87 protein-coding genes and 1 pseudogene are annotated in these 101,938 nt (G+C 66.0%); 42 read left to right on the forward strand and 46 right to left on the reverse strand.

Translation table 11 applies throughout. The features are described from left to right. Nucleotides 1–187: pseudogene (locus ASE02_RS23065) on the reverse strand (acyl-CoA dehydrogenase); the annotation flags it as partial. A gap of 105 nt (nucleotides 188–292) precedes the next feature. On the opposite strand from ASE02_RS23065, the gene ASE02_RS17290 reads away from it, so the two are divergent. Further along, nucleotides 293–1,051 (forward strand): IclR family transcriptional regulator C-terminal domain-containing protein, encoded by a 759-nt coding sequence (locus ASE02_RS17290; protein ID WP_056735787.1) that lies wholly within the window; start codon nucleotides 293–295, stop codon nucleotides 1,049–1,051. 136 nt (nucleotides 1,052–1,187) lie between these two features. Further along, nucleotides 1,188–2,585, forward strand: coding sequence for an AraC family transcriptional regulator (locus tag ASE02_RS17300; RefSeq protein WP_082602180.1), 1,398 nt, complete (start codon nucleotides 1,188–1,190; stop codon nucleotides 2,583–2,585). Between the two features lie 175 nt (nucleotides 2,586–2,760). Here ASE02_RS17300 and ASE02_RS17305 read toward each other — a convergent pair whose 3' ends face one another. The 3 genes from ASE02_RS17305 to ASE02_RS17315 form a co-directional block, all read right to left on the reverse strand. After that, on the reverse strand, nucleotides 2,761–3,708 hold the full coding sequence (locus tag ASE02_RS17305) for a fatty acid desaturase (RefSeq protein WP_056735790.1): 948 nt from the start codon (nucleotides 3,706–3,708) through the stop codon (nucleotides 2,761–2,763). Nucleotides 3,709–3,852: 144 nt separating this feature from the next. Then, nucleotides 3,853–4,752, reverse strand: coding sequence for a fatty acid desaturase (locus ASE02_RS17310; RefSeq protein ID WP_082602181.1), 900 nt, complete (start codon nucleotides 4,750–4,752; stop codon nucleotides 3,853–3,855). Further along, nucleotides 4,749–5,006, reverse strand: coding sequence for a hypothetical protein (locus ASE02_RS17315; protein WP_056735791.1), 258 nt, complete (start codon nucleotides 5,004–5,006; stop codon nucleotides 4,749–4,751). Before ASE02_RS17315 ends, ASE02_RS17310 begins: the two co-directional genes overlap by 4 nt. A gap of 347 nt (nucleotides 5,007–5,353) precedes the next feature. Here ASE02_RS17315 and ASE02_RS17320 point away from each other — a divergent pair, with 347 nt between their 5' ends. Then, a complete protein-coding gene (locus ASE02_RS17320) occupies nucleotides 5,354–6,691 on the forward strand; it encodes an LLM class flavin-dependent oxidoreductase (RefSeq protein ID WP_056735792.1) in 1,338 nt (445 codons plus the stop codon). Nucleotides 6,692–6,847: 156 nt separating this feature from the next. Here ASE02_RS17320 and ASE02_RS17325 read toward each other — a convergent pair whose 3' ends face one another. Then, on the reverse strand, nucleotides 6,848–8,305 hold the full coding sequence (locus tag ASE02_RS17325) for an efflux transporter outer membrane subunit (RefSeq protein ID WP_082602182.1): 1,458 nt from the start codon (nucleotides 8,303–8,305) through the stop codon (nucleotides 6,848–6,850). A 50-nt stretch (nucleotides 8,306–8,355) separates the two neighbouring features. Here ASE02_RS17325 and ASE02_RS17330 point away from each other — a divergent pair, with 50 nt between their 5' ends. From ASE02_RS17330 to ASE02_RS17360, 7 genes are all read left to right on the forward strand, one after another. Continuing rightward, the gene (locus ASE02_RS17330; protein WP_056735794.1) at nucleotides 8,356–8,991 is read left to right on the forward strand and encodes a TetR/AcrR family transcriptional regulator; all 636 of its coding nucleotides are present in this window, start codon (nucleotides 8,356–8,358) and stop codon (nucleotides 8,989–8,991) included. A 77-nt stretch (nucleotides 8,992–9,068) separates the two neighbouring features. After that, the gene (locus tag ASE02_RS17335; RefSeq protein ID WP_056735795.1) at nucleotides 9,069–10,130 is read left to right on the forward strand and encodes an efflux RND transporter periplasmic adaptor subunit; all 1,062 of its coding nucleotides are present in this window, start codon (nucleotides 9,069–9,071) and stop codon (nucleotides 10,128–10,130) included. Beyond that, nucleotides 10,127–13,231: an efflux RND transporter permease subunit gene (locus ASE02_RS17340; protein ID WP_056735796.1), complete on the forward strand. Its 3,105-nt coding sequence runs from the start codon at nucleotides 10,127–10,129 to the stop codon at nucleotides 13,229–13,231. Before ASE02_RS17335 ends, ASE02_RS17340 begins: the two co-directional genes overlap by 4 nt. A gap of 437 nt (nucleotides 13,232–13,668) precedes the next feature. Then, nucleotides 13,669–15,111, forward strand: coding sequence for an aldehyde dehydrogenase family protein (locus tag ASE02_RS17345; RefSeq protein WP_056735797.1), 1,443 nt, complete (start codon nucleotides 13,669–13,671; stop codon nucleotides 15,109–15,111). Between the two features lie 278 nt (nucleotides 15,112–15,389). Next, nucleotides 15,390–16,448, forward strand: coding sequence for a zinc-binding dehydrogenase (locus ASE02_RS17350; protein WP_056735798.1), 1,059 nt, complete (start codon nucleotides 15,390–15,392; stop codon nucleotides 16,446–16,448). A 116-nt stretch (nucleotides 16,449–16,564) separates the two neighbouring features. After that, nucleotides 16,565–17,329, forward strand: a complete 765-nt coding sequence (locus ASE02_RS17355; protein ID WP_200957714.1) for an SDR family oxidoreductase — start codon at nucleotides 16,565–16,567, stop codon at nucleotides 17,327–17,329. Nucleotides 17,330–17,419: 90 nt separating this feature from the next. Beyond that, the gene (locus tag ASE02_RS17360) at nucleotides 17,420–17,740 is read left to right on the forward strand and encodes a 2Fe-2S iron-sulfur cluster-binding protein (protein ID WP_056735800.1); all 321 of its coding nucleotides are present in this window, start codon (nucleotides 17,420–17,422) and stop codon (nucleotides 17,738–17,740) included. Between the two features lie 17 nt (nucleotides 17,741–17,757). Here ASE02_RS17360 and ASE02_RS17365 read toward each other — a convergent pair whose 3' ends face one another. Beyond that, on the reverse strand, nucleotides 17,758–18,516 hold the full coding sequence (locus ASE02_RS17365; RefSeq protein ID WP_235536742.1) for a thioesterase family protein: 759 nt from the start codon (nucleotides 18,514–18,516) through the stop codon (nucleotides 17,758–17,760). Nucleotides 18,517–18,870: 354 nt separating this feature from the next. Here ASE02_RS17365 and ASE02_RS17370 point away from each other — a divergent pair, with 354 nt between their 5' ends. Together ASE02_RS17370 and ASE02_RS17375 are read left to right on the forward strand one after the other, a co-directional pair. Continuing rightward, a complete protein-coding gene (locus ASE02_RS17370; RefSeq protein ID WP_082602184.1) occupies nucleotides 18,871–21,264 on the forward strand; it encodes a TonB-dependent receptor in 2,394 nt (797 codons plus the stop codon). A 512-nt stretch (nucleotides 21,265–21,776) separates the two neighbouring features. Further along, entirely contained in the window at nucleotides 21,777–22,409 is a 633-nt protein-coding gene (locus ASE02_RS17375; protein ID WP_056735801.1) for a TetR/AcrR family transcriptional regulator, read from the forward strand. A gap of 61 nt (nucleotides 22,410–22,470) precedes the next feature. Here ASE02_RS17375 and ASE02_RS17380 read toward each other — a convergent pair whose 3' ends face one another. The 5 genes from ASE02_RS17380 to ASE02_RS17400 form a co-directional block, all read right to left on the reverse strand. Further along, the gene (locus ASE02_RS17380) at nucleotides 22,471–23,703 is read right to left on the reverse strand and encodes an NAD(P)/FAD-dependent oxidoreductase (protein ID WP_056735802.1); all 1,233 of its coding nucleotides are present in this window, start codon (nucleotides 23,701–23,703) and stop codon (nucleotides 22,471–22,473) included. A gap of 101 nt (nucleotides 23,704–23,804) precedes the next feature. Next, nucleotides 23,805–24,563, reverse strand: a complete 759-nt coding sequence (locus ASE02_RS17385; protein ID WP_056735803.1) for an SDR family NAD(P)-dependent oxidoreductase — start codon at nucleotides 24,561–24,563, stop codon at nucleotides 23,805–23,807. Nucleotides 24,564–24,858: 295 nt separating this feature from the next. Further along, nucleotides 24,859–25,542: a TetR/AcrR family transcriptional regulator gene (locus ASE02_RS17390; RefSeq protein WP_369818583.1), complete on the reverse strand. Its 684-nt coding sequence runs from the start codon at nucleotides 25,540–25,542 to the stop codon at nucleotides 24,859–24,861. Further along, nucleotides 25,539–26,672 carry an acyl-CoA dehydrogenase family protein gene (locus ASE02_RS17395; RefSeq protein ID WP_056735805.1) on the reverse strand — a complete coding sequence of 378 codons (1,134 nt, stop codon included), beginning with the start codon at nucleotides 26,670–26,672 and terminating at the stop codon, nucleotides 25,539–25,541. The genes ASE02_RS17390 and ASE02_RS17395 overlap by 4 nt, the downstream gene beginning before the upstream one ends. 14 nt (nucleotides 26,673–26,686) lie before the next feature. Then, on the reverse strand, nucleotides 26,687–27,883 hold the full coding sequence (locus tag ASE02_RS17400) for an acyl-CoA dehydrogenase family protein (protein WP_056735806.1): 1,197 nt from the start codon (nucleotides 27,881–27,883) through the stop codon (nucleotides 26,687–26,689). Nucleotides 27,884–28,103: 220 nt separating this feature from the next. Between ASE02_RS17400 and ASE02_RS17405 the strand changes: the two genes are divergently transcribed. The 4 genes from ASE02_RS17405 to ASE02_RS17420 all read left to right on the forward strand — a co-directional run bounded on the left by ASE02_RS17405 (nucleotide 28,104) and on the right by ASE02_RS17420 (nucleotide 31,349). After that, nucleotides 28,104–28,700 (forward strand): TetR/AcrR family transcriptional regulator, encoded by a 597-nt coding sequence (locus ASE02_RS17405; RefSeq protein WP_056735807.1) that lies wholly within the window; start codon nucleotides 28,104–28,106, stop codon nucleotides 28,698–28,700. Continuing rightward, entirely contained in the window at nucleotides 28,609–29,946 is a 1,338-nt protein-coding gene (locus tag ASE02_RS17410) for a hypothetical protein (RefSeq protein ID WP_156406105.1), read from the forward strand. The genes ASE02_RS17405 and ASE02_RS17410 overlap by 92 nt, the downstream gene beginning before the upstream one ends. 196 nt (nucleotides 29,947–30,142) lie before the next feature. Next, entirely contained in the window at nucleotides 30,143–30,760 is a 618-nt protein-coding gene (locus ASE02_RS17415; protein WP_056735809.1) for a 2-hydroxychromene-2-carboxylate isomerase, read from the forward strand. Between the two features lie 292 nt (nucleotides 30,761–31,052). Continuing rightward, complete coding sequence (locus ASE02_RS17420; RefSeq protein ID WP_056735810.1) at nucleotides 31,053–31,349, forward strand: YciI family protein; 297 nt, start codon at nucleotides 31,053–31,055, stop codon at nucleotides 31,347–31,349. Between the two features lie 319 nt (nucleotides 31,350–31,668). On the opposite strand, the gene ASE02_RS17425 is transcribed toward ASE02_RS17420, so the two are convergent. The 3 genes from ASE02_RS17425 to ASE02_RS17435 all read right to left on the reverse strand — a co-directional run bounded on the left by ASE02_RS17425 (nucleotide 31,669) and on the right by ASE02_RS17435 (nucleotide 35,001). Further along, nucleotides 31,669–32,073, reverse strand: coding sequence for a DUF4440 domain-containing protein (locus tag ASE02_RS17425; protein ID WP_056735811.1), 405 nt, complete (start codon nucleotides 32,071–32,073; stop codon nucleotides 31,669–31,671). 92 nt (nucleotides 32,074–32,165) lie between these two features. Next, nucleotides 32,166–33,989, reverse strand: coding sequence for an AMP-binding protein (locus ASE02_RS17430; RefSeq protein WP_056735812.1), 1,824 nt, complete (start codon nucleotides 33,987–33,989; stop codon nucleotides 32,166–32,168). Between the two features lie 433 nt (nucleotides 33,990–34,422). Continuing rightward, a complete protein-coding gene (locus tag ASE02_RS17435) occupies nucleotides 34,423–35,001 on the reverse strand; it encodes a helix-turn-helix domain-containing protein (protein ID WP_056735813.1) in 579 nt (192 codons plus the stop codon). A gap of 592 nt (nucleotides 35,002–35,593) precedes the next feature. Here ASE02_RS17435 and ASE02_RS17440 point away from each other — a divergent pair. From ASE02_RS17440 to ASE02_RS17450, 3 genes are all read left to right on the forward strand, one after another. After that, on the forward strand, nucleotides 35,594–36,793 hold the full coding sequence (locus ASE02_RS17440) for an iron-containing alcohol dehydrogenase (RefSeq protein WP_056735814.1): 1,200 nt from the start codon (nucleotides 35,594–35,596) through the stop codon (nucleotides 36,791–36,793). A gap of 140 nt (nucleotides 36,794–36,933) precedes the next feature. Continuing rightward, nucleotides 36,934–38,310: an MFS transporter gene (locus ASE02_RS17445; protein WP_056735815.1), complete on the forward strand. Its 1,377-nt coding sequence runs from the start codon at nucleotides 36,934–36,936 to the stop codon at nucleotides 38,308–38,310. A gap of 289 nt (nucleotides 38,311–38,599) precedes the next feature. Next, nucleotides 38,600–41,587: a TonB-dependent receptor domain-containing protein gene (locus ASE02_RS17450; protein ID WP_082602186.1), complete on the forward strand. Its 2,988-nt coding sequence runs from the start codon at nucleotides 38,600–38,602 to the stop codon at nucleotides 41,585–41,587. Nucleotides 41,588–41,801: 214 nt separating this feature from the next. Here ASE02_RS17450 and ASE02_RS17455 read toward each other — a convergent pair whose 3' ends face one another. Continuing rightward, the gene (locus ASE02_RS17455; RefSeq protein WP_056735817.1) at nucleotides 41,802–42,821 is read right to left on the reverse strand and encodes a nitronate monooxygenase family protein; all 1,020 of its coding nucleotides are present in this window, start codon (nucleotides 42,819–42,821) and stop codon (nucleotides 41,802–41,804) included. Between the two features lie 232 nt (nucleotides 42,822–43,053). Here ASE02_RS17455 and ASE02_RS17460 point away from each other — a divergent pair, with 232 nt between their 5' ends. The 3 genes from ASE02_RS17460 (at nucleotide 43,054) to ASE02_RS17470 (ending at nucleotide 45,916) form a co-directional block, all read left to right on the forward strand. Beyond that, complete coding sequence (locus tag ASE02_RS17460; protein WP_200957715.1) at nucleotides 43,054–44,370, forward strand: beta-ketoacyl-ACP synthase; 1,317 nt, start codon at nucleotides 43,054–43,056, stop codon at nucleotides 44,368–44,370. A gap of 220 nt (nucleotides 44,371–44,590) precedes the next feature. Further along, entirely contained in the window at nucleotides 44,591–45,019 is a 429-nt protein-coding gene (locus tag ASE02_RS17465) for a tautomerase family protein (RefSeq protein WP_056735819.1), read from the forward strand. Between the two features lie 36 nt (nucleotides 45,020–45,055). Continuing rightward, a complete protein-coding gene (locus tag ASE02_RS17470) occupies nucleotides 45,056–45,916 on the forward strand; it encodes an SDR family oxidoreductase (protein ID WP_082602187.1) in 861 nt (286 codons plus the stop codon). Nucleotides 45,917–45,991: 75 nt separating this feature from the next. On the opposite strand, the gene ASE02_RS23195 is transcribed toward ASE02_RS17470, so the two are convergent. Beyond that, complete coding sequence (locus tag ASE02_RS23195) at nucleotides 45,992–46,552, reverse strand: MarR family winged helix-turn-helix transcriptional regulator (protein ID WP_369818584.1); 561 nt, start codon at nucleotides 46,550–46,552, stop codon at nucleotides 45,992–45,994. A 107-nt stretch (nucleotides 46,553–46,659) separates the two neighbouring features. On the opposite strand from ASE02_RS23195, the gene ASE02_RS17480 reads away from it, so the two are divergent. The 5 genes from ASE02_RS17480 to ASE02_RS17495 all read left to right on the forward strand — a co-directional run bounded on the left by ASE02_RS17480 (nucleotide 46,660) and on the right by ASE02_RS17495 (nucleotide 51,318). Next, complete coding sequence (locus ASE02_RS17480) at nucleotides 46,660–47,691, forward strand: NmrA family NAD(P)-binding protein (RefSeq protein WP_082602188.1); 1,032 nt, start codon at nucleotides 46,660–46,662, stop codon at nucleotides 47,689–47,691. Nucleotides 47,692–47,852: 161 nt separating this feature from the next. Continuing rightward, nucleotides 47,853–47,987 carry a hypothetical protein gene (locus ASE02_RS23200; protein ID WP_255354060.1) on the forward strand — a complete coding sequence of 45 codons (135 nt, stop codon included), beginning with the start codon at nucleotides 47,853–47,855 and terminating at the stop codon, nucleotides 47,985–47,987. Beyond that, on the forward strand, nucleotides 47,984–49,072 hold the full coding sequence (locus ASE02_RS17485; RefSeq protein WP_162257196.1) for a DsbA family protein: 1,089 nt from the start codon (nucleotides 47,984–47,986) through the stop codon (nucleotides 49,070–49,072). The genes ASE02_RS23200 and ASE02_RS17485 overlap by 4 nt, the downstream gene beginning before the upstream one ends. Before the next feature lie 148 nt (nucleotides 49,073–49,220). Further along, a complete protein-coding gene (locus ASE02_RS17490) occupies nucleotides 49,221–50,159 on the forward strand; it encodes a ketopantoate reductase family protein (protein WP_056735866.1) in 939 nt (312 codons plus the stop codon). Between the two features lie 307 nt (nucleotides 50,160–50,466). Continuing rightward, a complete protein-coding gene (locus ASE02_RS17495; protein ID WP_200957717.1) occupies nucleotides 50,467–51,318 on the forward strand; it encodes an alpha/beta fold hydrolase in 852 nt (283 codons plus the stop codon). A 68-nt stretch (nucleotides 51,319–51,386) separates the two neighbouring features. Here ASE02_RS17495 and ASE02_RS23205 read toward each other — a convergent pair whose 3' ends face one another. Further along, nucleotides 51,387–52,175: a TetR/AcrR family transcriptional regulator gene (locus tag ASE02_RS23205; protein WP_156406106.1), complete on the reverse strand. Its 789-nt coding sequence runs from the start codon at nucleotides 52,173–52,175 to the stop codon at nucleotides 51,387–51,389. A 125-nt stretch (nucleotides 52,176–52,300) separates the two neighbouring features. Here ASE02_RS23205 and ASE02_RS17505 point away from each other — a divergent pair, with 125 nt between their 5' ends. Further along, nucleotides 52,301–53,038, forward strand: coding sequence for an enoyl-CoA hydratase-related protein (locus ASE02_RS17505; RefSeq protein WP_369818585.1), 738 nt, complete (start codon nucleotides 52,301–52,303; stop codon nucleotides 53,036–53,038). Between the two features lie 395 nt (nucleotides 53,039–53,433). Here the strand turns inward: ASE02_RS17505 and ASE02_RS17510 are convergent, their stop codons facing one another. The 4 genes from ASE02_RS17510 to ASE02_RS17525 all read right to left on the reverse strand — a co-directional run bounded on the left by ASE02_RS17510 (nucleotide 53,434) and on the right by ASE02_RS17525 (nucleotide 57,940). Next, entirely contained in the window at nucleotides 53,434–54,720 is a 1,287-nt protein-coding gene (locus tag ASE02_RS17510; protein ID WP_056735824.1) for a cytochrome P450, read from the reverse strand. Nucleotides 54,721–55,245: 525 nt separating this feature from the next. Further along, nucleotides 55,246–56,448, reverse strand: coding sequence for an acetyl-CoA C-acyltransferase (locus ASE02_RS17515; RefSeq protein ID WP_056735825.1), 1,203 nt, complete (start codon nucleotides 56,446–56,448; stop codon nucleotides 55,246–55,248). Between the two features lie 48 nt (nucleotides 56,449–56,496). Beyond that, complete coding sequence (locus ASE02_RS17520) at nucleotides 56,497–57,240, reverse strand: SDR family NAD(P)-dependent oxidoreductase (RefSeq protein WP_056735826.1); 744 nt, start codon at nucleotides 57,238–57,240, stop codon at nucleotides 56,497–56,499. A 73-nt stretch (nucleotides 57,241–57,313) separates the two neighbouring features. Further along, nucleotides 57,314–57,940 carry a 2-hydroxychromene-2-carboxylate isomerase gene (locus tag ASE02_RS17525; RefSeq protein ID WP_200957719.1) on the reverse strand — a complete coding sequence of 209 codons (627 nt, stop codon included), beginning with the start codon at nucleotides 57,938–57,940 and terminating at the stop codon, nucleotides 57,314–57,316. 345 nt (nucleotides 57,941–58,285) lie between these two features. Between ASE02_RS17525 and ASE02_RS17530 the strand changes: the two genes are divergently transcribed. Further along, complete coding sequence (locus ASE02_RS17530; RefSeq protein WP_056735828.1) at nucleotides 58,286–59,032, forward strand: NADPH-dependent F420 reductase; 747 nt, start codon at nucleotides 58,286–58,288, stop codon at nucleotides 59,030–59,032. Between the two features lie 289 nt (nucleotides 59,033–59,321). On the opposite strand, the gene ASE02_RS17535 is transcribed toward ASE02_RS17530, so the two are convergent. Continuing rightward, nucleotides 59,322–60,716, reverse strand: coding sequence for a site-specific integrase (locus ASE02_RS17535; RefSeq protein ID WP_056735829.1), 1,395 nt, complete (start codon nucleotides 60,714–60,716; stop codon nucleotides 59,322–59,324). 810 nt (nucleotides 60,717–61,526) lie between these two features. On the opposite strand from ASE02_RS17535, the gene ASE02_RS22450 reads away from it, so the two are divergent. The 6 genes from ASE02_RS22450 (at nucleotide 61,527) to ASE02_RS17555 (ending at nucleotide 65,237) form a co-directional block, all read left to right on the forward strand. After that, a complete protein-coding gene (locus ASE02_RS22450; RefSeq protein ID WP_156406107.1) occupies nucleotides 61,527–62,285 on the forward strand; it encodes a hypothetical protein in 759 nt (252 codons plus the stop codon). After that, nucleotides 62,257–62,688 (forward strand): hypothetical protein, encoded by a 432-nt coding sequence (locus tag ASE02_RS17540; RefSeq protein WP_056735830.1) that lies wholly within the window; start codon nucleotides 62,257–62,259, stop codon nucleotides 62,686–62,688. Before ASE02_RS22450 ends, ASE02_RS17540 begins: the two co-directional genes overlap by 29 nt. A 42-nt stretch (nucleotides 62,689–62,730) precedes the next feature. Then, a complete protein-coding gene (locus ASE02_RS23380) occupies nucleotides 62,731–63,465 on the forward strand; it encodes an HNH endonuclease (protein ID WP_369818587.1) in 735 nt (244 codons plus the stop codon). 529 nt (nucleotides 63,466–63,994) lie between these two features. Further along, nucleotides 63,995–64,249, forward strand: a complete 255-nt coding sequence (locus ASE02_RS17545) for a type II toxin-antitoxin system HicA family toxin (RefSeq protein WP_056735831.1) — start codon at nucleotides 63,995–63,997, stop codon at nucleotides 64,247–64,249. Beyond that, nucleotides 64,246–64,602 (forward strand): type II toxin-antitoxin system HicB family antitoxin, encoded by a 357-nt coding sequence (locus ASE02_RS17550; RefSeq protein WP_056735832.1) that lies wholly within the window; start codon nucleotides 64,246–64,248, stop codon nucleotides 64,600–64,602. The genes ASE02_RS17545 and ASE02_RS17550 overlap by 4 nt, the downstream gene beginning before the upstream one ends. Before the next feature lie 194 nt (nucleotides 64,603–64,796). Continuing rightward, nucleotides 64,797–65,237 (forward strand): hypothetical protein, encoded by a 441-nt coding sequence (locus ASE02_RS17555; RefSeq protein WP_056735833.1) that lies wholly within the window; start codon nucleotides 64,797–64,799, stop codon nucleotides 65,235–65,237. 63 nt (nucleotides 65,238–65,300) lie between these two features. Here the strand turns inward: ASE02_RS17555 and ASE02_RS17560 are convergent, their stop codons facing one another. Beyond that, entirely contained in the window at nucleotides 65,301–65,483 is a 183-nt protein-coding gene (locus tag ASE02_RS17560; RefSeq protein WP_056735834.1) for a hypothetical protein, read from the reverse strand. A gap of 198 nt (nucleotides 65,484–65,681) precedes the next feature. Here ASE02_RS17560 and ASE02_RS17565 point away from each other — a divergent pair, with 198 nt between their 5' ends. The 5 genes from ASE02_RS17565 (at nucleotide 65,682) to ASE02_RS17585 (ending at nucleotide 71,714) form a co-directional block, all read left to right on the forward strand. After that, the gene (locus ASE02_RS17565; protein WP_056735835.1) at nucleotides 65,682–67,364 is read left to right on the forward strand and encodes a hypothetical protein; all 1,683 of its coding nucleotides are present in this window, start codon (nucleotides 65,682–65,684) and stop codon (nucleotides 67,362–67,364) included. A 123-nt stretch (nucleotides 67,365–67,487) separates the two neighbouring features. After that, the gene (locus ASE02_RS17570) at nucleotides 67,488–67,844 is read left to right on the forward strand and encodes a UrcA family protein (RefSeq protein WP_056735836.1); all 357 of its coding nucleotides are present in this window, start codon (nucleotides 67,488–67,490) and stop codon (nucleotides 67,842–67,844) included. A 99-nt stretch (nucleotides 67,845–67,943) separates the two neighbouring features. Next, nucleotides 67,944–68,510 carry a hypothetical protein gene (locus ASE02_RS17575; protein WP_156406109.1) on the forward strand — a complete coding sequence of 189 codons (567 nt, stop codon included), beginning with the start codon at nucleotides 67,944–67,946 and terminating at the stop codon, nucleotides 68,508–68,510. A gap of 512 nt (nucleotides 68,511–69,022) precedes the next feature. Beyond that, nucleotides 69,023–70,621, forward strand: coding sequence for a long-chain-fatty-acid--CoA ligase (locus tag ASE02_RS17580; RefSeq protein ID WP_056735838.1), 1,599 nt, complete (start codon nucleotides 69,023–69,025; stop codon nucleotides 70,619–70,621). Between the two features lie 100 nt (nucleotides 70,622–70,721). Then, on the forward strand, nucleotides 70,722–71,714 hold the full coding sequence (locus ASE02_RS17585; RefSeq protein ID WP_056735839.1) for an ABC transporter substrate-binding protein: 993 nt from the start codon (nucleotides 70,722–70,724) through the stop codon (nucleotides 71,712–71,714). Nucleotides 71,715–71,760: 46 nt separating this feature from the next. Here the strand turns inward: ASE02_RS17585 and ASE02_RS17590 are convergent, their stop codons facing one another. From ASE02_RS17590 to ASE02_RS17605, 4 genes are all read right to left on the reverse strand, one after another. Next, nucleotides 71,761–73,179, reverse strand: a complete 1,419-nt coding sequence (locus tag ASE02_RS17590; protein WP_056735840.1) for a M20/M25/M40 family metallo-hydrolase — start codon at nucleotides 73,177–73,179, stop codon at nucleotides 71,761–71,763. A gap of 71 nt (nucleotides 73,180–73,250) precedes the next feature. Next, the gene (locus tag ASE02_RS17595) at nucleotides 73,251–75,470 is read right to left on the reverse strand and encodes a TonB-dependent receptor (protein WP_056735841.1); all 2,220 of its coding nucleotides are present in this window, start codon (nucleotides 75,468–75,470) and stop codon (nucleotides 73,251–73,253) included. A 441-nt stretch (nucleotides 75,471–75,911) separates the two neighbouring features. Beyond that, nucleotides 75,912–76,475 carry a MarR family winged helix-turn-helix transcriptional regulator gene (locus tag ASE02_RS17600; RefSeq protein WP_200957718.1) on the reverse strand — a complete coding sequence of 188 codons (564 nt, stop codon included), beginning with the start codon at nucleotides 76,473–76,475 and terminating at the stop codon, nucleotides 75,912–75,914. 88 nt (nucleotides 76,476–76,563) lie between these two features. After that, nucleotides 76,564–77,694, reverse strand: coding sequence for an alpha/beta hydrolase (locus tag ASE02_RS17605; RefSeq protein ID WP_056735842.1), 1,131 nt, complete (start codon nucleotides 77,692–77,694; stop codon nucleotides 76,564–76,566). Between the two features lie 196 nt (nucleotides 77,695–77,890). On the opposite strand from ASE02_RS17605, the gene ASE02_RS17610 reads away from it, so the two are divergent. Beyond that, complete coding sequence (locus ASE02_RS17610; protein WP_056735843.1) at nucleotides 77,891–79,051, forward strand: Gfo/Idh/MocA family protein; 1,161 nt, start codon at nucleotides 77,891–77,893, stop codon at nucleotides 79,049–79,051. On the opposite strand, the gene ASE02_RS17615 is transcribed toward ASE02_RS17610, so the two are convergent. From ASE02_RS17615 to ASE02_RS17675, 13 genes are all read right to left on the reverse strand, one after another. After that, entirely contained in the window at nucleotides 79,048–79,644 is a 597-nt protein-coding gene (locus tag ASE02_RS17615; RefSeq protein WP_056735844.1) for an NADPH-dependent FMN reductase, read from the reverse strand. The genes ASE02_RS17610 and ASE02_RS17615 overlap by 4 nt on opposite strands. Then, nucleotides 79,641–80,039 carry a nuclear transport factor 2 family protein gene (locus ASE02_RS17620; RefSeq protein WP_056735845.1) on the reverse strand — a complete coding sequence of 133 codons (399 nt, stop codon included), beginning with the start codon at nucleotides 80,037–80,039 and terminating at the stop codon, nucleotides 79,641–79,643. The genes ASE02_RS17615 and ASE02_RS17620 overlap by 4 nt, the downstream gene beginning before the upstream one ends. A 41-nt stretch (nucleotides 80,040–80,080) precedes the next feature. Continuing rightward, nucleotides 80,081–80,647, reverse strand: coding sequence for a VOC family protein (locus tag ASE02_RS17625; RefSeq protein ID WP_056735846.1), 567 nt, complete (start codon nucleotides 80,645–80,647; stop codon nucleotides 80,081–80,083). A gap of 182 nt (nucleotides 80,648–80,829) precedes the next feature. Continuing rightward, nucleotides 80,830–82,098, reverse strand: a complete 1,269-nt coding sequence (locus ASE02_RS17630) for a Rieske 2Fe-2S domain-containing protein (protein WP_056735847.1) — start codon at nucleotides 82,096–82,098, stop codon at nucleotides 80,830–80,832. A gap of 500 nt (nucleotides 82,099–82,598) precedes the next feature. Then, complete coding sequence (locus ASE02_RS17635) at nucleotides 82,599–83,141, reverse strand: nitrate reductase associated protein (protein WP_082602190.1); 543 nt, start codon at nucleotides 83,139–83,141, stop codon at nucleotides 82,599–82,601. Continuing rightward, nucleotides 83,138–83,914, reverse strand: a complete 777-nt coding sequence (cobA, locus tag ASE02_RS17640) for a uroporphyrinogen-III C-methyltransferase (protein WP_056735848.1) — start codon at nucleotides 83,912–83,914, stop codon at nucleotides 83,138–83,140. Before cobA ends, ASE02_RS17635 begins: the two co-directional genes overlap by 4 nt. Continuing rightward, nucleotides 83,904–86,570 (reverse strand): nitrate reductase, encoded by a 2,667-nt coding sequence (locus tag ASE02_RS17645; protein ID WP_056735849.1) that lies wholly within the window; start codon nucleotides 86,568–86,570, stop codon nucleotides 83,904–83,906. The genes cobA and ASE02_RS17645 overlap by 11 nt, the downstream gene beginning before the upstream one ends. Nucleotides 86,571–86,573: 3 nt before the next feature. Next, entirely contained in the window at nucleotides 86,574–86,912 is a 339-nt protein-coding gene (gene nirD, locus ASE02_RS17650; protein ID WP_056735850.1) for a nitrite reductase small subunit NirD, read from the reverse strand. Further along, on the reverse strand, nucleotides 86,909–89,365 hold the full coding sequence (nirB, locus tag ASE02_RS17655; RefSeq protein ID WP_056735851.1) for a nitrite reductase large subunit NirB: 2,457 nt from the start codon (nucleotides 89,363–89,365) through the stop codon (nucleotides 86,909–86,911). Before nirB ends, nirD begins: the two co-directional genes overlap by 4 nt. A gap of 14 nt (nucleotides 89,366–89,379) precedes the next feature. Then, nucleotides 89,380–90,603, reverse strand: a complete 1,224-nt coding sequence (locus ASE02_RS17660; RefSeq protein WP_056735852.1) for a NarK/NasA family nitrate transporter — start codon at nucleotides 90,601–90,603, stop codon at nucleotides 89,380–89,382. 222 nt (nucleotides 90,604–90,825) lie between these two features. Then, nucleotides 90,826–91,797 carry a CmpA/NrtA family ABC transporter substrate-binding protein gene (locus ASE02_RS17665; protein ID WP_056735853.1) on the reverse strand — a complete coding sequence of 324 codons (972 nt, stop codon included), beginning with the start codon at nucleotides 91,795–91,797 and terminating at the stop codon, nucleotides 90,826–90,828. Beyond that, nucleotides 91,794–92,327, reverse strand: coding sequence for an ANTAR domain-containing response regulator (locus ASE02_RS17670; protein ID WP_235536744.1), 534 nt, complete (start codon nucleotides 92,325–92,327; stop codon nucleotides 91,794–91,796). The genes ASE02_RS17665 and ASE02_RS17670 overlap by 4 nt, the downstream gene beginning before the upstream one ends. Nucleotides 92,328–92,477: 150 nt before the next feature. Then, a complete protein-coding gene (locus ASE02_RS17675) occupies nucleotides 92,478–93,035 on the reverse strand; it encodes an NTP transferase domain-containing protein (protein ID WP_056735855.1) in 558 nt (185 codons plus the stop codon). Nucleotides 93,036–93,170: 135 nt separating this feature from the next. Between ASE02_RS17675 and ASE02_RS17680 the strand changes: the two genes are divergently transcribed. Then, entirely contained in the window at nucleotides 93,171–94,496 is a 1,326-nt protein-coding gene (locus ASE02_RS17680) for a hypothetical protein (RefSeq protein ID WP_056735856.1), read from the forward strand. Between the two features lie 92 nt (nucleotides 94,497–94,588). Here the strand turns inward: ASE02_RS17680 and ASE02_RS17685 are convergent, their stop codons facing one another. From ASE02_RS17685 to ASE02_RS17710, 6 genes are all read right to left on the reverse strand, one after another. After that, a complete protein-coding gene (locus tag ASE02_RS17685; protein WP_056735857.1) occupies nucleotides 94,589–96,853 on the reverse strand; it encodes an arylsulfatase in 2,265 nt (754 codons plus the stop codon). Nucleotides 96,854–96,937: 84 nt separating this feature from the next. Next, the gene (locus ASE02_RS17690; RefSeq protein WP_056735858.1) at nucleotides 96,938–97,750 is read right to left on the reverse strand and encodes an SDR family NAD(P)-dependent oxidoreductase; all 813 of its coding nucleotides are present in this window, start codon (nucleotides 97,748–97,750) and stop codon (nucleotides 96,938–96,940) included. A 4-nt stretch (nucleotides 97,751–97,754) separates the two neighbouring features. Continuing rightward, a complete protein-coding gene (locus ASE02_RS17695) occupies nucleotides 97,755–98,501 on the reverse strand; it encodes a carboxymuconolactone decarboxylase family protein (protein WP_235536746.1) in 747 nt (248 codons plus the stop codon). Then, the coding region (locus ASE02_RS23385) for an alpha/beta hydrolase fold domain-containing protein (RefSeq protein ID WP_369818586.1) at nucleotides 98,501–99,062 on the reverse strand (562 nt) is incomplete at its 5' end. The genes ASE02_RS17695 and ASE02_RS23385, both read right to left, overlap by 1 nt. Nucleotides 99,063–99,566: 504 nt before the next feature. After that, on the reverse strand, nucleotides 99,567–100,814 hold the full coding sequence (locus tag ASE02_RS17705; protein ID WP_082602192.1) for a TetR/AcrR family transcriptional regulator: 1,248 nt from the start codon (nucleotides 100,812–100,814) through the stop codon (nucleotides 99,567–99,569). A gap of 78 nt (nucleotides 100,815–100,892) precedes the next feature. Further along, entirely contained in the window at nucleotides 100,893–101,771 is an 879-nt protein-coding gene (locus ASE02_RS17710; protein ID WP_056735861.1) for a crotonase/enoyl-CoA hydratase family protein, read from the reverse strand. Nucleotides 101,772–101,938 lie beyond the last annotated feature (167 nt).

A 101,938-nucleotide genomic window follows, 5' to 3' on the forward strand; every position in this document is an offset into this window, starting at 1 on the left:
TCATGATCTCGCGGTCGAACCGCTCGTCGGCATAGGCCGAGACCACCCGCGGCAGCAGTTTCTCGCGGGCATAGGACCGCGCTGACTGCCACACCATCCGCTCCTCCTCGGTCAGCCGCGAGGACAGGTCCAGCGGGTCTTCCCAGTTGAAGGTCTTGGCGGGCGAAGCGGTGTCGAGGGCCATGGCNAAAATGCCAAGCAGCTCAAAGGCTGCAGGGGCTGGCGGTACGGCGGGCTCGCAATCGGGTCAACATTTTCGTACAAGTGTGCGAAATGCGAACGAGAGAGACTCATGGAACGGCGAGACCAGGTTCAGTCCTTTGTCCGCGGCCTGCGTGTAATCCGTAGTTTCAGTGCGGACCGGCCGGTGATGGCTTTGTCGGAGGTCGCTGAGGAGGTCGGGCTCACCCGCGCTGCGGCGCGCCGTCTGCTCCTAACGCTGGTCGATGAGGGGTTCGCCAGAATGGAGGGAAAGCGCTTTCGACTGACGCCCAGAATTCTCGACCTCGGGTATGCCTATCTCTCGAGCGTCGAAGCGCTCGATGAGGCCCAAACCGTTCTCGCCGAACTGGCGACCGAGATCGGCGAGTCCTGCTCGATGAGCGTCTTGGAAGGGGACGAAGTTGTCTATGTGGCTCGGGTGACGGCGAGCCGCCTCATGACGCTGAGCCTTCGAGTCGGCAGCAGGCTTCCGGCTTTTCACACATCGACGGGCCGCGTGATGCTCGCCTACTCATCGCCCGATAGGGTTGAAAAATTGATGAGTGGTCGGGAGTTCGCCGCGTACACACCTAAGACAGTTACGAGCGCTAGTGAAATCTGGGGCATCCTGCGTCGCGCACGCCAGCAGGGCTGGTGCCTCTGCGACGAAGAACTGGAAGTCGGGCTCATTTCTCTAGCCGTTCCTGTTTATGATCGCGGGGGGTGCGTTACCGCCGCCCTGAATGTTTCCTCACACACAAGTCGAACGCCCGCATCGGATCTCCTTCAGCGCGCGCTTCCTCGGTTGCAATCCGCCGCGGAGCAATTGGTCAGCCGAAGCCGAGCCTAGCTATCCCCGAGACCTCGGAAGCATCAGCTCGACTAACCTCGGCTCGAAGGTGTCGGCCTCGTCCGCCGAGCGACCAGCTCTCCTTCGACTTAGCGCTAAATTGAGCGGCGGGCAGCCCATGCAGGCTGGCGACTAAATGGCGCGCTACATGTCGGAGTTCACCGACCACATGCCAGTCTGGGATGTGACGACGCCAGACCTGATCACCGACCTGCGAGTGGCGGGAGGTGGCCGACGTCCAGTCCGCGACCGCTACAAGCTCAGCTTGAAGGACCACTTCGCCAAGAGCAATCCGGCCGCCGTCGCAACCTGGTCGAGATCTTGCCGGACGCCGCCGATCGGGGCGCTGGCGCGCCGAGCCTTCCGGCCGGAATCTCGCGGAGTCTGGCGCGCGGGCGCCAACGAATCTCGCGGTCGATCCCGACGGGTTCGGCGGGCCACAAGGCTCCGCTTCATGCTGGATGCGAAGCTCGTAAACCACGCCAGCTCCGAGGGGATGGCGCACTGCGCCCTATTCATGGCATTTTGCGCCATGGTCCAGGATCTCGAACGGCTGCCGATGCCTCTGGGTTATTTCCGCCTGATCCTGCGCTGCTTCGGCGACACTGCGGAGCGCCGGGCCGCCATCCTGGCCGGCACGGACGTCACCGAGGAAATGCTGCGGGATCCCTCCGCCGACATCAGTCTTTTCCAGCAGCTTCGGCAGGTGGAGAACGTCAGCGCCCTGTTCGGCGACGATTGGGTGCTGCGTGCGCCCGAACTCTGGAACCCCTCTTCCCATGGCCCGCTAGGGGTCGCGGGGGTTGCGGCGCCGGATCTCGCTGCGACGATCGAGGTGATCACCCGGTACGGCTTTGTCCGGGCGCCATACTACAGGACCTCGCTGCGGCGTGGTCCGCAGTGGAGCCAAATGGACTACGAGCTGACGGTCGATCTCGACGAGCGCATTTCGCGCCCGATGATGGAGATGTGTTTCATCGGGTTTCGAGCGGGGATCGCGTCGGTCATGGCCGCGTCGCCTGCCGAAGCCCGCTTCTTCTTCGCTTGCGCCGAACCCCAACACGCGCCTCAGGTTCGGAGCGTACTGGGCGAGAACGTCGCCTACGGCGCCGTGCGCAACGCCATCCGTTTTCCCACCGCCTGGCTTGCGTTGCAGTCCCCCTTGGCCGACGCCACCCTGTACGGCGTCGCGCTGCAGGAGTTGCAGGCCGCCAAGGCGCGGCTCTTCGCGCCCGACGGTTTACGGGGCCGCGTCGAGCGACTGCTGAAATCTTTGCCCGCCGGCCGCCTGACCGCCGATGAAGTCGCGCGCCTGACCGGCGTCTCGCGACGAACCCTGGTCCGGCAACTCTCGGAGGCCGGGACCGGCTACCGCGACCTCGTGGACGCCGAACTGCGGGCGCGCGCCGGGCGGCTCCTGCAAGACGGCGGCCTGTCCCACGCGCAGATCGCCGAGGCGCTGGGCTACACTGATCCGTCCAGTTTCAGCCGGGCCCGCCGTCGGTGGTTTCGCGACTCGCCGGCTCCGAGTTGACGCAGAATTCGGCCTGACCGTGTTCTAAGTGAGCCACCGAGAGCCTAGGTCGACTCCCCGAGGGCATATGTGATCGCCTCGTCCGCAACACTGTTCGCCAAGTCGCTCATGGCCCCCGCCCCTGGTTGCCCAGCCCGCCCCTCGGCGATGACGGACGGCCGGGGCGATACGCTTTTCAGAAATTGCTCGCGCGGGGATCGACGACGCTCTTCCGGTATGGACCGACGAGTAGGCCCTCGATGCGCGAGCCCTCGATCATGAGCACCGGGTGAAGCGCCTTGTATAGCTTCCTGTAGTTGTAGAATGGGACGCTCGGCCAGAGGTGGTGCATGAGGTGCAGGTTCTGCTGAAGCAGAAGGAACGTTCCACCCCGCCAGAGGCTGATGCGAGTGTTCTTGTAGCGCTCGGTGCTATCGAACGGGTGGTGGGGCAGCCACGAGAAAAACGTCATCAGGATGAAGCCGGCGATCGCGCGGGGAATTAGGAACAGGAAGACCCACTGTTCGAAATAGCCGGTCGCCACCGCGAGCGCGAGAATGAGCAGGTGGGCAACGCCGACGGCGGAGGTCAGGAACATCTCTTGCGCGGTGACCATCGTGCGAACACCGGCATAGCGCTTGGGGCTCAGCCAACGCAGCATGAACAGCGGAAGCAGATTCATCGGGATCCCGATCAGCCACTTGACGATCAGGCTGGCGAAGGACCCCTTGACCCCGATGTCCGGATCCAACTCCGTATTCGTGTGCGAGTGGTGAAGCACGTGGCTGCGCTGCAGTATCGGCCATCCCGAACCCAGCCCAAGCGCGCCGATCCACCCAACGGTGGTGTTGACCCAGCCAAGTTGCGCGGGCCTGCTCACGACGTTTCCATGAATGGACTCGTGCACGAGCGAGTAGTGCGCGTACATCACCAGCCCGAGAGCGGGCGTGCAGACCCAATAGGACACGCCGCCGCTGAGCCCGAGGTAGAGCAGTCCTATCAGGCTGACGGGCAAGACCAGGGCGAGCGCCAATGTCGGCCAGGCCACTCGAGGCGACAATGAAAGCGCAATGCGCTTTTCTTCAGCGTGCGAGAGGCCGATTGCGACTCGCGACGCCTTCGTATCGGGAACGTCATACGCCATGTGTCTTCTCCCTATGGCGAGAGCCGACGGGCTCGTGACCCGCCAGGTCTTGGCCGCGATCCTGCCGCGCGTCGAAGACGCGCTCACCAACTTCGGCCGCACCCTCGGCCCACGCCGCCCCGCCTTGCCCGCCCATCGGCGACATCAGATGCCGTCCAGACGGCACCCACGCGCCACGAGAATGGGCCGAAGCGCGCGGAAGGCCGCCGGATGCCGCATAAGCGGCATGCGGGGATAGAGGTGGTGGATGACGTGGTACTGCATCCCCATCGTCAGGATGTTGCCAAGGCGGCTTCTGAACCCGCGGGTGTCGCGGTAGCGGCCCACGGCCAAGGCCGGATGGTGCGGCGCCCAGCTTAAGAAGAACCGGATGTATAGGCCGCCCACGATCCGAGGCAGCCACACGATCGCCGCCACCTCGAGCGCGTAGCCCGCCCAGGCGAACCCGAAGAGCAGGGCGTTGGTGACGAGTGCATACGCCAGAAGCGTCGCCCCGGCGCGACGGGCGTCCTCCGTTCCGAGGCGCTCCAACGCGTTGGCGTAGGCGATGTTCGTCTTCGGAACCGTCCGCAGCTGCATGCCGATGTCCTTGACGACCATGTGCCAGGCGCTGTCGGACCTGGTGTTGATGTCGGGGTCGAGCTCCAGGTCGTTGGCGTGCTTGTGATGCTCGTAGTGCGTGAGGCGGGCGGCCTGATAGGGCAGTCCCAAGGGAACAGGCGAGAGGTGGCCGACGACCTCGTTGAGCCAGAACAGCCGTTCGCCTTCGCGAGCGATGATCCTGTGTTGGGCTTCGTGCGAGGGCAGGTAGCTCAGGATGACGTTCAGCGTCGCGATAGGCGCCGCCGCCCACAGCGGAAGGGCGCCCGACAGGGTCAAAGGCCAAAGCGACAGCCAAACCGCCAGGTTGGTGAACGCCCAGACGATGGAGCCCCACGGAAGGCCGCCCATGAACTGCTCGGCGATCGAACGCTCCAGGCGCAGCAACTGCTGGGATGAAAGTTCGCTGAGATCGTGCTCGTGGACCGTTGCGGAGACGCTCATAGCCAGCGCCCCGTCAGGTTGGCGACCGCACCCCATGATCCGCCGATCGCAAGGCCCGCGACCAGAGGCCATTCAGCCTGCGCCGCGCCTGGAAGCGCGCGCTCGAGCAGCTGCGTCATCAACGGCGCGATGAAGCCGATCCCGAAAATCAAGGGCATGCCTTGGAGCAGCAGCGTCAGCAGGCGGCCGATGAGGCTGACGGGGGCTGTCGGCGCACCGTCGCTCGACAAATGAGCGACGTCGTCGCGGGGCATGAGGATCTCTCCCTGTCGTCGCCTATCTCAAGGCAGGCTTGGTAGTCGTTAGCTTACGCAGCCGAGGCGCCGAGGGAGAGGGCGTGGCGCGCCATTCTGATGACCGTTTGCGCCAAGGCCGGGCGGCCCACGGAATCTATCGTCGCCCCCGGGGCGCACGACGGAGATCGGCCGTTGAGCGTCGATGTGGCCTCGCTCTGTCCGGACGCCCTCCGCAGTCGGGACCTCGGACATCAAGGTTTTGAATTCGAACTGTCAGGCTCATAAGATCTATTCTGAAAACTCCATTGTCGGCGGCGAAGGGATGGCGCCAATGACGCCGCGACCACGGCTCTCAGGATCCTCCCATGACCACACGCAAGCAGCTCAAGCTCGGCCATATGATCGAAGGGGCCGGGCGCACCTGGACCGACTGGCGCCATCCCGACGCCCAGCCGGGCGCCAGCACCAATTTCGCCTACTACAAGGACGCCGCCTTGCTGGCCGAGCGGGGTAAGTTCGATTTTCTATTCATCGCCGACAGCCTGTCGATCAACGAAAAGTCCAGCCCGCACTATCTGAACCGCTTCGAGCCGATCACCATCCTATCGGCCCTGGCGGCGGTGACCGAGCACGTGGGCCTCGTGGCCACTCTGAGCGTGACCTATTCGGAGCCGTTCAACGTCGCCCGGCAATTCGCTTCCCTCGACCACATCAGCGGCGGCCGCGCGGGCTGGAACGTGGTGACCTCATGGCTTGAAGGCTCCGCCGACAACTTCGGCAAGGAGGAGCATCCGGCCCACGACGTGCGCTATCGCCTCGCCGCCGAATATCTCGATGTGGTCCAGGGTCTATGGGACAGCTGGGAGGACGACGCGCTCGTCCACGACAAGGCCAACGGCGTCTTCTTCGATCCCGAAAAGCTCAACACCCTGGGACACAAGGGCGACTTCCTGTCGGTGAAAGGGCCGTTGAACATCGCCCGCTCAGCTCAGGGCCAGCCGGTGATCTTCCAGGCCGGCGCCTCCGAGGACGGTCGCAATTTCGCGGCCAAGCGCGCCGACGCCATCTTTGTCGGCCATGGCGGCATCCAAGAGGCCCGGGACTATTATGCCGACGTCAAGGCGCGCGCCGCCGGCTTCGGCCGCGATCCCGCTAGTCTGTTCATCCTGCCGGCCGTGGCCCCGATCATCGGCAGCACCGAGGCGGAGGCCAACGCCCGCTGGGAGGAACGCGCCGACCTGGTCTCGATCGAGTCCGCCCTGGCCATGCTCGGTCGCAGTTTCAACGACCATGACTTCACCGTCTACGAGCTGGACGCCCCGTTCCCGGACGTCTTCGCTCGCGGCTTCAACAGCTCTCAGTCGGCGACCCTGAAGATCGCCCAGGCGGTGCAGAAAGAAAACCTGACCCTTCGTCAGGTCGCTCAGCGGTTCGCGACGCCCAAGGGTGAATTGGTCGGAACCCCGGAGCAGATCGCCGACAAGTTCGAGGAATGGCTGGTGACCGAGGCGTCCGACGGCTTCGTGGTCGGGCAGCCCCTGCCCGGCCAGTTCAGGCTATTCGTCGAGGAGGTGACGCCGATCCTGCAGAAGCGGGGCATCCTCCGCGAAACCTACGAGGGCTCGACCTTCCGCGACAGCCTGGGCCTCGAAGTCCCCGCCAACCGATTCACCGTCGCAAAAGACCAGCGCGCGGTCGCCTAGGGGTTCCCCATCCGCCGCTTTGCGGCGGATGGACTAGGTCGCCCGGGCGGCGTGCCCGGGCGGCGTGAATGGGCGCCGCGGGCGGTGGTGATCAACCCGCGCGCGATGCGCCTGCCCGCCGCCTGTCTCGAAGCGGGCCGGGCGGCCCCGCGGCCGTCAGCCGCGCCGCTCATCGTGCGTCGCCACCTGCAACGAGTCAGCCGTCCAGCCTCCGCCCAGGGCGCGGAACACGGCCACGCTGGCGCGCGCGGTGTCGGCGCGAGCGACGATTGCGGCGTCCTGAACATCCAGCAGGCGGCGCTCGGCTTCCAACGCGTCTCGCAGGTCGAAGCCGCCGATGTCGTATCCCGCCCGCGCGACCCTGCTGGCCCGAGACAGAGCGGCTTCGCTCCGGCCGAGGTCCTCGGCCTGGCGCGCGCCGCGCGAGAGGCGCGAGAGGCCGTCCTCGACTTCGGCCACGGCCTGGAAAACGGTTCTGCGGTAGCCGGCGACCGCTTCGCGAGTGCGGCCGCGCGCCGCCTCGACCTGGCCGCGGGTCGCCCCAAAGTCGAACAACCGGCCAGACAATCCTGCGGTCCCAGCGGACTGGAGGGAGTCGTCGTCAAGGAGATCGGCAAGCACGGGCGACAACAGGCCGACCAAGCCGGCGATCGAGACCCGAGGATAATAGCCGGCGATGGCCTCCGCCACGCGCGCATCCCCCGCCGCGACCCGGCGTTCGGCGGCGACGATGTCTGGTCGGCGGGCGAGAAGTTCCGCCGGTCCATCGCGGACATCGATCGTGAGGGCGGCCGGGAGCGCGCCCACTCCGACCTCGGCGGCGGCCCTCCCAGGCGCGCGTCCCGACAGCAGGTCTATGCGATCCAGAGTCTGATCGAGCGCCGCCTCGAGGGCGGGCGCACGGGCCTGGGCCGCGGCCAGGTCGGCCTCGGCGTTATCGAGTTCGAGGCGGGCGGCGGCGCCCTCCTGGAAACGCAGCGCCACCAGCGCACGCAAACTTTCCACCGTGTCGATGCGCTCACGCGTGATCTGGAGCCGCGCCTGCAGCTCACGGGCGGCGATGTACGCGTTCGCGATCTCGGCCGCCACGCTCAGCCGCGCCCCCGCCAGGTCCGCCGCCGCCGCGACTTGATCGGCCCCAGCGGCGCGTTTCACGGCCGACAAGCGGCCGAACAGATCAAGCTCCCACGACATGGCCGCGCTGAGGCCGAAAAGTTCGCTTGTTCTGTCATAGGTCGGGGACGCGGACGCGATCCTGGCGACCGGATCCCCGAGGGATTGACGCTGGGTGGTCGCCGAGCCGCTGATTGTCCCCGACGGCAGCGCCAACGACGTCGCGACCCTGGAGGCGGCGGCGGCCTGCTGCAACCGCGCGCTGGCCGCTTCGATATCCAGACTCCCGAGCAGAGCCTCGTCGATTAGACGATCAAGGACTGGGTCGTTGAAGGACTTCCACCACTCCATACGCACGATGGCGCTCGATGTGGGACCGGTTGGGAGCGACAGATTGCGGTACGACGAAGACGCCGCAGGCGCGGTTGGCCCAAGCGGCGGATGGCTCGCGCATCCGAACAGGGATAGGGAGCCCAGCAACACCAATGGCATGCGCAACATCACAGCCGATCTCCTTGCCTTACATAAACTGATGAGTTAGATCATTTTTCATGAAAAGCAAGACGTCAGTTCCAGGCGCCGCCGCTAAGCGCCCCGGCCGGCCCACAGTCGATCGCCGCGAGGAGATCCTCGAGGCCGCGCAGCGGCTTTACGAGTCGATCGGATTCGAGAAGACCACGATCGGGGACGTCGCCCGCGACCTCGGCATGTCGCCCGCCAACCTGTATCGAAGCTTCCCCAACCGTCAGGCGCTCGACGAGGCGATCGCGGGGCGAGCTTTGTCGACGATCGAAGACAAGGCCTGGGCGGCCGCAAGGGCGGAGCCGAATGCCGGCCTGGCGCTTGAAGCTCTGAGCCGCGCCGTGCTCGAGGAGACGCAACGTCTGCTTTTCAGCGATCAAAAGCTGCATCATCTCTGCGCCGTCGCCGCACGGGAAATGTGGCCAGTCGTGGCCGCCTACCTGGGAGGACTCCGTGGAGCCGTCCGTCACGTGATCATGGAGGGGCAGCGGTCCGGCGCCTTCAGAGCCGTCGATCCCGAGGAGATGTCCGACACCATCTGCTCCGCGCTGAACAAGGTCTGGCATCCTCACATGATCGAGACCTACGCCGGGGAGGATCTGATGCACACCAGCGATCGCATCTGTCAGCTGCTCGTAACCGGGCTGAATAATAAAATGATATAGTCCATCATTTTTCATCTATTATTCGAAACGGATCCGGCCTAGGGTTTTGCGGCAACTAAAGTCTCGCAGGACACTCCATGCCGGTCCCCATCTCACGCCCCGCCGCCATCCTGGCCGCCTTTACGCTCGTCGCTTGCGCGCCAAAGGCCCCCGAGGCGCAGCCGCAACTGGTTCGCACTGCTCTGGTAGGAGAAGGAGCCGGGGGCGCCATTCGCTACACCGGCGTGGTCCGCTCACGCACCGAGAGCGATCTTGGTTTCCGGGTGGGCGGCAAGGTCGTCCAGCGTCTCGTGGATCCCGGTCAGCAGGTTCTGAGGGGGCAGCCGCTGTTGCGACTGGATCCCTCCGATCTCCAGCTCGCGGCCAACGCCTCTGGCGAACAGTTGCGGTCGGCGCAGGCTCAGGCGACGCAGGCTCGCGCGGAAGAGGCGCGCATGGCGCGTCTTCTGGAGGCCGGCGCCGCTTCCCGATCCGCCTATGATCTCGCATTGGCGACCGCCCTGTCCGCCGAAGCTGCGGTGTCAGCGGCTCGATCCAACGCCCGTCAAGCCGGTAACCAGGCCGACTACGGCACGCTTGTCGCCGATGCCGACGGGGTGGTGACCGAGGTGCTCGTTCAGCCCGGACAGGTCGTCGGCGCAGGGATGGTCGTCGCCCGCCTGGCGCGCGCCGGAAGCCGTGAGGCGGCCGTCGCCGTGCCCGAGACGCAGCTGGCGACGCTACCGCGGGCCGGTCGCGCCTTCCTCTACGCCTCCGACGCGCCGATCCAGGCGCAGCTTCGCGAAGTGGCCGGCGTCGCCGACCCCCTGACGCGCACTTTCGACGCCAGGTATGTCCTGAGCCGAACCGACCTGCCGCTCGGCGCTACGGTCACCGTTGAATTGCCCCGCTCCACGCCCCGTCAGCAGGAGGTGCCCCTTGGCGCCCTGCATGATCCGGGCGCCGGCCCGGGCGTCTGGGTGGTCCAGGCGAACCGCGTTCACTTCCGAAGGGTCGCCGTCGCCAGGTTAGGCGAAGAGACCGCTTCGATCGCCGCCGGCTCGCTGAACGCCGGCGACCGGATCGTGACCCTCGGCGCGCATCTGCTGCGCGAGGGCCAGGTGGTTCGTCCGGTCGACGCCGTGGCGGTGCGCCCATGAAATTTCCCAACCTTTCTGCCCTGGCCGTCCGCAACCCGTCGGTCACTCTCTTCCTGATCATCGCCATCCTCGCGGCCGGCGCCTTCGCCTTCTTGAAGCTCGGACGGGCGGAGGATCCGACCTTCACCATCAAGGTGATGACCGTCACGGCGGTTTGGCCCGGCGCGACGGCGCAGGAGATGCAGGATCAGGTCGCCGACCGTCTGGAAAAGCGACTCCAGGAGCTTCGCTACTACGATCGCACCGAGACCCAGGCGCGGCCTGGCGTTGTCTCCATGACCGTCTCCCTGAAGGATTCGACACCGCCCGGCGCGGTCCCCGAGGAGTTCTATCAGGCGCGTAAGAAGCTGGGCGACGAGGCGATCAATCTGCCCCAAGGCGTCATTGGGCCGATCATCAATGACGAGTTCTCGGACGTCTATTTCGGCCTGTTCGCTCTACAGGCGCGGGGCATGTCGCATCGCGACCTCGTTCAGGAGGCCGAAACGCTGCGCGAACGGCTGCTGAGCGTCGAGGGGGTCAAGAAGGTCAAGATCATCGGCGAACAGCCGCAACGCATCTTCGTCGAGCTGTCCTACAAGCGCCTGGCGACGCTTGGCCTGACGTCCGACCAGCTGATCGCCGCCCTGTCCCAGCAGAACCTGCTGTCGGGCGATGCGGAGGTCCAGACCGGGGCCCAGTCGGTGAACATCCGCGTCGACGGCGCCTTCGACGGGGTCGAGACGGTGCGCGCAACGCCGATCTCTGCGGGCGGCCGAAGCTTCCGGCTCGGCGACATCGCCGAGGTCCGTCGAGGATACGAGGATCCCGCCACCTATCTGGTCCGTCACAACGGCGCGCCGGCCTTGGTGCTGGGCGTCGTCATGCGCGAACGCTGGAACGGCACCGTGCTTGGCGAAAGCCTGAAGGACGAGGTCGCCGAAATCCGCGAAAGCCTGCCGGTCGGTCTCACCCTGACGCAGGTCGCCGACCAGTCGAAAAACATCGAAGAGGCCTATGGCGAATTCATGCTGAAATTCGTCGTGGCGCTGGCTGTCGTCATGGTGGTCAGTCTGATCGCGCTCGGCTTCCGCGTCGGCCTGGTGGTCGCCGCCGCCGTGCCGCTGACCCTCTCGGCGGTGTTCGTCATCATGCTGATGACCGGGCGGGACTTCGATCGCATCACCTTGGGAGCGTTGATCCTGTCGCTCGGGCTCCTGGTCGACGACGCCATCATCGCCATCGAGATGATGGTGGTGAAGATGCAGGAGGGCATTGATCGCACCGCCGCCGCGACCTTCGCCTGGGGCGCCACGGCCGGCCCGATGCTGACCGGCACCCTGGTCACCGTCATCGGCTTCATCCCTGTCGGCTTCGCCCAATCCGTAGCCGGGGAATACGCCGGCAACATCTTCTGGATCGTAGCCTTCGCGCTGCTGGTGTCCTGGATCGTGGCCGTATTCTTCACACCGTACCTGGGGGTGAAACTCCTGCCCGCCATCAAGCCGGTGCCGGGCGGCCATGACGCCATCTATGCCACGGCAAGATACGCACGCCTGAGGTCTTGGATCGCTGGATCCGTGGCCCTGCGCGGCCCTGTCTCCATCGCGGTGCTCACGGCGCTGATGATCGCCGGCGCCCTGTTGGCCGTCGTGGTGCCCAAGCAGTTCTTCCCCATGTCGGATCGCCCCGAGGTGCTGGTCGAGGTCTCACTGCCCAAGGGCACGAGCATCACCGCCACCCAAGCCGTGGTCGAGCGGATCGAGGCCGACCTTCGCAAACTGCCTGAAGCACGGTCTATCGATTCCTACATCGGCGCCGGCGCGCCACGCTTCTTCATGTCCCTCAATCCGGAGCTGCCCGACCCCGCGTTCGCAAAGCTGATCGTGCTTACGGACGACCACAAGGCTCGCGACGCCTTGAGTCACGCCTTGGCGAAGCGGATCAACGCCGGCGCCTATCCCGAGGCCCGCGTGCGCGTGAACACCCTTCTGTTCGGTCCCCCCGTCCCCTATCCCGTCGCCTTCCGCGTATCGGGCCCCGATCCGGAGCGGCTGCGCATTCTAGCGGCGCAGGCGGCGGACATTGTCCGTGCTGACCCGCGAACGCGCGATGTGAACCTCGACTGGGGTGAGCGCGCGCCGGTCGTCCGGCTCGTATTCGACGAGGATCGCCTGCGCCAGATCGGCCTTAGCCCGGCCAGCGTCTCCCGCCAGGTCAGCGCCCTGATCTCCGGGGCCACCGTGTCGCAGATGCGGTCCGGCGATCGGACGGTGAACGTTGTGGTGCGGGCCGCCGCGGACGAGCGCGCCGGGCTGGCGGGTCTCGAGAACATGACGATCACCACGGCCGACGGGCGCTCAGTGCCGCTCTCCGGCGTGGCGCGTCTGACCCCGCAGTTCGAAGACCCGATCCTCCTGCGGCGGGATCGTCAGCCGACCATCACCGTTCGCGCCGACATCGTTCCCGGGGTCCAGCCCCCCGTCGTCACGGCGGCGATCCTGAAACAAATGGGCGAGTTCACCGCCGCCTTGCCGCCAGGGTATAAAATGGCGACTGGCGGTTCGGTCGAGGAGTCCGCCAAGGCCAATGCGGCCCTGGCGCCGATCTTCCCCTTGATGATCGTGCTCATGCTGACCGTCATCATGGTTCAAACTCGGTCGTTCAAGATGACAGGGCTCGTGTTCGCCACGGCTCCACTCGGGCTCATCGGAGCCGTGCCGGCCCTGCTCATCACCGGCACGTCCTTCGGGTTCAACGCCATCTTGGGCCTGATTGGACTGGCGGGCATCCTGATGCGCAACACGTTGATCCTGGTCGATCAGATCGAGGCCGAGCGCGCTCACGGGCTCAGCCAAACCGACGCCGTGATCGAAGCCACGGTCCGGCGCGCCCGCCCCGTCCTGTTGACGGCCGTGGCCGCGGTCCTGGCCTTCCTGCCGCTGACCCTTTCGAGCTTCTGGGGGGCGCTGGCCGTCGTTCTGATCGGCGGGACCCTGGTCGGTACGGCGCTCACCCTGCTCTTCCTGCCAGCCCTCTACGCCCTCTGGTTCAGCGAGCGTCCTCGCAAGGCTCAGTCAAGACCCGAAACCCATGGCCCAGTTGATCTGAGACCTCTGTGAGCGCCGGCGCGCCGGCTTCGACGTTTATGCGCTCTCCGAACGGCGCCTCCCCCATGGGGAGGCGCCCCCATCTCTCGTGGGTTTCGTTTCACCACCCGTCAGGAATATCAGCGCCGCGCGCGCAAGCATGCGCCGGGGAATCGGCTACAGATCCGGCCACACCGCCGTCCAGGGCCGGGAGGGACTTTCGGAGCACGCACACCCCGTACGGCGGCCTACGGCGCCGATTTTCCACGGAGAGCCTATGACGGCTTGGTCGTCGGGGGGGCCGCGCGCAATCCCACGCCAAGCTCCGCCGCGCCGCAATCATTTTGGCTCTTGGTAAGGTCGAAAAAAGAACCTAGTGTTCCGAAGCCTCACGAGACAAAGGTTGCATGCTGCGGTCGCAATGCGATGGCCATCACCTTCCGTATCGCCCCGACGAACCTGGAGCTTCCATGCGCGACTACCTGACATTCTACATTGACGGTGCGTGGGTCGACCCCGCCGAGGGCCTGACGACGCTTGATGTCGAGAACCCCGCGACCGAACAGGTGGTCGGTAGGGTCGCCCTGGGCTCGGCCGCTGATGTCGATGCGGCCTGCAAGGCGGCCCGCAAGGCCTTTCCGGCCTGGTCGCAGACCAGCCGCGAGGAGCGCCTGGAGGTCTTGGGCCGCATCCTCGCCGAGTACCAGAAGCGCTTCGGCGACCTGGCCACCGCGGTCACCGAGGAAATGGGCGCTCCGGCGAGCCTGGCGCAACGCGCCCAGGTGCCCGCCGGCATGGGCCACCTGGCCACCGCGATCGAAGTGCTGAAGACCTTCAAGTTCGAGGACGACCGCGGCCCGACGATGATCGTCAAGGAACCGATCGGCGTCTGCGGGCTCATCACCCCCTGGAACTGGCCGCTGAACCAGATCGTCTGCAAGGTGGCCCCGGCTATCGCCACGGGCTGCACCATGGTGCTGAAGCCCTCTGAGGTCGCGCCGTTCACCGGTCAGATCTTCGCCGAGATCATGCATGCGGCCGGCGTGCCGGCGGGTGTGTTCAACCTGGTGCATGGCGACGGCCTCGGCGTCGGCGTGCCGCTGTCCAGCCACCCGGAGGTGGACCTGATCTCGTTCACCGGCTCGACCCGCGCCGGCATCGAGGTGGCCAAGAACGCCGCCCCGACCGTCAAGCGCGTGGCCCAGGAGCTGGGCGGCAAGAGCCCGAACATCGTCTTCGACGACATCGCCTTCGCCGAGGGGATCGCTCGCGGTGTTCCGGCGATGATGATCAACTCGGGCCAGACCTGCCATGCCCCCACGAGGATGCTGGTCCCCACCCGCCGGATGGACGAGGCGATCACCGTCGCCCGGGAAGCCGCCAACCAGGTCACCGTCGGCGACCCCAATGGCAACGCTCAGATGGGCCCGGTGGTCTCCAAAGTCCAATTCGACAAGATCCAAAAGCTGATCCAGGCCGGCATCGACGAGGGCGCGACCCTGGTCATCGGCGGGGTCGGCCGCCCGGAAGGCCTGGACCAGGGCTACTATGTGAAGCCCACCGTCTTCGCCAACGTCACCAACGACATGACCATCGCCAAAGAAGAGATCTTTGGTCCCGTGCTCGTGGTCCTCGGCTACGACACGGTCGACCAGGCGGTCGAGATCGCCAACGACACCGAGTACGGCCTGGGCGCCTACATCCAGGCCGCCGACCTCGAAAAGGCCCGGCAGGTCGCGGCGAGACTTCGCTCGGGACAGGTCTTCATCAACGGCGCATCGAACGATTTCATGGCCCCCTTTGGCGGCTACAAGATGAGCGGCAACGGGCGCGAATGGGGCGACCTCGCCTTCCACGAGTTCCTCGAGACCAAGGCCATCCTCGGCTACGCGCCCGCCCCAGCCGCTGAGTAGGGCCTCCAGCGCGCGAACTTCCGCGGCGGCCGCGCCATCGGTTCGCCTCCCCCGCCGATCCTTTCCCCGGCGGGCGCCTCGGCCCGGCCGCACGCCTTGCGGTCGGGCCGCTTTCCCACGGGCCGTTGTCGAGCAAAGGGCAGGGATGCTCGGCGCTGGGCTCGACGGCGGCTCTGCATTCATGGCGCGACCGCACATCGGCCCCGCCACCCCATCGCCGTTGAGGGATGTCCCTCTGCGCGCAAGACGTCAGGAGTCAAACGGTGAAGGCATATCAAGTGGTCGAATTCGGCGCCCCGATCCTCGCGAACGAGGTCGCGGATCCGTCGCCGAGCGCCAGCCAAGTCGTGGTCAAGGTCGCATCCTGCGGCCTCTGCCATTCCGACCTGCATTTCCATGAAGGCCACCTCAGCCTTGGCGGCGGGCAGAAGCTTCCCCTCCCGGCCATCGGGGCCCCGACACCGTTGACAATGGGCCACGAAATCTTCGGCCATATCGCCGCCTATGGGCCGGACGCCGGTCTCTCGCAGGCCGACATCGGCCGCTCGGTGATCGTGTACCCTTGGATCGGTTGCGGCGGTTGCCAGGCCTGTCTCGACGGCCGAGACAACGAATGCGCGAAACCCCAGAACCTGGGTCTGCACCGATCCGGCGGTCACGCCGAAAAAGTGGTCGTGCGGGATCCGAAATTCCTTATCGACGCCAGCGGGATCGACCCTGACATGGCCGGCGTCTACGCGTGCTCCGGGCTCACCGCCTATTCGGCGCTGGCGAAGTTGCCGCGGAAATCCGGTTGGGTCGCGATCGTGGGCGTCGGCGGGGTTGGGCTGATGGCGCTCGCCCTGGCGAAGGCGATGGGCTTCGAAAAGGTGGTCGCGGTGGATGTGGATGATGCGAAACTTCGCCTCGCCACGGAAAGTTACGGCGCCGACCTGGCGATCAACAGCCGCTCGGAAGACGCGATCGAAGCCCTCAAGGCCAAGACCGGCGGCGTGAGCGGCGTGATTGATTTCGTGGGCGCGGACGCCACCGTCCAACTGGCGCTGGGATCGCTCATCAATGCTGGCGTCTATGTCGCCGTGGGCCTGTTCGGCGGCACGCTTCAAGTCCCGGTGGCGGCCTTGGCGTCGCGCCAGCTCACCCTGAGGGGTTCGTTCGTCGGCACGCCGGCGGAGTTGCGCGATCTGATCGACCTGGTGCGAAAGGGGGGCGTCAAGCCGATCCCGTTCCGCCGCGCTCCGATCAGCGAGATCAACGCCGACATGGCTGCGCTCAGCGCCGGCGAGATTCAGGGGCGGGTCGTCCACTTCCACGCAAACGGGACGCCGGCCGCCTAGCCCCGGGCGCTCGAACTACTCTTAGGCAATCGGGCGGACCGGCGCGCAGCGCGCGGCGGTCTGAGCCCTTCAATAGGAGTCCATTCAACATGGATGTTGCGGGCAAAATCGTGGTGGTGACGGGCGCCGCCGAAGGCATTGGCGCCGCGCTCTGCCGCCGCTTCGCTCAAGCAGGCGCCGCCAAGGTGGTGGCCGTCGATCGCAACGGCGAGGGTGCGAGGGCCGTGGCCGCCGAGCTTGGAGGCGATGCGGTCAGGCTTGACGTCACCAACGGCCCGGAACTCGAGGCCGCGGTCGCGGACATCGAGGCGCGCTACGGCCGTATCGACCTGTTCTGTTCCAATGCGGGCGTCGGCGGCGGCGACCCTGACAAGCAAAGCGCCGCCTCGTCTGCTGACGACGTCTGGGAGCGCGCGTGGAGGGTCAATGTCATGGCCCATGTGCATGCCGCCCGAGCGGTGACGCCAGGCATGGCCGCCCGAGGGAGCGGCTATATCCTCAATACGGTTTCGGCCGCGGGCCTGCTTTCCCAGATCGGCGGCGCCGTCTATTCGACGACGAAGCACGCTGCGGTCGGGTTTGCGGAATCGCTCGCGATCACCCACGGCGATCAGGGGATAAGGGTCTCGATCCTTTGTCCTCAGGGCGTCGATACGGCGATGCTGCGCGAGGGCGACGCCTCATCCCAACCTCAAAACCTCGACGGCGTGCTCACCCCGGAGGACGTTGCGGAAAGCGTCATCGAGGGCTTGGCGGCCGAAACCTTCTTGATCCTGCCGCACGCCGTCGTGGAGACCTATATGCGGCGAAAGGCGGGCGACTACGACCGTTGGCTGGGCGGCATGCGCAGGCTGCGCGGCAAGATGTTGAGGCCTCAATAGGTTCGGCGACAATCGCTCCAGACAACAAGCAGCGTTGCAATACGAAACCCCAAATGAGGTCGCCTGTTCGCGGCCATCGACAAGGACGCCATGACCAAGATCACCTACCTCGAGCACGACGGCGCCGCACATGTCGTGGATGTCGCGCCTGGCCTCTCCGTGATGGAAGGCGCGACGAAGAACAACATACCCGGCATCGACGCCGACTGCGGCGGGGCCTGCGCATGCGCGACGTGCCACGTCTTTGTCGACCCCGCCGACCTCCATCGGACGGGCGGGCGCAGCGAGATGGAGCAATCGATGTTGGATTTCGCCGAAGGCGTTCAGGAGAACAGCCGACTGTCCTGTCAGATCAAGGTCAGCGACGCCCTGGAAGGTCTCACAGTGACCATGCCGGAGAACCAGCACTGACCTGCGCCATCGTCGGGTCAGATGAAAATGGCCACCGACTGGCGCATCGCGATCACGGGTGCGCCCAGATCGTTCCACAAGGTCATGCTTTGCGTCGAGTATCCCTGCCGGACTGATTGAGCTGAGCATTCGGCCAACCACCAGCCCGAGGCGCTCGCGGGCGCGTCCGTCAGCATGTCCAAGGCCCAGGTCATGGTGCTGAACGGCGCCATGTGCGGGAACAGCACCGTAGCCGCCGCCGGCGGCGCGTCCGCCAACGCGACCAGGCCCGGCAGGCACGCATTGGCGGCGGCCTCCTTGTGCCGCAGCCACGTCTGCATCATCGGGTCCGAGTCCGGGGTGCGCGGGCGCGCGCCGCCGGCAAGCCTCATGTCGAAGTGATGCGAGGCGGCGGGTCGTCCAGGAGACGTGAAAAGCTCGGGACAGGCGTCCCAGGCCGCCACGTTGGGCGCCGCGACATCGAGATGGTCCAGGACGGAATTCCGACCTTCACCGAAGGCAAGCGCGCCCCGCGCGGCCAAACCCGCCGCTCCCGTCAGGTCAACGCCGACGAACACCGTGGATCGTCCGCGGCGCAGCACGCTCGGCTGGATCCTCAGCGCCCCGGTGGCCGGTCCGACCAGCGCGAACTGGGCCGAGCGGAGGGGCGGGAGATTCGCCGTGCTCCGCTGAGCGGCCTCCAAACAAATAGCCGCGGTCAGGCCCCCATAGGCCGTCCGTCCCTGAAGCCAATTGTCGGGCAACTCGACCGAGAAGATATCGTTGGTCGCCGTCATTGCTGACAGAAGGGATGTGAAAGGAGTCATAGGTTGGACGCTCATCACCGTCGACGGAAGGGGTGAAGTCCCCTTTCCTTGTGCGCCACCGTCGCGCCATCGAACGCGACGCGCTTGCGCCTTGGATTCGTTACCAGCAGCACCCCTAGATATCTACCAAAATTCCAAAATCCTATTGACTATCCACCTTCTTCGGAAGGGCATATTCGTCAATTTTGCCAATGATATAAGGCATACTTTGAAAGTAGAGGAGCTCATGCCTCGAAGGACACGTAATACTAAGTTCTTTTTTTTAACTAGACTCACGCTGATTTTTCCCTCTCCCTCAGGGCAACAAAAAATGGGAGGGAAACCATGTCGGATTCGAAGTGCTACGCATGCGCAGCCGCGCCTGCCGATTTGAGCTGGCGCCGCCTGCGCTGGGCCGCCCTAGCCGGCGTGTCCATGGCCGCCTTGATCGCGCCTTGCGCCAATGCGGCGGACGCCACGGCCAGGCCCAGCAATGTGGTCGAGGAGCTCATCGTCACGGCGCAGAAACGTGAGGAGAGTATCAACAGCGTCCCGATGTCGATCACCGCCGCATCCGGCGAGCAACTCGCCCGCCAAGGCATCAGCGAACCGCGCGACCTGGTGAAGCTCGTACCCGGCTTCACCTTCGCCCAGTCAAACACCTCTTCGCCGATCTACACGCTCAGAGGCATCGGCTTCGTCGATATCAGCGTCGGCGGACGACCGACGGTCAGCATCTATACCGATGAAGCCCCGATCCCGTTCGCCATCGAGACGCGGGGAACCAGCCTCGACGTGGAGCGCGTCGAGGTGCTGAAGGGGCCGCAGGGCACCTTGTTTGGGCAGAACGCCACGGGTGGTGCGATCAACTTCGTCGCGGCCAAGCCCACCGATTTCTTCAAGGCGGGCGCCGACGTCAGCTACGGCAGGTTCAACACCATTGAGGCCAGCGGCTTCGTCAGCGGCCCCATCACCGACACCCTGCTCGCCAGGGTCGCCGTTCAGCGCAAGTACAGCGACGATTGGCAAAAGAGCTACACGCGTAACGACGCCAACGGCCGTGAGGACTTCAGCAACGGCCGCGTGCTCCTGGACTGGACGCCTACGGACAATTTCCGGGCGCAACTGAACGTCAATGGCTGGATTGACCGGTCCGACACGCAGGCCACGCAGCTCATCGCCATCGAGCCGACGAACCCCGCCGTGGCGGCGGCGCTCCTTCCGCAACTCCTCGCCTACCCGCTGTCGCCCGAGACCCCGCGCGCGGCGGACTGGACTCCGAACCGGAGTCTCGCCCGCAAGAACAAGTTCTTCCAGACCAATCTGCGGCTCGACTACACGCTGCCGAACGAGATGACGCTCACATCGCTCACCTCCTACAACCGTTTCACCATCCGCCAGCCCATGGATGTGGACGGAACGTCGCTGAGGAGCCTCGACCTGTTGACGATCGGCCATATCAACGCGATCTCGGAAGAGCTGCGCCTGGCCGGCGACCTGTTCGGTCGAGGCCACTTCGTGGTCGGCGCCAGCTATGCGAACGACAAGGTGCTGCAGAGCGACTTCGTCAACATGCATGAGACCTCGCTCGGAACCCAATTCGTCTTCTTCGGATTGCCCAGGTTCGAAACCTTGCGCTCACAGGATGACCAGCGCGCCGTAACACGCGCCGTCTTCGCCAGCGTCGACTACGATCTGACCTCGACAGTGACGCTCAACGCCGGCGCCCGCTACACCAAGATGAAGGATGAGTTCAACGGCTGTTCCGGCGACACGGGCGACGGCGTTCTCGCATCCGTCTTCGGGCCCTTCTGGAACATCCTGCGCGCCGGCAAGGGGCTGCCGCCCAACAACCCCACGGTCCAGGTCGGCGGCTGCGCCACGGCGGACGAGAACTACGCGCCGGTGACGCCGCGGATCTTCAACACGCTGAAGGAGGACAATGTCTCCTGGCGCGCCGGCGCCGAATGGAAACCCATCGAACGCACGCTGATCTATGCAAACGTCAGCAAGGGCTACAAGGCGGGGGGCTTCCCGATTACCGGCGCCACCCAGGCCCTGCAATTTCTGCCTGCGACACAGGAATCGGTCGTGGCCTACGAGGTGGGTTTCAAGGCGACGCTCCTGGAGCAAACGCTCCAGCTCAACGGCGCGACGTTCTACTATGACTACCGGGACAAGCAGATTCTCGGGCGCTACGTGGACCCGGTCCTTGGCCCGCTGTTCCGCCTGGTCAACGTCCCGAAATCCGACGTCCGCGGGGCCGAGTTGCAGGCCATCTGGGCGCCGGTGCGCGGCCTGACGGTCCACACGGGGGTCTCTTACATCAACTCGCGCGTCCTGGGCGGGTACTCGAATTTCGATGAACATGGACAACTCACGAGCTTCGACGATGAAGCCTTCCCCAATACGCCGAAGTGGCAGTTCGTCTCGGACGTGAACTACACCTGGAGCCTCACCGACAAATTGGATGGCTTCGTCGGCGGCGGCGCCACCTACCAGAGCGCCTCAAACAGCCAGCTTGGCGAACTGCCCCTGCTTCGCACCAAGGCCTACACCCTGGTCGACCTGCGGGCGGGCGTTGAGACGACTGACGGCAGGTGGCGGGTCTCCGCCTGGGGCCGCAACATCTTCGACACCTACTATTGGTCGGCGGCCACCCACACCAATGACACCACGGTGCGGTTCGCCGGCAAGCCGGCCACCTATGGCGTCGCCCTCACCTACCGGTTCGACTAGGGTCCATCCTCAATTGGACGGGCGTGATTGATGGGTTGCGAATTCAAGGCTCCTGGAAGGGAGCCTTGAGAGCCCCGCCGCCAGCCGGAACCGCTGAACGGGACGAAGATCGACGCCGACCTGGTCGGCCCTCTCACCTCGATCGCGCAGGTGTGCGACGGTCTCGACGCTGAAGCCCTCGCCCGGATCCTTGAGCGGACGCCGCAACCGCCTCCGGCCGCCTTGGCCCAGGCAGGTGCGCTCAACGCGCGTCGCCCCCAGGACCTCGATGGCGACATCAGGTGCCAAAACACCACTATAATTTGCCCAAGGCGCCGATTGGCGCTGAAAATGGCGAATAAATTCGGCTACAAGTAAGTGCTAAACTGGCATCAATATAAGAGATTGGAGGGGCGAAACGTGGGATCAATTGGTCACCCAACCACGTTTTGGGCTCGCCGCCTCGCCGCCTCGGCGCCGCGCGTCGACGATCCCCTCGCGCGGCTTCCAAGGCACGTCTCCGGCGCCGCAGGATGACCGTGTCTCGGGTATTGCGCTCAGCCCGTAAGCCGAAGGGACGCGGCGTCGAACGCCGCGAGGAAATTCTCGTCGCCACCTTCCGTCTGCTAGGCGAGTTCGGGACAGGCGCCGTATCGACGCGGATGATCGCGCAGGCGTCGGGGATCTCGCAACCCACGCTCTACGCCTACTTCTCGAGCAAGGAGGATATAGTTGCGGCTCTGCACGCGCGGGCGCTCCGAGCCTTGAGCGACCAAATGCGCTTCACGTCGGAGCTCGCGCACCCCTCCCTTGCGGACCTTCAGCGGAGCCTTCGCGCCTTCGTCGATGTCGGACTTCAGAATCCCGACTTCTATCGACTGGCCTTCATGCCGGAGCTTCCGCATGGCCGCGAAGCCGCGGAGGATGGAACTTCGACGGACCTCGGCGACTGCTATTTACGATTGCTTGGCCTCGTGGAGACCCTGCACGGTCAAGGTCTACTCGTGCAGGCTGGCCCCACCTATGTTGCGCAAAGCTTGTTCGCCGGCGTTCACGGGCTCGTATCGCTGATGATAGCTCGGCCGGCCTTCGGCGCCGGCGATCGGGAACGTCTCATCGCCGCTCACCTCCGCATGCTCACGGCAGGCGTAGCCTACGCGCCTTGATGAGCTGCTCCGCACGACTTGGGCTGTTGGTGAAGGTCCCAATAGGCCTCGGGGGCCACACCTAGACGCCGACCTCCTTCATTGAACACGCTGAATCAGCAAGCCTCGCCTTATCCACCCGCCGCCGTGAGAGGATGAGCTGTTTTCCCATCATGAACTCCGGGGGCGCATTGATCGCTTCAACCGACTGGATCTGGTCGCCCTTCAGGTGGAATACGGCGAAGCTCGCCGCGGATGGGTCGCCGCGCACGATGATCTCGTCAGCGTCGAAGGCGTAGCCGGCGATCTGGAGTTTCAAGTCGAACTGGTCGCTCCACTGCCACGGGCATTCGCCGTTCGGACGCGGGCGGCCGGTAATGGCGCAGGCGGCCTGCCTGGCCTGCTCCAGGGCGTTCGGCACGCTCTCCATGCGGAACATGCGCTCATAGATCGGCATGGGACGACGGGCGACATCGCCGATCGCGAAGATGCTGCGGTCCGTAACTGAGCGGGCGTCGAGATCGACCACCACCCCATCGGCGCACTCCAGCCCCGCAGCGTTGGCAAGCTTGTCATTAGGTGTGGCTCCCACGCCGATAACGACGACGTCGCAGGCGATCAATCGCCCATCGGCGAGCTTCACGCCGGTCACCTGGCCGCCGCGGCCCTCAAGAGCCACGACTGAGCACCCGAGTTCGAAAGCGACCTGGTGCTTCTGATGATGCTCGGTGAAAAAGTCCGACAGGGTCTCACAGGCGACCCGGGCGAGGATGCGCGCCTCGCGTTCCACCACCACCACCTCGGCGCCCAGCGCCCGGCCGGATGCGGCGACCTCCAGCCCGATATAGCCGCCGCCGATGACGGCCACTTTCTTCCCCGGCCCTATCTGGGCCTTGAGCGCTTCGGCGTCGGCCGCCGTGCGCAGGGACAGGACACCCGAAAGGTCCCCGCCCTCGACTGGCAGGGTCAGCGCGCGGGCGCCTGTCGCCAGGATCAACAGATCGTACGCGACGGTTTCCCCGTCGGACAGCCTCACGGCCTTGTCGTTGCGATCGAGGCTCACGGCTTCAACGCCTGGACGGAAATCGATCCCATTGTCGGCGTAGAAGGCGAGCGGCTTCAGCGCCAGGGAGTCGGCGTCGGCCTCGCCCTTCAGCCAGGCCTTGCTGAGCGGCGGGCGCTGGTAGGGCGGGATCGCCTCGTCGCCAATCAGGGTGATCGACCCCTTGTGGCCGTATTGCCGAAGCAAGGCCGCCACTGCGCCACCGGCGTGGCCCGCCCCGATGATCGAGACACGCTGCAGGGCGTTGTTCACTGGGCGCCTCCTGATCCTGGGCCAGTCTTCATTTCGCTCGGCGCGCCGCTATTGAGCGGCCGGCGCCACCCGCGGTGCGAGCGGAGGCTGGCGGCGCCCGCTCACCAACGCTCGCCAGCGGGCCGGATCTCGTGCTCGAAGGTCCAGGCGTCCGTCGGCTGCTGGTGAAGCGCCCAATAGGCCTCGGCCACCGCCGCCGGACGCATCAGGACACGATCGGGCACGGGACCGTCGCCGGCGGCCTGACGCATGCGCTCGCGGACCCAGGCGGTGTCCACCCCTGAATCGATCACCAGGTGGGCGACGTGGATACCCTGCGGGCCAAGCTCTCGCGCGGCCGACTGAGCCACGGCCCGGAGCCCGAACTTGGCGCTCGCGAAAGCCGCGTACCCGACGCCGCCCCGCAAGCCGGCTGTCGCCCCGGTGAAGAAGATCGAACCCGCGCCCCGCGGGAGCATGTGCTTGGCCGCTTCCCGGCCGCTCAGGAAGCCGGCGAAGCAAGCCATCTCCCACACCTTCCGGAAGACGCGCGAGGTGGTCTCCACGAGCGGAAAGTTGACGTTCGCCCCGATATTGAAGATCGACGCCTCGATGGGCGCCGTGCGTTCGGCCTCCTCGTAGAAGGCGATCATCTGGTCCTCGTCACGCGCATCGAGCCCCCTGGCCACGACGCGGCCGCCGGCGGCCTCGATCTCGGCCTTCAGCGGATCGAGTTTCTCCGCCTGGCGGCGACCGACAAAGACCGTGTAGCCCTCCGCCGCGAATCTCTTGGCGATCTCTCCGCCGATGAAGTCTCCCGCCCCGACAACCACCGCCGTGGCGTTGCGGGAAGGCCTCTCTGAACTGGATGAGCCGGACATTTTTCGATCCTGTTGCTGGCGCGCTGGGCGGACGATCGCCCAGCTGGCGCGACGCCCCCTGGGAGCGACGACGAGACATCTATGTGAGTTCTTTTTTAAAACTCGTCAAGCGTTCTTGCCGCTTCCCGGGTATGCCGAATTGCGTCGAAAGACCGGCCGCGGCGAGGCGCGAAGGGGCCAGGCTGATCCGCCGGTCGCTAGCGACGGCCTTCACTGGGACGCTGCCGGGGCCTGCACGCCCATTGCGGCTTGAACTGTACGCTGGCGCGGAGGCGCGCTGCGGAGCGCGGCCCGGTCAATGCACGGAGGAGGCGCGATGGGGCGTCGCGGCGCCGACGGTATCGACCTCGGCGGTCACTATTTCCCTCAGAACCGGCGCCACCGCAGCTGACAGCAAAGGTCCGATCGCTCCCGGACAGTCTAGGCGACGGCACAGACAGATCACGCCATTGGCTACGGCCCAAAGCGCCCTCGCGCCGGTTTCGATGCGCGCGCAATCATCGGGAGACCGCCCGATGAAACCGACGAGCGCAATTTCAAGTTCGCGGAGGCAGGCCGCGTCGAGTTCGCGGCCCAGCGTCCAGATCTTCCCCGAGCCCTGCGCGCCCGTTCCGGCAAGAAGGAGCTCATAGACGTCAAGGTTCTGGAGCGCCCACGCCGTGGTGGTCTCGAGGATCGCGAATGCGTGGCCCATCGGGCCCGACGCCTCATGCTCAAGCGCGCCCAACCTCGCCTTCAGGGCGGTCACCTTCAGCTCACAGGCGGCCAGGACGAGGCCTTCCTTTCCGTCAAAGTATATGTAGAGGGCGGCCGCCGACACCCCCGCTTCCGCACCGATGCTTCGCACCGTCGCAGCTTCGAAGCCGACCTGCTCGAACACCTGCAGAGCGGCGCGGAGGACCCCCGCCCTTCCGACGGGCGGTTCGCTTGATCGGGGGCGTCCACGAGGAGGGCCTGGGCGTCGCAAGGCAGGGTTCAAGCGGCTCGACCGAGCGCGATATAGCGCTCCAGATGGTGGTCCACGTCGCCCAGCAGGTGATCCAGCATGATCAGCCGTTTCACGTAGTGCGAAAGAGGCAGCTCCCAGGTCATCCCGATGCCGCCGTGCAGCTGGACGGCTTCCTCAGCCACGAGAGCGGCCACGCGCCCAAGGGTGTATTTCGCCGCCGAGAGGGCCCGCTCGCGGGAGACGCGCGGCCCGCCGAAGGCGGCCACGGCGTTGGTCAGGGCCGATCGCGCCTGCTCGATCTCGATCAACACGGTGGCCATCCGGTGCTGCAGCGCTTGGAAGCTGCCGATCGGCTGCCCGAACTGCTTGCGGGTGCGCAGGTATTCGGCGGTCATGTCCTTGACGACATCCAGGGCGCCGACGCCGTCGGCGCACAGGGCGACAACGCCCGCCCCCGTGGCCTTCTCGATCACCTCGAAGGCCCCGCCCGCCACACCCAGCAGCCGATCTGCGCCGACCTCCACCTGGTCCAGCAAGACCTCGGCGCTGCGCGCGCCGTCGACGCCCACATAGCCCCGGATCGAGAGCCCGGGCGCCCCGGCCGGCACGAGAAAGAGGGACACGCCCTGTTCGTCGTCGGGCGCGCCGGACGTGCGAGCGGAAACGATGAACTGGTCGGCGGCGTCGCCATAGGACACCACCGCCTTCGCGCCGGAGAGACGCCAGCCTCCGGCGCCCGCCGCGGCCGTCGTCTCGACCCGGCCAAGCTCATAGCGGCTTCCGGGTTCCTGGTGCGCGAAGGCGATGACGGCGTCACCGGCGATGATCGCCTGCAGCAGCGCCTCCGCCTGCTCACCCCCGACGCTCGCCAGGCAGCTCCCCGACAACAGGCTCGCCAAAAACGGCCCCGCGACCGCGCCGCTTCCCAGCGCCTCGAAGACTGCGGCGATGTCGTCGGGTCCGCCGCCATAGCCGCCGAGTTCCGGATCGAACAGCGCGCCCAGCGCGCCGAGCTCGGCCAACTGCCGCCAGGCCTGGGTGCTGTAGCCGGGCGCGGCGCCGGAAAGTCTCGTGCGCGCCTCGAGCGGATAGCGCTCGGCGACGAAACGACGGAGCGTGTCGGCCAGCATTCGCTGGTCGTCTGTAGGGTTGAAGTCCATGGCTGGTGTTCCGCTCAGAGCTTGAGGATGGCCTTGGTGATGATGTTGCGCTGCACCTCGTTCGAACCGCCGTAGATCGTGAGCTTGCGGCTGTTGAGGTAGGCCGGCGTCACCCCAGGGGCGTAATCAGGTCCCACGGGCTCGGCGTTGGAGCCGGGCGCAAGACTCTCGGGCTGGTACGGAAGCGCATAGGGTCCGAGCGCGCGTCGCGTGAGGCTCCGGATTTCTTGGTGAACCTCCGTGCCCTTCACCTTGAGCATCGAACTTTCAGCGCCGGGCGCGCCACCTGCCGCGGCGGCGGCGACCACGCGCAAGGTGGTGGTCTTGAGGTTCTCCAGCTCGATCTCGGCCCGCGCGATGCGCGCGGCGAAGAAGGGATCTTCGGCCAAGGGTCGCCCCCCCTTGGTCTCGGTTCTCGCGACGTCCTTGAGCAGACCGAGCGCGGCCACCGAGGCGCCCACCATGGCCATGCTGGTGCGCTCATAGGTCAGCAGATACTTGGCGTAGGTCCAGCCCTGGTTCTCCTCGCCGATCAGATTGGCCACAGGGGCGCGGGCGTCGGTGAAGAAGACCTCATTGACCTCGTGGTCGCCGTCCAGGGTGATGATCGGCCGAACCTCGACACCCGGTTGATCCATGTCGACCAGAACGAAGGAAATTCCCTCCTGCCGCTTGCCGGTGTTGGCCGTGCGCACCAGGCAGAAGATCATGTTCGCGTGTTGGCCGAGGCTGGTCCACGTCTTCTGTCCATTGATCACGTACTCGTCGCCGTCGCGAACAGCCGTGGTCTTGACGGCCGCAAGGTCAGATCCGGCGCCGGGCTCGGAGTACCCCTGGCACCACCAGTCGTCGCCGTTCAGCATTCGCGGCAGCCAATAGGCCTTCTGCGCCTCCGTCCCGAACTTGATGAGCACCGGCGCCAGCATATTCAGCCCGAACGCAACGGTCGGCGGCGCGTGGGCCAGCGACTTCTCGTAGTCCCAGATGTACCGCTGGGTGACTGACCAGCCTTGGCCGCCATGTTCCTTCGGCCAGTGGGGCGCGAGCCAGCCGCGGGCGCTGAGGGCGGCTTGCCAGGCCTCGGTCTCGCCTTTGCTGAGATGCTTGCCCAGCCTCACCCTTTGGGCGAGGTCCGGAGGCAGCGTTTCCGCGAGGAATTTTCGCACCTCCTGACGGAGGGCCTCGTCTTCGGCGCTAAAGGTGAGATCCATTTCCTCATCCCGATCGGCGCAGACCCGGCAAAATTCGGGACCGCTGCGTTATAAGTGCTATTTTCTTACCTTACTTACATGGATTTGCCGAACCTTCAACAGACCCGTGAGCCGTATTTTTTCGACACATTCGACGCATCCCGCAGCGCCGACCACCTTGAAAGATTGCAAGTCAGTTCCTTTTTATGATTATGCGCTATCGATCGGGCCGGATGGAACCATGCGATGCAGCCCTGGACAGAAGGAGACCACGCGGACGCGGCTCCTGCGCGAGACGGCGGAGTCCATTAGCGCCCGTGGCGTGGCCGCCGCCCTCGGCGGCGTGAGCGCCGCGGCTGGCGTCACGCATGGCGGCTTCTATGCGCATTTCCGGTCTCGAGACGATTTGGTCGCCGCCGGTGCTCGCGAGATGTTCTCGCCGAGGGACGCGGCCATGCTCCCGGCGACCTCGGATGGGCGGCGGAACTTGGCCGTCTACGTGGACTTCGACCTCAGCAGAGACCGCCGGACCGCAACTTGCCCGGTCCCGTTGCTCGCCGGCGAGGCCGAGCGGTTCGCCGACGCAGCGCGCTCAAACTTCGCCCAGGGCGTCGCCCGGCTCACGACGGCGATCCGCCCACAGCTCGCTCATGCTAGGCGCAGCGCTCCTGATGAGGAGGCCCATTCGGTCCTGGCTGAACTGGTGGGCGCGCTGGCGCGGGCCGAGCCCGATCCGGGACTGTCCGGTGCAAGCCTGGAACATTCCCGACTGGCCACTCGGCGCGGGCTGGACCTGGACCAAGCCGCCGCCGCCGACGACGAAGGGCCTTCGGGTTAGGGCCTTGAGGGAGGCGCAGGCGCAAGAAGAGCTCACCGCCATCGTCGCGCAACTGGCCGGCGACCTAGCTGCGGTGATCGCGCTCGAAAGCGACCCGGCGCTGCAGACCTGGCTAAGGTCCCAATTGGGCGCGCGCGATCTCGAGCCCGTCCACGTCCGGGTCGGGGCATCTGAGATCTGGGCCCTTCTGGACGCCCGCGGGGCAATTCTGGTCCGCCAAGCGCCGCCGTTCGGGGCTCGGTTCGACCTGTTCACGGAAGTCCGGCGAGACCCCGCGCTCCTGTCTCGGCTTCACGCCAGCATCCGCCAGACCGGCGCGAAGGTGCGGGCCGAAGCGCTGCTGGCCTTCGTGTTCGACAGCGCGAAGGATCCCTCCCGCCGGTCGATGAGCGAACTCCTGCGCCGGGCGCCGCTGCTGGAACAAACCGCATACCGCTTCGTGGCGGGCAGCATCACTAGCCTCCAAACAATGCGCAGAGACATCTACGCCTCAACCGAATCCTCGGGGCCGAGGTGGCGTCGAAGGTTACAGGCCTACTGGCGGCTGGCGCTGGCAAGCAGCCATCTCAATCTTGTGGCGACCTCCAAGGCGTCTCGCGGCTGGCTCGTCGACATGTCGAATAGCTTCGAATGGATCGAATGGACCCCGAGCCTGTGCCTCGTGCAGGAGCGATCCCTCTGGTTCGGCGCCGTGGCGGCGCGCAGCGTGACCGCGTTCGGTGACGCAGTGGTCGAAAAGTACCTCCGCGCCCTGGCCCTCGCGGACCAGCCGATGCGCGCGTTCGACGCTACGTTCGCCCTTTTGGCCATCGCTTTGGACGCCCCACGGGTTGCGCCCGCATTGCGCCAAGCGCTCGCCGGACAGGCGCAAGTCTTCCGACGCCAAGGCGGGCCGTACGGGCCGCTGCAGGCGAACATGCTGGAAAACGCCCTCACCTGCTTGGCGGACCCGGAAGCGGCGGATCGAGCCTTCCTCAAGGCCGTGGGCACGCTGGGGCAAGCGCTTGAGCAAGGCCGAGGCCTGCTCGGCCGCGCGGCCATCCGCCTGGACCTGACGACGCCGATCGATGCGGACGGCTATCTTGGATTCCTGAGCTTGCCGCGCCTCCTGCGAACGCCCCTCCTCGACCTCTATCCCGGGGAACCTGTTCACCTCTCCGCGTCAGGCCTGCCCCCGTCAGAGATCGCCGCGCACCTGGCCCAGGCTTTCAGCGGCGCGTCTCGCAACCCGCTCAAGGTCCACTGACGGGCGAGCGACGGCCCCGAACGTTCCAATCCTACAACCGCGTCCTGGGCCGACCTCCGCCGATCACGACAGTGATACGGAAAGCCAGCGCACATCCAAAACGCCCTTGAACATCTGACGAACCTCTGTCAGTGCTATTTTCCTACTATATGATCTGCCGCCTTCCGCAGCTGCACATTTCGACAATGGGAATGAGATGAAGGTCAAATTCTTCTTCGATTTCGGTAGCCCGAACGCCTACATGTGCCACCGCGTGATCCCCCAGATCGAGGACGCGACCGGCGTCCCTTTCGAGTACGTGCCGATCCTGCTGGGAGGCGTCTTCAAGCTCACCGGCAACCAGTCGCCCGCGACCGCCTTCGCCCATATCAAGAACAAGCCCGAATACGAACGGCTCGAGACCGACAGGTTCCTGCGGAGACACAAGCTCTCCGACTTCCGGTTCAATCCGCATTTCCCGGTGAACACGCTCCAGCTGATGCGGGGCGCGGTGGCGGCTCAGGAGGCCGGCGTGTTCGAGGCCTTCGTAAAGCAGGTCTATGACGACATGTGGCTTCGCGGGCGAAGGATGGACGATCCGGAGGTCTATGCGGCCTCGCTCGTGGAGGCCGGCCTGCCGAAAGACGATATCCTGCGCCTGGCGCAAACTGACCCCGTGAAGTCGAGGCTCCTAGCCAACACTGAAGGCGCGGTGGACGCGGGAGTGTTTGGGAGCCCTTCGTTCCTCGTGGGCAAGGAGCTGTTCTTCGGCAAGGACCGGCTCCGGGACGTCGAGGAAGAGATCACCGCCGCCGCAGCGACGCAGCCAGCCTAAGACCTGTAAGGCGTAGCCATGTTGGACAGCCCCGACCGATACCGACGAGACGCCGAGCTCGTAGAGCAAATAGCGAGGCAGATCTCCCTCCAGCCCGATAGGCTAGAGCTACTAGCGCAAGCGAAGTCTTTGCGTCGGCGCGCAGATGAAATCGAGGCCCGCCCGACCTTCTGGACCAACGCCCGGCAGACGCTTTGTCCGCGCCGGCTTAGCCGTCGAACGCTCCCGCGCCGCCCATGGCGGCTCTGGAACTAAGCGACGAGCTTCACTTCACAATGGGGAAAGATCCGCGATGAAATACTATCTTTGCAAATACATTCCACCCCGCGCTGATTTCTTGCCGACGATGAGCAGCGACGAACGCACTTGGATGCAGCAGCACGGCGCCTACATGGACGACCTGCTCGAGAAGGGGGTGATCGTCGCCCACGGGCCCGTGATGGATCCGGCGGGCGGCTACGGGGTGTCGCTCTATCAGATCGCCGATGACGGCGACATCGCGGCCTACACGTCGCAGGACCCGATTGTGAAGAACGGCGCAGGCCACTACGAGCACTATCCGATGCTGCAGCTGCATTCACGCGGGTGAGGCCGACGGCCGGCAGGCAAGGCCGCTGGCGTGCTACGCCAGCGGCCTGATCGCAAGCGCCTCCAGGCGATAGTCGATGACCGCGACAGCACGCGCAAGTTGTCTGGTGCGCCCGGATCGTTCGCCCGAAGACAGACGGTCCGCACACGGTCGCGATCGTGCGCGCCGCCTGGGTCGCAACGCCAGGGATGTTCAGCGCCCAGGACGTAGACGGCTTATCGCGTGAGGGGCGTCGATCTCCTAGTCCGCAAAGGGACGACGATCGTCGCCCCATTCTAGACCCTCGACAGAGTCCGCCGTCCGGAGATGACGAACGAGCCTAGCGGGGCGTCGTGATCGGATCCGCGTGCCGATGCACAAGAGTCCAGGCCTCGCCCTCCAACCGATAGACGCTGGTGACCCGCAGGGCCACCGGCGACGCTGCGTCCGCGTTCCCAGGTCTTTCGCCGTGTTCGACTTCGACCACGACGGCAAGATTGTCGGCCAGGTATGTCGCGATGTGATCGGCGTCCGCCGCCGCGCCGCCGCCCATACGGGCGGCCGCACTGGCCAAGGTCGCCTCCACCTTCTCGCGGCCTCGTGCGAACGGGCCGAACGGATTGCCCCAGGTCACATCGTCGCGATCGGAGAGCAGCGCCACGTAGCCGCTGCAGTCCCCCTTCAACATCGCGTCGAGCGCATCGTGGTTCAGCGCGATGGCCTGTTCAAGTGTCCTTGCGGTCATGTCGTCCTCTCCGAGCTGGATCGTATGAGCGCCGGACGCTTGGACCCCATGCCCTCATCATCTAGGCGTCGCCAGGCGTCAGCTTCTCGAAACTAAAGGACGACGACGCGGTCGGATGGTTTTTGGGCGTAGAGGTCCTCGACCAGCTCGGGCTGACTGGCCAGCACGGCGCGCGGGTTCACATTGCCCTTGTCGGTGACTTCTCCGGCGCCCAGGGAAGGCGGTTTCGTGAGGACGGCGAAGGCTCTGACGCGGCGGGTCGCCCCGGCGTTGGCGGCGTTGTAGGCGCGCAGATCGTCGGCGATGCGCGTGCGGAGCGCCGCTTCGGCATTCTCCCCGTCCAGGCCTTCGAGCGCCAAGTCCGCCCGGAGCGTCGGCGCCGCCCAGACCAGCAGTCGAACATCATCCCGATCCTGGCCGGCGACGACCGCCTCGGCGATGGACGGCGCCCCTGCGATCACCGTTGATCGAAGTTCGCCGGTGATGACCCAAGATCCGTTCGTCAGCTTGAAATTCTCGCTCAGGCGACCGGCGAACCGCAGGCCCGCCCGCGGATCGAGCGGGTCGACGAAGGTGACCGCATCACCCACCTTGTAGAAGCCCTCTTCGTCAAAGGCTGCTTCATTGAGATCCGGCCGGCCGAGATATCCCGGCATGACATTTGGGCCGCGCGCGCGGATCTCGTAACGATCTCCCGCGGGAACCAGCTTCACCTCCACGCCCGGATGCGGCAGGCCAATCTCGCCCCGCCCCTCACAGGCCCAGTAGGTGCTGCAGATGCCGGGCGCGGTCTCCGTCGTGCCGTAGCCCGAGGTGACCGCAATGGGGCCGCCCCGCGTCGCGTGTGACTGCGCCTGAAGGCGCTCCCAGGTATCGCGCGGAAGCGCGGCGCCCGCGTAGAGCACCCTGCCGATGCGCCTGAAGAAGCTCGTCCGCAGCTCCTCGTCCTGGTCCATCGCCTCGACGAGCATCTGGATGCCGGCCGGAACGTTCTGGACGAAGGTGACGGATATCTCCCTCAGGTTGCGGATGGTCCGGCCGATGAGCTCTGGCGTTGGGCGCCCATCGTCGATGTAAAGCGTGCCGCCGCTGCGCAGGATTCCATGGAGCGTATTGTTTCCGCCCATGGTGTGGTGCCACGGCATCCAATCGACCACCACGGGTGTATCCTGCTCCCGAAGGAGCAGGCTCGCGCTGTGGATGGCGTTGCAGAGCATGCGCTGCGTCTGAGGCACGCCCTTCGGCGTCCCGGTGGACCCCGAGGTGAACAGGATCTTGGCCACATTGTCTGGGCCGATGTCGCACAGACGAGCGTCCACCTCGGCCGTGGCGGCATTCATCTCAAGAGATGCGAAGCTGCTGGCCGTGGCGTCCAGCTCCACGCTCACCCATTCCGCGTTCGCCAGGCCGGGAATTGTCCGGACCCGATCCAGGCCTCGCGTTGACTGCACGAACACCATCGCCGGCTTGAGGATGTCCGCGATTTCGGCAAGACGTCCCAGACCCTCGGGATGCAGACTATAGGCCGGGGAGATGGGCGCCACGGGCACACCGGCCGTCATGGCGGCGAAGGTGATCAGCGCATGCTCGATGGAATTGCCCGTAAGGACCGCAATCGGCTGGTCCTGCGTCAGGCGCCGCGCCAGCAACGACTGGGCGATGGCGCGCACGCGCCGCCAGGCGTCGGCGTAGGTGAGGCGCCGCCACTCGCCGGACGCATCGCGTTCGGCCAGGTAGGTCCGGTCGGGCGCCTTGTCCGCCCATTCGGATAGGTAATCGCACAGGTGCCTCCGGCACTCCGTCAGCGCGATCGGCGAGCGCAGGATAAGGCAGCCGTCCTCGCGGTAGCTGATGTCCACGGCTCTGGGCGCGAACCCGCTGTCCACATCCAGGGTCGTGTTCAAGGTCTCACTCATGGCTTCCTCACCTTCGCCCTATGGCCTGCGGCGGCGAAGCTGGGCGCGCTGTCCGAGAAGGCGCGTCGACAGGTCTCGCAATCCGCTTCGGGTTCTCTGGTGACCCGCTGCCGACGCTCTCTAGTGCGTTCTTTTTTGGCATCCGTCAAGACAACGATGTGACGCCGCGCTCGCCCCGGGGATATGAGCCGCGCGCGGCTCATAGCTCGGCGTCGGACGCGCCCAGCGGCGCTTCGCGTTCTAGTTTGTTACTGTAAACCGGAGCTCGGGCCGCCATCGCCAAGACCGCGCCCAGCGCCGCCGTAGACGGCCGTCCGGCCTGAGCCGACACTACGGATCGAGCGTTCCACAGAAGACAATGCACCGACGAGCGCCGGTCTGGCGCGGGATCGCAGCGAACCGGGCCGCGATCCGTAGAAGGGCCCGGTTGGGATCAAGCGACGGACGCCGCCTTGCTCCTGATCTTCGCCTTGGGCCGGGCTTCCCCAACTTTCGACGCCTTCTCCTTCGCCGCCCCGCGACGGAGGCTTGCCGCGAGTTCAATCGGCATGTGCTGGGGGTGACGAGCGCCAGGACCCGGCGCGGTGCGGACCTCACGCGGATCCAGCGGCTCCTGGCACTCCGAGCAGACCATCACCGGATCAAACTGATGATTGCATTTGGCGTGGTGGTGGAGAAGCGGTCGGCCCTTCTTGCCGGCCATATGGATGTCGCCCCAATGGACGATCGACATGATCACGGGATAGAGATCCATCCCCTTGGGCGTGAGGCGATACTCATAGCGCGTCGGGTTGGTCTGATAGGCCACCTTCGTCAGCACGAAGGCGTCCACAAGCTTATTCAGGCGGTCGGCCAGGATGGGGCGGCCGATGCCAAGCCGCTCCTGAAAATCGTCAAACCGCCGGACCCTCAGGAAGCAGTCACGCAAGATCATCAGCGTCCAGCGGTCGCCGATCACCGACAACGTGCGGGCCACAGAACATGCTTGATCCTCAAGCTCGCTCCACTGCACGGCCAATCTCCATTTCAATATGACAGAACCCGGCCAATACGCCGGGGGCAAATGCCGAATATGAACCCATATAGCATGCTTGCGGCGATCTTCCACCCTCGGTGGCGGGGGTGGAACGCCGATCCCCATCAGTGCAGGAGCCACGCTCGCGGTTCGATATCGCGGGTGTGGTCACCGCTCTTCCACGCTCGAGTGGGTTTCGGATGTGATTCCCGATGGACTGGTCGCGGCCCCGACTCCACCCCGGCGTTTGGGGGCTGCGGCCCGATGTAGAGGTCAGGGCCGACATCGCTACCAGCCCTGCCCCTACCGCCGCGGGGCGGTCGTTCAACATAACGTCTCGATGCATCTGGACAAGGTTCTGCTTTATCACCGCCCATAAGGCATTGGCTGACTCGCACGCGCATCTGCGGGCCGGTCGCGAGCCTCACCCGAAGGCCTTCGGCAAGCAGGTAACCACACTTGCGGAAGGACGAACGCCATTCGCGAGTATACGTTCTTTTTTCCTACTATCTAATCAACTGCTGTGGGACTACCGTAGCCAAAGCCTGACATGCACGCAGCGTGTCGGGAAATGTAGGGAGGAGCGAAAATGCGGCTCGCGGGCGTTCAGAACTTTCCGCCAATGGACCGGGTGCTGTTCGGACAGCCGGCGGCCGACATGGTCCTGGCCGAGGCCCAGCGACTTGGCGCCAACCGCGTCTACCTCGTGGTGAGCCACACGCTCAACACGACGACCAACGAGATCGAGATGATCCGGACGAAGTTGGGCGACCGTTACGCCGGAACCTTCGATCGCGTGCCACAGCATACGACCCGCGCGAACGCCGTCGAGATCGCCAAGGCGGCTACGGCGGCGGGGGCCGACCTGCTGGCGGCCGTGGGCGGCGGCTCCGTGGTCGACGTGGTCAAGATCGTCACCATGTGCATGGAGCATGAGATCTTCGACGAGGACGGCCTCGACGGCTACGAACTGACGGCAGGCGCGCCAGGCGCCCCGACCATGTTGAAGCAGTTCCGCACGCCGCGGGTGCGCTCGATCGTCGTCCCCACGACCCTGAGCGGCGGCGAGTACAACGCCGGCGCCCTGGTGACCGACACCCGGCGGGACTGGAAACAGGTCTTCCACCACCCCCTGATGATGCCGCACTCGATCATCCTGGACCCGCAGATCACCCTCCACACGCCCGAGACCCTTTGGCTGGGATCGGGCACGCGGTCGATGGATCACGGGATCGAGGCCCTGTGCGCCAAGCTCGGCACCCCGCTGGTGGACGCCGTCGTCACCGAGGGCATCGGCCTGCTGGCTGAAGGCCTGCGTCGCTGCAAGTCCGACCCGACGGACCTGGAGGCGCGCCGCCTGGCGCAATACGGCTCCTGGCTCTCGGCCTTCGGCCTTCAGACCCGCGTCCCCATGGGCGCGAGCCACGCGATCGGCCACGTCCTGGGCGGCACGTTCGGCGTGCCGCACTACCTGATCACCCCCGTCCTGATGCCGCACGTCCTGCGGTACAATCGGCCCGCCACCGAGGACGCACAGCGGCGTATCGCGGCGGCCCTGGGCGCCGCCGGCCGCAGCGCCGCCGACGCTTTCGAGCAATTCATCCAGGAGTTGGGCCTGCCAGGACGGCTAAGCGACGTGGGCATCGAGCCCAGCGACTATCAGCGGATCGGAGAGATCGCCGTGAAGTCGGTCTTCGCACCCGCCAACCCGCGTCCGCTGAACCAGCCGGCCGACATCGTCGCCCTGCTTGAGACCTTGAAGGATCAGACGGCCGCCCAGCGCGCCTGACGGTTTCGACCCGCTAACGACACAGGCCGCACAGGCCACACGGCGCCCACGCGGCGGCGCAAGCCGCCTGCGAGGCCCCTTGCGCGCCCATGACCCGATCTCCCCCACGCCCTGTAGCCGTCAACCCGTCAGGACACTGCATGAACGCGCCGCTGATTCAAAACGCCGAACCTGCGCTCGCCCAGGCCACCGTCGGCGCCCCGTATTCGCCCGGCTATACGCGCTATGCGATGTGGCTGCTGCTCGGGATCTACATCGCGAACTTCCTGGACCGCCAGATCATCACGATCCTGGCCGAGCCCATCAAGCAGGAGCTCGGGCTCGCCGATTGGCACCTGGGCCTGCTCAGCGGCCTAGCCTTCGCGATGTTCTACACCATCTTGGGCATTCCGATCGCCCGGATCGCAGAGCGGCGGAATCGCCCGGTGATCATCGCCGCCTCCGTGGCGGTCTGGAGCGCGTTCACGGCCCTAGGCGGCTTGGCCCAGAACTTTACTCAGCTCGTCCTGTTTCGCGTCGGCGTGGGCGTCGGCGAAGCAGGCTGCACGCCGCCTGCCCATTCGCTGATCGCTGACTATGTGCCGAGGGAGAAGCGCGCGTCGGCCCTGGCGTTCTACGCTATGGGAACGCCGATCGGCACCCTGCTCGGCCTCGCCCTGGGGGGCCTGGTGGCGGACGCCTACGGTTGGCGCGTCGCCTTCCTGATCGCCGGCGCGCCCGGACTGGTCTTCGCGGTCCTGGCCTTCACGACCCTTCGAGAGCCGCGCCGACAGATGGCGAAGCATGCAGCCCATCTCGCAGCGAACGCGGCGACTTTCGGCGAGACCATGGCCTATCTCGCGCGGCGGCGGACATTCTGGCTGGTGTCGGTGGGAGGCGCCATCAAGGCCTTCATCGCCTTTGGCGCCGGACCGTTCACGGCCTCGTTCTTCTTGCGGAACCACTCGGTCGAGGTCGCCGCGCTCGCGGCCCAGGCCAGCGAGTTCGCGGGTTTCCAGATGAAGTCGATTGGGTTCCTCGGCCTGGCGCTCGGTCTGGTCAGCGGCCTGAGCGGCGCCCTGGGCGCATTGTGCGGCGGCTGGCTCTCCGATCGGCTGGGCGCTCGCGATCTGCGGGCCTGGATGCTGGCCCCCGCCGGCGCGAGCCTGCTCTCCATCCCTGTCTTCATCCTCGCCGTCACCACGCCTCAGGCGAGCGTCGCTCTGTGTCTCATGGCGCTGAACGGCTTCATGGGCACCCTGTGGTTCGGTCCGGTCTACGGCACAGCCCAGTCGGTCGTGCCGCCCCACATGCGCGCGACGGCGGCAGCGGTGTTGCTGTTCATCGTCAACCTGCTCGGATTCGGGCTTGGGCCGATCACGGTGGGCGCCATGTCGGACATCTTCAACTATGGCTTCGGCCTGGGGCCTGCCGAAGGGGTCCGTTGGGCGCTTGTGGTGGGAAGCCTCTTTGGTGTCGGGGCCTTCGGCTGCTTCTGGGCGGCTCGCAAGACCATCCGGGAAGAGACCCTGAACTGACGATGACTTAAGTCAAATACAGTTCAATTTCAGCACTTATAGTTGAAATTTCGATGTCTGTCGCACATGGCGAGGCTGCAACCAGCCAAGCCGACGGCTGGGATACTAGCATTATTTTTATTGCATATTTTGTGACCAAAATGGCCTTTCGCCCGCCCGGGCCCCGAGCGAATGGATCGCCACACTCAAGTTTACTAAGTTCTTTTTTAGCATTTTAAATATTGCCATGCCTGACGCATTCGGACATGGAGGGCCATAGCTGCCGCTAGCGCAGCGGGGAGGTCTCAGAATGAAAAAACTATCGCTCTGCGCGAGCACGGCTGTGCTTGCGCTTTCCGTCGGCGTCACGGCGTCGAACCCCGCATGGGCCCAATCCGAGGCGCCCGGCCCCGCGGCGACGGCCGTCGAGGAAATCATCGTCACCGGCTCCTTTGTTCGTGGAGCCGCGGAACAGACGGCGCTTCCCGTCCAGGTTCTCGGTCAGCAAGAAATCGCCAACCAGGGCACGCCCTCCACGGTCGAACTCATCAAGTCCATTCCAGCGACGGCGGGGGTATTCGGCGAGGCCAACACCTATGGCGCGGGCCGCGTGGAGGGGCAGTCGAACGTCAACCTGCGGGGCCTGGGTCCCGCGCGCACCCTTGTGCTCCTGAACGGGCGCCGTCTCCCCGATTCCAGCGGCAGCACGGTCGCGGGAAGCTATATCGACGTGAACATGATCTCCCCCGCAGCCATCGGTCGGGTTGAGGTCCTCAAGGATGGCGCGGCGGCCACCTACGGCTCGGATGCGATTGGCGGCGTAGTGAACTTCATCACGCGCACGAACATGCGGGGGCTGGAGATCGGCGCCGATTACTCCAACATCAAGGGCTCAGATGGGGACTGGACCGCGCGCGCCATCTACGGCGCGGGCGGTGAGGCCTGGGACGGGTTCGCCGCGGTGAGCTATCAGCACCGCTCCCAGCTGCGCTCCACCGACCGAGCGTTCGCCACGCCGCCCTTCTCCGGGCAGGCGCAAGCCAAGGCGGCCTACCTCTACAATCCCCAGGGGGGATGGTCGACGGCCGCCAATCCCGGCACCTACATCGGCGGCACGGCGTTGAACGCGAACTTCCTCGACCCCGGCTGCGTCCCCCTCGGCGGCGAGCTGCAAATCAGCGCCACCCAGTGCCTGCTCCGCTTCGCCGACTACGCCAATCTCGTGGAAGAGCAGAACCTCTACCAGGGCTACGCGGAGTTCAACTACGACTTCAACGCCGATACGCGGCTGCACGTGGAAGGACTCTATGGCGCGACGGAGGTGTTCCATATCGCCCAGTCACCCTCATACGGGCCGAACCAGTTCCCGACCGGCCTGGTTTCGCCCGTGCCGAACCAGTACTTCATCCCGGCCTCCAATCCGGGCCTGAGAACGTTGCTGGCCCTCAACCCGAGCGTGGCCGCCGCCAACCCCATCGCCGCGACCACCGGTGTTATCGCCCACCCGTTCTTCGCCCGGCCGTTCGGCGTGGGCGGCAATCCGCTCTACGGCTTCGCCCAGGAGAACCGCCGCTACGCCAAGGAATATCGCCTGGCCGCCAGCCTCACGGGCAGGTTCGACCGGTTCGGCGGGATCGGGTGGGACGTCGGAGCGACCTACGGCCACTCGTCGTATGACTCGATCAACCCCGACTTCCTGGTCGATCGGGTGGAGCTCGGCTATCGCGGCCTGGCCAGCCGGGCCGGGGCGGCGCCCTGCGACATCACCCAGGGCACGCCTGGCGTCGGCGACTGCCATTACCTCAATCCCTTCTCCACGGGCGTCGCGGCGAACGCCATCACCGGCCAGGTGAACCCGCAGTTCGCCGCCGCCGCGGCGCTGGACCCGCGGGTCGTCAACGACCCGCAGGTCGTGCAGTGGCTGTATGGCGAGGACTCACAGCGGACCAAGACCTCGAACGATCTGCTGGTGCTCGATTTCGTCCTGAACGGGGAACTCCCCCTCGAACTGTGGGGCGGCCAGGTCGGCTGGGCCGGGGGCTACCAGTACCGGGAAGCCACCTACAAGACTCGCGGGCTGGGCTTCTCGAACAACGACCAGTTCCCTTGCATCGACAGCGTCATCAACGGGTCCACGGCCTGTGCGGCGCGCAACGGGCCGTACAGCTTCTACGGCAACTACCCCACCTTCGACCTGACCCAGAAAACGCATGCGGTGTTCGCGGAACTGCAAGTCCCCGTAACCGACGACATCCAGGTGCAGCTCGCGATCCGTCACGAGGACAGCTCCGGCGGCAAGACGACCAACCCCAAGATCGCGGTGCGCTGGCAGGCGGCGCCCTGGCTCGCCTTGCGGGGCTCCGCCGGCAGCACCTTCCGCGCCGCGCCCGAAGTCAATCTGTCGCCGACGCAACTCAACACCTCGAACATCTTCGTCCCGCAAGTGGGCTCCTACCGTGCGGTCGAAGTCTTTGGAAACCCGGACCTGGAACCCGAGACCGCCAACACCTATAGCGCCGGCCTCATCGTGAACGCGGGACCGTTCTCGGCGACCCTGGACTACTGGCGGTTCGATTTCTCCGATCCGATCACCATCGTGACCGGGACCCAGATCCTTGATGCGATCTTCCCGACCGGGCAGCCCAACCGCTGCGCGGCCCCGGCCTATGCCGGCCTGGTGAGCCGCGTGACCTTCTCAGGTGCGTGCGCGCCGGCGGCGATCCTCCGGGTCCGGTCCGGCGTAATGAACGGATCTCCAATCAAGACCGACGGCATCGACCTGGGCGTGGACTACAGGCTGACGGACGGTCCGTTCGGCGGGCGGGTCAATCTTGGCCTCGATGGAAGCTACACCCTGAACTACGAAGTTTCCGCCCTGGAGATGGATGGCGTCGCGGTGGCGCCAGCGTACGAGGCGGCAGGCAAGCTCAACTATCGCCTGCCCTCCAACTCGCTGCCCCGTCTCAAGGGCTCGGCCTTCGCCGAGTGGGGCCGTGACGGGCACAATCTGCGCCTCACGCTGCGCTATATCGGACCCATGGACGATCAGCGGGCTGCGATCTTCACTTCCCCGAACAACGGCCAGGGCGCGACCACTCGTGGTCAGCGGATCAAGAGCCTCGTCACGGCCGACATCGTCTACCGGCTGGACCTGCCTCCGGATACGACGGCGACCCTGGCGGTGATCAACGTGACCGACGAGGATCCGCCGTTCGCGCGGCTGGATTTCTCCTACGACCCCTCCACGGCCAACCCGCTCGGCCGGGTCATCAAGCTCGGGGTGACCAAGCGCTTTTAGCGACGGCTCAGCCGACAGGTGACGCGGGAGCCCCCCGCGTCACCGACTACCTGCCAGGCCGATCTGGCCGCGAAGCGCTCAGCACGCACGACCAGCCAACAGGGCGGTCGTGCGCGTCGCGTTGTGGACACAGCAACATCGGGGACCTCGCCGCCGCAAATGAAGAGGCCCGCCGCCCCAGGGGCGGCGGGCCTCTTCTCTGAGATCAAGCCTCTCAGGCCAGCGCGGCTTGGCGCGGCTTGGCCAGGGCTTCGATCCTGCCGTCCAGCGCTCCAGCAAGGCGACCGCGGATGATCGCATCGGCCTCGGCCATGATCCGGTCGATGAGCGCCTGGACGGTGGGGATGTCGTTGATCAGACCCGCGACCATGCCGCAGGACCAGGCTCCAGCGTCCATCTCGCCGCGCTGCATGACCGCCGGATAGACTCCCGCCACTTCAGGAGCGATGTCCGCGAACGTAATGGCCGCCCCCAGGGCGCGCTCCTTCTCGAGCAATCTTGTGACGCCGGCGTTCTTCAGCACCCGCTCGGTGTTGCGCAACGGACGCATGACGATGCGCGTATCGAGCTCCGAGGCCGCCAGGATAGCGTCCTTGACGTTCTGATGGACTGGCGCGTCCCTGGTGGCCAGGAACCTCGTGCCCATGTTCATGCCGTCGGCTCCGAGAGCCAGGGCGGCGACCAGCGAGCGACCGTCGGCCATGCCGCCAGACGCCACGAACGGGACCTTCAGTTCCTCGGCGGCGCGCGGCAACAGGATGAAGTTGGGGACGTCATCCTCACCCGGGTGGCCGCCGCACTCAAAGCCGTCGACGCTCACCGCGTCGCAGCCGATCGCCTCGGCCTTCAGCGCGTGGCGCACCGAGGTGCATTTGTGGATCACCTTGATCCCGGCGTCCTTGAGGGCCGGCAGCCACTGTTGGGGATTGTTGCCGGCCGTCTCCACCGCTTTGACGCCGCTCTCGATGATCACCCTGACGAACCCTGGATAGTCGGGGGGCGTCACCGAAGGCAGGAAGGTCAGGTTCACGCCGAACGGTTTGTCGGTCATCTCCCGGCAGCGGCGGATTTCCTTGTCGAGATTCTCGGGTGTGCCCTGGGTGAGGCCGGTGATCAGGCCCAAGCCGCCGGCGTTGGACACCGCGGCCGCCATCTCGGCGAACCCGACCATGTGCATGCCGCCCTGTATGATTGGATGCTCAATGCCGAAGAGGTCGGTGATCCGGGTTCTCATGGTCGCTTCCTTTCGTGTCGCTCGGCCTTGGCCTGGCGAGGGTCGCAATCCACCATTGGCTACGACCTGAGTGAATGCTATTTCTGAACGCACTTGCAGAAAGGATCAAGGCCCCAGCTCGAAAGCGGCACGCTTCGAGCTAAAGCGCCCGCTCCGCGTCCGGGCCGGGGGACCACTAATCCGCGTGATTGATACTCAATCGAACTGAAGCCAAAGAACTCCGCCCAGGCTCATGGGCGAGATCCCACCCATATGTCCGCCGAGAGTCGTCTTTATGCGTAGAGTTGTTGTCACCGGCCTGGGCGTGGTCTCGCCACTTGGCTGCGGAACCGAGCTGGCGTGGTCCCGGCTGCTCGCAGGCCGGTCGGGAGTTCGTCGCATAGCGCCGCGGCCTGGGTGGCCGGCAAGCGTCCGCTCGCCCCTCGTGGCGGGGACAGTCCTCGGGCTCGACGACGATGCGCAGGGCGGCTTCGATCCGGAGGCCGCCGCCAGTGCGCGCGACCGCCGCAAGATGGACCGCTTCGTCCAGTTCGCGCTCGTCGCGGCCGACGAAGCCATTCGCGCGGCCGGCGTCCTGGATCGAAGTCAAACCGATCGTGCTCGCATCGCGACGGTTGTCGGCTCCAGCCTTGGCGGGTTGGAATCCATCGTCAACGCGGTTCGCCCCAACGAGGATCAGGAACCTCCACGGCTGTCGCCCTTCGCCTTGCCGACCTTCCTGGGAAGCATGGGGGCCAGCTGGATTTCGATCCGGCACGGCTTTAAGGGCCCTATTGGCGCGCCGGAGGGCTCGTTCGCGGCTGGCCTGCAGGCCCTTGGCGATGGCGCGCGCTTGATCCGCGCCAACGAAGCCGACGTCGCCATCTGCGGCGCCTCGGAAGCCTGCCTCCATCCATTGGTGTTCGGCGCGTTCGGCGCCGCCCGCGCCCTGGCGACCGGCTGCGAACTCCGCCCCGAAGCAGCGTCGCGTCCCTTCGACGCCAGCCGGGCGGGGTTCGTCCTCGCCGAGGGGGCGGCCATACTGGTGCTCGAGGCCCTGGACCATGCCGAGGCCAGGGGCGCGCGACCTCTGGCGGAACTCGTCGGCTACGGGAGCAGCGCAGACGCCCATCACATCACCGCAGCGCCTGCGGATGGGGAAGGCGCCCGGCGCGCCATGGGCCTCGCCCTGGCGCAAGCGGGCGTGACGTCGGCCGAGGTCGGCTATCTCAACGCCCATGCGACCTCGACGCCGATGGGCGACGCCTGTGAGCTCAACGCCATTCAAGCGGTGTTTGGGGACGCCCGTGTCGCCGTCGGAGCCACGAAGTCGGCGACCGGCCACCTCCTGGGCGCGGCAGGCGCGCTGGAAGCGGCTTTCACCGTGCTGAGCCTCAGAGACCAGCACCTGCCGCCCACCCTGAACCTGGTTGAGCCGGATGCCGCAGCGGCAGGGATGGACCTGGTGCAGGCCGCCCGCCCGGCCGACGGGCTGACCCATGCCATGACCAATAGTTTCGGGTTCGGCGGCATCAACGCCAGCGCCATCTTCCGCCGCTACTCGCAATGACTGCGTTCTGGCGACGAACCCTAAAGCGCGATCGGCCCGGCTCCGAGGAGCTCCACCACCCAATGCTACGGCAGAAAATCTGATTGCCAGTCAGTTTTTTTTCGACACTTGAATATGGATTGACCTTGACTGGAAGCGCGCTGGGCGGCTTCCCTAGGGGTGCCGGTCCTCCTATGCGAGGAGCCGAAATCCGGCGCCTTTGAGAGAACGGATACGAACCATGCCCCTTTGGAAGGTCTATCATCCGGTCGGAGCCTACACCCGTGAGGACAAACAGGCGTTCTCGGCGCAGGTGAGTGATCTCTACGGGCGGATCATGCCGAGATTCTATGTCGGGGTGGTCTTCCAGGAGGTCGACGAGGACTCGTTCTTCATCGGCGGCGAGGCCCGATCCAACTTCGTCAGAATCTGGATCGACCATATCGCCCGGGCTTTCCCATCACCCGAGGCGGCGATCAGCTTTGTCGACAGGGCCAACGAAGTCATCGCGCCCTGGGTGAAGGACCGCGGCTGGGACTGGGAATTCCACATAGACGAAACGCCCTTCGAAGCCTGGTCGATACAGGGCCACTTCCCGCCCAGACAAGGCACCGAAGACGAGCGGCGCTGGATGGAAGAGAACCGCGCCTCCCCGCGCACGCACGCCTGATCCCACAACCTCCCGCTTCGACAGGGACCGACCATCATGAGCATCGCTGAACCTGGGGACTTGACCGTCATCACCGGAGCTTCCTCCGGTATTGGCGCGGTCTACGCCGACCGGCTCGCCGCCGAGGGCCGCGCGCTTCTCCTCGTCGCCCGCCGACCGGACCGCCTGGAACAGGTCGCGACCGAGGTGTCCTACCGCCATGGGGTGTCCGTGGAGACCATGGTCGTCGATCTCGAGCAGCCGCAGGATCTGGCCCGCCTGGAAGCGCGCCTTGAGCGTGAGCGCGTCGCGATGCTGGTCAACAACGCCGGCGGAGGATCGCTCGGCCCCACGGCGCGAAGCACGGCCGACCGGCTCGAGCGGCTGATCCGGCTGAATATCGTGGCCCTCACCCGGCTCTCGGTCGCCGCCCTATCCGGCTTCCGCGAGCGAAGCGGCGGCACCCTCGTCAACCTGGGGTCTATTGTCGCCCACGCACCGTCAGCGGGCGCCGCCGTCTACACCGGCACCAAAGGATACGTGGCGAACTTCACGCGCTCACTGCAGCTGGAATACGCCGACAGCGCGATCCGGATCCAACTCGTGATGCCAGGCCCGATCCGCACGGAGTTCTTCTCATCGCAGGGCATGAGCGACTCCGTCTTCCCGGACTCCAGCTTCCTGACTGCCGAACAGCTGGTCGACGCCGCCCTCGCGGGGCTGGCCGCTGGAGAGGCGGTCACCAGCCCCTCCATGCCAGCTCCTGAAATCTGGGACGCGCTGGAGACCGCACGCCAGCAGTACCTGTCCTCGACATTCTCAGGCCAGGTGGCTCCGCGCTATCGAAGCGCCGCTCCGGCGGCCCCGGCTCAGCGGCGGCCTTCAATCCTCCGGATACTCGATGATCTCAGTTCCTGAACGGCTCGACGCGGACCTCGCGCTGGCCGGCTAGGGCGAAGGCCAAGTTTCCGGCGATCAGTCCACGACGACGGCTCAGGCGATGCTCGGCAGCGGGGCCTCGATGACCCGCGTCATCAAAACCCGCAGATCGGCCGCCTCGCGCGCGCCGAAAGCCGACTCGAAGCCGTCCTGCGCCCGCCGCCACGCCGGATAGGCCGCCAGCAGCACCTCGTGGCCGCGATCGGTGAGCGTGACTTCGCGCACCCGGCGATCCGCCGCGCTCACCTTGATCTCGACCAAGCCATCGCGTTCCAAGGGGCGGAGATTGTGACCGACGGTCGCTCGATCCATAGTCATGGCGTTCGCCAGCTGGGCCATGGTCATAGGCCCCTCCGACCTCAGGAATCCCAGCAGAACGTATTGGGTTGATCTGAGCCCGGTGTCGGCGAGGCAAAGATCGTAGTAGCGCGAGATGCGACGCGCCGCCCGCCTCAGCTGACTGCATGTGCAGTGCCTCGGCAAATTCGCGCTTTCGAAGTCGCTCAGCGTCACGTTCGGAATCCTCCAGTCTCTGGTCACGTGTGGTTCCCTACATCCCCAACACCGAAAGCTCCGAATGGGGATTTCGGCACCATATCGGTGTTGTTTCGGCACTTACTCAATGATAAGTCTCATATGCCCCTTTTAAAAAAGGGCAAGCCGCCCCGCCGCCGCAGACCGCCGATCCCACACTTTGAGTTCACCATTGAAAGAGGCAGACCATGAGTGACGCTCCCATTCTCGTAACCAGCGCCGGCGGCCAGACCGGCTCCATCGGCCGAAGCATCGTGCGCGGACTCCGCGCGCGCGGACTGGCCGTCCGCGCCTTCGTTCGCACCGACGACAGCCGCGCCCAGGATCTCCGGGAGATGGGCGCCGAGGTGTTCGTCGGGGATCTGTTGAACCCGCGCGACGTGACCCTCGCCGTCCGCGGGGTGAAGCGCATCTATTTCAGCATGAGCCTCAACCCCTACTATGCCGACGCGACCATCCTGATGGCGGCTGCTGCGGAGCGCGAGGGCGGCTGCGAGATCTTCGTCAACATGTCGGACTTCGAGCAGGACTATATGACGCTCGAGAACATGTCGCGGCCGGACGCCGAACGCATCGCGATCCTCGGCGCCGATGTCCAGTGGTCCCCCCAGCAGTTCGTGCACTGGGCCGCGGAGCGCGCCCTGGACTGGTCCGGCCTTCCGGTCTCTCACATCCAGGCCGCCATGTTCGTCGAGAATCCGATCACCCTGTGGATGCCGGCGGCGACCATCAAGGACGATGACACCATCCGGCTACCGTTCGGCGACGCCAAGACCGCGCCGGTGGCCACGGTTGACGTCGCCGAGATCTGTATCGCCATCCTCGCCGAGCCCAAGGGCCATGAGGGCACGGCCTACAAGCTCACCGGCCCCGCCCGGAAGGACTGGCACGAATTCGCCGAGGACTTCTCGGCGGCCCTGGGCCGCAAGATCACCTATGCGCCTTCCACGATCGAGGAGTTCCGCGCGCTCCTCCACAAAGTCATGCCGCAGATTCCAGATCATCCTGCACGCCATCTTGAAAACCTGGCCCTGCAGAACGGCGGCGATAGGTATATCGCCGAAGTCACGAGCGATGTTGAACGCCTGCTCGGGCGACCGGCGACGTCCATGAAAGCGGTGATCGAGGCGGAGGCTTGGCGCTTCGAGAAGAACGCGCCCGACCAGCTGCAGCACCGCGACCTGAAGGACTTCGACCGCCGACGGGCCGTCGCGACCTGATCATAGTCTCCCCGCCAGCGGCCGGTCCTGTTGGAACGGGCCGAACGGCTGAACTCCCATCCCATACCGGCATATGCCGGTATGGGATGGGGCTTTGTCGCGGGGCTCTGGCCACGCGCTCCGCCTGCCCTCGGCGGCGCTCTGGGTGACAGGAGTCAAACATGGCCGAACTGAAAGATCACCCGATCGTTGAACGCATCCGGCTGAAGGCGGCGGGCCCGCCGCCGCTCAGCATCGAAGCCCTCAAAGCGCTGACCCTGGAGCACGGCGCCAAGCCATGGAGTCGCGCGCCATGACCTCGAAACCCTTGACCGAGATGCGTCGCTCGATCGCCGGAGCGCTGGAAGTGGTCGGCGACAGGTGGACCCTCCTGCTTGTCCACGACATGGCGCTCGGCGTTCGCCGCTTTGACGACCTGCGCGCCAACATGCGCATTCCGCGGAGCACCTTGGCCGCGCGCCTGAAGAACCTTGAGACCCGGGGACTGCTCGAGCGGGTGCGCTATCAGACGCGGCCGCCTCGCGACGAGTATCGGCTGACGGAGATGGGGCGCGACGTCTGGATGGTCACCGCCGCCCTGCGCGAGTGGGGCGACCGATGGAACATCTCCGGCGATGGCGCGACTGTCGTGGAGCTGGTGGATCGCGACACCGGCCAAGAGATCCGTCTGGGTCTCGTAGATCCCAAGACCGGTCACTCAACGCCGCCGGATCGTGTTGCTCACCGCCCCGGGGCCGGCGCCGACGACGCCGTCCGCGCCCTGCTCCAAACCTTGGACAAAGGGAGCCGACGCGTGGCTGAACGCCTGGAGTTCTATTTCGATTTCCAAAGCCCCTACAGCTACCTGGCGCATAGCCAGCTTGAGGGCCTCGGGACGCCAGTTCAGCTCGTGCCGATTTCGGTCGGTCCGTTGATGAAGCTGGTCAACAACACGCCGACCACGATGACCTGCTCAGCCAAGTTCGCCTATGCGAGCACGGATTTGGGGCGCTGGGCGGCGCGCTATGGGGTTCGGGTGATCCCCCCTGACCGAGACCTGCTGGACGGCGACCTCTTGCTTCGCCTGGTGACGGCGACCACCGATGAGGCGTTCCGCGCCAAGGCCACCGATGCGATCTTCAAGGCTGTTTGGGGCGGGCAGGGCGACGCTTCGCCTAAAGGCCTTGAGCAACTGCTGGCGGCCCGCGGGCTGCCGGCGGCCGAGCTGATCGCGGCGGCGAACCAGGAGGCGACCGTGGCGGCGTTGTCAGCGGCGACCGAAACGGCTGCACGCCGCGGCGTCTTCGGCGCCCCCACATTCTTCGTGGGGAACGAGATGTTCTTCGGCAACGACCGGCTGGATTTCGTCCGCGAATGCTTAGCCCTCCATGAGGGCGTCTGATGGCTTCGCGAGGGTGCGGAACGCGAAGATCGTCAGAGGCCGGCAAGACCTGTCGCCTTGAGCCGCTGGGGCCCAAGCGCCAGGAGAGGACGGGCAAGACCTGATGACAATCGACGCGGCGCAAAGAGAAAGTGAGCGAGGTCTGCCGATGAAGATCCTGGTCGTGGGCGCGGGCGCGACGGGAGGCTTCTTCGGCGGCCGACTGCTCGAGGCCGGCGCGGAGGTGACGTTCCTGGTCCGCGCCGGGCGGGCCGCGCAGCTTGCCGCGCAAGGCCTACGCCTCGTCACCCCCAAGGGCGAAATCCGGCTTACGCCGCGCACCGTGACGGCCGAGAGCCTTACGGAGGTCTACGACCTCATCATCATTGCGGTTAAGGCCTACGGCCTCATCAGTGCGATGCGAGACTTCGCCCCGGCGGTCGGTCCCAATACGGTGATCTTGCCGCTTCTCAACGGCCTGGGGCACGTCGAGGTCTTGCAGAGCCGATTTGGGGAGACAAAGGTGTTCGGCGGTGTCTGCGCCATCGTGGCGTTCCTGGCTCCCGACGGAGCCGTGGTGCAAGGCGCCGACTTCGCGACCCTCACCCACGGCGAGTTGGACGGTCGCGTTACCCCTCGCGCGGAGGCTGTCCAGGCGGCGCTCGCCAATCCCGGCTTCAGCGCAAGCCTTTCCTCGCACATCCGCCAGGACCTCTGGAACAAGTGGGTCATGCTCGCCAGTCTCGCCGCGACCACATGCCTGATGCGCGCGCCGATCGGCGAGATCGAGGCCGCTCCGGGAGGAGACGTGTTTCTTCTGGGAACTCTCAGCGAAGCGGCGGCCGTCGCCGCGTCGTCCGGTCACCCCTGTAGCGACGAGTGGTTGCAGCGGGTCCGCACCATCCTGACCACGAAAGGCTCGCCCATGACCGCATCCATGTATCGGGACATGCAGAGCGACGCTCCCGTTGAGGTGGAAGCGATCCTCGGAGATCTGGTCCGCCGGGCCGAGGCCCTCGGCGTGCCCACGCCCCGGCTCGCGGCGGCGCGCACGGCGCTCGAGGTCTACAGCGCCCGGCGAAAGGCCCCGATGGAGGGCGCCGCTTAGAACCCAGGCCGCTGCACGGCGCGCCAACCCTCCCATCGACACAGCCGAAACCCGCTCCTGATCAGCCGAACCACAGACCTGGCGACGACGGTTCGGCCCGCCGAGCCCTTTGCAAGACCCCGATCCGCATTGACGGGTTCTCAATATGAACTAACTGAAACTTGTACGGGATCGAGGCGGGGTGCGGCCCATGCCTTCCGTCCATCCCGGAATTGTGTCGAGGAAACGATCCTTGGCGAGAAAGGGACGCCCTATGCCGCTGATGAATTCAGGTCTCTGGAACGACGAAGGCGTGAGCCGGCGGACCGTGGCGGCCAACGGCCTCCAGATCCCCATTCTCGAGGCTGGGGATGGCCCGCTCGTCCTTTGCCTGCACGGCTTTCCCGACCACGCCCGCAGCTGGACCCCCATTCTCCGCCGCCTAGCGTGGGAGGGATACTGGGCGGTGGCGCCTGCGATGCGCGGGTATTGGCCCGGCGGCGCGGCGCCTGACGGCCAATATGGCGGCTCGGCGCTCGGGACGGATGTGCTGGCGCTGATCGCCGCGCTTGGGCGCGAGACGGCCGATCTGGTGGGCCACGACATCGGCGCCCGGGCGGCCTACGCCGCGGCCGGCCTCGAGCCCGACCGCATTCGCAAACTGGTGGGGATGTCGGTTCCTTATGGCCAGCAGCTCCTGACGGCCTTCGCCGCGGACGGAGATCAGCAGCGTCGCAGTTGGTACATGTTCTTCTTCCAAACGCGCCTCGCCGAGGTCAGCGTGCCGCTCAATGACTTCGCGTTCATCGACCGGCTTTGGCGCGAGTGGTCGCCGAGCTATGCTTTGCCCAACGCTGAGCGCGCCTTGTTGAAGGAGAGCCTCGCCCAGCCTGGCGTGCTGTCCCAAACGTTCGGCTTCTATCGCCAATTGTTCGGCGCGCCGCCGGAAGATGCAGCCCTCCAGGCCCTGGAGGCGCGGGCGAGCGGGCCTATCAACGTGCCTTCCCTTTACCTGCACGGCGCCGAAGACGGTTGCATGGCGGCCTATCTCAGCGAGGGCATGGAGGCTCTGTTCCCGAAGGGCCTCGAAAAGGAGATCATTCCGGGCGTTGGCCACTTCCTGCATCTTGAACAGCCGGACACGATCGCGACGCGCATCCTCAAGTTCCTCGGGCCCTGACGACGGCTGGGCGTCGGATCCCAAGGGGCCTCCCTGCGGCTGGCTGTCGCTCGCCCGGCTTTGGGGGCTCAGGCCTCGACTAGGCCGCCCGCCAGTCCCCGGACGATGACACTGAGAACGGCGGCCGGTCGCCTATCCGCATCCACGGCGGGGCGAATCTTGCCCGCCATTTCAAGCGCAAGGCGGCCATGCAGCGTCGCCCAAAAGCAATCGCCGACAAGTGCGGCGTCCCGAGCCGATGAACGTGACTTGAGCATGCGCTCCCCACCCGACGCCAGGGCCGACCGCACACGGGCCTGGGCGATGACCAGTTCAGGATCCGTCAGATCGGCAGCTTGCCAGGCCTCGAACATCACCCGGTAGACGGCGGCGTGTTCGGAGGCGAAGGTGACATAGGCTTCGCCGAGCCGCGTACTCGGCTCGATGGTTCCGCCGGCGTCGTTCGCGGCTTCGAGGACCTTGGCGAGCCGCTCGAATCCCCGCACGCGCACCGCGTTCATCATGGCCTCCTTGCTCTCGAAATAGCGATAGGGGGTCATAGGACTGACCTCCAGCTTGGCCGCCACCGCACGCATGCTGACGGCGCCTGGACCGCCGCCAGCCAGCAAGCACTCCGCGGCGTGACAGAGGCGGTCCCTCACACGAGCGAGCACCGCGTCATTCAGGGCCTTGGGCACTTCATCGCCTTTCCCGGGGGCTTGCAGCCAAGCCTCAAGCCGAGCTCGGACCCGCACCAGATCAATCAAGTTAGTTTTATTTTGACATCCATTGGCGAGACGATCAACCTGCGGAGATTGGACCCTCCCAGGCACGACGGGTTTGTCACCTGGGCGATGTGGCGGATCGATCGGCTTCATCTCCAAGCCACAAGCGACGCCCGAACCTGGGATCGATCCACAAGGGTTCCATTATGATACTGAAAAATGACTGATAGAAAGGGACCGCTGTGACCGATCATATCCTCAGCGACATCACCGACGGCGTGCTGGGTCTGACCTTCGACCGGGCCGAGAAAAAGAACGCGATCACCGACGGGATGTACGAGGCGCTGGCCGAGCACCTTGAGCGGGCCCAGGGCGATCCGGACGTTCGCGTGGTGCTCATCAGGTCTCGCGGCGACGCCTTCACGGCGGGCAACGACATGGCGTCGTTCGCGCGCCAGTCTGCGGGCCCAGTTGAGGCGTCGGGGCCTTCGAACGCGACGCGCTTCATTCGCACGATCGCCGGGTTCGAGAAGCCGATTGTCGCCGGCGTCCGCGGGCGGGCCGTGGGCATAGGCCTGACGATGCTGCTGCACTGTGACCTGGTGATCATCGCGCGCGACGCCAAACTCAGCGCGCCGTTCGTCAACCTGGCCCTGGTTCCGGAAGCCGCATCGAGCCGACTGCTTGTGGCGCGCATCGGCCATGTGCGCGCCTTCTCCATGTTCGCCGGCGGTGAAGTGGTGGACGGCGATACCGCGGCCCAATGGGGCCTGGCCAATCGCGCGATCGCCAGCGAGGAGGTTGACGCCGAGTCGTTGGCGGCCGCGCGATTGCTCGCGACGCGGCCGCGTCAGTCGCTCATGGCCACCAAGCGGTTGATGCGTGACCATACCGCGATTTCTGAGCAGATCGCGCTGGAGATGAGCGAGTTCTCCACGCGGCTCGCCTCTCCTGAGGCGCGGGAGGCGTTCCAGGCCTTCGCTGAGCGCCGCCCGCCGGACTTCGCTAAGGTTTGAGCGCCCGCCGCGGCCATTGCTCAAGCGCTTCGTGACCAGGCGCCGTCATCGCGCCCAGCGCCAGACTGCACAGGTCGAAGGCGCTTGAGACAGGCTCAGCCCCAGGTGCGGCCCGGCCGGTCCGTAACGGAATCCGGGCCTCGGCCATTCTCGGGATAGCGGTTGTGGATGGGGACGGCGCCCTACCCCATTTTTGAAAACAGCCGAACGCACTATCCCTCACGCCAATCGCCAGCACGGCATCCTTGGCGACCCGGGCGTGGGGGTTCAACGATACGGACTGCGGCCACCTGTCGATCAGGAGACAGGCGGCCGCCACAAGACCGCGACAAAGCCAACCGTGAGGTACGCCTGCGGGACCCTGCGGCGGCCGCGGCGTGACCGACCAGTCCTGCTCAGGTCCGATAGGGAATGATGACCGGAAGGCTTTCGAAGCCGTGCACGAAGGATGAGAAATTCAGCTCCGGTTCGGCGACAACCTTGATCTCCGGGAAGCGTTTGAGAATTTGCTCCCAGATGATCGTGAGCTGCATTTCGGCGACCCGATTGCCCACGCAACGGTGGATGCCAAAGCCGAAGGACATGTGCTGACGAGGCCGCTCGCGGTCGATGATGAATTCGTTCGGCCGGTCGATCATCTCTTCGTCGCGATTGCCCGAGATGTACCACATGGCGACCCTGTCGCCCTTCTTGATGGTCTTGCCGCCGACTTCAACATCTCGCGTCGCTGTCCGCGCCATATGGGCCAGCGGCGCCTGCCAGCGGATCGTTTCGGACACCATCGACAGGACGAGATCCGGATTGGCGCGCAGCTTGGCGTATTGGTCCGGGTTCCTGTTGAGTTCGAGGACGCTGGAGGTAATCGTGTTTCGCGTCGTGTCGTTGCCCCCGACAATGAGCAGGATGACATTGCCCTGATAGGCTTCAACGGACATGTTTCGGGTGGCGGGATTGTGCGCCAACATCGAGATCAGGTCATTGCGCGGCTCGTCATTGCGGCGCTGGTTCCAGAGCTCTTGGAAGGCGTCGAAACACTCAAACGTCTCCCTACCCTTCTGCTCCCAGCTTTCAACAGGTCCGTAGCCGGGCAGGCTTGTCAGAATGTCGGACCAATGGGTGAGCTTGCGGCGCTGTTCGAACGGGAAGTCGAACAGGGTGGCCAAGGTCATGGCCGTCAGCTCCTTGGACACGAGGTCCACCCAGTCGAACTCCGTGCCGATCGGCAGGGAGTCGAGGATTTGGCCGGCGCGCTCGCGCACTTGGCCGGCCATCGTTTGCAGGTTGGCGGGCGCCATGGTGGGCGTCACGGCTTTCCGCGCCGGGCCGTGATCGGGCTCGTCCATCGTAATGAAGCCGATATCGCCCTTGGGGCGCTTGCCCATCACCCTCGTGCGCTCCTCGATATCGGCGAGGGGCGTGATGATGATGCCCTCCGCGGAGGAGAACGCCTCGTGATTGGTGTCAACCGCCAGGATGTCGTTCCACTTGGTGATCGACCAGTAGGGCCCAAACTCGCTTTCGCGCGTGAAATGGACCGGATCTTCGCGGCGCAACCGTTCGAACACGGACCAGTGGGTGCCGTTTCTGAAGCGATCCATCTGCGCGGGATTCAGGTTCTCGAGCGGCGTGGCGGCGATCTCAGCGGCGGCGTCGGCCGCCTGCACTTTCAAGGCGATGTTCATCGTTACCTCCCAATTCGAGCGCGCTTTAGCGTCAAGAGCGACCAAATGGCGGGGCCGCTCATTGCGTGACTTTTAGTGTCTGTCGCTCATGTTGCCTGCACCACCTCGAGAGTCAATCAACACATAGTGCTATTATCGTACTCTTGTGATTTTGCAGACACGAGATCGACCTCGTCGCATGGCTTTATATATTTGACTTATCATCATATTTTTGGATTCAAAGAGCTCAAAACTATCCCTGAATTAACACTGACAGAACCCATTCTGCGGGCGAGTCACAGCGTGCGCGGGGCATTTCAGCGCTCAAATTAGGTCCAACATCGGGGATCATTACAGTCGGACGATCGGCAGCGTCAGCGCCGATGGCGGCCAGCAGCCGCCAGCCCCCCGCGTCGTCATCCGCCCAGGCTGCGCGTTTCAAGACTTCGACGACGTCTCCCGGCGCGCGCATCGGCCTTGGAACGCCGGTGCTGACAATGCTCAGGGCGATCATCTGGGCGAAGCTGAGCGTTTACGCTCAGCCGCTCAGAAGATTTCGAACAGTCCGGCCGCGCCCATGCCGCCGCCGACACACATGGTGACGACACCATACTTGGCGCCACGCCGCTTGCCTTCGATCAGCACGTGCCCCGTCGCCCGGGCTCCGGTCATGCCATAGGGGTGGCCGATTGAGATTGCGCCGCCCGAGACGTTCAGCCGGTCGTTGGGAATGCCCAGCTTATCGCGGCAGTAGAGCACCTGACTCGCGAAGGCCTCGTTCAACTCCCAGATGCCGATGTCGTCGACAGTCAGGCCGTGCTGCTTGAGCAGCTTGGGAACGGCGAACACGGGACCTATGCCCATCTCCTCGGGCGCGCAGCCTGCGACAGCCATGCCGCGATATGCGCCCAGAGGCGTCAGACCCCGGCGCTCGGCAGCCTTGGCCTCCATCAGCACCGAGGCCGATGCGCCATCCGACAGCTGGCTGGCGTTGCCGGCCGTGACGTACTTGCCTTCTTTGACGAAGCCGCCGCCCTTCCACACCGGTTGCAACTTCTGCAGGTCGGCCAGGGTGGTCTGGGGCCTATTACCCTCGTCGGCCGACAGGGTCACCTCCCGCTCGCTCTGGGCGCCGGTGGCCTTATCGACGACGATCATGATCGTCGTGAGGGGCACGATCTCAGCGTCGAACCGGCCATCGGCCTGGGCCTGCCCGGTGCGCTGCTGGGACTGCAGGGCATAGTCGTCCTGGGACTCGCGGCTGATCCCGTAGCGTTCGGCCACCAGTTCCGCGGTCTCGATCATCGGCGCATAGACGCCTGGATGGCTGGCCAGCAGAGCCGGGTCGGCGGCGCGGAACATGTTCATGTGCTCGTTCTGCACCAGGGACAGCGAGTCGACGCCTCCACCGACTGTGATGCTCATGCCGTCGACGATGATCTGCTTGGCCGCCGTAGCGATGGCCATCAGGCCCGACGAGCACTGACGATCCATCGACTGCCCCGACACCGTCACCGGCAGACCAGCCCGCAAGGCCGACTGGCGGCCGATGTTGAAACCGGTCGAGCCTTGCTGCAGTGAGGCGCCCATCACCACATCGTCGATCTCTTCGCCCTCCACGCCGGACCTCTGGACCGCGTGGCCGATCGCGTGACCGCCCAGCGCCTGGGCCTGGGTGTTGTTGAAGGCGCCGCGATAGGCCCTTCCGATAGGGGTGCGGGCGGTGGACACGATGACGGCTTCGCGCATGAAGGCTCCGGAAAAAAGGGCTATGACAGGGGTTGGCGCGAGCGGCGGCTAGAACGGCTCGCTCCAGGGCCTCAGATCGAGTTCGTGCGTCCAGGCCGAGCGCTTCTGGTGGTGCAGGGCGAGGTAGGTTTCGGCGATGTCATCGGTCTTCAGCACCCGGTCTTCCGCCAGACGCTGCTCCAGGTCCGGGATGTTCTGCCGGGAGAACACCCCGTCGATCGAGCCGTCACAGATGATGTGCGCGACATGAACACCCTTGGGGCCGAGTTCGCGCGCCATGCTCTGGGCGGTTATCCGAAGGCCGGCCTTGGCCGCAGCGAAAGCGGCGAAGCCCTCACGACCGCGGATGCTGGCCGTGGCGCCGGTGAAGAAGATGCTGCCGCGACCGCGTGGGACCATCACCTTGGCGGCTTCGCGCCCAGCCAGGAAGCCCGCGAAACAGGCCATCTCCCAGACCTTGTGGAAGACCCGCGCCGTGGTCTCCTCGATGCTGAACCGCACGTTTGCGCCGATATTGAACACGACCACCTCGATCGGGCCGATATCACGCTCGATCTCGGCGAAGAGCGCGATGGTCTCCTCCTCAGAGCGCGCGTCGACCCCCTTGGCGTGGACAACCCCGCCCCGCGCCCGAATTTCCTGGGCGGTCACCTCGAGTTGGTCGAGATTGCGGGCCCGACGGGTGATCACGGTCTCGAAGCCATCGAGCGCAAATGCCCTGGCGATCGCGCTCCCGACGCCGTCGCCGGCCCCGATCACGAGACAGACGCCCTTAGATTCCTTGTCCGGCATGTCTTTTCAGATCCTGAGTTGAAGATTGTGGAGCAAAGCCGCTGAGGTTTCGGCCGACAGGAGGCAAGGTCGCTCAGGCCCGTTCGCGGACGCGTTGCTGACGAACAATCTCTTCCTCGACGTCGCGCAAGCGGTCCTTGCCGAAGAACAGTTCCGCCCCGTTCACAAGGAAAGTCGGGCTGCCGAACGCGCCCTTGGCCACGGCCGCCTCGGTGTTGCCGATCAGCCTGCTCTTGACCTCGTCGGTCTGCATGAGCCGCAGCAACTCCTCGACCGGCAGGCCGGCCTCAGACCAGGCCGCGCGAAGGACCTCCGGGTCGTCCATCTTTCGGCCGCGCTCCCACATGTCTGCGTAAACGCTGTCGACATAGCTTTCGAACACCCCGGCCACCTGAGCGGCGATCGCGCCGCGCATGAGCTGCAGGGTGTTGACCGGGAAATGCGGATTGGAGCGGAATTGCGCGATGCCGTGCCGCTCCACAAACCGCCGCATCTCGAGGCCGTCGTAGGCCACCTTGTTCTTGATGCCGGCGAAGGCGGTGGCCGGCGACTGATTACCTGTCGCCTTAAAAATCCCACCCAAGAGCACGGGCACATACTCGAAGGTCGCGCCGGTCCGCGCCTCGATCTGCGGGATCACCCTGTGGCTAAGGTAGGCATTGGGGCTGCCGAAATCGAAATAGAATTCCACCGTCGTCATCATGTTCGCCCTTCTATCGCCGCGATCCGGAGATGATCGCGGTCTTGTCCCGGCCGCGCCGAACACCGGGTGTGATTACGCAGCGACGGCGCCAAAAGTCCAGTTCTAAAATAGCACTTATTAGTTCAACGGGGAATGGCAAGCCCTGTTGAGCGAGCGATAAGCGCGCCGACAACTCGAACCATCAGGCTCAACCCACCCGATCGTGGCGCGTTGGGCGGTCACTCCCTCGCCGAAGGGCCACGAGCGAAGATCCGCCCCGTCAGGCGTCGCCTCGGGATGAGGAGCGGACCTTGAACCCGTGCTTGCTCAAGCTCATCTAGGCCACGGCGTGTAGGAGTGAACATGAAGATCGGCATTATCGGCACCGGCAACATCGGCGGCACGCTCGCCCGTAAGCTCAGTGCGGCGGGACACGAGGTGCGGGTTGCAAACTCCAAGGGCCCAAAAGGTGTTCGGGCCTTCGCAAAAGAGATCGGTGCGGCCCCGGTAGATGCTCGCGGGGCCTTGGAAGGCGCCGACGTCGTCATCCTGTCGATCCCGTTCCCGGCCGTCGCCAAGCTCCCAAAGGACCTGTTTGACGGTCTGCCTGAGAGCGTTCCGGTCGTCGATACCGGCAATTACTATCCCGGCCTTCGCGACCCGCAGATTCCTGAGATTGACGCCGGCCAAATTGAAAGCCTGTGGGTGGCTGAGCAGATCGGGCGTCCGATCATCAAGGCGTTCAACAATATCCTTGCTTATTCGCTGGCCGAGCTTGGGCGGCCGCGTGGGACCGCGGGCCGTTTGGCTGTGGCGGTGGCCGGAGACGACGCCAGTGCTAAGTCCCTTGTCAGCGGCTTGGTGGATGAGATCGGGTTCGATCCCGTCGACGCCGGGGAGATCGCGGAATCATGGCGCCAACAACCATCAACGCCCGCCTACTGCTGTGATTACGACGCTGACGAGACGCGCCGGGCGTTGGCTGCGGCCAAGCCCGGCGTTGCAGCCCAAAAGCGTGACATGATGATGGTGACATATTCGAACCTGGGACCAAACCCTACCCACGGCGATGTCGTCGCATCGAACCGCGCGACGAACGCGGTGGATTAGACAACCCCTACGCGCGTCGGCACCGTAACCGACGCGCCAGAGGACCATTTTTCACCGCCCGTCCCCTACTGTTCTCCAACGTCCATGTTGGCGTGAAAGCACTTCATCCAAGGTTCCCACAGACACTTCCTGTGCGCCCGCACGAGGCCATTCATAGCTTCCGCGCCAAGCCGTTCACGGGCGCGTCGACCAACCGCTCGCCCGTGCTGACCGTCGGCGCTGCTGCGACGCCGATCGCGCGCGGGTGCGCGACCCGCAGCAGCCCGCCCATCCGCAGATCGCCTCGACCCTAAATCGCGCTAACGACGCCAGGCAGCCCCAACAGGCCTTGCCGCGGTCCAGTTGCATAGGGCTCGAACTCGGCGACCTGCTCCTCCCCCCGCACGATATGTCCAAGCAGAGTTTGCCAAGCTTCCAAGGCTGCTCGCTTCGCCCGCGCATAAGAGTTGGCGTCGTAATGTAGGCTGGTCACCGCCGCCCCGCCGCCAGTGTCGAAAGCATGCCCCAAGACCTTGCTCCGGATGAGCGGCGAGATCTCCAGCCGTTCGCTGGTCATGGCCGTCGCGCCGCTTCGCCTAAGGTCGTGCGGCGTGGCGTTCGTTATGCCGATGTTCTGGTTCAGAAGCCGCATGCCGTGGGAGACGCTATCGGCGCGCATCGGTATCGACGGGTTGCGAGGGTTCGGGAATACGCAGTCGCTCTGGACGCCTTGGGTGTAGCTCGCCGCCTGACGGATCAGGCTGATGGCCCAACTGGACAGCGGAACCAGATGAAGCCTCCCCCCCTTCATCCGCTCCGGCGGGATGAGCCAGACCCCCTGGGAAAGATCGAGCTCCGACCAGCGCATACCTACGATCTCGCCCTTGCGCTGTAGGAGGAGGCTGCAGAGCTTCAGGACGATGGCCATTTGCGGCCCCATGAAGATGCGCTCTCCGGTCTTCGAGGCGAGCAATTCCTCCCGCTGCAGCGCTTCAAGCGCCGCCCAGAAGACGCGCCACTCGTCATCCTTGAGGGTCCGCAGCCGCGGCTTGATGGGCGCGATCCGACCGAAGCCCATGCCCGGATTGTAGAGGATGATGTCGGGCTCGATCTCCTCGGCGATGGCGAAGGAGTAGGTCGCGCGGATCATCTGGTGCGCCTTGTTCGTCTGCGCGCCGATCCCGCTCATGAACATCTCCCGCAGCCGGGACTTCACCACGGCCCGGGTGATCTCCTTGGGCGGGAGCTTGCCCAGGTGAGGCTTGACATGCAGCCGATAGACATTGCGCTCGTCATCCAGGCTGCGCTTGCGCTTCACCTTCCCCTTGGGCGTCCAGATACCTTTCTCGCAGGCGTCAAAGTAGGCCTGGGCGAGATCGTCGAACGTCCCGATCGCCCGATCGCGCTCGCGCGATTTTGCGATCCGCTTTTCCGCAGCCGGATCGATACCGTCGTCGACAAGGGTCCGCAGTCTCCGGGCGCGCGTTCGCGCTTCAGCCAGCCCTAGGCTCGCCGAAAAGACGCCCATCGTGATACGGCATGGCTTGGACGCCAGGTTGCGGTAGCGAAAGGTCCAGACCTTCCGTCCTCGGGGTGAAACCCCCAGTGAGAGGCCTTTGACCTCGTCGTCATAGTAGTCGACCTGCCGACCGTCGGCCGGTCCGGCGCTCTCGCAGAATCGCGTGGTGAGCGTGAGATGGGGCACCGCAAATCATCCTTCCAAAACGGTCGCGCCAGGTTCCAAATAGGTCCCCTTGCGACGGTGCTAGGTGAGGTTGACTGCAGCCCTGTGAAAAGGCAAGTCATTGGTTTTATTCACTTTTGTAACCGCCTGAACAGACCCGAAAAGGCCTGAAACAACACTTAAGCGATTCCTAAAGCGAAGGTCGGGGGTTCGAGTCCCTCCCGGGCCGCCAGAACGTCAAAGTTTGATATCGCCCCACATTGGAACTGTCCTGTTTCCACATTAAGGCTGACAGATATATCGAAACTGCGGCGGGCCCATGTGAGGGCGTTTTTTCCCGGATCGGCCCTGGTCACGTCGTCTCTCCGCTCTGCATTCCAGGCAGGACACGGATGGAAACTGGAAATGACTGGATTGGGCTCGAAGCTGAAGCCGGCCACGTCCACTTTCGGCGATGAAGCCAGCGGCTCCTCGATGACAGGCTAAGGCTCAAAGCCGAAGCTCAGAATGGGCGCTTCGCTGCGGCGAGGCTAGCTCACAAGCTTGGCTCGTCGCAAACCTAGCGCAGAAGCTCCGTGTCCTGGTTCGACATTGAGTTTCCCTCACCCCTGATCCGCTGGATTAGAACTCACAACTTGTGATCCAACATCAGCAACGTAGACGCCGTCGCGGTTCTGCTAATGCAGCGGCCAGCGGCCGAAACGATCTGACTGAGGGGGGCAATGCAGCTCGCTCGATGCTTAGGGCACAGGAAGTTTGGTTGTCGCCCCTTTACACGGCTATGATCCCCCGGTGAGGGCAGACCGCCCACAGAACTCTTGGGGGATTAAAGTGAGTTGGTGCGACAAGTTGGCATCCACACCAACCGTTGGCTTCAGGTTGGAACCTCATATTGCTTCCGGTGATGCGATTGTGGACTCACTATCCCCAATCCTCGGCAGAATGGTGGACGGAGAGAAACTTCTCTTTGAAATTGAGAAGCACGAGACCCTCGGAATATCCCTAATTACCCACAACGGGTTTCGGTACGCCGTGGATCAAGGACATATTCATATCGCCTTCAACCATCGCTTGAGAGCAGTCCCCGTAAGCGGGGGTCTCCCAACCCTTGAAATGCTCTCTCAGGCGCAGCCGTACTCCAAACTTCTACCCGAAACCTTTGAACGATTGATCGAGGCGACATCACTTCTCCCAAATATTCGCAACCGAACACTGAACCGAGTTGGCGCGGTATCATCCACGCTGGTAACTGAGGAGGATCTTCCTCCCGGAATTCAGCAGGCGATTAAGTACCTCGGACGGCCGTGGGGAAACGCGCCAGAGCACTTCACCTTTAGTGGCAACTACGTCCTGGATGACCAGGAAGAGTGGACCGACAAGTGCTCGCATACGATCAGCAGGAACGGCGACAATGAAGGATTGCTGCAGATAACCTTCGATTGGGGCAGGCACTTCAAAAAGCCCCGCCAAGCCTCACTTGCACATTTGAAGCACGCCTGTGCAGAAGCTGAGAAAAAATCGCTCTCATATCTAGAAGAAATTGCCGAAGGCATTAGGTTCGATGAAAACCTCAACAGCTCTTCAGTTTGACGCCTCCGAGTTAGCGGGCGAACTGTCCGTCAGAAGCAACGCAATTGCCCACTCTGGGACGGGTGGGCTGCAATCCAATACAATCAAGCTTCCGACGTTTGGAGGATACGTATACGCCGCGACCGCTCGCAAGGCGGGAAGGGTAAACGCGCGCGCCATCAGCGATGCGGAACAAGATGCACTGCTGACCGAAAGGCAAACTCTACTCGACGCCGTCTTTGACGGCACCGCGACCCGAAAGGAGGAGCGGCGTCTGGAGTATATTAGATGGTCCCTGGACCGGATCGAGGACGCCAAGCACGGTGAGCATTTGGATCGCCTCGAAGAGGTGGTCGTCCGCTATGAGCATTTCTTGAAGGATCTCCAAGCGCTTCGAGAGCAGCTAGAGGGTGGGAGCAAATAGCGGATGGAAGCGAAAGACGACAACTCCTCCGTAGTAAAATCAATGCACGGACCTCTAGTTAAGAGATCCGAGGTAACGGCAGGACTTGCATATTCGGATTACCGAAACGAACTTCGCTATGACTTCTACTACTCTTGCGCGTACTGCACGATTACGGAATACGAGGCGGCGGGAATTCGCTTCACGATTGATCACTACGTACCCCAAGGCAATACCGAGATAGACGTTCACGCGTACGAAAACCTGATGTACGCGTGTGATGAGTGCAATCTGCGGAAGGGCAACCGCCACCCTCCAGCCTCCGCTCAGGAGGCCGGATTTAGGTTCTTTCGACCGGACAAAGATGCGCTTCTGGAGCACTTCAGTGCTTCGGGCGTACGAGTGAACCATGTAACGAACACGGGCTACTATACTATACAATCTCTGGACCTGAATCGACAGAGTCTTCGCAGGCTCCGAGAGTACAGAGAACGCCTTGCGGAAACACATGAGTACGTAGTTGCAGGAATTCACGCGCTTCGACACGTTCGCATCGACCGATTCCCGAAACACGTGCGGACACAAGTGCTCAACGCAATAAAGAGCGCACAGGAAGCCGCAAACGAACGGGAAGAAGAAATTGAAACTACTTTGCGCGATTTTGCCAGATCGCCGCTGCTAGACAGAGATCCGGACGCTGAGACGCGAGCCAAAGAGCGCACTCGTGAACTAGACCAGATGAAAGCTCTACACCCCGGCGCTTGGCGCACACCGCGAAAAGCCGCGAACTCAGCCTAATTTGTCGATGGTTGATAACGGCGCGATAGGTGACCTGGGAGTGGCCATGAATGCCCCGGCTCGCCACTGCTGGAACAACCCCACGCTAGGGGCGAAGAAGACCAGCCGGGTGAGCCCCGAACGGAACTGAAGTCCGACGGCACAGCCCCTCGCTATAGACACCGCGCGCCGTTCGCTCGACGCTCCGCGAATGGCAAAGCTGTCAGTTGCCCCGCTGTCCTGGGTTCATCCGGATCGTCGTCGCCTCTATCGAGCCCTCGCCGTCCTGGCGTCCGCGCGCCTATCGACTGCCCGAGCCGTGGTGGCAAAGCACGCGCTGCTGGGAGCTTAGTGGGACGACCTTTCAGGACATGATGGCCGACGTCGGAAGGTGGGGGCAGGGCCCCGCTTACGGTTCTTCGGCATCCTCAATCAGCTGCTGAATCACAAGCTTCGCCGCTCGCTCGGCTGAACGCGATAGGGTCGCTGCGGCTGAAATGTGATATCACAATATGCTTGCAATGCACCTGTACGTCGCTACATTGCTATCATGAACAGCAAGCAGAAGAAGACGCTCAAGGCGGTGTTTACGGACCCGGTGTCCGGCACCATCGCCCGGGCCGATATCGAGAGCTTGCTGACTGGCGCAGGCGCCCAAACCATCGAAGGCGCGGGCTCTCGCGTCCGGTTCGAGTTCAAGGGCGTCATCGCCAGCTTTCACCGCCCGCACCCCGCCAAAGAGGCGAAGCGGTATCAGGTGAAAGACGCCCGCGAGTTCCTAACCAAGATCGGAGTCACGCCATGAAGGGCATTGTCTACAAGGGGTACGCCGCCTCGATCGAGTTCGACGCGGATGATCTGATTTTTGTCGGCCGCCTGCTCGGTGTGAACGATGTTGTCGGCTTTCACGCCGAGAGCGTTCCCGAGCTTCAAGCGGCCTTCCATGAGGCCGTGGACGACTACATTGCGACGTGCACCGCTGTCGGGAAGGCACCCGAGAAGCCGTACTCCGGCAAGGTCATGTTCCGAGTTGAACCAGCCGTCCACGCCAAGGCGGCGCTTGCTGCTCAGCTCGCAGGTAAGAGCCTAAACCAGTGGGCGGAAGAAAAGCTGAGTGAGGCGGCCGAGCGAGATGCTGCAGACTTAGTGGCGCTCTAAACTCGGAGACAAAAAACCCGCCTTGCGGGGCGGGCTTCGAACACTCTTTGAGCGATGATTTGAATCTGATCTAGTTCGCGCGGATATGCAAGCTTGGGCCACACCTGATTTCCCGCTCCCGTCCAGTTGAGCCTTTGCAATCCCCGCGAGCGGTGGGCTAGGGTCCACGCATAAGCGTACCTCCGGGGGGAGACATGAACACCAACATCTTTGGAACAGCCCTTTTCGCCGCCCTAACACTAGGCGCCAACGCCGCGTTAGCGCAGGCAGCCAAGTTCGATCTGGCTTGTACCGGTACTACGCGGACGCTCGCGCCATCGATGTTGATGGACGAGACCAAGCCCTACTACACGTTCTATCGAATTGACCTGGACGCGATGAAGTGGTGCTCGGGCGCGTGTGAGGCGACCTGGAGCGTCGTCGAAGCTACGCCGACCTCGATCACCCTGGAGGGAAAAAGCGTCGACACGCCTCGCGAGCACGAGAAGTTGCGCAACGTCATCTCGAGGGTGACGGGCGAGCACAGCATCTCTGCGGAATCCGGAATAGGCTCTCGGCGGATGGCGATATTCTGGAAAGGCCAGTGCGAGCGAGCCGAGTTCACCGGCTTCCCCACACCCGCCACGAAGTTCTGAGCGGGAGGCGTCGTCCCGGAACAGGTACCAGGAGCCCGCCCAACCAGCGGGCTTTTTCGTGAGCTACTGCCTGAGCGTCCGATCCGAGCGCATCGCGGGCTTGTCGAGCAACTGGGCCAGATCGACGGCGTCTTGGATGTCCAACCCGACCTGAGGAACGTTGGCGATCACGACGGCCTGGCCGGTGAAGGCGTCAAACACCGTCCAGCCTTCGTCGTCCTGCCTGAGGTCGTAGCGATTGGCCATCTCGGGATGATGGCTTCCTTGGAATGCCGAGACCAGTGCCTTCAGGCCGCGAGCGGCGTCCGCACGGGAACGTCGACGAGATCCAACGCCACCCGCAACACCGCCTCCAGTTCCCCTGCCCTACGGTCGTTCCCCCCAGCCAACTCCCTAAGCGTACGTCCAGCGCCGCAGACCCCGTCCATCACGGTCACCCGTCTGATGCTGAGCCACGACGGCCGCGGCGGCGCGCGTGACATCCCTGCGACCCTGCTGCACTCCCTTGAGGCGCGCCTGGCGCGCACCGGCCGCGCCAAGGACGTCGCACAGCTCGGCGCCGTGTTGGGCCGTGAATTCTCCTACGCCCTGATCGCCGCCGTCTCGCCGCAGCCGGCCGACCAGCTCCAGGCCGACCTGGCCAAGCTGACCGACGCTGAACTCATCTATGTCCGCGGCGTCCCGTCGGAGGCCAGCTACCAATTCAAGCACGCCCTGATCCTGGACGCCGCCTACGAAGGACTGGCGAGGGTCCAGCGCCGCGAGTTGCACACCACCGTGGCCCGCGTCGTCGCCGAGCAGTTTCCCGCCCTGGCCAAGGGCCAGCCTGAAATACTGGCCCGCCACTGGGCCGAGGCCGGCCAGCCCGGCAGGGCGGTGGACGCCTGGGCTGAAGCCGCCAACCTCGCCGCCAGCCGGCACGCTTATCGCGAAGCGGTGCAGAGCTTCCGTCACGCGCTCGCCAGTCTCGAGGCGGTGGAACCTTCCCCGACCCGCGACGCCCGCGAACTGGAACTGCTGGTGCTGCTGAGCGAGGTCGTCAGCGTCGTGCATGGTCCCGCCAACGAAGAATATAGCGCGGTTTCCGAACAGATAACCAACCTCGCCGAGCGCAGCGGCGCGCTGCAGCAGTTGGTCTTCCAAATGCTCAGCCGTTATGTGAGCGCCCTGATGTCCGGGCAGCATCTCAAGGCGCGCGCCCTGGCCGACCAGTTCCTGGACCTCGCTCGCCGCGAGGGCGGCGACGCCGGCCTGCGCATGGCCTACATGGCCCAGATCACCAGCCGCCATGCCGTGGGCGACATGGTGGGCGCCGAGGCGCATATGGGTTCCTGGACCGAAGCGGTGGCGCGCTCGGGGCCCAGTCCCTTCTTGGGCGAAGACGTCATGGTCCACGGCTCCAGCGTGGAAACCGCCTACCTACTCGGCCAGATCGACCTCGCCCGCCGACGCGCGGCCCAGATCGTCGCCACCGCCGAGGCGAGCGGGAGCCCATTCGAGGCCGCGGCCGCCTTGCAGACCGCGGCCTGGTTGGCGGTCCTGCTCGACGAGCCCGATCGCGCCGCCGCCATCGCCACCGCGGCCCTGGCCATCGCCAGGGACAACAGCTTCCACACGGCCAACCAGATCACCTGCATCCTGGCCTGGACCACGGCCCGCCTCGGCGACACGCGCCGGGCGGTCATCTTGGCCGAAAGTTGCTTCGAAGGTTGGAGCGGGGGCGGTTTCCCCCGCTTGCCCGAGGCCCGCCGCCTGCTCGCCCAGATCCGGGCGCTGGACGGCGACGTCAATGGCGCGATGGCGGGCCTGGACGAGGTCTGCGTCATGGCCGCCGATAACCCGACGGTCAGGGCGGCCCATCTGATCGCCCGCGGCGCGCTGCGGCTGTCCCTTGGTCAAGACGACGCCGCCGCGGCTGACCTGCGCGCGGCCATCGACGTCGCCCGGCCGCTCCAGACCGTGTCTCTGGAGCTGCGCGCGACCTTGCCGCTCGCACAGTCATTGGCCGTCCAGGGCCAGAAGGCCGAGGCCCGCGCCCTGCTCGAGCCGGTCTATCGCGCCTTCACCGAAGGCTTCGACACCGCCGACCTGAAGACCGCCAAGGCGCTCCTCGACCAGCTCAGCTAGGGCCCGACGGCCTGTCGACCCGCAGAAATCGGAAAATGATCGGCGATTGATCGGCTGCCGATCCTGTCGGAGCGCCCGCGCTTGGCGCTCTCTGCGTCGCATCAGAAAAGAGAGGAAGTCGCCATGCTCGCCAAGATCAAGCTCGCCGCCCTCGCCGCCATCGCCCTGGGCTGCGCCACCAGCGCTTACGCCGGTCCCGTCCAAGACCTCAATGGAAACACCGAAACCGTCCTGGTGCCGACCGCCGGACTGGACATCGGCACCCACCAAGGCGCGAAGATCGCCCTTACCCGCGTCCAGGCGGCCGCCGCCAAGATCTGCGGCGTTCGGCCGAACGAGCGCGACCTGGGCGCCAGCGCCGCCTATCGCAGCTGCGTGAAGAGCACCACCGATCGCGCTGTCGCCACAGCGAACAGCCCGCTCATCACCGCGCTGAACACGCCGGCCAGGCCCACCCAGCTCGCCGCCGCCAAGCCCTAGGCCAAGCCCTGCCGATGTTCGCTTCCAAGTCCCTCCCGCGGCCGCGCCTGCGCAGCCGCGGGCTCGCTCCATGACGGGCGCCGCATGACGAACGCCCATTTGGCGCTGCTGCCCGAAGCGGCTCTCGATACGTGCGACGCCGGCTCCCCGATGACCGAAATGGCGCGGTGGGCCTGCGCCGCCCTGTCGGTCGGCCACGCCCACGAATTTACGCCGGCGCGGCCCCGGTCCTGGGCTCGCCAAATCGCTACGGTGACCCTCTTCATGGAGCACCGGCTCGGCGTTCCGCGAAACGAAGCGCTGGCGGTCGCCGTTCTGGAAGTGGCCCGCTTGGGCGCCCTCACACCCGGCAGCATCAAGAAAAATCGCTCCGAGGCCCGCGCGATCCTGCAGTTCGGCTGGGACGGCGGCCCGCCGGCGGCGGCGCCCTCCGCCCGCCCTGTCGACCTGCTGCATGACCTGGTCGCCAAGGTCAGCGTCGTCCGTCTGGCCGACATCCGCAAACTCCGCTCGGCCGCCCTCCGCGGCGCCCGGGGCGGCCGCCCCGCCGCTGGCGAGATGCGTATCCTCGCCCTGGTTCGCCGCCTCCGCGCCGACGCATTAACCGACGCAATTTCAGCAACCGAATTCGAGGCGATCCAACGGGAGCTGGCTCGAGTCGATTGAATCTGACGGTTGGTGTCTAGCCAAGACCGTACTCAGCGCCTCTTGTGATTGACCCGGCCGACTTCGAGGCGGGGCTCGATTGGCGAGCGTAAAAAGACACGCCAGCTCGTTTCCATAAACGAGCGCGCCGACGCCCCTCTGGCGGCCGCCCAACGCCTGCGACGGGAGCCGTGATGCGGTCCGGGGAGACGAGGGTGTGACCGGCGATCGCGTCATGAGCGTTGATGCCGTCAATATCATAAGATATCTAATTATAAGTCCTGGCAAGACGGCCTCTACCCCAACGCGCCACAAGCCATTTAGCTTGAATTGCAATGAGTTTTGTCCAATTTGGCGAGCGAAACTCTCGAGACATTTATTACTAAGGTGTCGAATGATTCTAAGGATCGTCGTTGAGCGTGAGGGCGGCCAATGCACGGCGCTCCATATCGCCTCCGAGGTGATCGCCGACCTGGCCGCAACCCCGACAACTTGACCATGACGCCCGACCACGTGTCGGCGAGGAGTAGCTTATGGACGGATTGATGCAGAACTGGTCGATGACGCTCGACCGCATGCTGGATCACGCCGCGCGCTGGCATGGCGAGCGCGAGATCGTCAGCCGATCCGCCGACGGGATCGTCGATCGCACCACCTATGCTCAACTCCACGGCCGCGCCAAGCAGGCGTCCAACGCCCTGATCGCGGCTGGAATCCGTCCCGGAGACCGGGTCGCCACCCTCGGCTGGAACAGCGCCCGGCACCTGGAGATCTGGTACGGCGCGATCGGTATCGGGGCGGTGCTGCACACGCTCAATCCGCGCCTGTTCCCCGAGCAGATCGTCTACATCATCAATCACGCCAGCGACCGCATCATCCTGGCCGACCCCGCCTGCGCTGACCTGCTCGGCGAGATCCTGCCCCAGTGCCCGTCGGTCGAGCAGGTGATCTTCCTGGGCGACGAGGACTGGATCGCGCCGCACTCGACCGAGTGCGCGTGGGGCGGCTTCGACGAAAACACGGCGGCCGGGCTTTGCTACACCTCCGGCACGACGGGGAACCCGAAAGGGATCCTCTATTCGCATCGCTCGAACTATCTGCACGCGATGATGACCCTGCAGGCCGACGCGCTCGCCTTGTCGGCCAGGGACACGGTGCTGCTGTGCGTGCCGATGTATCACGCCAACGCCTGGGGCGTGGTCTACTCGGCCCCCATGGTCGGCGCCAAGCTGGTGCTGCCCGGCCAGCGCATGGACGGGGCGTCCATCCACGAACTGATCGAGACCGAGGGCGTCACCTATTCCAGCGCCGTGCCGACCGTCTGGCAGATGCTGCTGACCCACCTGAAGGAAACCGGCGGCAAGCTGACGACCCTCCAGCGCGTGACGGTCGGCGGCGCGGCCTGTCCGGAATCTCTGATCCGCGCCCTCCACGACGATCACGGCGTCGATGTCGTCCAGGGCTGGGGCATGACCGAAACCTCGCCGCTCGCCACCGTCTCGGTCTCGACGCCGCAGATCGCCGCCCTCTCGTTCGACGAGCAGGTCCCCTACAAGCTCAAGCAGGGCCGACTGCTGTGCAACCTGGACCTCAAGATCACCGATGACGCAGGCCAGCGGTTGCCGCATGACGGCAAGACCTTCGGCCGGTTGATGATCAAAGGCCCGACCATCGCGGCGGCCTATTTCGGCGGTGAGGGTGGCGATGTGCTGGACGAGGAGGGCTTCTTCGACACCGGCGACGTCTCCACGATCGACACCGCCGGCTACATGCAGATCACCGACCGCGCCAAGGACGTGATCAAGTCCGGCGGCGAATGGATCAGCTCGATGGACGTGGAGAACATCGCCGTCGGCCACCCCAAGGCCGAGCTTTGCGCGGTGATCGGCGTCGCCCACCCCAAATGGGACGAGCGGCCGGTCCTGCTGGTGATGCTGAAGCCCGGAGAAGTCGCCGAAAAGCAGGAGTTCCTCGACTTCCTGCAAGGCAAGATCGCCCGGTGGTGGACGCCCGACGACGTGGTCTTCGTCGACGAGATCCCCCTGGGAGCCACGGGCAAGATCGACAAGAAGCTGATCCGCCAGCGGATGGCCGGGTACGTCCTGCCGGATGCGTCAGCGCCAAACCGGTAAGGCCGCGGCCGCGCCCAGAAACACCCGATCCCAGATCATTTCGCCAAGACGCACGGCGGGCCCAGGTCGCCGCGACCACCCCGCCCAAGGAGTTACACCGATGAGCAAGCTACGCCTGAGCCTCGCCTGCTGGGACTATGACCGCACCCGCGCGCTGGCCGACGGCCGGGTGCAGCCGGACGGGATCGACCTGAACTATCTCAGCCTGCCCGTGGAGGAGACGTTCTTCCGCATGCTGCGGCACCGCGAGTTCGACGTCGCCGAACTGTCCCTGTCGTCCTACTCGGTGTCGGTGGCGCGGGGCGACTCGCCCTTCGTGGCGATCCCGGTGTTCCCGTCCCGCTTCTTCCGTCACTCCTGCATCTTCGTCTCGGCCAAGAGCGGGATCCGCGAACCGAAGGACCTGGTCGGCAAGCGCATCGGCGTGCCCGAGTACCAGATGACGGCGCCGGTCTGGATCCGCGGCATCTTGCAGGATGAGTACGGCGTCGATCCCAGCAGCGTCGAGTATCTGAGCGGCGGCGAGGAGGAGCCGGGACGTGAGGAGAAGCTCAAGCTCGACCTGCCGCCCCGGATCAAGCTGCGCCCCATCGGCCCTGATCAGACGCTGTCGAAGATGCTGGCCGACGGCGAAATCGACGCCCTCTATACGGCGCGCGCGCCGAGCACCTTCTACAGCCGGCCAGACGACGTTCGCCGCCTGTTCCCGAACTTTGTCGAGGAGGAGCGCGCCTATTTCCGCAAGACCAACATCTTCCCGATCATGCACGTCATCGCCATTCGCCGGGAGGTGTACGAGGCCAACCGCTGGATCGCTCGCTCGCTGCTGAAGGCGTTCGAAGCCTCTCAGCGCGTGACCTATGACGACCTGATGATCACCGCGGCGCTCAAGACCATGCTGCCCTGGCAGATCGCCTCGGTGGAGGACACCATCCGCGAGATGGGCCCCAACTGGTGGTCCTATGGCTTCGAGCCGAACCGCGCCGTGCTCGACACCTTCCTGCGGCACCACCACGAGCAGGGCCTGTCGGCTCGGCAGCTCACGCCGGAAGAGCTCTTCGCGCCGGAGACCTTCGAGGCTTTCCGCATCTAGGCGGATCATCGGCCGGGCGGCGAATTCGCGCTCCCGGCCGCCCCAGTTAGCCCGGCGTGTCGCCGTAGATTTTCATGAGGCGATAGAGGTAGTCGCGGCCGTCGTAGAGCACCTTGGTGCGCATGCGTTCATTCAGGCCGTGCACGCCGCTGCCGTCCGGATCGGCGAACAATCCGGAGACGCCATAGGTCGGAATACCCACAGGCGTGAGGAACGCGCCGTCGGTGGCGCCGGCCAGCATCATCCGCGCCTGCGGCACGCCGGGGAACATCTCGGAGGCCAGCTTTTCGGCGGGACCAAGCACATTCAAGTCCAGCGGCGGAGCGGGCGACGCGGCAGCGCGGATCTCGCCCATGGTGACCTTGACCTGCGGATCGGCGATCACCTGCTCCAACGTCTGACGCACGTCTTCAACCGACGTGCCCGGGAAGATGCGACAGTTCACGTTGCCCCGCGCGCGCTGCGGCAGGGCGTTGCTGGCGTGCCCCGCCTCGAGCGTGGTCGCGACGCAGGTCGTGTGCAGGACCGAATTGTAGTCGGGATTACGCTCGACCAGGGCCCGCGCCGCGTTGTCGGCGGGATCCTTCAGCAGCGCCACAATGGCGCTTGCCTGCTCGGGCGGAGCCACGTGGACCATGCGGCCGAAGAAGTCGCGGGTGGTGTCGTTGAACACGACCGGGAAACGGTGGCCCTCGACCCGCACCAGGGCGTTGGCCAGGCGGTAGATGGCGTTGTCCGGCATTGGCCGGGAGCTGTGGCCACCCGGGTTGGTCGCTTCCAGCACGTAGTTCTGGGCGAGCTTCTCGCCGACCTGGACCGCCAGGAAGGCCGGCTTTCCGCTGGCGTCCAGGAGACCATAGCCCCCTTCGTTCAGCGCGAAGGCCGCGTCGATCAGGTCGCGTCGGTTCTTGGCGAGATAGTCGGCCCCGTTGAACGGGCTGCCGCCCTCCTCACCGCAGGTCAGCGCCAGCTTGAGGGTGCGGCTCGGGCGGTAGCCCTCCTTTTTGAAGCGAACCAGGGTGTCGACGAAGATCGAGGCCATGGCCTTGTCGTCGATCACGCCGCGTCCGTAGAAGTAGCCGTTCTCCTCGACCAGGGTGAACGGATCGCGCGTCCAGTCCTCGCGCTTGGCCTCCACCACGTCCAGGTGGGCCAGCATCAGCACCGCCTTGGCCTTGGGATCGCGGCCCGGATAGATCGCGACGAGGCCGCCCTCCTTGGGGCGGTCGGGCGCGGCGAACGCATGGATGTCGGACGCCGGCAGGCCGGCCGCCCGCAGATGGGCGGCCATGCGCTCCGCCGCCAGGGTGCAACTGCCCGATGAGGCCGTGGTGTTGGTCTCGACCAGTTCCTTGTACAGCGCCCGGAACTGAAGCTGGTCAGGCCGCAGGGCCTGACCTTCAGCCGCAGCTGTCCCCGTAGCGCCCAGGAAGAGCGCGCTCGCGACGGCGAAGATCTTGTACATTTTGGCTTCCCGCCGTCCGAAAAGACGCCAGCCCGGGGCGTCGGCGAGGCCCCAGGCTGGCGAACGGGTTTTTAGAACTTCACGCCCGCTTCGATGGAGATGTTGCGGGCCGGTTCGACCCAGTAGAGCGCACGGGAGACCGTCGTGATCGGCACCGGCAGACGGAACGCGCCGGCGGTTGTCAGCTCGTTGGTCAGGTTGGTGCCGACCAGGGCCACGTGCCAGCGGTTGTCCGACGGCAGAAGCTCGATGCGCGCGTCGATCTTGGTGTAGGCCTTCTGCTGGCCGTAGAGCGGGCTCTGGTCGTCGGAGTTGAAGAACTTCGAGCGACCCGACATCGCCACCGTGGTCCCCAGCCTCAGGTCGCCCGGCAGGTCGGCGACATAGTGGACCTGAACATTACCGCTGAACTTCGAGATGTTCGGCAGCGGTGAACCGGCCAGGTTGTTCGCCGCCACGCTGGCCGGGACCAGCGGATTGCATTGGCTGATCGTCTGGCTCGCCAGGCAGCTCGCGCCTGGATAGTCGTCGTACTTCACGTCCTGATAGGCGGCGCTGGCGGTGACGTCGAAATTGGGCGCCGGATACCAGGACGCCCCGGCCTCGATGCCGGTGCTGCTGGCCTTGGCCGCGTTGCCGACCACGAAGCCCTGGGTGTTCGGATTGTAGGTCGACACCTGCAGCTTATCGAACTTGGTCTTGTAGATCGCGGCGCTGAACACCAGGCCGCTATCGGGCAGCGTGGACTTCACGCCCAGTTCGAAGTTTTCCGAATGCTCGGGCTGGTAGGTGAAGGTCGCGCTGGTCGTCCCGGCGGTGTTGGAGACGAAGCCGCCCGATTTCGAGCCCTGACCATAGACCGCGTAGACCATGGTGCGCGGCGCCACGTCGTACTGCAGCGTGACCGACGGATCGAGCCGGCCCTCGTCGATATCGCCCCTAGCCACGCTGTTCGGGCGGAACGGGAACGGCCCCTGGAGCTGTACGCCTTGGTAGAAGCCACGCTTGTTGGTGCGGGAATAGCGCAGGCTGCCCAGGGCGCGGAAGCGGTCGGAGAGGTGGTAGGTCCCCTGCCCGAATATGGAATAGGACTCCGCCTGCTGCTTGAACTGGCTGCCCAGGAAGAAGTTGCCGAAGGCCAGAATGTAGTTGGTGTATGACTGGGCGTTGTACTGGGAGTTGTCGTAGTAGGCGCCGACGATGTAGTCGAACTTGCCGCCGGTGGGCGACTGCAGCCGAACTTCCTGCGACCACTGCTGGAAGTGTTCCGGGAAGCTGTTGAAGACCGAAGGCGGGGCCACGGCGCCGCCGCCACCGGGAATGGTCTGGTCGAAATTGTTGACGTGGCTGGCTTTGAAGAACGAGTAGCCGCTGATCGCCGTCAGGGTAAATTCGCCGAGCTGCAGGTTGCCCGTGCCGGCGAAGTTCCATGAGGTGGTTTCGAAACCGGCCGGCCCCAGCCGGCCGCTTTCAACGGCGTAGCGGGTAAGCTTGGGCTGCTGCGTCCCGTTCAACGGGCCAGAGACGCTCACGCTCCCCAGGCTTTCGGCGTGGCCGTACTCGATCTTGGCGAGATAGTCGAAGCTGTCGGTGGGCGCGTATTTCAGCGTCAGGCGCGCCAACTGCGCCTTATCCGTCGGCTCTTCGCCGCCGCCGGGGGCGAGGTTGTCAATGTAGCCGTCCTGGTCGCGGACCTTGACGGCCAGGCGCGCGCTCAGCGTGCTGGTGAGCGGCCCAGAGACATAGCCGCTGAGCTCATAGCCCTTGCGGTCGAAACTGTAGATGCCGGTCGCCGCGCCTTCGAAGTCCGATGTCGGCTGGGCAGTGACGATGCTGATGGCGCCGGCCGCGGTGTTCTTGCCAAACAGCGCTCCTTGCGGACCGCGCAGCACTTCGATGCGCTGCAGGTCGAAGAACGGGGCGCTGAACTGCCGCGAGCGGCCGGCATAGACGCCGTCGACGTACAGGCTGACCGACTGGTCGAAGGCGTAGTTCTGCGACGGCGAGCCGAAGCCGCGCATATAGATGACGTCGTTGCCGCCGGACGACTGCACGTTCATGTTCGGCACGCTCAGGGCCCGCAGATCGCCGGTGTGAAACGCCTCGATCTTCTGCGCGGACACCACCTCGATCGAGATTGGAACGTTCTGAACGTTCTCGGACCGCTTCTGAGCGGTGACGATCACTTCGGCCACCTGGTCGGCGCCCGCGGCGTACGCAGGAAGTCCCGCGCCCCCTGTGGCCAGCGCGGCGACGGCGGTCGCGGCAAAAAGACGTTGAATCCTACCCATGGTCTCCCCCTCTCAACTGCCCGACTTGTGTGGCGTCGGGCTTGAATTGACGGCGCATCAGCGGAGACGACGGGCGGCATGCAGGTAAGGCCACACCGGCCTCGGGCGGCCTCCGGGGAGACTGAGCCTGAAACTGATCCGAGCCGTTCGCGCCTGGCGCCTGAATGGCGTCTCGATCGCGCCAAATCTAGCGAGTCAAATCATTAGAGTTCGAATGACAAATGTCAAACTTGTTGCTGGGAAAAGGAAAAATGTAATTTGATATCGAATTGTCTAAGCCCTTCCGGGGCGTTGAGCGCTTTCGCGTTCAGCCAGGCGCGTCAGCGCCCACCGGCTCGAGCCGCATGACGTCGCCCGCCCTGCAGGCGCACAGATGCTCAGGCGGAAAAGAGCGCCGCTTTAGTCCAAGATCTCTGGAAAAGAAGGGCGGTTAGGCCGGGCTCAGACCGAACTGTCGGGGGCGACGTCGACGTCGATATCTTCGGAAAGATTGTCGATGGTCTTTCGAAGAAGGCTACGCAGGATGCGCGCCTCCTCCGGCGTCATGCCGCGCGTCGCCATCTCGTTCACCTCGGCGACGAAGGGGGCCAGCAGCGGCCGCAACTGGCGCGCCCGCGGCGTGAGGTAGACGTGGAGCTTGCGGCGGTCATCGGGGCTTTGCCACCGATGGACGAGGCCCGCCTTTTCCAGACCTTTCAAGGCGCTGACGGTCGTCGGCTGCTGCAGCCCGACGCGGTGGCTCAGCTCCCGCTGGGTGATGCCGTCCTCGATCCATAGAACCCGCAGGAATCTCCACTGACCGCTGGTGACGCCGTGAAGCATCGTGCGCTTCTCCAGCGCCCGCGAAAAATTGCGGAAGGCGATGCGGGTCAGGTAGCCGAGGCTGTAGTTGGGATCGAGGTGCAGATCGAGGTCGTTGGCGGTATCCATAAGCAATCTGTCGCATCCGAAGTGGAACCGATCAACGCCCACCTTGCCCGGGGCGACATTCGGCGCCGCCTGCATGCCGCCAAGCGACCTGGCCGTCGATCCGGGATCAGATTCACGTTCTAAGCGTCTGGCGCAGGCCCTTCCGCTGACGAGCCGTCCGATCCTAGATGCGCTTGGCCACCCAGTCGGACATCAGCGACGCGACCCGGTGACGATCCTCTGGGGAATCCTCGAAATAGTGCGCGCCGGGAACGAGTTCGATCTGCTTGTCGCGCGAGCCGATGCTGCTGAAGATCTGCTGGGCGTCGCTCGGGAACACGCCGGCGTCCGAAGTCCCGAGCAGCACCAGCGCGGGCGTGTCGAACTTGGCGAGTTGCGCCCCGCCCTGGCACTTGGAGGTTTCAAGGCTCCACATGGAGAGCCATGTGGTCAGGTTGTTGGTGCGGCCCAGCCCCGGTCCCCGGTTGGTCTTGGCCGGATCGCCGCGATAGCACCAGGGCGTCTTGCGATCGGACGGATCGATCGTCCCGTCCATGAAGCGCAGGTCGCCCCAGGCGCGGTAAAGCGGGAAGACCCGGTCGGCGACGCCGGCGGCGTTCAGGCGGGCCAGCTCCAGCTTCGCCCAGTCGGTGATCTTCTGGTTGCGCGCTAGCTGCGCGGCCCGATAGCGCGCGATGAACTCCGGCGAATATGGCGGGCCATTGTCGGGATTGAAGGGGTTCAGCGACTCATCGGTCGCGACCGGATCGTTTTCGTCGAGCACCGACGGGTCGAGCCAGGAGGTCAGCACTTCGGGCCGGCCCTGGTGGGCGTTGAGCGAGATGTAGAGATCAGCCCTCGGCAGCGAGGCCAAGGCGTCATGGCCGGCCCCCTGCAAATTGGCCGCAAGCGTCGGGGCGATGGCCTCGGCCTGATAGGCCGCCATCAATGAACCGCCGCCGGAATTGCCGAGGATCACCACCTGTTCGACGCCGGCGACTTCGCGCAGCCATTTCACGCCGACGGAGATATCGATCAGGGCGTGCTCGAGCAGGAACTGATCCTCCGCGCCGCGATAGCGCGTGTTCCAGCCCAGGAAGCCGTAGCCCCGCGAAGCCATGTATTCGGCGATGTAGTGCTCGCTGAAATCGACATTGTAATGGGTGGCGATGAACGCGACCTTGGGGCGCTTGCCCTTCGGGGTCCAATAAAGCCCCTGGCAGGGATGCCCGCCCGCCTGGATGCGGGGCGCCGTGGGGGATGCGAAACCCAGGAATTGACGCTCTACTTGGTTCAGCAAATCGGCTTCGGACATCGCCCACTCCCCTGTCGATGCCCAACCATGTCAAAGCTGGATGGCGCTATCACTTCAATATCTAATTATTATGATCCGATTTCTCGCCTGTCCAGTCGATCGACGCCTTATTTTGTTGATGTCTCGGCGAGTCGCCGAGCTGTTGAAAATTGTTAGATAGCGAAGTAATTTCCAGACCGCCCACCAAGGAACGCGTATGGCCCACACCGCTGACGGCTTGTTGAATATCGGGGTGATCGGCCTGGGTCGCGGTTTCGCGCTCATGGCCCCGACCTTCCGCGCCGACCCGCGCTGCCGATTGGTCGCGGCGGCGGACCCAAGGCCGGAGGCGCGGACCCGCTTCGAAGCCGAATTCAGCGGCCGGGCCTATGACGACGCCGAAGCCCTGTGCGCCGACCCAACCGTCAATCTCGTCTATATCGCCAGCCCGCACCAACACCATGCCGCCCAGGCCATAGCGGCGGCGCGCGCTGGCAAGCACGTCCTGGTCGAAAAGCCCATGGCGCTGGAGCCCAGCGCATGCCGGGCCATGATCGCCGCCGCGCGCGAGGCGGGCGTCCACCTGATCGTCGGGCCAAGCCACGGCTTCGACGCCTCGATCGCCAAGGCGGCCGAACTGATCGCCACTGGCGACTACGGCGCGGTGCGCATGGCCCAGGCGCTGAACTACACGGACTTTCTCTACCGCCCGCGCCGGCCGGAGGAACTGGACACCGCGCAGGGCGGCGGCGTTGTCTTCAGCCAGGGGGCGCATCAGATCGACGTCATCCGCAGGCTGGTGGGCTCGCCGGTGACACGGGTGCGCGCCCAGGTCGGAGCCTGGGACCCCGCCCGGCCGGCGGACGGCGCCTATACCGCCTTCCTGAGCTTCGCCAACGGCGCCGCGGCCTCGCTCACCTATAGCGGCTATGGCCGATACGACACCGATGAGCTGATGGGCTGGATCGGCGAAACCGGCCGCCCCAAAAACCCCGCCGCCTACGGCGCCGCGCGGCGGCGGCTGTCGTCGGGCGCGGAAGGGACCCTGAAGGCCGAGCGGGCCTATGGCGGCGCCGGCGCCGACCTGCCGCCGGCCGAGCACCACGAACACTTCGGCCCGATTATCGTCAGTTGCGAACGCGCCGACCTGCGCCCCCTCGCCGACGGAGTGCTGGTCTATGGCGATGAGAAGCCTCAACTCCACAAACTGGCCGCGCCGACCGTGCCGCGCAAGGAGGTCATCGATCAGGCCTGGGGCGCGGTCATTGAAGGGCGAGCGCCGCTGCACACCGGTGAGTGGGGCCTGGCCAATCTCGAGGTCTGCCTCGCCATCCTCCGCTCCAGCGCCGAGGGGCGCGAGATCGACCTGCCGGCCTAGGCGGCGGCCAATCCGTCTGGCCGCAACGCCTGCGCCAAGAACGCTACGCGGGCGACCATGACCGGGATCAACTGCTTTGGCATGGGATCCACCAGGCTAGGCCCATCAAAGGCCTTGTTTGCGAAGGGCACCGCCACCTGCTCGGTGGCGACCACGGTCTGGATCGTTCCAAGGATCTGGCGAAGGTGAGCCAGGCCGCGCAGCCCGCCGAACGGGCTGAGCGAGGCCGACATGATGCCTGCAACCTTTCCGCGGAAGGCCGGTAGCGCGACCATGGTTTCGCCAGGGCGCGGACGGGACGCCCAGTCGATGGCGTTCTTCAGCACGCCGCTGACCGAACCGTTGTATTCCGGCGAGGCGATCAGAAAGCCGTCGTGCGCGATGAACTGGGCGCGCAGCGCGTCGGCTTCGGCCGGAAAGGCCGAGGCTTCAAGATCCTCGTCGTAGAGGGGCAGGTTGAAGTCGCGCAGATTGATCATCGTCACCGCGGCGCCGGCGTCGCCGGCCGCCTCCGCGGCGATGTTCAGAAGGCGTTGATTGAAGGAATCCCTGCGGGTGCTGCCGGCGATGGCTAGCAATTTCGGCTGGGTCATGCGGGGGATCCAACCTGGGCGCGGAACGCCGCCACATGGGCGGAATCCAGGTACTCGTTCAGCCGCGAAATCTTGCCGTCCTTGAGCGTGCCGACCAGCACGCCTGGCATGCTGACATAGACGCCATCCTTGCGGCGGCCCGTCAGGACGTGCTGCTGGACGAAGCCGCCGTCGAACACGTCTACGCGCCGCTGCTCGTAGCGCCGCTCGCTGATCCGCTCGATCATGCCCGCGAGGGTCTTCAGGTTGTCCTCGCGGGACTGATCAAGGTTGTCGAAATTGTGCCAGACGACCAGATCGGGAGCATAGCAGTCGGCGACCCCGTCGACGTCGCCGCGCTCGATGGCGTCGAAGAGGCGCGCGGCCAGCGCCCTGGTCTTGTCGTACTCGGACATCTCGATCCTCTCGAAGGGCGCGGCGCCGCGGGCGTTCGTGGTCAGGCGGGGATCATGCTGTGGTCGGGGACGCCGGCTGCGGTCATCGGCGCGTCGCGCGCTTCGTCGTCCCGCAACGGGCGCGTCCAGGCGGCGAACTCGAGACAGGCGCCGTCCGGGTCGAAGAAGTACATCGAGCGCACATAGACGTCGTCATTGAACTCCGCGGCCACGCCGCTGGGAGAATTGTCGTGTTCGAGGATGCGGGTGACGTCGATGCCCTTCTCGATCAGCCGCCGATGATATTCTTCGAACTTCTCGGCCGGCACGTTGAAGGCGATGTGGTTCATCGACCCGTGGACGCTGGTGATGTCGCCGCGGGTCGGCAAGTTGAGCGGAGCGGCCAGGCCCGGGGCCGCAGGGGGCGCATTGGGGAGCCAGAAAAAGGCGATGCAGTCGCCGTTGCCGATATCGAAAAAGAAGTGCTGCCCGCCGTTGGACAGGTTGATCGTCTTGGTCAGCGGCATGCCCAGCACGTCGCGATAGAAGGCCACTGTCTTGGCCATGTCCTTGCAGACCAGCGCAAGGTGATGGACCCCGCGAATGTCAAATTCGGTGTTCGCCGCCATGGGTTTCCTCCTGATCCGGCCGTGCACAGCAGCCGGTTTGTGTTTGGGCGCTCACGACGCCTCTGGATGTTCCGCCTAGATCAAAAGTCGTTCGAACTCTAATAATTCGTCGTTCGCCTTGCCAATGAAATTGACAGGCTTGGCGTAGGCGCTGATGTCGGCGTTCCGCCTGATCATCGGGATCAGGCGTCCACCTTGCGATAGGACAGCGACCGCCAGTCGGCGCCCTTGGGCAGCATGCCCTCGAAGGACGCCAGGTCGAGGTGTCGCGGGCGCGGCTCGGCGGCGCCAAACGCGGGCGCGCCGTCCTGGAAGGCCTTCACCGCGGCGACCATCTGTTTGCGGAACTGCAGAACCGCCAGGTCGCTTCCACCGAGGTGATCCTCGCTGCGGTCGGCGATCGGCCCCATGGATTCCCACATGGCCATGTCCTGGGTCGGAATGCCGTCGATGCCGGTGAAGTCGCCGGCCTTCATCTTGGCGCGGTCCTGGCGGTAGCGGTTGTCGGCGTTGCGCAGCTTGTAGAAGTTCTCGTCGAGATCGACCCCGACCTCGGCGGCGCAGAACCGTCGCCACTCAGCCTGCCCGATGCCCTTCGTCGGATGCCAGGCGATCCAATAGAACATGCAGTTGACGTCATCGATCGGCACCAGCATCTGGGCCAGATTGTACTGATCATTAGGCGGGATCAGCACCGTGAACGGCGCGATGAACAGGGTCGTTCGGACATAGTCCTGAGACTCCGGCTTGCTGACCGGCTTGCGGATCGCGGCGTAGTGGAAACCGAAATCGGTCGCCTCGGCCACCATGCGCGGCGCCTTGTCGTTCGAGGGGCGGAGCCAGGACTCGGCCGTCGCCGTCGAGCCCTCGACTTCAGCGGTCGGCATGTTGCTGGAATGCAGGCTGGAGGAGTGGGCTGAATCGATAGAGCCCTCGAGCACCTGCGCCCAATTGCAGGCCGCGTGCATCTTGACGATGCTGGTCTTTGTCGTGGCCGTGGGCGCCCAGGCCGGCGCTTGGAACTCGGCGACGTCGTCGACCGGCCCGAGCCACGCCCAGACAAAACCACCGGCCTCATGCACCGGATATGCGCGGTGCTTCAGGTTGGCCCGCAGGCGCGAGTCTGGCTGCTCGGAGGCCATGTCCATGACGTTGCCAGCCACGTCGAACTTCCAGCCGTGATAGAGGCACCGCAGGCCGCAGTCTTCATTGCGCCCGAAGACCAATGAAGCGCCGCGGTGCGGACAACGCTCGTCCATCACGCCGACTTGGCCCTTGGTGTCGCGGAAGACAACGAGGTCCACGCCCAGGAGGCGGGCCTTGACGGGCGCTCCATCGGGCTCGGCCACCTCTTCGCTCATGCAGACCGGCAGCCAATGGCGCCGCATCATCTGACCCATCGGCGCCTCGCCTTCCACGCGACAGAGCAACTCGTTGTCGGCCGGTCTCATGCGAACTCCTTCACGGGGCCGACCGGATGCCGGCCCTCAATTTCATTCGATATCTAATGATTTAGATTTCGATAGACCGAGTGTCCAGCCGAAATTCACGACAGAAAGCCAGGTCTGTGCACGCATCCTATATCATTAGATCCAAAATTATTATCGCGGCTGGCAGGACCAGTAGCGCGCGCCAACCGCCAGAAGCGTCAGGCGTCGACAATGCGCCGGGGCCGCCCCACCCCGACAGACATATGCAATTGCGAATCGATTGCGTCACCTCTTGACGGTCCCGCGCGCCAGGGTGTCGACGGCGTGAACGTTCAAGCCCACCACCCACAGCGGGTCTTCCGGCTGTCCACCAAGTATGAGCTGCCAGGCGCCTTGGAGCGGTTCAGCGTGGGCGGGTCGCTACGTTGGGAAAGCCGGCCGCCGCAGACGGCGGTGAACCCTGGCACGGGGGTGAGCGAAGCCGTTGGTCAGCCGGCCGATGTGCTGGTCAATCTGATGGGTCAGTTCGACGTCAACGATCGCACGTCGGTCCAGTTGGCGGCCGCCGCCGCTCGTCCGCCTTGCGCGGCGCATATCGGGGCCTCGGCGATCCCAAATTCGATCATGGCCGGGGCGAAGTTCAGGTTGTCGTGCTTATCCCGCGTCAGCTTGAGAAGAACGAACCGCTGCAACTCGCTAAGCCGCGCCCACTGGGACCGACTGGGCGGCGCCAGGCCGACCGAGCGCGCCTGATGGGCGACGCTGGCCGGCACGTTGTCGGCGTCGGTCCATTGCTCGCAGGGAGGCTCGACCAAGGCCTTGGCGGGCTCGCCGGCCCGCAGCGCGATCAGGGCCACCAACTCGGCACGGTAAGCTTCGACCTGCGCCGCGCCCTCGCAGGGCGCCATCAACAGGTCCTGCCGGTCAGCTCGCGTAAAGCGGCTCCATTGGCGCAGGGACAACTTGATCGCGCACGCATCCAGCTTGAAGCGCACGGCCATCGGAACGCAGCGCAGGGTGGCGACGAAATCGCTCTCGAAGGCGAACAGCTGGGCGTCGTTCATGACAGGGCTCGGACCGGCGAGACGTCGGCGAAGCTGGCGATCGACGCCCGCGCGGTGACGTCGCCGATCAGGATGACCACGGGTCCGGTCGGCTTCGCCACGTCGAGCGCCTGCGCCAAGGTTTCGAGCGTGCCCGCGACGCCGCGCGCCGCGCTGTGGCCGGCGTTCTCGACGGCGATGGCCGGCGTGCAGCCCAGCCAGCCTTCGCTCATCAGCTGGTCGGCGGCATCCCGCACCTGATCACGGGCCATGTAGAGCGCCAGGGTGGTGTCGGCGCCCAGGCTCTTGCGGCCCACCTCGACCAGCCCGCCGCCCGCCGCGGTCGCCGTGCAGATCAGCAGGCGCCGGCTCTCCCCGCGATGGGTGAGCGGGAAGCCGAACTGAGCCGCCGCCGCGCTGGCCGCCGTGACGCCCGGCACGATCTCGGTGCTGACGCCGTGGCTGTTGAGGAAGGCCTGCTCCTCGCCGACCCGGCCGAAGATCGAGGGATCGCCGCCTTTCAGCCGCACGACATCGATCCCGCGCCGGGCCAGGCGCAGCATCAGGCGATTGATGGTCTCCTGCTTCATGCTGGTCCGCCCGGCCCGTTTGCCGGTCTGGATTTTCAGGCAGGCGGCGGGCGCCAGGGCCAGGACCTCCTCGGAGATCAGGGCGTCGTAGAGCAGGGCCTGGGCCGATCCGATGGCGCGGGCCGCACGCAGGGTCAGCAGGTCGGCGGCGCCAGGACCTGCGCCGACCAGTTTCACGGTTCCGAGGCGAGCTTCAGGCTGCATCGAGGATCTCCGTTCGGGGTGTTGCAGACAGGATGCGGGCGATCTCCGGCCGGCAGGAACCACAGCTCGAGCCGGCCCCAGTGGCGTCGCTAACCGCGTCGACATCGTGGGCGCCGGCCTCGATCGCCCGGGCGATGACGCCGGCGCGAACATTGCGGCAGGCGCAGACCACGGGAGAGGTTTCCGTCGCCCGGCCCGGCGCGCGACCGATCAGCAGCGCGGCGCGGTCCTGGGCCGTCAGGCTGTCTGCGGTGAACAGCTCGGCCAGCCAGGCGCGGGGTGGCAGGGCGCCGGAGGTGGTGGTGAACAGCACCCGGTCCAGGCGCTCGCCATCCATGAACGCCTCGCGTAGAGAGCCGGCGGCCGGGTCCTCGTAGCGGAGCGCGCCGCCCGCCGCCCCGTGCAGCAGCAGCTTGGCCAGGGCCTCGCGCTCCCCATCATCGCCGCGCCCGGCGAACTCGTGGAGGTGGCATCCGTCCTGGGGAATCCGCCGCCAGACGAGATCCAGATGGGCCGGCGGAGCGAAGGCGTCACGCGAGATGTGAAAGCCCCGCCAGGTCTCGCGATAGGGCCGCACGCGGGCCGGCGTATGTTTGAACTCCGGCTGGCCGGAACGCGGATCGACCTGCGCGGCCACCAGGGGGTTGGCCCGGCCGGACGGCGCGAAGCCTTGCGTCCAGTGCATCGGCATGAAGATCGAGCCGGGGCGCTGACGGTCGGTGACGCAGGCGAGCACGACGGCCTCGCCTTGCGCGGTCCTCACCCGGGTCAGCGCGCCGTCGGTGATCCCCACGGCCTCGGCGTCGGCCGGGTGAATTTCGACGAACGGCTCGGGGGCGTGACGCCATAGACTCGGGGCCAGACCGGTGCGGGTCAGGGTGTGCCACTGATCACGGATCCGCCCGGTGTTGAGCGCCAGCGGAAAGGCCGGATCGGTCGCCTGGGCAGGACCGGCCGCCGGCGTCGGCAGCATCTGCGCCCGGCCGTCCGGGGTCTGGAACCGCCCATCGACAAACAGCCGCGCCGTACCGCCCTGCCCGGTCACCGGCCACTGGACCGGCTGCAGGGCGTCGTAGTCGTCAGGCGTGAGGCCGACTAGGCCGGAGAGATTCAGCAACCGGTCGTCGTTCTCATAGGCGCTCATCCGGGCCCATTCCCGGAACACCTGGACGGGCGAGCGCCACGAGAAGGCGTCCGCGTGGCCCATGGCGCGGCCGACATCGGCGATGATCCGCCAATCGGCCCGCGCCTCGCCGGGCGGCGCGAACAGCGCGCGCTGCCGCGAGATCCGGCGCTCGGAATTGGTGACGGTTCCATCCTTCTCGCCCCAGGCCAGGGCCGGCAGCTTCACATGGGCGAAGGCCGTGGTGTCGGTCTGGGCCATGCAGTCGGAGACCACGACGAACGGACAGGCGGCCAGGGCGCCGCGGACTGCGCTGGCGTCCGGCATGCTGACCGCCGGGTTGGTGGCCATGACCCACAGCGCCTTGATCTTGCCGCTGGCGACAGCGTCGAACATGTCGACGGCCTTCAGGCCCGGACGCTCGGCGACCCGCGACGCGCCCCAGAAGCGGGCGACCCGCGCGCGGGACGCCTCGTCGAAATCCATGTGCGCGGCCAAGGTCGTGGCCATGCCGCCGGTCTCGCGTCCGCCCATGGCGTTGGGCTGGCCGGTGATCGAGAACGGGCAGGCCCCGGGCTTGCCGATCCGGCCGGTGGCCAGATGGGCGTTGAGGATCGCCAGCCCCTTGGTCACGCCCTGGGCCGACTGGTTCGAGCCCATCGAGAACAGGCTGACGGTCCGCGGCGTCTGCGCGAACATCTGGAAGAAGCGTTCGAGGTCGGCGAGCGCCAGGCCGCAGTCGGCGGCGACCGCCGAGGGCGACTGGTCGTCGGCCGCCAAGGCCGCCTCGACCTGCGCGAAGCCGGACACGTGGGCGGCGATGTAGCTGCGATCCACCGCCCCGCGACGGATGAGATCGGCAAGCAGGCCGTTCCAGAGCCGCACGTCGGTCTGGGGCGCCAGCGGCAGATGCAGGTCCGCCACCTGCGCGGTGTCGGTGCGGCGAGGGTCGATCACCACATGGCGCTGGCCGCGCGCGCGCGCCGCCTCCATCCGCCGGAACAGCACCGGATGGGTCCAGGCCGCATTGTGGCCGGCGAACACCACCAGGTCGGCGAGATCCAGATCCTCGTAGCAGCCCGGCACCAGATCGGCGCCGAAGGCCAGCTTGTGGGCCACCACCGCCGAGGCCATGCAAAGCCGAGAGTTGGTGTCGATGTTCCCCGACCCGATGAAGCCCTTCATCAGCTTGTTGGCGGCGTAGTAGTCCTCGGTGAGAAGTTGGCCCGAGACGTAGAACGCCACCGAGTCCGGGCCATGCCTGGCGATGGTCTCGGAGAACCGGCGCGCGACCAGCGCCGTGGCTTCGTCCCAGGTCGCGCGGCGATCGCGGATCATCGGGAACAGCAGCCGGCCGTCCATCCCCACGGTGTCGGCCAAGGCCGCGCCCTTGGAGCAGAGCCGGCCGTGGTTGGCGGGATGGGCCTCATCCCCTGCCAAGGTCAGGGCCCGGCCCTCGGCGCGGCCGGACACCCCGCAGCCGACCCCGCAATAGGGGCAGGTGCTCTTCCGGGCTTCAGCGCCGCCCGCCATGGTTCAGGTCCGTCCCAGGAACAGGCGGCCCTCGCGGACCTCCAGCGGCACGACCGGCGCGCAGCCCTTGCCGCGATCGGCCCCCATCGGCTCCCCCGTGGCCAGGTCGATGGACCAGGCGTGCAGCGGGCAGGTCACCGCGTGACCGTGGATGATCCCCTGGCTGAGCGGGCCGCCCTTGTGCGGGCAGGCGTCCTTCAACGCGAACACCAGGCCATCCCCGGTACGGAAGATCGCCACGTTGCCGCCCGGCGTCGGCACCCGCCGCGCGCCGCGCAGCGGAATGTCGGTGACCGCGCCGACGTCGGTCCAGGCGATCGGGTCTTTCACCAGAGCGTTCATGCGGGTTCGAACTCCATGCGACGGCTGAGGGGGGTGAACTCGTCGGAGTGGCGGCCGGCCACCCGCTCGGCCCAGGGGTCGATGCGGAAGAAACGCTGCGAATAGGCGAAGCGGTCGTAGAGGGCGCGGCGCACCTGCGGGTCCTCGACCTGGGCGCGGATGCTGTCCAGGCCCACGCGGGCCATCCATTTGTAGATCCGCTCCAGATACCAGCCCTCCTCTCGGTAGGCCTGGGTGACGGCGCAGATGGTCCAGATCGCCTCCTCTTCGGTGGCGACCTTGGTCAGCAGTTCGGTGCCCTGGATGTGCAGGCCGGCCGCGCCGCCGACATGGATCTCGTAGCCGCTGTCGACGCAGATCACGCCGATGTCCTTGCAGGTCGCCTCGGCGCAATTGCGGGGGCAGCCGGAGACGCCGAGCTTGACCTTGGCCGGGGTCCAGGAGCCCCACATGAACTTCTCGAGCCGCACGCCGAGCCCGGTGGAGTCCTGGGTCCCGAACCGGCACCAGTCGGTGCCGACGCAGGTTTTCACGGTGCGCAGGCCCTTGGCGTAGGCGTGGCCGGAGACCATGCCCGCCGCGTTGAGGTCAGCCCAGACCGCCGGCAGGTCGTCCTTCTGGACGCCCAGCAGGTCGATCCGCTGGCCGCCGGTGACCTTCACGCTGGGGATCTTGAACTTGTCGACCACGTCGGCGATGGCGCGCAGTTCGTCGGAATTGGTCATGCCGCCCCACATGCGCGGCACGACGGAATAGGTGCCGTCTTTCTGGATGTTGGCGTGGACCCGCTCGTTGATGAACCGGGACTGCTTGTCGTCGCGGTATTCGCCGGGCCAGGCGCAGATTAGGTAGTAGTTCAGGGCCGGGCGGCAGCTGGCGCAGCCGTCGGGGGTGCTCCATTCCAGGGCCTGCATGACGGCCGGCATGGACTTCAGGCTCTCGGCGACAATCCGGCGACGGGCCTCGGCATGGCCGTGACGGGTGCAGCCGCAGACCGGCTTTGGCCCCGTCTGGGCCTTGAAGCCGTCGCCCAAGGTCAGCATCAGCAGCTTCTCGACCAGCGGCGTGCAGGAGCCGCAGGAGGCCGAGGCCTTGGTCACCGCCTTCACCTCGTCCAGGGTGCTGAGGCCTTGCGCGACAATGGCCCCGGTGATCGCGCCCTTGCACACGCCGTTGCAGCCACAGACCTCGGCGTCGTCGGCCAGGGCTGCAACGGCCGCGCTAGGGTCCAGGCCTCGAAGGCCCTCCGTGGCGGTTTGACCGAAGATCAGGGTCTCGCGAATGTCGGCGACCTCGGCGCTTTGGCGCATCAGGTCGAAGTACCAGGCGCCGTCCGCCGCATCGCCGAACAGCACGGCGCCGGCGACCTTGCCGTCCTCGATCACCACGCGCTTGTAGACCCCGCGTCCGGCGTCGCGAAACACGATGTCCTCGCACCCCTCCCCGCCCGCGAACTTACCGGCGGAGAAGACGTCGACGCCCGACACCTTCAGGCGCGTCGAGAGCACCGAGCCCTCATAGGCCCCGGCGGTGTCGGTCAGGCCGGCGGCCAGCGCCTTGCACATCTCCCAGATCGGGGCGACTAGGCCGTAGCACTGGCCGCGATGCTCGACGCATTCGCCGACCGCCGAGATCCGGGGGTCGGAGGTTCGCATCTGGTCATCGACGATCAGGCCGCGCCCGACCTCCAGCCCCGCCGCCTTGGCGAGGCTGGTGTTGGGGCGGATGCCGACCGCCATGACCAGCAGGTCGCACGGCAGGGTGCGGCCGTCCTTGAGCTTCAGGCCCGCGACCCGGCCGTCGACGCCGACGATCTCCTCGGAGACCGCGCCGAGCTCGGTGGCGACGCCTTTGCCGGCCAGCGCGTCGGCCAGCAGGAAGCCCGCCGAGGCGTCGAGCTGGCGCTCCATCAGCACGTCGACCAGATGGACGACCGTGGCGGCCATGCCCCGGCGCACCAGGCCGTAGGCGGCCTCGATGCCCAGCAGGCCGCCGCCGATCACCACAGCCCGCGCGCCGGTCTGGGCCGAGGCGGCGACCATCGCCTCGACGTCGTCCAGGTCGCGGAAGGTGACGACGCCTTGCAAGTCGCCGCCGGGCAGCGGCAGGCGGATCGGATCGGAGCCGGTCGCCATGATCAGCCGGTCATAGCCGACCTCCAGCCCGCCCTCGGCGCTGACGATACGGGCCTGGCGGTCGATGGCCTGGACCGCGCGGCCGGCATGCAGGGTGATGGCGTTGTCGCGGTACCAGGCCTCGTCGTTGATTACGATGTCGGCGAAGGTCTTCTCTCCGGCCAGCACCGGCGAGAGCATGATGCGGTCGTAGTTCACCCGCGGCTCGGCGCCGAAGATGGTGATCTCGTAGCGACCTGGATCGCGCTTCAAGACCTCTTGCACCGCCCGGCAACCGGCCATGCCGTTGCCAACGACGATCAGTCGTTCCTTGGCCATCAGGGTCTCTCCGATCAAACGCGCGAGGGGGAGCCGGCGGCGTCAGCCGTGGCGGGCCAGGTCTTGCGCCACCGCGCCTTGACCCCGGTCAGGCAGGTCAGGGCGACGAGGGCCAGGGCGGCGAAGGCCAGCAGGCCGGCCTGGTACGAACCGGTCGCCTGCTTGGCCCAGCCGAGGCTGGCGGCGAGGTAGAAGCCGCCGACCCCGCCGGTCATGCCGACCAGGCCGGTGACGACGCCGATCTCCTTGCCGAACCGCTGGGGCGCCAGTTGGAACACCGCCCCGTTGCCCGCGCCGAGCGCCATCATGCTGAAGAGCAGGACGGCGAAGGCGAACCAGATGCTGGGGGCGTGGAAGCTGGCCAGGGCGAGGCCCAGCGCCGCCAGGATATAGACGACGCTCAGGGTCCGGATCCCGCCGAACCGGTCGGCCAAGGCGCCGCCCACCGGCCGCAGGAACGAGCCGCCGAACACGCAGGCGGCGGTGAAGAAACCCGCCGTCACCGGGCTGAGCCCGTACTCGGCGTTGAAGTAGATGGTCAGCGAGGACGAGAGGCCGACGAAGCCGCCGAAGGTCACGCTGTAGAGCAGCATCAACCACCAGGCGTCCGGGGTCTTGAGGACGTCGAGATACTCGGTCAGCGCCTTGGGCGGCGGCGGGTTCGGGGCGTCCTTGGCGAAGATCAGGAAGGTGACGAAGGCGACGGCCAGCGGCAGGCAGGCCAGGCCGATCACGTTGCTCCAGCCATAGGCCTGGGCCAGGCTCGGCGCGAATAGGGCCGCCAGGGCGGTGCCGGAGTTGCCGGCGCCGGCGATGCCCAGGGCCAGCCCCTGATACTCCGGCGGATACCAGCGCGAGGCCAGCGGCAGGGCGATGGCGAACGAGGCGCCGGCCACGCCGAGCACCAGACCCAGCGCCAGGACCTTGTGGTAGCTGTCGATGCCGATCAGCCAGGCCGCGCCCAGGCCGGCGAGCACGGTGAGCTGGGCGAGGATGCCGGTCTTCCTGGGACCGATGTGATCCACCAGCACGCCGGCGACCAGCCGCAGCAGCGCCCCGGCGAGCACCGGCAAGGCGACCATGAAGCCCTTCTGGGCGGGATCGAGATTGAAGTCCTTGGCGATCGCCACGCCCAGCGGGCCGAGGATCACCCAGACCATGAAGCTAAGGTCGAAATAGAGGAACGCGGACAGCAGGGTCGGCGTGTGCCCCGCCTTGAGGAACGAGCGATTCAGCATTGGATGAGCCCCGTACGGATTGGACGGAAGAGGCGGCGTCGCCGAGGGTTTTGGGAGGGCTCTTCATCGAGCCGATCCAAGAAGCCGCGAACGCCGTTGTCCTGGGCCTGAAGTCAGGAGGCCACCGCCCCGCCTCGCCGTCACCCATCCTGGCCGGTAGGGACCCGCCATTTATGCTGCAGTGCAAAATCTAGGCGCCGGATATCGCCCGTTGACTGCTTTTCAGGCGAGAACCGCCGCCTGGTCGTGCATCTGCGGGGCATAGACGCTCAGCGCCGCCTCGACGTCGGCGCCCGGCGCGATCTGTCCCCAGCGCCGCATCTGGTCCAGCAGCCACATCGCCTGGGCCGGATCGGGCCGGGTGACGCCGCCGCGATGGAAGACGACGTGCTTCAGGCCGGCCGCGATGGCGTCGCTGGCCACGCCCACATGCTGGGGCTCAGCCAGCAGCGTCGCCAAGGCCTCGCGGTTTTCAGGACTGTCGGCCCAGGCGAGCGCACGCAGCAGCGCACGCAACAGCGCCTGGAGGACCACCGGGTTCGCCTGCGCCCAGGCGCGGGTGACGCCGAACACCTTGTCTGGAGCGCCCGGCGCGATCGCGGCGCCGCGCGCGGCGACAACGCCGGCCCCGGCGTTCACGGCCACGGCGTTCCACGGTTCGCCCACGCAGAACCCTTCGATAACCCCCCCGGCCAACAGCCCGGCCATGCGCGGCGGCGGCGCCACCACGATGCGGACGTCGCGGTCAGGATCCAAGCCCGCCTGCGCCACCCACAGGCGCAGGAGGTAGTTGTGGGTGGAGAACGGGAACACCACGCCGAAGGTCAGCAGGCTGGCGTCCATGTCCCGCCGCTGGGCGACCAGGTCCGCCAGGCCGACCCCGGTCGGACTCGGGCCAAGTCCCAGCCGCGCGGAGAGCGTGATCGCCGCGCCGTCGGTGGCCAAGGCCAGCGGCGCGATCATCGCCGTCGCCTCGCTGCCGATCCCCAGGCTCTGGGCAAGCACCATCGGCGCCAGCATATGGGCGCCGTCCAGCGCGCCCACCGCCACCTTGTCGCGGATCGTCGCCCAGGACGCCTCGCGCGATAGCTCGACGTCCAGCCCCTCGTCGGCGAAGAAGCCGAGCGCCTTGGCGACGATCAGGCCCGCCGCGTCGTCCAAGGGCATGAAGCCCAGCTTCAACGGCCCGCTCATGAGGCGTCTCCCTTCAGCACCCCGGCGAACGCCAGCAGATCGGCCGCGACGGCCCCCAGCGGCCGGCCGGTGTCCATCGAGAGCTTGCGCAGCAGGTTGTAGGCCTGCGCCTCCTCCAGCCCCCGCTCCTTCATCAACAAGGCCTTGGCGCGCTCGATGGTCTTGCGCGAGACCAGATCGGCCTTGGCCTTGTCCAGGTCCTTGCGCAGCTGGTTCATCAACTGGAAGCGGCTCATCGCGACCTCCAGGACGCCGCGCACCCGGCCAGGCGCCAGGCCGTCGACGACATAGGCCGCCACCCCGGCCCGAACGGCGGCTTCCGCCAGTCCCGGCTCGGAGCGGTCGACGAACATCACCACCGGTCGCGGATTGGCCAGGCTCGCGTCACGCAGGCTGTCGATGGTGTCCCGGTCAGGGCTTTCGGTCGCCACCACGACAACGTCGGGGGCGAAGGCCGCGGCCTCGGCCTCGTCATAGACCGGCCGATGGCGCACCTCGAGCGGATCGACGCCCGCCAGGCCTTCAGCCACGAGCGCCGCTCGAGCGAAATCAGGATCGATCACCAAGACGCGCATAGCGTTGGACTAGTGGGGGTGGACGCGCTGAAGCGGAACGCTTCGACATGTTTCCAGCCCGGCGACGATGAAACGCACAATTCGCAGTCAGTCGGCGCCGAGTTTTTAGGCGTTCGCCCTGGCGGCCAGTTCCGCCAACAGGGCCTGGCGCTCCTGCGGGGTGTTGGCCCCTCTCAGCCTGGCCTGGGCTTCCAAGGGCGGGACAAGCCGCACGACACCCGCCCGCTCGATCAGTCGCGCCATCGGCCAATCAGCCCGCGCGTCGGACGGCAGGGCGTCCAGCGCCACCACTAGCGGAAAATGCAGACCTTCATAGGCGGCGCCGGCGGCGCCGGCGGCCAGCAAGGGCGCCAGATCCTCCGCCGTCAGGCTGGGCGCATCGACCGCCAGCACCAAGGCGCGCAGGCACCCGGCGCCGCGCAAGGCCGCCGCCCCGGCCAGCACCCCGCCCACCGGTCCGCCCAGCGGTGTCTCCTCGATGACGAGCGGCAGGCCGTAGTCGGCGGTCCCCACGGTCACGACGATCTTCGCGCCGACCTCCAGGGCAAGGTCAGCCACCCGGTCCACGGCGCGGCGGCCAAGCCAGTCCATGAGCGCCTTGTCCGCCCCCATGCGACTGGAGGCGCCGCCGCTTAGAATTATCGCGCCAAGCTGCACAAACATCTCCTGGAACCCACCGCCACGATCGCATGGAAGCGCCCGCGACGACCGCCTTGTCGACCGCTACAGTGAGCGAGATCGCGTCATGGCCGGCGACCATATTGGGACCATCGCCATGCTGCACGAGCGGAAAATCGGATGACGACCTGCGCCCCCTTGGAAGAGCATCTCAATCGGGACTGCTTCTGCATCGACGTCGACCCGGCCCAGGTCTGGTCCGCCGTAGAGCAAGCCTCGGCCGGCGCCGTGCCGATCGCGTTGCTCAAGCAACATCGGGCCCACCTCTTTTCCAACTCCGCGGTCTTCCTGTCCGCCTCCGACCTGGATGCGATGAGCCAAATCGTAGCGGCCATTGAAGCGACCGCTCAGCTCCCCGCGTTCCAGACGGCCGCACTCGCCTGGGCGCCGGACATCGCCAGGCGCGATCACGGGCCACGCGGCGCCTTCATGGGCTACGACTTCCATCTGACGCCCGACGGTCCCAAGCTGATCGAGGTCAACACCAACGCCGGGGGCGGGTTCCTGAACGCGCTGCTGGCCCAGGCGCAGACCGCCTGCTGCCCCGAGGTCCGGGCGATGGTCCCGGCGGCCGCGCCCCTGGCGGAGTTCGAGGACGCCGTCTGGCGCATGTTCATCGGCGAGTGGCGCCTCCAGGGGCGGCTCGGCCACCCCAGCGTCGTCGCGATCATCGACACCGCCCCGGAGGATCAGTACCTCTATCCGGAGTTCGTCCTGGCCCAGGCCTTCTTCGCGCGCCACGGCGTGCAGGCCGTGATCGCCGATCCAAGTGCGCTGCGTTTCGAGGCGGGCCGCCTGATCTTGGGCGACCTCACAGTCGACCTTGTCTATAATCGGCTGGTCGATTTCGCCTTCGACACGCCTGCGTCCGCAGCGCTTCGGGCGGCCTATCTGGCCGGCGCCGCCGTCGTGACGCCCAGTCCGCGTAACCACGCGATCTTGGCCGACAAACGAAACCTGGCCCTGCTGTCGGACCCAGGCGCCCTGGCGACGTTCGGGGCGAGCGCCGAGTTGCGCCGCGCCTTAAGCACGCTCCCGCACACCAGGCTGGTGACGACCGACAACGCCGACGAGCTCTGGGCGCAGCGGAGATCACTCTTCTTCAAGCCGGCCGGCGGCCATGCCGGCAAGGCCGTCTACCGCGGTGACAAACTGACCCGAGGCGTCTGGTCGATGATCTGCGAGGGCGGCTACATCGCCCAGGCCTTCGCCGCGCCAAGCGAGCGTCGGGTCCAGGTCGATGGCGATCCCCAGGCCCGGAAAATGGATGTGCGGCTCTACACCTATGCTGGAGCGACGATCCTGGCGGCGGCGAGACTCTACCAAGGTCAGACGACGAACTTCCGAACCCCGGGCGGCGGGTTCGCGCCGGTGATCACGCTCGCAGCGCCCTCGACCACGGCCGCGACGATGGAAGACGCAATCCGCAGCCGGATGGCTTCCTAGGAACGAACAAGAGTCCCGTCCCGGATGCTGGCGGCTGCGCGTCCGCGCCGGCTTGCGGGGGCAAGGGCACGGACGGCAGGTCGCTGAGGCCGCTATTTGAGCGTGAAGTCGACGTGCTCGACGCTCGCCAGCGGGAACGGGACGCGATAGTCCTCGATCACCGGCGTGCCGCTGTCCCAGCCGACCGCCGCGCCCTCCAGCGACCAGGCCCCGGCGACGGTCTTGTCGAGCCGGGTGGCGCCGACCTCCACGCCGTCGACGCTCATGGTCACGACACCGCCCTGGCCCATCCCGCCGCCGTCATAGACAAAATCGAGGTCGATGCGGTGCGCGCCTGGCCCCAGCGCCGTCGGGCTTTCCAGCCGGTATTGGTCTTGCGGCAAGCTGGAGCGCTTGTAGGCGAAGGTCGGTTTGCCCGACAGCATGACTAGGCCCCAGCCCCCGAACCGGCCGCCCTGGGTCACCACCGTTCCGCTCTCACCGCCGGCCCCAAGCTTCACCGCCGCGGAGAGTTTCCACGACCTGTTGCGAATGTCGGGGAAGACCCCGTTCGGATAGCGGGTCTCGCTCGGATAGAAGCGCAATTGCGATCTGCCCTGAAGGGGACTTGGCCGAATGCCGCCGCCCAGCCGATCGAAGATCGAAGCCTGAACCGGCAGGACGTTGTTGCGCTGGGCCTCCTTCTCGAAGGTCGCCTGCAGCTCGGCCAGCTTCTTGGGGAGCTTGGCGGCCAGGTCGTCGGCCTGGGTGAAGTCCTTGTCGAGGTTGTAGAGCTCCCACTTGAACTTGGCGGCGTCGACGTCCTTGCCGGGCGTCCAGGGCAACCGCTCGGGCGTGGTCGAGGCCATCCAGCCATGATCGTAGATCGCCCGGTTTCCGAACATCTCGAAGTACTGGACATCGCGGCCTGGGGCCGTCTTCGAGGTGAAGGACGCGGCCAGGCTCTTGCCGTCCAGCGGCTTGATCGGCGCGCCGTCGACGCTGGCCGGAACCTTGATTCCGATCACGTCATAGAGGGTCGGGGCGATGTCGACGACGTGAGAGAACTGCGAGCGCACCTGGCCGACATCCTTGATCCGCGCCGGCCACGACATCACCATGCCGTTGCGCACGCCGCCGAGGTGTGAGGCCACCTGCTTGGACCATTGGAACGGCGTGTCCATCGCCCACGCCCAGCCCACCGGATAGTGGCCGAAGGCCATCGGACCGCCCAGGGTGTCGATCTTGGAGAGGGTGAAATCCGTAGGCTCGTAGATGCCGCCCAGGCCGGCCATCTCGTTGGTGGTGCCGCCCAGTCCGCCCTCGGCGCTCGCGCCGTTGTCGCCCTGGATGTAGATGATCAGGGTGTTGTCCAGTTTGCCTTCCTGGCGGATCTCGTCGATCACCCGGCTCATCTGGTTGTCGGAATAGGCCAGCGCCCCGGCATAGACCTCCATCATCCGGGCATAGAGTTTCTTCTGATCGGGGCTGAGCGAGCTCCAGGCCGGGATCTGGCTGGGCCGCGGGGTCAGCTTGGCGTTCGCCGGAACCACGCCCAGCTTCTTCTGCCGCGCGAAGCTTTCCTCGCGCATCTTGTCCCAGCCCTGGTCGAACTGGCCCTTGAAGCGGTCGATCCATTCGCGCGGCGCATGGTGAGGGCCGTGGGCGGTCCCCGGCGCGTAGTAGACGAGGAACGGCTTGTCCGGCGCCGCCGAGCTTTGCGTGCGCAGCCAGCTGACCGTCCGGTCGGCGAGGTCGTGGTCGAGGATGTATTTGGGGTCGTTGGTCGGCGGCTCGATCAGGTTGCGGTTCTCGACCAGGGCCGGCGCCCACTGGTCGGTCTCCCCGCCGTTGAAGCCGAAGAAGTAGTCAAAGCCCAGCCCGTTGGGCCAGCGCTCGAACGGACCCTCCGGGCCGGTTTCCCAGTCCGGCGTCGAGTGGTTCTTGCCGATGAAGGCGGTGCTGTAGCCGTTGTCCTTCAGCACCCGGCCGAAGGTCACCGCGTCATTGGGTAGGATGCCGTTGTAGCCCGGGCGCCCGGTGGCGATCTCGCTGACCACCCCGGCGTTCACCGCGTGGTGGTTGCGTCCGGTCAGCAAGGCCGCGCGGGTCGGCGAGCATAGCGCGGTCGTGTGGAAGCGGTTGTAGCGCAGGCCCTGGGCGGCCAGGGCGTCGAAGGTCAGGGTCGGGATCGGACCGCCGAAGGTGCTGCTCGCGGCGAACCCGACATCGTCGGTCATGATGATCAGGACGTTCGGCGCGCCTTGCGGCGCGCGCGGCGAGGGCGCGTAGCCCGGGGCGGTCGCCCGTGCGGCCGGCGCCTGCGCGGCGGCCGGCAAGGCGCACAGCATCGCCAGCGCCGAGGCGGTCGCGAGCAAAACGGAGCTTCTTAGAAATAGCGCCATGTCTGTCCTCCCAATTTTCTTGTTCTTTGCCGACGCTCGATCGCGCCGGGTCTAGGCCTAGCGGTCCACCGCGCCGACCCGTGTGGTGAAGCCGCCGTCGACGGGCAGCAGCGCGCCAGTGACGTATTTCGCGTCGTCGGAAGCCAGGAACAGCGCCGCATGGGCGGTGTCCCAGGCCGTTCCCATGCCGCCCTTCAGCGGAACCCGGGCGTTGCGCGCCGCGCGCACCGCGTCCTGGGCCTGGTTCGTCATGTCGGCGTTGGCGACGATCGCCATCGGCGTGTCCATCAGGCCCGGCAGCACGGCGTTGCAGCGAACGCCATGCTCGGCGTTGGCGCTGGCGACCGCGAGCGTCAAACGGTTCACCGCCGCCTTCGAGACCATGTAGGCGATCGCGCTGTCGCCCGCGACGGAGGCCAGAGACGAGATGTTGACGATGGCTCCGGCCCCGGCTTCGCGCATGATCGGGATCGCCGCCCTGATCGTCAGCCACATCCCCTTGAGGTTGACGTCCAAGGTGGCGTCGAACCCGGCCTCCGTGGCCAGGTGGGCTGGTCCGTCGCCGACCAGGCCGACGCCGACATTGTTCACCAGAATGTCCACGCGCCCCATGCGCGCCAAGGCGGCGTCGAAGATGCCGGCCACATCGTCGGCCTTGACGATGTCGGCCTGGACGCTGCTCGCCCGGCCGCCCTCCGCCGCGATCAACGCCACCGTCTCGTCGGCGCTGGCCAGGTCACGGTCGACGCAGAGCACCTGCGCGCCTTCGCGGGCGAACAACAGGGCCATGGCCCTGCCGTTGCCGACCGTCTCGCCCGCCGTCTGGCCGGCGCCGACGACGATGGCGGTCTTGCCCTCCAGCCTGCCCATCGTCCTACCGTCGTAGATCAGGATCGAGCGCCAGGCCCTGATCCAGTTGCACGCCGAAGGTGTTCAGGAACATCGAAACCTGGGTGTACTGGCCGGCGGTGTAGACCGCGTCCATGACGTTCTTCTCACTGAAATGCGCCCGAAGTTGCGCCCAGGTCGGATCGCTCACGAAATGGTCGGTGACCAGTTCATCCGCCATTCGGATCAGGGCGGCCTCATCTGGTGTCCAGCCGGCTTCGGCGCCTTGCTTGATCCTGGCGATCTCGGCCTCGGTGAGGCCCGACTGCAGGCCGATCAGCACGTGCTGGGCAAACTCGTAGCCCGACCTGCAGAGGTAGCCGACTCGCAGGATGACGATCTCACGTTGGCGTGGCGTCAGACTGTTGTCCGCCGACATGATGTAGCCGCCCCAGGCCAAGAAGGTTTGCAGGGCCTTGGGCGTCCGCGCGAAGGTCCGGAAGATATTGTAGAGCTGGTCCCGCGCGATCAGCGGCGCAAGGATCGCAAGTTGCTCGTCGGTCAGTTCGACGTCCTGAAGCGGCGCAATCCTCGGTGCATTCAATCGCATGGGAGACTCGTTCTTTGGCGGTTTATGGTCCGAAGCGGTCATCGCGCCGGCAGGGGCTTCGGCCACGGCGGACGTCGCGGCGAACAGCGCCGAGACGACAACAGCAGCCATCACGCGGTTGCGCCCGATTGGGATGATTTTCATTTTCACGGCACCTTGGTGGGCGGAGCGGCGCAGGCGCATCAATGACGAAGCTGGCGCGCCATCCAGGCGCCGGCCTCGTGGATGGCGGCCAGCCCTGAGACCGGCAGGGCGAAGTGGAACAGCGGCCAGGCGTGAACCATCTCGGCCCAGACGTGCAGGCGTACGTCGATGCCGGCCAGGGCGGCGCGGCGCGTGAACTCGACGGAGTCGCTGAGCAGGACTTCGTCGGCCCCAACCTGGATGAACAGCGGCGGCAGGCCGGCGAGGTCGGCCATCGCCGGCGAGATCAGCGGGTCTTCGGCCGAGGCGCCGGCCCGATAGGCCGCCGAACAGGCGGTCAGGGCGGCGTGTGTGATCATCGGATCGTGCGGGCCGCGCGCCGCAAAGGACGCGCCGCTCTGGGTCATGTCGAGCCAGGGGCTGAGCAGATAGGCGCCGGCCGGCTGCGCCAAGCCAAGATCGCGCAGCTTCAGCAGCAGGGCCGCCGTCAGATTGCCGCCGGCGGACTCCCCACCCAGGACGATGTCCTCAGGCTTGAACCCCTCACCCAGCACGAAGCGATAGGCTTGCTCGGCGTCGTCGAGGCCGGCGGGATAGGGGNACACCAGGTGTCGGTGACTCAGCGGGCTGCCGAACATGTGGCCGCCGCCGTGGAAATAGATCAGCGCCTTGGAGGTGTCCGCGCCCTTGGGCGTGATGCGCTCGCCGCGAACCGAGCCGGCGACGACCGGCGTGACCTCACAGCCTTCGGCCGGCGGCACGGCGCCGTGCTGGCCGTCGAACGCCGCGCGCTCAGCCTCGACGCTGGGCGGAGCGCTTTCGCGCATCTTGGTCAGTTCGACGAGTTGCTGCTTGAAACCCGCGATGTCGGGATCGTGCCTGCCCATTGTTTCCTCCGCTCCGGGCTTCGTTCAATCGGCCCGAATTTGACGTTATGGTGCACACCATCCCGGCCACATCAGCCCGAGTCAAGAGTTTTGACAAACAAGTTTCGTTATGCATTCGATTGTTGGAAATAGGGATGCAAGGGCGCGACGGACGAACGCCGTTGGCGCGTCTGGTGAGGGCGGCTGTCGAGCAGGTCCCGCTTGACCGGGCGCCCAGCTAGAGCGGGCGCAGACCCAGGGCGATCAGTTCGGCGACCTCACGGGCCGCCATCTGACGCTCCTCAAGCGAGAAGGTGTCGAACCACTTCGGCAGCCATTGGTAGACGCCCGGAACGATCGCCACGATCGCGCGCGGGTTGGCAGCCGACATCGAGCCTTGGGCCTGGCCGACGGCGAAGATTTCCAGGTGGATGTCCATCAGCCGCACGGCCGAGGCGTTGATCTCGTCCTGGGCGGCGGCCGGCAGGGCCTCGAACCCGGCCAATGGCGAGAGGGTCGCCAGATCCTCGCGCAGGCTGGCCGCGGCCCCAGCGTTCATCGACAGGCAAAACGCTTCGAGGCGCGAGCCGTCATAGGCGCGGGCGGCCCCGGCGATCTCCTCCCACATCCGGAAGGAGCGCCGATAGCACTCGACCACCAGCGTCTCCTTGTCGCCGACATTGTGGTAGATCACCTTCTTGGTGACCCCCACGCGGGTGGCGATTTCCTCGAGCGACGTGGCGTCCACGCCCTTGAGGTTGAACAGCCAGGAGGCCGAGGCCAGCAGCGCCTGCTGCTTGGCGGCGGCCAGGGCTTCGGCGTCGAACACCCGGTCCAGCCGCACGTCCGCGAACGAGAAGTCGAATGGCGGGATCTTGATCGGCAGGCGTCGTTCGACGGCCACCCCGTGATCGAGCAGGGTCTTGATCGCCTCGACCATGTCGCGCTGCGACAGGGCCTGGCTTGAGCGCCAACGCCGCGCCATCGGGATCCAGGAGACCAGGCCGATGATCGCCTGGGCGACGATGCCGGCCGAACAGGCGCGCAACTCCCCCCGCCGCGCGCCGGCGTTGAGAATCTCGGCGATGCTGGCCAGTAGGGCCTCGTAGAGCCCCAGGATCGTGCTGCGCTGCTCGGGGCGCAGATAGGCCGCCTCGCTGAGCGAGGCGAACTCCGGTTCATCCTCGGCCAGCATGCCGTCGACGAAGGCCAGCAGCACGGTCATGGCGTCGCCGCCGCCATGCGAAGCCTCGCTCAGGCGGCGCGCCATCATCTCGCAGGACCGGCGATAACTTTGGAAGACCAGGTCTTCCTGATCCTCGAAATAGTAGTAGAGCGCGGCGCGCGAGACCCCGACCGACTTGGCGATCTCGGCCAGGGAGGTCTGGGAGATGCCGCGGCTGTTCAGGGCCTTGGCGGCCTCCTCCAGCAAACGCGCGCGCTTGGCGCCACGGGTCGAACGATCATCGGCTTGGGACAATTTCACTCCCCGGCTTCATCACGCGTCCAGCTTGACGTCAACCGCCCTGCGAACACTCAAACGTAAAATCAGTGCGACCTACCGCTAGCGTTCATCCCAAGGATAGAAGCTCGGCATCTTCGAGGCGCTGGCCGTGAACTCCGGCTCGCGCTTCTCCAGGAAGGCCGCCACCCCCTCCTTGCCGTCCTCGAGGCTGGTGTAGAACATCGCCAGGGAGTCCACCCGATGGGCTGCCAGCGGATGGGACTGTGCGCTGTTGCGCAGCAGCATCTGACGAGCCAGCGCGACCGCGACGGGCGAGCGGCCGGCGATGAACTTGCGCGCCAAGGCCTGGGCCGCGCCGAGCAGCTCCTCAGGCGCGTGGACCGAACGCAGCAGGCCGCCGCGCAGTCCCTCGGCCGCATCGAAAATCTCGGCCGACAGCACCCACTCCAGCGCCTGCTGCGGCCCGACCAGGCGGGGCAGGAACCAGCTTGAGCAGGCCTCCGGCACTATGCCAAGCTTGCCGAACACGAAGCCGATCCGCGCCTTCTCCGAGGCCATGCGGATGTCCATGGCGAGCATCATGGTCGCGCCGATGCCGACGGCCGCGCCGTTGATCGCCGCGATCACCGGCTTCTTGCAATTGTAGATCGCCAGCGTCACCCGCCCGCCGGTGTCGCGCACGCCGTCGCGGATCGCCGGGTCGTCCAGCCGCTCGCGCATGTCGGTCAGGGTCGGGCGGAGGCTCTCGTCCAGACCGAAGACGTTGCCGCTGGAGGACAGGTCCATGCCGGCGCAGAACGCCCGGCCCGCGCCGGTCACCACCACGGCGCCGACACCGTCGTCTTCGCTGGCGCGCTCGAACGCGGCGATCAGGTCGTGCGCCATCTCGACGGTGAAGGCGTTGAGCTGATCGGGCCGGTTCAGGGTCAGGGTGAGGACGCGGTCGGACACCTCCCAGGTCAGGGTCTTGTAGGTCATAGGTCCCCTTGGCAGGCTGTCTTAGGTCGCGGCGGCGAACTGAACATGGATGGCGGCCCTGCGTCTAGAACGCGTTCTGTCCGGTGATGGCGCGTCCGAGGATGAGGGCGTGGACGTCGTGGGCGCCTTCGTAGGTGTTGACGGTCTCCAGGTTCGCGGCGTGTCGC

Origin of the sequence: Phenylobacterium sp. Root700, assembly GCF_001429025.1 — a bacterium.
Lineage (GTDB): Bacteria > Pseudomonadota > Alphaproteobacteria > Caulobacterales > Caulobacteraceae > Phenylobacterium.

What these genes read in the sequence shown, in the direction of transcription:
- ASE02_RS17290 (WP_056735787.1), top strand. Translation starts at nt 293, where the DNA reads ATGGAACGGCGAGACCAGGTTCAGTCCTTTGTCCGCGGCCTGCGTGTA.
- ASE02_RS17300 (WP_082602180.1), top strand. Translation starts at nt 1,188, where the DNA reads ATGGCGCGCTACATGTCGGAGTTCACCGACCACATGCCAGTCTGGGAT.
- ASE02_RS17305 (WP_056735790.1), bottom strand. Translation starts at nt 3,708, where the DNA reads ATGGCGTATGACGTTCCCGATACGAAGGCGTCGCGAGTCGCAATCGGC.
- ASE02_RS17310 (WP_082602181.1), bottom strand. Translation starts at nt 4,752, where the DNA reads ATGAGCGTCTCCGCAACGGTCCACGAGCACGATCTCAGCGAACTTTCA.
- ASE02_RS17315 (WP_056735791.1), bottom strand. Translation starts at nt 5,006, where the DNA reads ATGCCCCGCGACGACGTCGCTCATTTGTCGAGCGACGGTGCGCCGACA.
- ASE02_RS17320 (WP_056735792.1), top strand. Translation starts at nt 5,354, where the DNA reads ATGACCACACGCAAGCAGCTCAAGCTCGGCCATATGATCGAAGGGGCC.
- ASE02_RS17325 (WP_082602182.1), bottom strand. Translation starts at nt 8,305, where the DNA reads ATGTTGCGCATGCCATTGGTGTTGCTGGGCTCCCTATCCCTGTTCGGA.
- ASE02_RS17330 (WP_056735794.1), top strand. Translation starts at nt 8,356, where the DNA reads ATGAAAAGCAAGACGTCAGTTCCAGGCGCCGCCGCTAAGCGCCCCGGC.
- ASE02_RS17335 (WP_056735795.1), top strand. Translation starts at nt 9,069, where the DNA reads ATGCCGGTCCCCATCTCACGCCCCGCCGCCATCCTGGCCGCCTTTACG.
- ASE02_RS17340 (WP_056735796.1), top strand. Translation starts at nt 10,127, where the DNA reads ATGAAATTTCCCAACCTTTCTGCCCTGGCCGTCCGCAACCCGTCGGTC.
- ASE02_RS17345 (WP_056735797.1), top strand. Translation starts at nt 13,669, where the DNA reads ATGCGCGACTACCTGACATTCTACATTGACGGTGCGTGGGTCGACCCC.
- ASE02_RS17360 (WP_056735800.1), top strand. Translation starts at nt 17,420, where the DNA reads ATGACCAAGATCACCTACCTCGAGCACGACGGCGCCGCACATGTCGTG.
- ASE02_RS17365 (WP_235536742.1), bottom strand. Translation starts at nt 18,516, where the DNA reads ATGACGGCGACCAACGATATCTTCTCGGTCGAGTTGCCCGACAATTGG.
- ASE02_RS17370 (WP_082602184.1), top strand. Translation starts at nt 18,871, where the DNA reads ATGTCGGATTCGAAGTGCTACGCATGCGCAGCCGCGCCTGCCGATTTG.
- ASE02_RS17375 (WP_056735801.1), top strand. Translation starts at nt 21,777, where the DNA reads ATGACCGTGTCTCGGGTATTGCGCTCAGCCCGTAAGCCGAAGGGACGC.
- ASE02_RS17385 (WP_056735803.1), bottom strand. Translation starts at nt 24,563, where the DNA reads ATGTCCGGCTCATCCAGTTCAGAGAGGCCTTCCCGCAACGCCACGGCG.
- ASE02_RS17395 (WP_056735805.1), bottom strand. Translation starts at nt 26,672, where the DNA reads ATGGACTTCAACCCTACAGACGACCAGCGAATGCTGGCCGACACGCTC.
- ASE02_RS17400 (WP_056735806.1), bottom strand. Translation starts at nt 27,883, where the DNA reads ATGGATCTCACCTTTAGCGCCGAAGACGAGGCCCTCCGTCAGGAGGTG.
- ASE02_RS17405 (WP_056735807.1), top strand. Translation starts at nt 28,104, where the DNA reads ATGCGATGCAGCCCTGGACAGAAGGAGACCACGCGGACGCGGCTCCTG.
- ASE02_RS17415 (WP_056735809.1), top strand. Translation starts at nt 30,143, where the DNA reads ATGAAGGTCAAATTCTTCTTCGATTTCGGTAGCCCGAACGCCTACATG.
- ASE02_RS17420 (WP_056735810.1), top strand. Translation starts at nt 31,053, where the DNA reads ATGAAATACTATCTTTGCAAATACATTCCACCCCGCGCTGATTTCTTG.
- ASE02_RS17425 (WP_056735811.1), bottom strand. Translation starts at nt 32,073, where the DNA reads ATGACCGCAAGGACACTTGAACAGGCCATCGCGCTGAACCACGATGCG.
- ASE02_RS17430 (WP_056735812.1), bottom strand. Translation starts at nt 33,989, where the DNA reads ATGAGTGAGACCTTGAACACGACCCTGGATGTGGACAGCGGGTTCGCG.
- ASE02_RS17440 (WP_056735814.1), top strand. Translation starts at nt 35,594, where the DNA reads ATGCGGCTCGCGGGCGTTCAGAACTTTCCGCCAATGGACCGGGTGCTG.
- ASE02_RS17445 (WP_056735815.1), top strand. Translation starts at nt 36,934, where the DNA reads ATGAACGCGCCGCTGATTCAAAACGCCGAACCTGCGCTCGCCCAGGCC.
- ASE02_RS17450 (WP_082602186.1), top strand. Translation starts at nt 38,600, where the DNA reads ATGAAAAAACTATCGCTCTGCGCGAGCACGGCTGTGCTTGCGCTTTCC.
- ASE02_RS17455 (WP_056735817.1), bottom strand. Translation starts at nt 42,821, where the DNA reads ATGAGAACCCGGATCACCGACCTCTTCGGCATTGAGCATCCAATCATA.
- ASE02_RS17460 (WP_200957715.1), top strand. Translation starts at nt 43,054, where the DNA reads ATGGGCGAGATCCCACCCATATGTCCGCCGAGAGTCGTCTTTATGCGT.
- ASE02_RS17465 (WP_056735819.1), top strand. Translation starts at nt 44,591, where the DNA reads ATGCCCCTTTGGAAGGTCTATCATCCGGTCGGAGCCTACACCCGTGAG.
- ASE02_RS17470 (WP_082602187.1), top strand. Translation starts at nt 45,056, where the DNA reads ATGAGCATCGCTGAACCTGGGGACTTGACCGTCATCACCGGAGCTTCC.
- ASE02_RS17480 (WP_082602188.1), top strand. Translation starts at nt 46,660, where the DNA reads ATGAGTGACGCTCCCATTCTCGTAACCAGCGCCGGCGGCCAGACCGGC.
- ASE02_RS23200 (WP_255354060.1), top strand. Translation starts at nt 47,853, where the DNA reads ATGGCCGAACTGAAAGATCACCCGATCGTTGAACGCATCCGGCTGAAG.
- ASE02_RS17485 (WP_162257196.1), top strand. Translation starts at nt 47,984, where the DNA reads ATGACCTCGAAACCCTTGACCGAGATGCGTCGCTCGATCGCCGGAGCG.
- ASE02_RS17490 (WP_056735866.1), top strand. Translation starts at nt 49,221, where the DNA reads ATGAAGATCCTGGTCGTGGGCGCGGGCGCGACGGGAGGCTTCTTCGGC.
- ASE02_RS23205 (WP_156406106.1), bottom strand. Translation starts at nt 52,175, where the DNA reads ATGAAGCCGATCGATCCGCCACATCGCCCAGGTGACAAACCCGTCGTG.
- ASE02_RS17510 (WP_056735824.1), bottom strand. Translation starts at nt 54,720, where the DNA reads ATGAACATCGCCTTGAAAGTGCAGGCGGCCGACGCCGCCGCTGAGATC.
- ASE02_RS17515 (WP_056735825.1), bottom strand. Translation starts at nt 56,448, where the DNA reads ATGCGCGAAGCCGTCATCGTGTCCACCGCCCGCACCCCTATCGGAAGG.
- ASE02_RS17520 (WP_056735826.1), bottom strand. Translation starts at nt 57,240, where the DNA reads ATGCCGGACAAGGAATCTAAGGGCGTCTGTCTCGTGATCGGGGCCGGC.
- ASE02_RS17525 (WP_200957719.1), bottom strand. Translation starts at nt 57,940, where the DNA reads ATGACGACGGTGGAATTCTATTTCGATTTCGGCAGCCCCAATGCCTAC.
- ASE02_RS17530 (WP_056735828.1), top strand. Translation starts at nt 58,286, where the DNA reads ATGAAGATCGGCATTATCGGCACCGGCAACATCGGCGGCACGCTCGCC.
- ASE02_RS17540 (WP_056735830.1), top strand. Translation starts at nt 62,257, where the DNA reads ATGAAAACCTCAACAGCTCTTCAGTTTGACGCCTCCGAGTTAGCGGGC.
- ASE02_RS23380 (WP_369818587.1), top strand. Translation starts at nt 62,731, where the DNA reads ATGCACGGACCTCTAGTTAAGAGATCCGAGGTAACGGCAGGACTTGCA.
- ASE02_RS17545 (WP_056735831.1), top strand. Translation starts at nt 63,995, where the DNA reads ATGAACAGCAAGCAGAAGAAGACGCTCAAGGCGGTGTTTACGGACCCG.
- ASE02_RS17550 (WP_056735832.1), top strand. Translation starts at nt 64,246, where the DNA reads ATGAAGGGCATTGTCTACAAGGGGTACGCCGCCTCGATCGAGTTCGAC.
- ASE02_RS17555 (WP_056735833.1), top strand. Translation starts at nt 64,797, where the DNA reads ATGAACACCAACATCTTTGGAACAGCCCTTTTCGCCGCCCTAACACTA.
- ASE02_RS17560 (WP_056735834.1), bottom strand. Translation starts at nt 65,483, where the DNA reads ATGGCCAATCGCTACGACCTCAGGCAGGACGACGAAGGCTGGACGGTG.
- ASE02_RS17565 (WP_056735835.1), top strand. Translation starts at nt 65,682, where the DNA reads ATGCTGAGCCACGACGGCCGCGGCGGCGCGCGTGACATCCCTGCGACC.
- ASE02_RS17570 (WP_056735836.1), top strand. Translation starts at nt 67,488, where the DNA reads ATGCTCGCCAAGATCAAGCTCGCCGCCCTCGCCGCCATCGCCCTGGGC.
- ASE02_RS17580 (WP_056735838.1), top strand. Translation starts at nt 69,023, where the DNA reads ATGGACGGATTGATGCAGAACTGGTCGATGACGCTCGACCGCATGCTG.
- ASE02_RS17585 (WP_056735839.1), top strand. Translation starts at nt 70,722, where the DNA reads ATGAGCAAGCTACGCCTGAGCCTCGCCTGCTGGGACTATGACCGCACC.
- ASE02_RS17590 (WP_056735840.1), bottom strand. Translation starts at nt 73,179, where the DNA reads ATGTACAAGATCTTCGCCGTCGCGAGCGCGCTCTTCCTGGGCGCTACG.
- ASE02_RS17595 (WP_056735841.1), bottom strand. Translation starts at nt 75,470, where the DNA reads ATGGGTAGGATTCAACGTCTTTTTGCCGCGACCGCCGTCGCCGCGCTG.
- ASE02_RS17600 (WP_200957718.1), bottom strand. Translation starts at nt 76,475, where the DNA reads ATGCAGGCGGCGCCGAATGTCGCCCCGGGCAAGGTGGGCGTTGATCGG.
- ASE02_RS17605 (WP_056735842.1), bottom strand. Translation starts at nt 77,694, where the DNA reads ATGTCCGAAGCCGATTTGCTGAACCAAGTAGAGCGTCAATTCCTGGGT.
- ASE02_RS17610 (WP_056735843.1), top strand. Translation starts at nt 77,891, where the DNA reads ATGGCCCACACCGCTGACGGCTTGTTGAATATCGGGGTGATCGGCCTG.
- ASE02_RS17615 (WP_056735844.1), bottom strand. Translation starts at nt 79,644, where the DNA reads ATGACCCAGCCGAAATTGCTAGCCATCGCCGGCAGCACCCGCAGGGAT.
- ASE02_RS17620 (WP_056735845.1), bottom strand. Translation starts at nt 80,039, where the DNA reads ATGTCCGAGTACGACAAGACCAGGGCGCTGGCCGCGCGCCTCTTCGAC.
- ASE02_RS17625 (WP_056735846.1), bottom strand. Translation starts at nt 80,647, where the DNA reads ATGGCGGCGAACACCGAATTTGACATTCGCGGGGTCCATCACCTTGCG.
- ASE02_RS17630 (WP_056735847.1), bottom strand. Translation starts at nt 82,098, where the DNA reads ATGAGACCGGCCGACAACGAGTTGCTCTGTCGCGTGGAAGGCGAGGCG.
- ASE02_RS17635 (WP_082602190.1), bottom strand. Translation starts at nt 83,141, where the DNA reads ATGAACGACGCCCAGCTGTTCGCCTTCGAGAGCGATTTCGTCGCCACC.
- cobA (WP_056735848.1), bottom strand. Translation starts at nt 83,914, where the DNA reads ATGCAGCCTGAAGCTCGCCTCGGAACCGTGAAACTGGTCGGCGCAGGT.
- ASE02_RS17645 (WP_056735849.1), bottom strand. Translation starts at nt 86,570, where the DNA reads ATGGCGGGCGGCGCTGAAGCCCGGAAGAGCACCTGCCCCTATTGCGGG.
- nirD (WP_056735850.1), bottom strand. Translation starts at nt 86,912, where the DNA reads ATGAACGCTCTGGTGAAAGACCCGATCGCCTGGACCGACGTCGGCGCG.
- nirB (WP_056735851.1), bottom strand. Translation starts at nt 89,365, where the DNA reads ATGGCCAAGGAACGACTGATCGTCGTTGGCAACGGCATGGCCGGTTGC.
- ASE02_RS17660 (WP_056735852.1), bottom strand. Translation starts at nt 90,603, where the DNA reads ATGCTGAATCGCTCGTTCCTCAAGGCGGGGCACACGCCGACCCTGCTG.
- ASE02_RS17665 (WP_056735853.1), bottom strand. Translation starts at nt 91,797, where the DNA reads ATGAGCGGGCCGTTGAAGCTGGGCTTCATGCCCTTGGACGACGCGGCG.
- ASE02_RS17675 (WP_056735855.1), bottom strand. Translation starts at nt 93,035, where the DNA reads ATGTTTGTGCAGCTTGGCGCGATAATTCTAAGCGGCGGCGCCTCCAGT.
- ASE02_RS17680 (WP_056735856.1), top strand. Translation starts at nt 93,171, where the DNA reads ATGACGACCTGCGCCCCCTTGGAAGAGCATCTCAATCGGGACTGCTTC.
- ASE02_RS17690 (WP_056735858.1), bottom strand. Translation starts at nt 97,750, where the DNA reads ATGGGCAGGCTGGAGGGCAAGACCGCCATCGTCGTCGGCGCCGGCCAG.
- ASE02_RS17695 (WP_235536746.1), bottom strand. Translation starts at nt 98,501, where the DNA reads ATGCGCCTGCGCCGCTCCGCCCACCAAGGTGCCGTGAAAATGAAAATC.
- ASE02_RS17710 (WP_056735861.1), bottom strand. Translation starts at nt 101,771, where the DNA reads ATGACCTACAAGACCCTGACCTGGGAGGTGTCCGACCGCGTCCTCACC.